This is a genomic window from Subtercola boreus (assembly GCF_003399645.1).
GTDB lineage: Bacteria > Actinomycetota > Actinomycetes > Actinomycetales > Microbacteriaceae > Subtercola > Subtercola boreus_A.
Genome location: NZ_NBXD01000026.1, coordinates 1 through 112,945, shown reverse-complemented (window position 1 = coordinate 112,945; position 112,945 = coordinate 1). Strand labels below are relative to the sequence as shown.

The window sequence follows — 112,945 nt, the reverse complement described above, 5'->3', positions numbered from 1 at the left end:
GAGAGGCTGAAAACACCGGCCTCGCTCAGTTGCTCGATCGTCTCTTGCGGGATTCGGCGTTGCTGCTCGGCAATCGCCTGCTGGTCGCGCAGCCAGGGCTGCAATTCGACGATGCGAGCGACGATCTCTTTTGCCTGCGGTAGGGCGGTGGTGGTGATCATGGCCATTCCTTTCGTGAAACGGGGGTTCCTTCGAAGCCTGCGATGCGCTCTACGGCTGGGTCGTTCCCGTCCCTCCCGCTTGCCGAAGCGTCGGGATGATCGTCGAACCATCCCTCCTTGGGGTACCGGTACATCCACCCGGTTGCGAGGGCGCGCTTGGCTATGAGCCAGACTCCGTCGCGCTGTTCAAACCGGTCGAGGTATCGTGCCCACAGTTTGACGTTCTCATTTGCCCACTGGTGGACCTCGGTACCCTGGTGGTCGGCGTTCAGGTATGTCTCGACGTGAGCGGTGGTGGGCCCGTCGAATTCGACCAGGCTGTTGCCCAGCAGGTGCATTGTGCGAACGAATCGCGGCATCTCTCCCGAGAGGAAGGCGACGAACCCGTCGACGGAGCCGCGGTGCAGGCTTTCGGGGAACTGCACCCACGCATCGGGCCAGAACGCGCTTCGAACCAACTCCATGTCGACCCGGTCGAGGCCGCGGCAGTATCGAAGCAGGACGTCGTGGATTTCGGCGCGTGCGCTCAGTTCTTCCAGCGTCTTCACTTCTGGCCGGCCTTCGGGATGGTGATGCCGGCAAAGCCGAGAACCGAGAGAGCGAAGACTGGAGCCGGACTTTCGGCGGGTTGTGCGGGCGGTTCACCGGGACGGATGAGACGTGCACCTCGTTGTGCCATTGTGTATTCCTTTTCAGAGAGATCGGGAGCGTGAGGCCTAGCGTACGACTGCTGAGCATACTTCTCAACGATTGTTGAGAAGTTTGTTACCTAGACTTGAGATATGTCGATAGACCAGGCTCGTTCTGCCAGAAGTCTCGGTACGGGGCCGCGGCTGGGTTCGCGTGCATCTCGCGAGGCCATCCTGCTCGCGGCTCGTACCCGCTTCGCGAAAGACGGTTTCTCGGGTTCGACGATCAGGGGTATCGCGGGTGACGCAGGGGTCGATGCATCCCTCGTGATGCAGTACTTCGGCTCAAAGAATGAGCTGTTCGCCGCTGTCATAGCGTCGGGCCCGAACACCATGTCTCAGATCGCCGAAGCGTTCGACGGTCCTGAAGACTGTCTGGGGGAGCGGGTCACACGTGCCTTCCTCGAGGTGTGGGACGGGGATCCAGTGGAGTCCGAGCCGTTGCAGGCCCTCCTCCGCGCCGCTATCGGAAGCGAACAGGCGACCACGCAGCTCAAGGAACTCATTCAGGAGCGAGTGCTCGTCGACCTGGGTCCGCGGCTGCAGCACGACGCCGACATGAAAACCCGGATCGAGATCGCATCCTCGATGCTCGTCGGTGTCGTCGTGGGGCGACGGTTGGTCGGCTTGGACGCACTCGTCAGGCAGGATCGGGACTCGCTGGTGGGCTATATCGCCCCCGCAATCCAGGCCATTCTGTCGGCTGAATCATCCGACGTGTCCTCCGTCACGAGTTCAGCGGCGCCCTCAAGATCGACGGCGGCTCACGGGTCAATCCCCGTCATATAGTCCAACAGGGTATCCAGCATGATCGAGGCGTTCTCCGCGTCAGCGCTCCAGTACGTGATCGGGCCGCTGCCGCGCGGGTGGGTGTCATGACGTTCATGGAGGAGGCCAGCCGCCGTCAGGCTCCGCAGGTGGCAGAGCACGCCGTTGCGGGAGAGGCCGAACTCGGCCATCAGGTGGGCGGCGCTCGTCTCTCCTCTGGCCAGAATGAGGCGAAGGATCTCGAGACGCACTGGCTTGATGCCGAGGGCGCGATACGAGAGAGCAACGATCTCGTCGTTGCTCTCTCGCAGGAGCGATTCCACCATGCGGCCTTCCCAAAAGCGGAGACGTCGTCGGGCGTTGTGCTCAGCGCGTCCGCACCGGCAGCTGTAGGTAGGAGGCGTGCTCGCCTCCGCTATGGATGACGTGCTGCCCACTGTTTGCAGGTACGTACTCCTGAATTCCCGGCATCATCGTGCCGAGCAGGTTGCGGGCGCTGATCACGAACCGGAGTTGCTCTCCCGGGTAGAAGACGAGCCCGAGGGGGAGCAGGTCGATCTCGATGTCGACAATCTGGCCCGGTGCGAGCTTCTCGACGACGTCGAACGTGTGCGCCGGAACCTCCTCGGTGCTGAGCGCACTGTCGAGGTTGCGCGCGGAAACCCGCAGCCTCCCATCCGAACCCTTGTATTTCAGGATGGTCGCGCCGTAGTCGGTCAGGTCATGGATGATGGCACTCTGGTTGGGCGTCGTGAATGCTTCGAGCGGGGTACCGTGGGCATCCAGTTTTTGGATGAGCACGAACAGATCCATGTCGTCTGCATCCCTGGCCTCGACGAAGAGGTGAGCCTTGGGATAGCCCACCAGCACGGTTTCCTCATCGAAGCTGGTGAGGAATGAGACAGCATTGGGGTTCGAGGTGGCGGCGTATGCGGTCGGAACGTCGTCGGTGGGCGCGGCCGTGTCCAACGTGCGGGTGCGACCGTTCAGGTAGTACTTCGTCGAGTGCGCCTCAGCGGGAGGGAACTGGTCGGCCGCGATGGCCACGCGGTCGCCGCCTTCCAGATCGAGCAGCGAATAACGCACTCGGGGGGTCTTGTCCCAGTCGTTCTGTTCGTCGTTCAGGTAGCGGTCGAAGAATCGCAGAAGGTCCGCCTGGTTGTCTTCGTCGTAATAGTCGGGCCACTCCTGGCTGTTGTGCACGCGCAGCCACTTCTGTTCTGACGCCATGCGGCGCCAGGCGCGGAAGGTGCCTGCAGTGTGGAGGGTGTTCGAGTAGCTCGCGACGACGTAGGCGGGCACGGTGATGCGTTCGAAGTCGGGGATCTTGTTCGCCCAGAGGTCATTGATGAGTGGGTACTGCTCGACTTCCGCCACGATGTTCTCTCTGCGGTTCCTGCCGAAGAAGCTGCCGTTTTGGAGCTGCTGGCCGAACCCGATGTCGGGCATTCCGCCGCGCATGACGAGGTCGCGGTAAACGTCGCTCACCCCTTCCCACGGATTGATGGCGGCGAGGTGCGGGGGCTGCTCCGCAGCGGTGAACCACTGCGTGGCCGCCAGATAGGAGGTACCGCTCATTCCGATCTTGCCAGTGCACCATTCCTGTTCGGCGAGCCACTCGATGATGTCGTAGGCGTCGCGACCGTCTTGGCGGTCCCAGAGTACGGAGTCGCCGCCGGAGTCGACGACGCCGCGGATGTCTGGGTTGCAGATGGCGTAGCCCTGCTCAACCCAGAAGGCGGGATCTGGTCCTTCGAACTTCTCGAGCCCGGAGACAATTCCGTTCGAGAGCCCGACGAGGCCGAAGACGCCCATCACACTCGGTGACGTGCCCTGGGCTTTTCCGTAGGGGCTGTAGGCGACGATGACGGGCACCTTCTCCGAGCCGACGGGGCGGAAGACGTCGGCGTGGATCGTGACGCCGTCGCGAAGTGTGATCGCGACATCCTTCTCGAAGACGATGTCGACGGGGATCGGCTTGAACGGCGGAGCGACCTGGAAGCCGGCTTCGAGGGTGCGGGTGCCGGGATCGAATGCGGTCAGGATTCCGGTGCGAGGTGCCGGCAGCGGGTTTGACGGCAGGTAGATCTTCTTGTCTTCGCTCATCGTGAGCTCCTTCTTTCTGCTGGCCGGGAGGCGGGCGTGAACCGGTCTAGTGTGGTGATTCCGGCGAACTGGTGCGGCTGCATGCCGGCCAGAAGTCGCCCGTAGTTCTCTGACAGTGCTTCGAGGTTCAGAGCGCCGTGCAGGGTGATGATGCGGGCGTCGCGCCACGACCGCTGAATGGGTTCGAAATCCATGATCGCGGTCGCGCCCGAGTTGCGCTGCAGCAGCTCGATCGCCTCAGCGCACCATCTCGCGGCATACGCGGTCTCGACGAGGATGCGCGCGCTGAAGAGCTGCATGTACTCCGGGTCGGCGGGGGTGCCGGCGGCGGCCAGCTCACCGAGCCGGTCGGTCTCCTCTGCGTTGGCTCTCATCATCAGCGTCGCCGACTGGATCTTGGAGTGCACCTCGGCGAGCATCAGGTGTGTGAGCGGGGCTTCGAGTTGGTTCGTGTAGGTGGTGCCGCGGATGGCACGCCCGCTCGACCGCTCGAGGAAGCGCTCCAACGCGCCCCGAGCGATGCCGATCGACATGCCTGCCATAAGGCTGAATGACCAGCCGAGCGCCGGCACCTTCCAGAGCGAGCCCGACAGTCCACTCTCGATGTCACCGGAGGTGATGCGGCGGAAGTCGACCCCGCGGTAGTCGGGAACGAACAGTTCGTCGCCCTTCACCTTCACCGAGACGCTGCCGGTGCCGCGCATGCCGGCGACGTGCCAGTCGTCAAGGAACACCAGTTCGTCGCGGGGCACCTGGGCCGCGACCATGTAGGTGCCGTCTTCGTCTTCGGCGATACAGCCGAGGTTCGTGAAGGGAGACCAGAGGGACGCGGTGGCGAAGGTCCATGGGCCACCGGAGATGATCCAGCCGCCGCCGACCTTTCGCGCACGGCCCTTCGACGCCGGGAAGTGGCTGGAGCCAGCGACCCGGGGGCCGGCCCACTCCGGGCCGTAGACCTCTTCGAGCACGCGCGGACCCGATCCGGCCGGGATCCAGTCCGTCGAAGCGCCCGCCCAGACGACCCAGCCACACGAGCCGTCCCACTTCGACGCTTCGATGATCACGTCGAGTTGCTGCCGCACGGTGAGCTCGGCGCCGCCGTATTCGGCGGGGCTCGCGATGTCGAAGGCGCCGGTTGCGGCGAGGTCCGCGATGGTCTCGTCGGAGACGCGGGACTCCCGTTCCGCTTCCGGGGCGCGCCCCCGCAGCGTCGGCCCGAGCAGCCGCAGCTTGTCGAGGATGTCGGTGAGGCGCTCGGTCTTGTCCTGGGTGGCGATCATGATCGCTGGTCCTCTCTGGCGGGCACGATGGGAAGTTGGATGAAGCTCAGGTGTTCTGGTCCGGTGTGAACGGTGTTGGTCGCGCCGACGTGGTAGCTCTCGTCGTAGGCGCGCGACGGAATCCCGGCGGGGGAGTAGGGCTGCACGTCGACCTGCAGCCGCGAACCCTTCCTGATCAGCGCACTCGAGGGGTAGAGCCCGATCTCGGCGTAGACGACGTCACCCGGCGTGAGCGGCTGGTGATCGGCCTCGGTGTGCGAGGGTGCGGGCCAGTAGTCGGTCGAGCGTTCGTCGTCGAGCATCCGGTGCGACACCTTCAGCAGACCGTGCCCGACCGGGTGGATGTTCGCCGGGTCGATCGGTGGCACAAGCGACTCGTAGCGGATCTCGTGATCGTTCTCGTCGATGACGCGCAGCGACACGTACACATCGAGGTCGTGGCTGCTGCTCGAGAGCCAGAGCCCGGCCTTCATGTAGCCGGCGAGCAGCATGTCTTCGACCATGGGTTCGCTGATGAAGGAGGCGCCGGTCGACCAGCGGGGGGTGCCGCCGACGTACCCGGTGGGCGCGGGGATCGGATGCCCGCGATCCAGTTCTGCAGAGTACGAGGCCGATGCCTCCTCTGTGGGGGCGGCCGAAGAGAGGGTCACTAGCTGTCGACCGTGGCTGTCGCCACTCCAGTCGGAGGCCGCGGCATCCAGATACCAGCGGGGGTAGGTGGTTCGCGCGATGGGCCACTCGTTCTCTTCGAGCATGAGGTGTGCCCCGTTGCCGGTGCGTACCTGCACCCGCACGGGCGCACCCTCCATGACTCCGTTGTCAGTGCCCTTCAGGAAGTGGTCGAAGAACCGCTCGTGGTCGTCGATCGTCGAATTCTTGTAGCTGTGCGGGAACCAGGCGTCGACGAAGTCGAACCTCTTCTGCTCGACACCCGTCGACCGGATGAAGGTCTCGCTCGAGCCGAGCTGGTGGATGACCACCCCGGTCTGCGGGCCGACGATCCACACCGGGGTGGTGACCTTCGACATGTCGGGCTTCATGAAGACCGATCCGTGTTCGCCGTAGGCCTCGGCGTCGTCGAAGGGGGTGGCGAGCATCTGGTCGAGCCAGTCGGTCTCGGCACGCTCGCCGTGGAAGTTGTGGCCGGCCATGGCGGCCCGCCACCAGGTCCAGAAACCCTCGCCGTAGAGTCCGCCGCCGTAGAGGGCCTCGTTGTAGAGGTCGGAGTCGGTGCCGAGGGCGATCATCGCCTTCAGGTGGGGCGGCTGCAGGCTCGCGACGGTGTGTTGCGTGATCGCGAGGTAGGACATGCCCCATAGCCCCACGTTGCCGTTCGACCATGGCTGGGTGCCGGCCCATTCGATGGCGTCGTAGTAGTCCTCGGCCTGCTGCCGGCTGAAAGGCGCCTGCTGCCCGGGGCTGTTGCCGACGCCGCGGGCATCGACCCGGATGCAGACGTAGCCCTTCGGTACCCAGATCGAGGAGTCGACGCTTTCGTGGTTCTCGTACTGCAGCCCGTCGGGGTTGCCTGTGAAGTACCGGTCTTCGAGTTCCTCCTTGGCTTCGGCCTCCGCGGCGCTGCCGATGGCGCCGTGGTCGAAACCCTTGCCGTAGAAGCCCTGGTTCATGATCACGGGGTGCTGCAGGCCGTCGTCGGGGAGGAAGACATCGGCGCAGACATACGAGCCGTCCCGGGTGGGAATGCGCACATCGGTCAGTTTGAGGATGCCCCGGATGTTGCGGCGGAGCTCGTTGCGGGCGGCCGCACCGTTCCGGAGCTTCCGCGGGGTGTTCGCGGTGAAGACGCCGTCCGCGGCGTTGAGGGTCTCCAGCACCGCCAAGACGGTCGGATCGGTGGCAAAGCTGATCGTCTGGTCGGTGGAGAAGGCGACCATGGCCGCGGTGCCGCCGCCGGAGTGGTTGTCGCCCTCGCGGAGGTCAGCGGCATCCGTCGCCGCCTGGTTGAAGTTCAGCACGGCGGGGCCGATGAGGTCGTGCACTGCGGGCGCGATCCTGGTGCCGTTCTCGTAGTCGCCGTCATCGTCGAGGGTCTGCACGAAGCGCGCGAGGTTCGTGACCATGGGGTCGTGCAGTCGGTCGAGTTTTCCGTCGTTGCGATCGACGAGTTGGGCGAGTGTCACGCGCGGGGAGCCCGGAACCGAGCCGAGCACGATACCGCCGACCGAGAACACCACCGATTCGTGCGGGAGGTAGCAGTACTCGCCGCGCTCGTTCGTCAGCCCGGAGCGGGTCGGGGTGGCGTACTTCAAGCCCGCGATCGGGCCGGCGACGACACCCGTCTGGAGGGTCGTCGAGTGCAGAGTGGAGGTCATCGGTTGTCGCTTTCTTCTGTCTGCCGGGGTACGACGATGTACTTGGCGTGCGGGGATGCCGCCTGGGCGAGCCAGGCGGAGGGCAGTTCCTCGAGGCCGACAGTTCTGACCGTGACGACCAGCTCGCCAGCGCTGACGGCATTCCAGAGCCAGACGAGTGCTGCCGTCTTCTCAGCGAACGGAACATGGAGGCCAGCGAAACCGGAGAACGTGAGCTGTCGACCGCGGAGAAGCCCGGCGGGGATCACCGCGGTCGCGCCGGCGAGATTGCCGACGTTCACGATGCGGGCGTGGGGTGCGGTGACGAGCAGCGCCGCCTCGAGAGGGGCGCCGTAGATGCCGTCGAGAACGACGTCGACGGGGCCTGAGGCAGCGCGGATGCGTTCGGCAAGCGCCTCCGTGCTCTCGTTCTCGTGGAGTTCGACCACGGCGTCGACGCCCAGCTCGAGCAGGCCTGCAAGGGCCTCGCGGTTGCGGGCGACTCCCACGACCCGGCCGGCGCCGAGACGGCGGGCAACCTGAACGGCGAGCTGGCCGACGGCGCCAGTTGCGCCGAGCACGAGCACGGTCTCACCCGCGCGGAGGCCGGCCGAGTCCACGAGTGGCAGGTAGGCGGCGATTCCCGAGTTACCGACCGCTGCTGCGCGTATCGGATCGACGCCGTCAGGAAGGGCGATCAGGTCGGCGTCGCCGACGAGCACGAGCGAGGCGAAGGCGCCGGGCGCCGAGGGAGAGACGTGCAGTTCGGCGTAGACCGTCTGGCCGATCGGATGCACGTCGGACTCGATGACGACGCCGACGCACTCGCTGCCCGGAACGTAGGCGGCTTCGTGCCTGGCGGAGTGGAATTCGCCCGACGCGATGAGCAGGTCGAGTGGGTTCAGCGGTGCCGCCAGCACGGCGAGAAGTGTCTGCCCTGAAGCGCGAGGCGGCAGGTCGATCGACCCGTACCGGGGCTGCGCACCCGGCCCGTCAATGATCGCGGCGAACACTGCAGACACGAGAGCTCCTTCGCTCAATCTTCGCAATGGTTGCGATGGTTTTGATTATGCGCACGGTCTCAGACGGGTGTCAAGCAGTTTAATCATCGAGTGATGATTTAGTTGGATAGCGATCAAAGTACATAATGGTTAGAGTCTTTTAGAACCAAGGCAGAGGACATCCGATGACGAACCCATCCCCGCACGAAGACGGACAGACGATCCAGAAACTCCTGGTGGGCGTGATCGGACTGCTCGACACATTCTCCGCCGAGCAGCGGGCAGCGGCGGTGTCCTCGTTCGACGACCCACAACGCCTGGACTGGGACATCATTCCGAAACCCGACCGCGTCGGCGTCTCATTGCACAATCTCGACCGGCACCAGAAGGTGGTCGTGCTCGACCTCATCCGCCTCGTCGTCTCGCGCGAGGTGTACACGAAGATCCTCGCGATCATGCAGCTCGAACACGTGCTGCGAAAGATCGAGGCAGATTTCCTCGGTGTCGGTGCACCGCTCTGGCGAACCTCCGATTCCTATTTCTTCTCCCTCTTTGGCCGGCCGGGGTTCGAAGACACCTGGTCGCTCCGATTCCTCGGGCACCATGTCTGCCTGAACGTCACCATCGTGAACCAGCGATGGATCTCAGCGACGCCGAGTGCCCTCGGCCAACAACCCGTCGCGGGAGTCGGCGTGCTGAACCCTCTGGCAGACGACGAGGGTCTCGGCTTCGCCCTGCTCGAATCCCTGGATGATGAGCAGCGCCGGCACGCCGTCATCCACGACGTGGCCCCGGCCGACTTCGTCTCCCGCCAGGTTTCCCACATCGGCGCGCTCGAATACCCCGACCACTACGACCTGGGAATGCCGCAGTACCAGATTTCGCTGGAGGATCGGCGCGCGCTGGCTCTCGTTCGCGCAGAACCATCGGGCATCTCCGCCGACAGGCTCGACGACGACCAGCGTGCGCTGCTCGGCCGTCTGATCGACACGTTCCTCGGTCGCCTTCCCGCCATGGCTGCGGATGCCTATCGCACCCGGCTCGACGCTGACGGTGCCGGGGGCATCCACTTCGCCTGGGCGGGCGGACTGGTGCGTGGCACGCCGCACTACTTCCGCGTACAGACCCGCGAACTGCTCATCGAGCTCGTGAATGCGGTCGACGACGGCAACCATATCCACTCGGTGATCCGCGACTTCGAGCACGATTTCGCCGATGACTCGCTGAGGGCACACCAGGCACACCTCGAGGGCCGCGGCTCGCACCTCTCGACCCGCACGACTTCGAGCGAAGGTACAGAGCTCACCGCCGACAACTGGGCCTGGTGACCCAGAAACAAACCAACGGTTGTGACGGTTCTTGCTAGAGTGAGGCCATGAATACGTTCGTGGGCGTCACGCGGGCAAACGTGCTGGCCGGCCGGATCGAGCAGCAGATCCTCGACCGGGAGTTCAAGCCCGGCGAGCTGATCGGCACCATCGACTCCTTGCGCGCCAGGTCGGGCTTCGCCCGGTCAACCGTTGCAGAGGCAATCCGGTTGCTCGCCGACCGCGGGCTCGCCGAGATCCGCCCGGGTCGTGGCGGCGGCCTGTTCGCCACCGCGGCCGGCCCTATGGTCAAGATCCGTCACACGCTCCTGGCGGTGACGGATGCTCCGGCCTCGGTTGCCGAGGCGGTGGCCGTTCGCGAGGCGCTCGAGGTGCTCATCGACACCGACGCCGCAGAGAATCGCACTGCTGCTGACATCTCCGACATGACGAAGCTGCTGGGCAAACTCACCGCGGCGGCCGCCAAGGGCACGACGCCGTTTTTGCTCGCCAACTGGGACTTGCACGAGCGGATCGCCCTGATCTCGCCGAACCAGACGGCCTCGGCCCTTTACCTGTCGATGACCCGGTTCGTTCGGGAGCATGCCGTCGCGGCCACCCACGACGACGCACCCGAGTCGGCGGTCGAGTGGCTGAACGTGCGAGTCGACACCCACACCGAACTCGTCGACGCCATCGTCGCGGGCGATGTGACCCGCACGCGGAGAGCCGTTGCTGCCCACGCCGGGCTGCTCATCACCGAATAGCGGCCGAGATGCCCGCGCGGGCGGCAGCACGGTGTCGCTCGTCGTTTCCGACAATGTGATTCGTGAGCAGGCCGAGCCTCTCGATCTCCACTTCGACGATGTCGCCGGGCTGCAGCAGCCACGGGGGAGTGCGGCTGTAGCCGACACCCGACGGTGTTCCTGTAGCCAGGAGGTCGCCGGGGTTCAGCGTGAAGCTCCTTGAGATGTGTGCGAGTGTGTCGCCGACGCCATAGATCATCTGCGCCGTGTTTCCGTGCTGGGCGACCCGGCCGTTGACCCGGGTCTCCACACGGAGACCGTCGCGCAGATCACCGACCTCCGCAGCCGGCACCATTGGCCCGAGTGGGCCGGAGCGGTCGCCGTTCTTGCCCATGATCCACTGCGACGTCTGCTTCTGCGCCCGCCTCGAGGTGACGTCGTTGAATGTGGAGTAGCCGATGACCGCCGCGAGAGCCTCCTCGGGGGTCGCGTCGACGAGCGTGCGCCCTATCCATGCGACGACTTCACCCTCCCAGTCGAGCCCGTCTTCGCCGGAGGGGACGGGTATCCCACTGCCATCGACAGACAGCGACTGGGGCCAGCGGGCGAACAGCGTCGGCACCTCGGGGAGCGACTCGTTCCTGAACGACCCTTCGTTCACGTGGTCCTGGTAGTTCAGGCCGATGCAGAGAACCCGTGCGTCGCCCACCACGGGGGGAACGAGTTCGATCGAATCGACCGCCAAAACGCCACCCGACGGCCGGTTGGCGAGCTGTGACTCGGGGCGGGCCCAGAATGTGCTGACTTCGGCGTACACGGCGACCTCCGACCCGTCGTCGCTCAGCGCACAGACGAGCACCTCACCGCCTGCGGTCCTCGCGCCGACGAGGCGCATCAGGCCACCGCCCTGATGACGATCATGCTGGCCGGGAGGTGGGTTCGGTTCACGACCGTGCGCATCGTGCCGGGAGTGAAGTGCACGGAGTCGTGCGGGCCGACGGCCTGCTCATCACCGTCGCTCTCCATCACGAGTTCGCCCGAGAGAACGACGTACACCGTCTCGAACTCCTGGGGGGCGAGCTCGGCCTTCCCACCGGGGAGGTAGTGCGAGAGCGCGACGGTGAAGTCCGTCGTGGGGGTGGTCGATCCGCCCTGCAGGCGCACCGGGCCGACGCCCTCGTGACCGACAGGGGCGAACGGTTCGGCATCGGCCAGGCGTGTGACACGCATCGTCATGAGAGTGCTCTTTCTCTTACAGGGAGGAATGTGGTGAGGAGGCTCTGTTGCAGTTCGCGCAGAAGGCGGGCCGGATTGTTACTGGAGTCGGTGCCGAAGACATAGAAGTCGGGCCGCGACAGCACCGCTCCGCATCGGTGCGCGGCGAACCAGGCACGGTACGTTCCGTCGACGTCGCGAACCTGCCCGTTCGCCGCCACCTCAGTGATCGTGCCGCCGATGCTCTCGAACCACCGGGCAAGCTCGCTGGGCACCGTGAGCGGCGCTTCGTCGGCGAGAAGGATGAGCTGCCAGCCGCCACCGCGCAGGTCGTCGAACAGGCCGGTGATGCCATCTTCTTCAATACGGCCCTGCACAGAGAGACGGCCGGCGGCGGTGTCACCCGGCATAGTCAGCGACGGTTCACCGAGTCGCGGATGCGGCGGTTCGACGAAGACGGCGTCAGGGTCGGCCCGTTCCGCCTTCATCGCGGAATCGCGCTCGGCCGCCCGGTCGGGGTCGAGTTCGCAGACCAGCTCGCCGATTGCGACAGCCGCCTCGACGATCTCCCGAACGTGGCTCGAGCGTTCACTGACGTAGGAATCGAGCAGCCCGGTTCCGGCCCGGCCGGCCTCGACGAGGGAGAGCCGCCACGCCAGCGCGCTGGCGTCGCGGAGGCCCGAACAGAGCCCCTGGCCGAGGAAGGGCGGCATGAGATGGGCGGAATCCCCGGCCAGCAGCACGCGCCCCCGCCGCCATTCGTTCGCCCAGCGTCCGCGGAAGGTGTACACCGCATGGCGTTCGAGAGTGGCGTTCTCGGGCGTCACGCCGAATGGGGCCATCAGCAACCACGCGGTCTCGGCGCGCGCGAGATCTTCGACGGACGTCTCCGCCCGTCGCATGAATTCGAAGCGACGCCGTCCGGGGCCGCTGTTCACAGCGGTCGCCGGCTGGGCGGGGTCGCAGTACTGGGTCACGAAGGCAGGCCATTCGCGGTCGTCGAGCGGTTCGTAGTCGACGACCAGCCAGTCGGCCTCGAATCCGGCGTCGACGCTGTCGACACCGACCAGTTCGCGAACGGCACTGTTCGCGCCGTCTGCGCCGATCAGCCAGCGTGCGGTGAGCGTCTGGCGCTCCTGCGGGTCGCCGGTGCGGTGCACGGTCAGGGCGACGTCGTCTTCGTCTTGGGTGATATCGGCCACCGACCAGCCACGGCGAACCTCGACGGTCGGGATGCTCCCTGCCATCGTTTCGAGAACGGCTTCGAGGTCGGGCTGGTAAAAGCCGTTCGTGTTCGCCCAGCCCGACTCGGCGGCCCGGTTCCAGTTGATCGCGCGAAGGAGCTCACCGTCACCGCTTCGGATCTGATACCCGCCGCGTTCACCGTGAGAGGGTTCGAACAGGTCGGCGTGGTCTGCCATGACTCCGGCGGACTGGAGGATGCGCAGAGCCTCGTGGTCGATGGTGCAGGCACGCGGCAACGGATACCGGGCAGGCCACCGTTCGACGACGGTGACCCGCCAGCCGTCTCGGCCGAGCATGATGGCGGTCAGCAGGCCGACCGGCCCTGCTCCGACGACCAGGAAGTCGACCATCCCGTGCTACTTCGTGACCGTGAGCGCGTTCAGAAAGCCGATGTCGCCCGCTTCGGCGAAGGTGTGCAGCACCTTGACGTTCATGTCGGGATTGTGCTCGTTGTGCGGTTCGGGCACCAGTGGGTTGCCGCTCCAGCCCTGCAGGCGGCACACGCGGCGCTTGATGCGCCAACCGGCTTCGGTGCGAACGACCTCGTCGTCGTACCAGCCCGTGCCGGTCCAGGTCGGGCCGCCCTCGGCGTCGTTGCGGACGAGCAGCCAGTTGCCGTAGCTGAAGGCGTGGGCAGTGTCGCCGTCGACCTCGACGAGGTGACCCATCATGGTGTGCTGGTGGCTGTCGAGCCGGTCGTGGAACTCAGCGAACGAAGCCTTGAACACGTCGAGGCCGTTCCAGCCGGCACCGGCGGGGCCGAAGACAGCGACCACATCGTCGGTGAACACACGGTCGAAGAGATCCCACTGGTGGGTGTCGAGAGCGAACGCGTACATGTTCAGGATCTCGATGATCTCGGCTTTGTCTTGTGCGGTCATGAGTGTACCTCGTCTTTGAGAGCGTCGAATGGATGCTGCGTCGGCGGCGTAGAAAGGCCCAAACCGTTCGTAGGTTTGATTGTGGTCGCCGCTCCTCGTGCTGTCAACATCGACGAACTAAAACATAGCAATGGTTGACATGTTTACGCCCGGCTGATTGGATGCACTCGAACGAAAAGAGAAGCCATGTCAACGACGATCGATCAGGCACTGTTCCGCGAGACCCTGGGAAACTATCCGACCGGCGTCGCTGTTGTCACAGCCACGCTCGCGGGCGGGAACCCCGTCGGTATGGTGGTCGGCACGTTCTCCTCTGTCTCGCTCGACCCGCCACTCATCGCCTTCTTCCCGATGAACACGTCGAACAGTTTCGCTGAGTTGCGAACGGCCGACGCGTTCTGCGTCAACGTTCTCGCGTCTGATCAGGAGCCTCTCTGCAGGCAGCTGGCGACCCGCAAAGAGGGCAAGTTCGACGGGGTCTTCTGGCGCCGGGCACCGCTCGGATCGCCCATCCTCGAGGAGGCGGTCTCGTGGATCGAGTGCACGTTCGACGACATCCGCGAAGCCGGCGACCACTTCATCGTGCTCGGCAGGGTGGAACATTTCGCCACCGCGCGACAGGCTCTGCCGCTGCTGTACTTCCAGGGCGGCTATGGCCGATTCTCGCTGGGGTCGTTCGTGGCGGCGCCGAGCCCGGAGCTGATTGAGGCGGCCCAGATCGCCGAGACCGTGCGGGACAAGGTGGAACGTCTCAGCCGCGACAATGGCGTCAACTGCAGCATCGTCGCCCGCATTGGCTGGGATGCCGTGCAGGTACTGGCCGCCAACGACGGCGAACTGGCCGAACCGGCACCGCTCGGTCATCGCCAGCCGCTCATCCCGCCCTTCGGGGCGATCTTTCTCGCCGACTCGCCCGAGCAGGAGGTCGACGTCTGGCTCGGCCGGGCACCGGACCGAAGCGACGAACGACGCGCTGTCAACAGAGCCCTGCTCGGCAAAGTACAGCTGAGTGGATTCTCGATGCTGACGGCCGACCCGGAGGCCGTTCTCCGCCACACCGAGGTGCTGCGGGAGTTCGAGCTCTCCGGCGGGCTTCCCCGCCAGGACCGTGTCGTGCGGCAGTTGACGTCCGACCTCGCCGATGCGTTCGCTCCCGAGCTCGTGCCCGGGGTGCGCTACGACCTTGCATCCATCGTCGTGCGGATTCCCGTCGGCGCCGCGCAGCCGCCGATGGCACTCCGGATGACCGGACTACCCGCCGGGCTCGACGCCGAACAGGTCGAAGCGTTCATCGCAGAGCTGCGAAACGTCGCGTCAGCCGCCGGGGCCGTTGCCGGATCCCGGCGATGACGACCGCTGGCGGGCCACTCACTGGCATACGTGTCCTCGACCTCAGCCGGGCTCTTGCCGGGCCTTACTGCACCGCGCTGCTCGCCGATCTCGGAGCCAGCATCATCAAAGTGGAGAGCCTGAACGGTGGCGACACCTCCCGGCAGTGGCCGCCGTTCGAGAACGACCACAGCCTGTACTTCGATTCCCTGAACCGCAGCAAACGCTCTGTGTGCATCGACTTCTACTCCGCCGAGGGCCGCGACATCCTCGACCGCCTGATCGCGGGTGCTGACGTTCTGGTCGAGAACTTCAAACTCGGCACCCTGGAGAAGCTCGGACTCACTGCCGAGCATTTAAAAGAGCTCAACCCCGAACTCGTCGTCGGATCGGTGACCGGATTCGGCACCGCTGGGCCGCTGAAGAACGATGCCGGTCTCGACCAGGTCATCCAGGGCATGTCCGGCCTGATGTCGGTCACCGGCGAGAAAGACCAGAACTACCGGGTGGGGGTGCCGATCGTCGACATCACCTCCGGAATGGTCTGCGCCCTCGGGATCGTGGCTGCGCTGGTCGGCCGCGGCAGCGGGCATCCTGTCTCGACAGTCAGCACCTCCCTGCTCGAGACCGCGCTCAATCTCTCGGTGTTCCAGGGCCAGCGCGCGTTGAGCCTCGGCATCGCACCCGCGGCTCAGGGCAACAACCATCCGACCATCGCGCCCTACGGAACCTTCCGCACGGCGACCGAACCGCTGAACATCGCGGTCGGCACCCAGAAGCAGTGGCTCGCCTTCTGTGGAATCATCGGCCTGCCGGCAGCGCCAGAGGATGCCCGGTTCGTCACAGGAGCGGATCGATCCGTGCACCGGGACCACCTCATGGCCCTTGTCGAAGGCGCTCTGGCCGGGCGGTCGGCCGATGAGTGGGCCAGGCTGCTCGCCCGCGCCGGTATCCCGTGCGGGCCCCTCTTCGACTACACCCAGGCGTTCGGTTCAGCGCAGGTCGAAGCGCTCGGGCTCGTCGTGCAGACCGAGCGGCGGGACGGCACCGCGCTGCCGCTCGTTCGTGGCCCGTTGAGCTTCGACGGCCAGGCGAGCGGGATCGCCTCCGTGCCTCCGCTGCTCGGAGAACACACGGCCGACGTGCTTGGCGAGTACGGCTACTCTGGCGAGGAGATAGCACGGCTCGCTACCGAAGGCCGTGTGACGATCCACGAAGAGACAACGATCGGAGCGCGATGACCCCGTCGACGAGGGAAGGCCGCATCAGCGTCAGTAGTGAGGGCGGGGTCGCCGCAGTCGTGATCGACGATCCGGCTCACCGCAACGCACTCACCCGCACCATGTGCCTGCAGTTACAGGAGCTGATGCCACAGCTCGATGCAGACCCGTCGGTCTCGGTGGTCACCCTTCGCGGCGCCGGGGAGACGTTCAGCGCCGGCGCGAGCATCCGGGACCTGCCGTCGGTTCTGATGGATGCGCAGGCCGACGGCACGCGTATCGACCAGCTCAGCAGGGCCGACGCAGCTATCGCTGCCGTGGCGAAGCCGACCATTGCGCTCGTCGACGGCGCCTGCATGGGCGGCGGCTGGCAGCTCGCGTCTGCCTGCGACTTCATCATCGCCAGCGAGCGGTCGGTGTTCGCGATCACCCCAGCGAAGCTCGGCGTGATCTATCCGCGGGCCGGGATCGAGCGCCTCGTGCGGCTGATCGGGCCTGCGACGGCGAAGCTCATCCTCTTCGCCGCAGAACCGTTCGGCGCCACCCGCGCCGCCCAGCTCGGGCTCGTGGCCGAAGTGGTCGCCGACAGCGCGTTCGACCAGCGCGTGACGTCGTTGGTCGACGTCATCCAGAGTCGCTCGCAGTTCTCCACTCACACCCTCAAACGGCTGGTCGACGGCGCGGGCGACCGCGGCCCGCACGTCGACCTGGAATGGGATGCCGCGTGGGCAGCCATGGCAGAGGGTCCCGACATGGCGGTGGGAGTGGCCGCCTTCCTGGCGCGGGAGAGCCCACACTTCATGTGGCAGCCGACGGGTCAGGGCGCCGTCAGGATCGTCTGAACGGCGGGCGACACCAGCTTCACGAGAGTGTCGAGGTCTTCGTCGACGACAGGCTTGACCCGCACGATGCGTCGGCCGACGACGACTCCGAGCAGCATTGATGAGACGGTGCTGACGCGGAGCGCCGCGTCCGGGCGGTTCTCGAGACGAGGCACGATCCCCTCGAGAAAACGGGCCTGCAGGAATTCGCGCAACTCGGCTGCGGCCTGCTCGTGGTTCACCGCCGAGCGGAACATCGCCAACAACGGTTCGAACTCGATCGGGTCGCTCTCCCAGAGGGTGAGGTAGGCGCGGGTGACTCGCTCACCGATCGTCTCGGTCGGCCCGTCGAAAGCATCGGAGAGCCTCTGCAGCGCTTCGGGCGGCACAGACATCGCCGCCGCGAACAGGTCGCCTTTCGAGCGGTAGAAGCGCATCACCAGTGCCGAGTCGACCCCGGCATCCGACGCGATGCGCCGGATGGTCGCTGCGGAGTAACCGTCTTCCGCGAATCGCGACCGCGCCGCATCGAGGATCGTCGCCCGGGTGTCGTTCGTACCCGGTCGCCGACCGCGACGAACCGGCGTGACCTGGCTCGCGGCATCCGATGGCATGGGGCAAGACTATCGCGCATGTCGTTGCGTAAAACATTATGACGGTATATACCGTTAAGCACGTTGCGGTCTCGTCTGACGAAGGCTGCAGACGCAAGCGAACCCACAATGGAGAGGGCACCACATGCGTACAGACCATCGAGGCCGATTGAGCCTCCAGCAATTCCTCGACCACGCGCCGCTCAGTCGGCGCCAACGGATCATCTTCTTCCTCACATTTCTCGTGCTGGTCGCCGACGGCATGGATGTCGCGATCGTCGGTCTCGTCTTCCCCCGGTTGATAGCGGAGTGGGGTGTGACGATCGGGCAGGTAACGCTCACCGTGACGGTGGGCATCCTCGCCATGGCTGTCGGAGCGATCGTGTCGGGGCCGATCGCCGACCGATGGGGCCGGAAGCCCGTACTGATCGCCGGATTCCTGATCTTCACCCTCGGCACCGCGGCACTCGGCCTGAGCAGCAGCATCGACGTGTTCATCGTCGTGCGAATCCTCTCGTGCCTCGGGCTCGGCGCCGTCACCCCCGTCGCGATGACGATCGTCGCCGACTGGGCACCCGCTGCCCGGCGTGCCCAGATGGTCGCCCTCACCTTCTCGGGGGTAGCGCTCGGAACCATCGTGGGCGCCTACCTCGCGGCCACGCTCATCCCGTCGTTCGGCTGGCAGACGATGGTCATCGTCGCCGGTCTCCTTCCGGTGCTCGTCGTGCCCTTCTATCTGAGACTTGTAGCCGAACCGCCGGTGACCCTGCTGAAGCGCGGCCGACCCGAGCCAGAGGTTCGCCGCTCACTCGCCGTCGTCGGGGGAGACAGCTCCGATGTGGACCTCAGCCGGGCAGCGGCCGACCCTCGTCTCGAGAAGACGCCCTTCGCCACCGTGCTCTCCCGCACTCTCGTATTGACGACCGGCCTGATCTGGTTGCTCGCCTTCATCACCCAGGGCCTCATCATCGTCGTGCTCCAGTACATGCCCATCCTGCTGCAGCGGCCCCAGCCCGGTGGGCCCGGTCTCGACACCGCCCAGAGCGGGCTCATCATGGCGATGTGGGGGTGGGGGAGCCTCGCGGGTCAGATCAGCGTCTCGTTCGTGCTCAAACGTCTCGACCGGTTCCTGACCGGGGTCATCGCCGCGGTCTGGACGATCGCCGGGCTCGCCGTGGTCGTCACCTGCAACCTCGGTTTCGCCGGCCTGATGGTCGTTCTGCTCGTGACGGCCATCGGCGCAGCGTCCCTTCCGACGATCACCAACGCGATCGGGACGATCGCCTACCCCGACAGGGCTCGTGCGACCGGCGTCGGCGCGTCGAGCTTCATGGGTCGGATCGGATCCGTCGCCAGCGGCCTCGCGGGCGGTCTGCTCATCGCCGCCGGGTTCACCCTGCCGGCCCTGTTCGCGGCGCTGACCGTGCCCGTGCTTGTCGTTGGAGGAGCGTTCATCGGCCTTCGCGCGGAGACCCGCCGCCGCACGCGTGCATCTGCGGCCGCGGCCGAGAGCGTCTCTCCGGTCGTGGCGACGGTTGACGCTCTCCGCCCCGAACGCTTTTCCTAGCGGCTTTCGCGACTGTCTCACAAACCCACGTAGCGCGTTGTCGGGGAGTGGGGGAGCATCGTGTTGGCCGTCGTCGGCGGGCCCTCACCCAAACGGAGTGAGGTTGATGGGACGTCTCATCTTCCCGGTTGCCATCGGGTCCCGTTTACAGCATCGCAGCTGTTTAGTTTCGGCCAATGAGGAGTTCGTAGAGATCTCCTCTGTAGAGCGAAACGGTGTTCTCGACGACAGCTTCGTCGATTGTGCTGCCTTGGCTGATTACTCGGAGGCACGGTGTGGTGAGTGGAATGCGCAACAGCTGAGCGTCTTCGTGGGACGGAAGAACGGCGGACACCCGCGATTCCGCTCGCGAGAGTTCGACGTTGTAGCGGCGGTAGAGCACCTCGTAGAGAGATCCACTGAGATCGTTTCCCAACAGTCCTGGGAATCGTTCCGCTGGCAGCATCGACCGGTCGATGCATAAGGGTGTGTCGTCGCCGAACCGCAGACGGTCGATGGTGATGATCTGAGCTCCCTCATCGAGACCCAGCATTTCGCGTGCCTTGTCGTCGGCTGGTTTGAGCTCCATGGCGAGGACTTGGGCTCGAGCGGTCATGCCCGCCTCGAGCATCGACGAGGTGAAGGACGCAAGTGTCATCTGCTTGGTGACGGTGGGCTGGGCGACGAATGTTCCGCGCCCTCTTATGCCGACGATTCTTTTGCTACTGGAAAGAACGTCCAACGCCCGGCGAACGGTCATGTTGGAAACGCCGTACTGGGCGGCGAGTTGTCGTTCGGTTGGGAGCTGGTCTCCGGGACGCATCGTGGCGATCGACACGGACAGGTCTTTTAGGACGCTTTCGTACTTAACCATCAACTGTGTCCATCTTCCATTCCGCAGCTGTACGAGGCATGCGCGCTGGTGATCGATGCCGCATCTGCATGCTACTCATGCCATTCCGTCACCATGCGGCCGAAGGGAGTAATTGGGTCAAGTCTCTGCAGCACCGCAACGCCGTCCAAGACGGAGCCCTGGGGTTGTACGTGCACGGCGTGCCGGAATCGGACGGCTATTCGCTCGGACAGAAAGGGCTCCAGTAGGTCTTGGGATCTGCCCACCCCGCCAAGGATGGTCCACTGAAACCCGTCGCTCAGGCCGGCGCGTGTCGCTGAGGCCAAGACGACGTTCCCCAAATGGCGGGCCGCCTCGACCCAAATCTGCTGAGCCACGCTGTCGCCGCGACGGGCCGCAAGGGACACCTGTTCCGCGAAGGTGGCGACGGTGGCGACGGGAGACCCTTGGGCCGAGATGAGTCGCGGAAAGTCGTCTGCATTGCCGAAGCGTTCCTCCAGAGCTGCCAAAAGCAGATGGGACCCTCCAGCACGCCCATCATGGGCGCTCAGCGCCGCGATGATACCCGCCCGCCCGATCCACCAACCTGAGCCGTTGTCGCCGATCATCGATCCAGCACCATCGACTCTCGCAGCACCTGTCGGCCCGTAACCGAGGCCGACGGTGCCAGTCCCAGCGGCAACGGCGACACCCTCCGCCCCGGAAAATGCTCCGAGGAGCGCGGGGACAGCGTCGTCGGCGAGGAGCAGGCGCGACATCGTGAGGTGAGGGGCAATTCGGGAAATCAGATCTGATGCTTGCGGAGCTGAGCCGTACAGACCGGTCGCCCCGACTGCAACAACTTCGACCGGGCCGAGTGACTCCGAACGAGCGATCTGCACAATCGTCGACGCGATAAATTCGGCCAGATCCGAGCCGTAAACGAAGCCGGGGTAGGCGCGCTCGAAGCTTGTCTCACTATCAGTTACCCGGGCCCGGGACTGCGTCTGTCCAATGTCCACCGCGATGGTACGCATCTCGCCCCTTTCGTGAAGTCCAGTTCGTTATCTGCTGAATATTGCAGGGTGTCGTCCCTGGTGCTACATTCTACCCAACCCTAGTGAACCAGTAAAACCCTAGGGTTATCTCCTCGCCGGCACCATCCCACCCAAGGAGCACCATGAGCACTACATCGAAACAGGTCGCGCGTCGCATCGTCGCGGGCGTCGGCCTGAGCGCACTAAGCATTTCGCTGGCCGCCTGCAGTTCCACCTCGAACACGTCCTCCGACAGCGGATCGGGCGGCACCGTCCACGTGCTGGCTGAGGACATCTCCTACACCGACAACTGGAAGGCTCTTCTTCCCGAGTTCGAGAAGGAAACCGGAATCACCGTCAAGATCGACACAGTCCCCTACAGCGACCAGGCCTCGAAAGTCCTTCTGAACTTCAGCCAGAAATCCGATGCCTACGACGTCGTCTTCACCGACAACACCTACGGCACCGGCTACTACCAGTCGAAGTACGTCGATGACCTGACGTCGCTTCAGGATAGTGGCAAGGACTTCTCCACCTTCAGCGACTTCTATGCTCCCTACATCTCACCGATGCAGAAAGACGGAGCGACGTTCGGCCTCCCCGTATATGGCGAGAGCACCTGGCTGATGTATCGCAAGGATCTGTTCGAGCAGTACGGAATCGCCGGTCCCCCCACAACCATGGATGAGCTCAAAGCGGATGCCGCGATCATCCAGGAGAAGTCGGGCGGCAGCGTCGCGGGCATCACCCTGCGAGGCGCGGCCGGTATCCAGAGCGTCTACCCCTGGGCCGGTTTCCTCCGCGCATTCGGCGGCAGCTTCTACAACACCGACGGAAAGATCGACGTCAACTCGCCCGAGTCCATCAATGCGGCGAGCTTCTGGTCCGACCTGCTCACGCAGTACGGACCCGCAGGAGTGGGAAACTTCGACTGGGAGCAGAACCGTATCGCGTTTACGCAGGGCAAAGCGGCGATGACCATCGATGCGACAGCCAACGGCCCCTACAATGAGGACACCTCCGCGTCCACCATCGCCGGCAAGGTCGGATACGCCCCCATCCCGTACGCAATCGACAACCCGCCTGCCACCGGCAATACAGACAACTCGCTGAACGTGCACGCGCTTTACCTCAGTTCCTACTCGAAGAACAAGACCGCTGCGTACAAGTTCATGGCGTGGGCCACCAGCCCCGATGTGCAGGCCAAGGCCGTACAGGCAGGAGAAGCGGTGGGCGTCACCGCTAACTCCGTTCTCGACGGCCCCGAGTACGCCCAGAAATACGGCGCCTTTCAAGAGGCCGTTCTCGGGCAGCTGAAAACCGGCAACCCGGACTACCTCCCGGCCGGTCAGGATGCCAACACCATCATCACCGCAGTGGGGCAAGCGCTCTCGCAGACCCTAGCGGGAGAGCAGTCTGCAGACTCGGCGCTCAACCAGGCGCAGAAGTCCCTCGAAGAGCAACTGCCCCAGTAGCACGATTCGAACGGCGGGTCGCTGGTACCGACATCCAGTGCCAGTGCCAGCGACCCGCCGTTCCACCGACTCCGAAGGAGATTCCATGACCGCCACCGCTGTACGCGCCCCCGCGAGACGGGCGGAGAAGCCGAGTTCTTCTCCGCGACGTCGCATCTCGAAACGGAACTTCTTCGCCAGGCTCTCCCTCGCTCTCCCGGCGGCCGTCGTCGTCGTACCCCTCCTCGCGATCATCGTGGTGCAGGGTATCGACCTCGTGACCCACGCCGAGAATCTCACCCGGCCGGGTTCCGCCGACAAGTTCATCGGGTGGGGCAACTTCACCCGCGCCTTCAGCGACCCCGACCTTCTCGGTTCCATCCGGGTCACACTGACCTACGTTGTCGCCGGTGTCGGACTGGAGATGATCATCGGGGTCGGCATCGCACTGTTGCTGAACGGCCGCATACCCGGCAAGGGTGTCATCCGGGCCGTCATCCTGATCCCCATGGTGCTCACCCCCGTCGTCGCGGGCCTCATGTGGCGACTGCTGCTCGACCCGACCTCCGGGTTTGTGAACTACCTACTGGGAGTTGTCGGCCTCGGCAACGACCACGCGTTCCTGTCGGACCCTGCGACAGCACTTCCCGCCATCATCATGGTCGAGATCTGGCAGAACACACCGTTTGTGGTCATCATCGTGCTCGCCGGGCTGGAGTCTCTCGACCCGTCACCGTTCGAAGCTGCCGAACTCGACGGAGCTCGCGGGTTCGGGCTGCTGAAGAACGTCACCCTGCCGATGCTCGGCCCGGTTCTCGCGGTCGTTCTGCTGCTGCGCATCATCGACGCCGTGAAGACGTTCGCTCTGGTGAACACCATGACGCAGGGCGGCCCGGGAACCTCGACCCTCACAATCAGCAACTACGTCTACAGGACCGGATTCCAGACTTTCGACATCGGATACTCGACCACCCTGGGGCTGATCGTCTCGGTGGCGCTCCTGATCCTGATCTTCCCCACAGCCGGTCGCCTCATGGGCCTGCGCATCCGAAGGAGCCGAGGATGAAACGCCGTCCCGCCGCCGTAGCCGTCCGCAGCATTGTTGTCTACATCTTCGTGCTGTGGTGCATCGCTCCGATCATCTGGCTGGTCAGCACCTCGCTGAAAAGCGACGTCGACGCCTTCAGCCCGACTCCCGTCTGGTTCTTCATCCCGCAGTTCGAGAACTACGTGAACGCCTGGGTCGACGGCGGCATGGGACAGTCCATGTTGATAAGCACCGCCGTCGGTTGCGCCTCCGCCATCCTCGGAATCACCGCCGGGCTGCCGCTGGCCTACCTCACCACCCAGATCTGGCCACCGGAGAGCACCGGTTCATCCCGGGCCACGCTGGCGATCCTGCTGCTCACCATCGTTCCACCGGTACTGAGCCTCACGCCGTTCTACCGTGCCCTGTTCGGTGTGGGACTGACAGGTAACGCGTTCGGGCTGACGATCATCCACACCTTCTACGCGATCCTGCTCGCCGTTCTGATCTTCCGGTCATTCCTCGTCAATTTCCCTCGCGAGATACGGGAGGCCGCCCTCATCGACGGTCTCGGAGAATGGCGGGCGTTGCTGTCGACGATTCTCCCCAACGTGTGGGGCGCGATGGCTGCGACGTTCGTCCTTGCGCTCATCCAATCCTGGAACGAGTTCCTCTACGCCCTTGTGCTCACCAATGGTGACAGTCAGACCGTGCCCGTAACGATTGCCGGCTTCCTCAGTTTCTTCGGAACGAACTGGGCGCGCCTCACTGCTGCCGGCGTCATCGGCGCCCTCCCGATCGTCATCTTCGCCATCGTCGTTCGAAAGCACATGGCTCGCGGCCTGTCCTTCGGAGGCGTGAAGTGACCAAGCGAGAACCCACAGACGAAACCAATCGAACAGGAGAACAAGCATGCTGCGTGTAGGAATCATCGGCCTTGGAGCCATCGGCCGCGAACACCTCGAGATCTACCGCCACCTTCACGGCGTCGAGATTACCGCCGTCGCCGACTTCAACCTCTCTCTCGCCGCAGAGCTCGCAACCGGCATCGGATGCGAAGCGTTCGGATCTGCTGAGGCACTCCTCGCCGCAGGTCTCGTAGACGCCGTCAGCCTCTGCACTCCCGACCATCTGCACTACGCCGACGCCGTGGCCGTCATGGATGCCGATGTTCACCTGCTGCTGGAGAAGCCCATCTCGACCGACATCGTCGAAGCCGACGACCTCGTCGCCCGCTCGGAAGCGAGCAACCTCGTCGTGATGCCCGGCCACACGCTCCGCTTCGAAACCCGGTACCTCAAGGCCAAAGCCCTCGTGGAAAGCGGCTCGATCGGGCCCGTCATCCACGGTTACGTTCGACGGAACAACAAGGTCTCCGTCGCCAACCGGGTCAACGGCCGTACCTCTGTCACGTTCTTCCTCGGAATCCACGACATCGATGCCCTCACCTGGATCGCCGGAGAGAAAGTCGTCGCCGTGCAGGCCTTCTCCTCAGGCCAGACGACCGCCGACGGTAAGCAGGCAGCTGCGATCGTTGCGAATCTCCGACTCGCCGGCGGCGGAATCGTCGCTCTCGAGGCCGCGTGGGCGCTCCCCGAGGGGTACCCGACAGACATCGACGCGCGTCTCCGTCTCGTGGGCGAGCGCGGCGAGGTCGTCATCGACGTGCACGATTTCGGCATCTCCACCTTCTCCGAGAAACTCAGCTACCCCGTGCCCGGAGCCCCGATCTACGGCGCTCCGCAAGGCATGTTGTATGAAGAGATCTGGGCTTTCGTCCGCGCCGTGCGAGGTGAGATCGCCGTACCCGTCACCATGCGTGACGCCGCCGACGCTGTGCGCGTGGCTGCAGCGATCGACCGCTCAATCGAATCCGGTGGGACCGAGACCATCACCTACTGACCATCGGGCGGCCCACCATCGTCACCACCACAACTGAAAGGCGTCCCGCGAGCATGATCCACCTCCCCGACTTCGCCCACTCGCTCATCGTCTCCTGCCAGGCCCCGGCCGACAGCCCTCTTCGCGATCCCTCCTTTCTCGCCCGCATGGCACTCGCTGCCGAGCAGGGTGGAGCGCGAGGCATTCGCGCAGACGGCGTCGAAACGGTCTCGCTCATCCGCCAGACCGTGACTCTCCCCATCATCGGGATCCTGAAGACAGTGCAACCTCCCGGGGGCGGTGTCTTCATCACCCCCACCTTCAAGGAGGCTGCCCTCTTGGCAGAAAGTGGTGCGGACATGATTGCGCTCGACGGAACAGCGAGGCCGCGCCCCGACGGGCGAAGTCTCCGCGACCAGATCGCACGGATCCACGACGAACTCGGACTTCCGGTCATGGCGGACACCGACGGTGTGGAGTCCGCCATGTACGCCGAAGACGCGCGGGCCGACGTCATCGGCACCACGCTGGCCGGGTACACGGGAGGTACCGTGCCTGACGAGCCGAGCATCGACCTCGTTCATGCTCTAGCTTCCCGCGTCGACGTTCCCGTCATCGCTGAGGGGCGGATCTGGACACGGGATGACGCGTCTGCGGCGATCCTCGCAGGGGCCTGGGCCGTGGTCGTCGGTACTGCCATCACCAACCCCGTGTATACGGCCGCCCGGTTTGCCCACGCGATAGCAGAGGCCAGCACCCACCAATCACGAAGGAGCAGCCATGGCGGAAGTCGTCGTCGTCTCTGATCAAGAAGCCGCCGGCGACTTGGCAGCCCACATCATCCTCGACACCATCAGACGCAGACCGGAGGCTGTTCTCGGTCTTGCGACCGGGTCGACACCGCTTTCCACCTATCGCCGGCTCGCACAGCAGGTGAAAGAGCGCTCGCTCGACGTGTCGCACGTTCGCGGGTTCGCCCTCGATGAGTACGTCGGACTTCCCCACGACCATCCAGAGTCCTATCGTTCCGTGATCACTCGCGACGTCGTCGTGCCCGTAGGGCTCAATCCCTCGCAGATCCACGTGCCCGACGGCGCGTTGGCTGGTATCGAGCACGCCGGGGCGGACTACGAAGGATCCATCGCCGACGCGGGTGGAATCGACGTGCAGCTCCTCGGTATCGGAACCGACGGGCATATCGGCTTCAACGAACCGGGCTCATCATTCGCCTCCCTCACCCGCGTTAAGACCCTGAGTGAGCAGACACGCAGAGACAACGCCCGCTTCTTCGACGATCAGGACGACGTTCCGATGCACTGCATCACCCAGGGTCTGGCCACCATCCTCCGCGCGGGCCACCTTGTGCTCCTCGCTTTCGGGGAAGGCAAGGCGGAGGCACTGGCCGGCGCGGTCGAAGGGCCGGTGTCCGCCTCGAACCCCGGCTCAGCGATCCAGCTACACCCCCGCGTTACCGTGATTGCGGATGAGGCCGCTGCATCAGCGCTCCGCCACGTCGAGTACTACCGGTACGCGTATGCTCACAAGCCGTCATGGCAGGGCTTTTAGTTAAGGGAAGGCCCTCGGGCGGCCGATACGGGGCGAGATCACCTCAGCGCCAGAGCAGCGCAGCCCCCAGCGCACCGCCGAAATCGCCAAGAGCGGTCTGCCGGAGAACAGGAACGGACACCGAGGTGCAGGTAGCCACGACCTTCTCCACCCCCGACCGGAAGAGGGGAAGGTAGGCGGCAGCGCTCCCTCCCAACACCACGATCATCGGCCTGTGCTGCGTGCAGAGCTCCACGAGGCCTTCGCCGATCCTGGTTCCGTAATCCAGGAAGACCTGCTCGGCGGCCGGGTCGCCTTCACCGGCGGCCTGCGCCAAGGCCTCGAGATCGGCCGAGAAGCCGGCGCCCACGGCGAGGCGTTGCAGAGCCGTGCGGGAGGCGGTCTGCTCGAGGCAGTGCCGGCGGCCGCAGTAGCAGGGCGGGCTTGGTGCGTCGACGGTGAGGTGCCCGGCTTCCGGATGCACGCCATCCGCTCCTCGAAACGGGATGCCATTCCTCATTATCGCGACGCCCACGCCTGTTCCGAGGGTCATCACGAGAACGCCGGTGTCGAGCCGGCCCGCACCCACCGTCACTTCTGCGATCGCCGCCGTGACCGCGTCGTTGTCGATGCGGCACTCGGCTCCCAGGGAAGCACCGAGTCGGTCGACGACGTCCCAGCCCGAGAGGGCTGGGAGCGATTCAGGGTTGTCGATGATGCCGTCTGCCAGGATGGGGCCGCTAGCGCCGATCCCGAGCCTGCGGATCTCGCCCGGAGTGCCGGCGCCGGGCGCGGAGGCGATGGCCGCGCGGATGCTTGAGAGCAGGGTGGGGAGCGCCTCGCTTCGGACCGTGGGCGTCGAGACGATGGTCGACGCCACGATCTGGGTGTCGCGAACGACCACGATCCGGGTCGCGGTTCCACCGATGTCGACGCCCACGGTCATTTCGCTCACAGGGCTGTCGTCACCTTGCTGCCGTAGGCGAAGGCGCCGGGTACCACACCGTTCTCGAGCGCGAGGTCCCTCGCGATGAGCTGGGAGACGACGGCGCCGGTGACGAGTCCTTCAAGCGAGGTGGATGCTGCAGCCTGGATGGTGGTCGTTCCCGCCAGCTCCAGGTCGCCGATGAGAACGACGTGGGCTCCGGTGGCGACGAGGTCGGAGGCGAGCCGGGCGAGGGATCCGTCGTCGGAGGTCGCGTGAGCTCCATACAGGAAGGCGGTGAGGCCGGGTCCGGCCAGCTCGAACGGTCCGTGACGGAACTGCCCGCCGATGTGCCCTTCGATTGCGACTTTGGACGATTCCTTGGTGATCAGACCGGCGAACAGCGCTGTCGCGGCATCCGCCCGCCAGCCGACGGACGCAACCCGAGGTCGTTCCGCAGCCATGGTCCTGGCGGCGACCTCGCGCGTGTCGGTGTTCGACAACAGTGCGGCGACAACGCCGGCGAGATGGTCGGCCTCACGATTGACGGCCGAGACGTCGCGACCGCCGAGCGCGGCTGCGAGCTGGGCATGAACGACGAGAGAGTTGAGGTAGCTCTTCGTGCTCACCGTGGCCTCGGCGCCGGAGCGCAGCGGCAGAAAGAGTTCCGCGGTCTGGGCGAGCGGGCTGCTGCCGTCGGCGGTGATCCCCACGATCATTCGGGGGAGCGCCGGGTAGTTCTCGAGCCGGTCGAGAAGAGCGACGACCTCACCACTGGCACCGGACTGTGAGGTGATGACGAGCAGCGTGTCGGGGGTGAGGAGCCCCGGGGTGTCGAGCACCTGGCCGGTGTCGACCGCCCAGGTGGGCTTGCCGCCGGCGGTGAGTTCCCGCCAGGTGGGGATGCCGACGAAGTGGGAGCTGCCCATGCCGGTGAACACGATGCGGTTGAAAGCGAGGGGGTCGAGCTCAGCGAGCCCGGAAGGGGCCGCGGCCCCGGCCAGTGCGTGGAGGGCGTCGGGCTGGGCCTCGATGTCGACCTCGAAGGGTGTGTTGAGGGTCATGGCGGGTGGTGCCTTTCAGAGCTGGTGCGAGAAGGACGACAGAGCGTCGGCGGGGGTTGTTCCGAGGAGTTGTACGGCGATGTTCGCCCCGATCATCGCCGTGGGGAGGTTGATATTGCCACGGCTGATGGCGGGCATGATCGACGCGTCAGCGACGTACAGCCCGGTAACCCCTCTCACCGCGCCGGTGGAGTCGACCACCGCGGCCGGGTCGGTGTCGGGTCCCATCTTGCAGCTTCCCGCCGGGTGGCAGTAGTTCACGATGTCTTCGAGCGGTGGATGCGCGCGGGGCACGGGTTCGCCGAGCACCGCGGCGAGGGTGGGTTCTGCCGCCATCGTGGTCAGGAGGTCGAGTGCTTCGCTGAGCACCTGGCGGTCGTGGCCGTCGGGGTCTGTTCCGTAGCGGTGATCGATGACAGGGCGGGTGACGTCAAGGTCGCTGCTCAGGGTGACCGTACCCTCGGAGCGGGCGCGCATGGCCCCGCCGTAGAGGGAGATCGGCGGCAGGCCGGGGTGCCCGCTGTTGGAGCCGGCGACCATGAACACGTGGATGTCGTAGGGCCCGTCATCGCAGACGGAGGACTTCTTGCGACCGACGGTCTGCTCATCGGGGAACCAGGGCAGCGTTTCTAGGTCTTCCACGAGCCCGGGACGGCCGGCGAAATCCAGCGCGACGCAGGCGTGATCGAGGAGGTGTTTCCCGACTCCCGGAACGTCGGAGGCGACCTCGATCCCGAGCTCGGCGAGCTTGTCGGCGGGCCCGACCCCTGAGCGGAGAAGGAGGGCAGGCGAGTGGTAGGCGCCGGCGGCGATCACGACACGATTGGCAGCAATGTGATGCGTTTCGCCGTCGGGTGTTCGCACCCACGCTCCGACGGCCATTCCGTCGCGGATGTCGATGCGTTCCGCTGCCGTGTTGCCTGCAATAGTGAGGTTGGGGCGTTCGCGAACGGCGTCGAGGAACGCGAAGGCCGAGTTCCATCTGACGCCGTCGACGATGTTCACGGGCATCGGGCCGATGCCTTCTGCGGCCCCGATGTCGTCGAGGTCGTCTGCGAAGGGCAGGCCGCTCGCCGTTCCGGCACCGACGAACGCGCGTTGCGGTTCGGTGAGTTCGGTCATGGTGTACCGGCGCACCCGAAAACGGTCCCGGGCCCATTCGAGCAGCGGCAGTACCGTATCCGCAGCCCAGCCGGGGTTGCCGCGACGTTCCCAGTCGTCGTAGTCCTCTGCGGCACCGATGGATGCCGTGCACCCGTTGTGCGAGGAGCACCCTCCGAGCACGCGGGCGCGGGGGAGATCCAGCGTAGTGTCGCCAGCCGAGGAGGTGGTGGTGAGGTCGTAATCGTGCGAGAGGGGGATCGCGCGGGCGTCGAGAACGTCAGCCGGCCATCCCTCGTCCGCAGTGGCGCCGTAGTCGGGGCCGGCTTCCAGCAGCAGGATCTGTTCGTCACCGTGTGCGGCGAGCAGGCCGACAAGGGCGGCGCCGCCCGTGCCGCCGCCGATGACGAGGGTGTCCACCCGGTCGGGCAGCGGTGGTGTTGCAAGGGGTTCGGGTGTGGTCATGGGCTTCCCATTCTGTGTGTGCGGTTGGTTCGCGAAGTGGTTGCGCAGTGGATGCCTGCTGTAGTGCAGACGCTGTGTTCGCTGAGTGGCGTGTCAGCTGAAGCACGTGTCAGCTGATGTCCGGCAGTTCCCCGGCATGCTTCATCCACTCTCGCTTGCCCGGCCGGAGGTTCCGGCCGAACAGAATGACCAGGCCGACGAGCACGTAGAGCCCGGCGATGAACGGCGCGAGAAGCACCGGGAACGCTGGCAGCGGCACGATGCTGTTGTAGCCGATGACGATCAGCGCGGTCGTCGAGATGATCGGCGCGATTACGTGTGCCCAGATGCTGAATTCGGCCCTGACCCGGGTGCGGAAGAAGCGGAATGCGGCGATGTTCATCATGATGAAGATGGGTATGTAGATGAACGTGCCTGTCGTTCCGAGCGTGTTGAACAGGTTGTACGGGCCGAGCAGCAGCCCCAGCCCGATACAGACGATGAGCGCCAGAGCGGACTGGGCGAGCACGGCGGCGAGCGGAGTGCGGTGCACGGAGTGCGTCTTAGTGAGGAACGACGGGAGCGCATCCGTGCGGGCGATGCCGTAGAGGGTGCGGGTGGCGCTCGTGGTGCAGGCGATGCAGACGCCGAGCCCCGAGTTGACCAGGGCGATCAGCACGATGATGGATGCCCCGTTCCACAGCCTGTCGGAGAGCACGAACGCTGGAGCTGTCGGCGAGTTCGCGAGGGAGTCGAGATCATCCGTTCCCCACCCGATCTGAAGGCCCCAGGCGGTGACGACGTAGAAGATACCGATCAGCACGAGGGAGCCGATGATGGCCTTCGGGATGATCCGCTTCGGATCCCGTGATTCCTCGCCCACCGCAGCTGCGCTCTCGAACCCGGTGAAGGCGAAGATGGAGAGCACGACTGCGAGAAAGAAACCGCTGGAGTTCGTGATGTTGGCGGGATTGAATCCTGAGACGTTCACGCCGCCGGGGCCGGGGTTGAAGATGCCGGTGAGCGCGAGCCCCAGGCCGACGATCATCTCGAAGCAGGTCATGACGACGAGGAATCGCACAGAGATGGCGATACCTCTATATGCGCAGGCGAAGCAGATGAGCAGGATGATACTCGAGTAGACCCACCACGGAATGCCGATACCGTACTTGGCGCTGAGCTCGTCCTGCAGAACGGCTCCGGTGAACGCGGCGAGGGCGGCAGGTACGACCGAGACCGAGATGCCGTAGAGCCAGCCGGTCATGAACCCCGCCTTGGGTCCGATACCCGCGGAAACGTAGGTGTAGAAGCCGCCGGCGGAGGGAAGGTGGCGGGCCAGTCCGACAAGCGGGGCTGCGAGAGTGAGGCAGATGAGGAACGCCGCGAGGTAGGTCAGCGGCGCAGTCTTGCCCGCCTGGGTCGTGGTGAACGCGATCGTGTAGAAGATCCCTAGCGTCGGCGAGATCTGTGCGATCGCCTGCATCAGCGCCCCGCCCAGGCCGATGGTGCCGGTGCTCAGTGTTGTGCTGAGGGTGTCTGTTGACACGCCAGGCTGCATCTTTTCGGAAGTCATGCGCTTCTCCGGTCGTTGGGGCATCGTTGCCAGTAGAACCAAAATAACACAGCAACAGTGCGAATGAACATATTCATGTTCATTAAAGCCAGAGTAGTGTTCGTATCCGGAGTCGGACTTGTTACGATCGCATTACAGAGTCGTAGGCCGGAGGGGTAAAACCTCGTGCAACAGCGTTAGGCGGCGAGTCGCACGCGTCGTGATGAGGCGGTGAGCGCTTCGATGGACGTCTCGTCGAGGCCGCCGTCGACAACGATCAGGTCGGGAACGTCGATCCCGCAGATCTCCACGAAGCCCACCCGGCCAAACTTGCTCGAGTCAACGCAAGCGATGACTTCCCCGGCGCTGTCGAGCGCCGCCCGTTTGACTCCGGCGTCGTCGGTGTTCCATTCCGTGAATCCCTCGAGTGGCGAGAATGCACTCGCCGTCAGGAGGAACCGGTCGAAATGGTGGCGCTTGAGGTAATCGGTCGTGTCCGGGCCGCTGATACTGAGCTCGCCCGGGCGGGCACGGCCCGGCGGGAGCATCAGCGTCACGCTGGTCGATCGGTTCAACGCCCACGCGACGCGGAGCGACAAGGGGCAGATGGTGACCATCCGGTCGGCGAGGGCCTCCGCGATCTGGATTCCGGTGCTCCCGCCGTCGAGAAGAATTGTTTCGCCGTCTTCGATGGTTCCAGCGACCGCTTCTGCGATGGCGCGTTTCTGCGCCACGTTCGTGTGCTCACGCACGCCGAAGGGCGGTTCGTAGCTGCTCCCTGCCGAGAGCTTGGCCCCGCCGTGGAAGCGCCGGAGAACACCTCTGCCTTCCAGCGTCTCGAGGTCCCGGCGGATCGTCATCTCGGCAACCCCAAGGCTCGCACCAAGCTCGGTGACGCTCGAGGAGCCTAACCGTTGGAGGATCTCCAAAATCGCCTGATGGCGCTCATCCTTCGAAATAGTCACAGACACAGACTAGATTCTTTCAACCTGAGCGCCAGCGCGGAGGGACCCGATCGTTCGGCCAACCCCTTGTTCGCCAAACCTAAATTGTTGGTCTGGAACAGGAAAGTCTGACCGCAACGGCGCCGGCTTTGAAGGTCTCGACTGGTCCATGCTTTAGCTTGACTGAGACATCCAAGGAACCTTTAGCTTTTCGGGACAGCTGTCTACATTGGCGCAGGAGCGCGGGGGTGCCTTGATGTGGGTCCGTCAAGAGCGAGCCGTTGCGGCAGTTCAGTTTCCGAGTTCCGGGAAGATGACGCCCATATATCGCCTGACGAGCAGGTCTGGGTCGTCATCCAGGCCGAGGGTGGCAAGCCGGCCGTTGAGATGCAGAGTGGTCAAGCCGTGCAGTGTCATCCACACAGCTGCTGAGACGACCGCCGTGTCGCCCGCCGGCAGAACACCGTTCTCTTGTGCCGCCTTTGTCGCCTCGACAAGTGGCGCGAAGGTCTTTTCGCCTACCGCCTCCACGTCGAGGGTGCGTGTACCGAACATCATCGTGAAAAGGTCTGGATTGGCAACGGCGAATCGGGTGTAGCGCAATGCCAATTCCATCACTCGAGCCTCTGCCGACACGCTGTCATCCAGGGGTTCGCGGAGAGCATGGGCCAGTTGTGCATAGCCGGAGGCACACACTGTAGATAAAAGTGCCTCCTTGTTCGCGAAATGGCGGTATGCCGCCCCTGCGCTCACGCCGAGCTTGCGTGCGAGCTCGTTAAGGCTGAACCGTTCTTCGCCGCGCTCCCGCACCATGACCACGGCCGCGTCGATGAATGCTTGCCGCAGGTCGCCTGGCTGGTATAGCGCGTAGAGCGGGTCGCTGGGAGGAACTTGCGCTGTCAAAGGCATGGCCTTATGGTAACAACTATCCACTGTGTGAATGGTATTCACACTGCAAACACCATTCAGGAGATTCCATGTCAAACATGCACGCCGTCCAGTTCACCTCTTTCGGTTGCGCCGATGTCCTCACCATCAATCAGGTTCCCGTTCCCGTAGCCGCCCCGGGCGAAGTTCTCGTCAGGGTGCGCGCGGCAGGAATCAATCACCACGACCTGATCAATCGATCGGGCGCGATGAAGTTCATCATGGGTCGAAAGTTTCCATTCGGCACGGGCCTCGAATTTGCCGGCAATGTGGTTGCAGGCGAAGCCTTCGCGGCCGGCCAGATGGTGTGGGGGTCCGTCCCCGCAATGAAACCTCGTGCGACAGGTGCGATGGCCGAGTACGTCGTAGTGCCTGCAGATCGAGTCTCTACCGCTCCCGCCGACTTGAGCGCGATCGAGGCAGCGTCACTGGTCGTATCTACGACAACCGCCTACCGGGGCCTCCATGAGCTTGGTCAGATCGCTTCAGGAGATCGCGTCCTCATCCGTGGCGCAGCTGGCGGGGTGGGTTTGGCGGCCGTGCAGGTCGCTGTCGCAGCTGGGGCGGCCGTTACGGCCCTCTCCAGCGCACGAGACTTCGAGGTGCTCCGCGAGCTCGGCGCGAAAACCACTCTCGACTACCGAGCCACCCGAATCGGGGACCTCGGCTCGTTCGAGCTGATCTTCGACACGGTCGGCACCAGCATGCTCGCCTACCGCCGTCACCTGGCCCGAAACGGCCGGATGGTGACCATTGTCTTCTCTTCGTTCTCCATGCTTCTTTCAATCGGCGTCTCAGCAATCTTCGGCGCCAAAAAAATCCGGGCATTCAGCAGCGACGCCAAAGCCGAACTTCTCGAACATGTTCGCGACCTTGCTGAATCGGGCCACCTTCGCGCCATGATCGCCTCCACCTACCCACTCGCCAGCATCGCGCAGGCGCACCGCGACCAGGAAAAAGGTGGAGTGCTCGGCAAACGCGTCATCACCCTGCCCAGCTAGGCATGTCCGCGCCAACAACGGTCCGGCGTCGAAAGGATTCTGTCGCCAAAACAAGCGACATCTGGCACGTCACGTTCTGCGCGGCTGAAGGCGCCAACCAGCAAACCGCGCTCCGACGGACGGCCCGTCGAGCGTCCACAGCGCATTCGCACTGACTCATAGAGGGAGATCAGACAGGCGTTCAACTGACGACCAGCACCGGAGCAGATATCGGAGTGGGGCGTGCGTTCTCGGTGAACGCACGCCCCAGCATCCGTCGTCCAGGGGAGGCGCGAGCAGCGTCGGCGGCGGCCCGCGGTACTCCCCCCCCGGGAGGTCAGCCGTTCGTCGTATCAGCAGCCTTCGTCGTCGGCGTGATTCCGAGCTGCTTGAGGGCGGCCTGGGCGTATTCCTGCGTGAAGGTGGATGCGTAGCTCACCTTGCTGACGTCAGTGCCGATCGCCGTCTCCATCTGGAAGATCGTCTTCGGGCCGCCGGCGGGCATCAGGCCGTCCGGCAGGAACTGCCCGTAGTCGGCCTGGAGGGCAGCGACGTACTGGTCTTTGCTGATCGAACTGTTCTGCACGAAGTCCTGCGGCAGAGCATCCGCGACGTCCTGCGCGGTGTGGGTGTGAATCCAGTTCATCGTGGCGACAAGAGCCGTGACGACCTTCTGCACCGTGTCCTTGTTCTTGTCGACCCAGTCCGCCTGCGCGAGCAGACCGGCTGCCGGCCAGGCGCCGCCGAGGTTCTGCTGCGCTCCCGAGGTCGTCGCGAGGTCGATCGCGGAGGTAGCAAGGCCCTGGGACTCGAGCGTCGCGACGGTCGGCTGCGTTGTCATGACGCAGTCGGCTTCGCCGCGTTGTACGGCTGCGATTGCCGTGGCGCCGGCGTGCACGGCGACCGTGGTGTAGTCGTTCTTGGTCACTCCGCCCTTCGAGGCGACGAACTGGGACAACTGGTCGGTGCCGGAGCCGAGATCGGTCACTCCGATCTTCTTGCCTTTCAGATCGGCGGGCGTCTTCACGTTGGACGCGGGTGAACACATGAGACGCTCGCCGGGCGCCCCGGAGAGCTGGACGAGGTTGATGACGTTCTTGCCCTTGGTCTGAAAGTCGGCGGCGTGGATGTACCACGCGCCTGAGAAGTTGACCTGGCCGGAGATCATCGCTTCTTCAGCTCCGACGCCGCCGTTCTGCTCTGTCGACAACTGCATGTTCACGCCGTACTTCTTGTAGAAGCCGAGGCTTTCCGCGAGCTGGTAGGGGAGGTAGATCTGTTTGTCGATCCCGCCGACCATCATGGAGACGGTCGGCAGCGCCTGGCCGTCTGCGCCGGTCGCGGCGGGTGTCGATGATCCGCTGCATCCTGCGAGTACCAGCGACAGTGCTGCTACGGCGGAGGCGACGGCGACGATGCTGCGTCTTTTCATGGGTTTTCCTTTCGTGGTGCCGGGCACGGTCGCGCCCGGCGAGTTCTGGTGCGGGGAGTGGTGCAGGATGTCGCGTCAGATCGACTGGGCTTCCGACCGCACGGGCGGGCGCCACTTCAGCACCGACTTCTCCAACAGGGTGATGAGGTATTCCGCGCCGAGGGTGAAGACGGCCATGATGACCATGCAGGCGAACACGGTGTTCGGGTCGAAGCGGCCCTGGGACTGGCTGATGATCAGGCCGATGCCCTTCTGTGCTCCCAGTACCTCGGCGACCAGCGCCCCGATGATCGCGAAACCGAATGCCGTGTGCAGACTCGCGATGATCCAGGTCATCGCCGATGGAATGGTGACGTGGCGGGCCACCTGGAGGGGGGAAGCGCCCAGTACCCGCACGTTCGCGACGAGTCCCTGGTCGACCTCCCGTACGCCCTGGAAAGCGTTGAAGAAGACGGCGAAGAAGACCAGCACGCCGGCCAGCAGGATCTTCGGGAAGATGCCGAGGCCGAACGCCACGATGAAGATCGAGCCGAGAACGATTCGGGGAATCGAATTCGCGATCTTGATGTACGGGCTGAACACGTTGGAGAGGTAACGGTTCGAGCCGAGCAGTATGCCGGCGATCACACCGGCGATGGAACCGAAGAGAAAGCCGAAGAGGGCCTCCTGCACGGTGACCCAGAGCTGGTCCCAGATCGATCCGAATGCGGTGCCCTTCGTGAACAGCGTCACCAAGGAGTCCCAGATCTGGCTCGGTTGGCCATAGAAGAAGGGGTCGATCCATTTCAGCTCGGTGAAGAGCTGCCAGCCGCCGATCACGAAGACGGCGACCGCCGCCCGGCCGACCCAGACCCAGATGATGGAGCGGGTACGCGCCCGGCGGGCCGACGACTGCAGGTCGGAGCCGGAATCTGGCGCAGACGAACCCGTGCGGGTCTTTCCGGCCGAACCGATACCGGCGTGGGGCTGAATGAGGGTGCTCATGCTGCGACTCCTGCGGTGCGTTCGTAAGCGCGGGTGACCTCGTCGCGCAGGGATTCCCAGATCTTGGTCTGCAGTTCGATGAAGCGCTGCTCATGCCGCAGCGTCTGCACGTCACCGCGCGGTCGCGGCAGATCGATGTCGAAGATGTCCTTCACCGTGCCCGGGCCCGACGTCATGATGACCACCCGGTCCGAGAGTGCCACCGCCTCGTCGAGGTCATGGGTGATGAACAGCACCGAGGGTCGGAGCTCCTCCCAGAGGCCCAGCAGCTCGGTCTGCATGATTGCTTTCGTCTGCACGTCGAGCGCGCCGAACGGTTCGTCCATGAGCAGGATCCGCGGGTTGTTGATCAGCGCCGCCGCCATGGCGCAGCGCTTTCGCATACCGCCGGAGAGCTGGTGGGGGTACCGGTCTTCGAACCCGGTGAGACCGACCCGCCTCAGCCAGTCCCGGGCGAGGGTTTCTGCGCGTTTCTTCGGAGTGCCGAGCAGCACGGGCCCGATCATCACGTTTTGCAGAACCGACTTCCACGGGAAGAGCGAATCCGATTGGAACATGTAGCTGACACCGTTCGTGATGCCGTCGACGATGTGACCGCCGACCTGCACGGAACCGCTGCTGGGCTTGTCGAGCCCCGAGACCTGCGCGAGGGTCGTCGACTTTCCACAGCCCGTCGGCCCGACGATGGCGCAGAACTGGCCGGGCTCTACCGTCAGGGACACATCCCGGATCGCCGTGAAGGGCACACCTTTCGGGGTCAGGAACCTCTTCGTCAGGTCCACGATCTCGATGCGCGCTCCCTCGTCGGTAACTCCGGGCGGCACCGGAATGCGCTTGGGGGTGTTGTCACCCATGTCTTCGACCTCTCTGTCGTTGCGCTGCGTCCTTGTCAGTGCGTCATGATCGTGGCAGCAGGCTGACTGGGTTGTCCTGTTTCTGCGCCATGCGCCGGTTCTGCTCGAAAGACAGGAGTTCTGCTCATTCCGCTCACGCGTCCGAGTGCGACAATCAGGTGATGCGAAGACGGATCAGGAAGCTCTCCACCCAGATGTTCATGGCACATCTGGTGATCCTCACTGCCTCGACAGCGATCGGCTTCCTCCTCTTCGCAGTGACGGCGCGTGGCCACCTCGACGAGGAATACCAGGGTCGGGCAGCGGTCATCGCCCAGACGTTCGCCCAGGATGCCGAGGTCCAGTCCTGCCTTGCCGCGCGAAACCCGACGTGCGATGCGCTCGTGCAGCAACGCGCCACCGCGACGGTCGCCCAGACAGGGTCCACCTTCGTCGTCGTGATCGATTCGAACTCGATGCGGGTGTCCCACCCCAACAAGGCGCTGATCGGAAAGCCGGTGTCCGAACCCCTCATCGCGGCAGACGGTCAGGTGCACCTCCGCGTCGACAACGGCGCGACGGGTTCCACGGCCAACGCCATCGTTCCTCTGTATTCGGCAGGGCAGACCTTCATCGGTGAGATCTCGGTCGGTATCAAGGAGGATTCGGTCTCCAGCGCCCTGCTGGCACAACTACCGTCGTACGGAATCTGGTTTGCCGTGATGCTGCTGCTGGGCACGCTGGCATCGTTCGGCCTGTCGGCGCTCCTGAAGAAACGCACGTTCGGATTGGAGCTGGACGAGATCGCCCGGCTTCTCCAAGAACGGGAGGCCACACTGCACGGGATTCGTGAGGGCGTCATCGCCATCGACCCGACCGGGCGTATCAGCGTGACCAACGACGAGGCCCAGCGACTGTTGCAGCTCGCAGACAACGTCGTCGGGCACCGCGTCGAAGACGTTCTGCAACCCGGTGCGGTACGGGATGCCCTCACCGGCACGAGCGTCGTGACCGACCAGATCGTGCTCACCGACAGCTTCTGGCTCGTCGTGAACCGTATGCCGGTGACCCTCTCGGACCGGCCCCATGGCGTGGTGGTGACGATCCAGGACCGTACCGTGGTGCAGGCGCTCAGCCGCGAACTCGACGGAGAACGCAGCCTGACCGAATCGATGCGCGCCCAGCAGCACGAGTTCAGCAACCGTATGCACGGCATTGCGGGCCTGCTGGAGCTCGGCCGTCCTGAGGAGGCACTCGAGTACATCAACGAGATCCGCGGTACGGCCGCCGACCTCGACCAGACCCTCCGCACCCGCATCCGAGCCCCACAGCTCGTCGGCCTGATGCTCGGAAAGTCCGCTGAGGCGAACGAACGTGGCATCCAGTTGACGATCGATCCGGAGACCAGCGTGGGTGCGACTCCGGATCGGGTACAGGCGCTCACCACCATCCTCGGCAACCTGATCGACAACGCTTTCGACGCCGTCGCCGCAACGCCCGCCCCCCGCCGGGTGCAGGTCGGCATCGTCGAGACCGCCGACGAACTGCGGGTCACGGTCAGCGACAACGGGCCCGGCGTGCCGCCAGGTCTGATGCCGCAGGTCTTTCGAGACGGGTTCACGACCAAACGGGGATCCATCGTTCGGCACAGTGGCCTCGGCCTGTCGCTGGTGCAGCGCACCGTCGCCGGGCTCGGTGGCACGATCACGGTCTCGGAAGGGCCGGAGGCACAGTTCGTCATCGTCCTGCCACGATCATCCGCCCCATTCACCCCACAGCCGGTGCCGGCGTGAGCGATGACTCGCTGACGACCCTCGTGGTCGACGACGACTACCGGGTCGCCTCCGTTCACCAGGGTTTCGTCGAGAAGGTGCCGGGATTCGTTGTCGTCGGACAGGCCCACACGGCCACCGCCGCTCTGTCGATGGCACAGGCGCTGCAGCCCGATCTCGTGCTGATGGACATCTACCTGCCCGATGGCCATGGCCTCGACGTCGTACGGGACATGCTCGACAGCTCCCGCCCGCCCGATGTGATCGTCATCTCTGCTGCCACCGATGTCGAGTCGGTGCGCACGGCCATCCAACTCGGGGTCGTGCACTACCTGGTGAAACCGTTCGGATTCGCCGCTCTGGCTGATCGCCTGAGTGCAGTCCGGGCTGCTCGCGCCCAGATCGCCGACTGGCCGCAGGACGCCAGCCAAGAGGAGATCGACCACCTTTTCGGCCTGTTGCGCCCGGCGCCGAATCCCGGCGAGGCGGCCGAGCTCGAGCATCTCGCCCCGACCCTGCAACTCGTCTACAAGTCGATCAGCGCCGGCGCGGGCCTCTCCGCTTCGGACATCGCCGCGCAGGTCGGGATCAGCAGAGCGACCGCCCAGCGCTACCTCACACAGCTCGAGCACGTCGGGGCGGTGAAGCTGGAGCTGCGATACGGCCAGACCGGGCGCCCAGAGCACCGCTACTCGGTCAGGCGCCGCTGAAGATCCCTTCGTTGTCCCTCGTGCAGCTCTCCGCTCAGATGACCGTGGCGCCGCGACCCCGTCAGGATGATCGACGCCTTGGCGCTCCCTGCGCACCGTCTCGATGAGTCTGTCGAGATCGGCGAGAACCGCTTGGCGCGCCGGTGATGACCGCGGCCTTGCCATCGATCTTGCCCGCAGGCTTCGCGCCGTCCGTGCCCGTCGTTGCTCCGTGGCCGATCCGGCTGGCGAGCGCCGTGGCCCTGGCGGCGTCGCGCCCGAGGATCTCGACCGTTTAGCCGTGCGCGGCCGCCCGGGTGCCGAGATTGTGAGTTCGCGGCCCGCGGCGTGGATGCCTCGCTGGAGCGGATCGCCCGTGATGCCGATGTCGCGATCGGCACGCTCTACCGCCACTTCCCGACCCGGGTCGATCTGCTCATGGCCGCTTTCGAGCCGCGCCTCGAGGAGTTCCTCGACGGCGCTGAGGCGGCGCTCGACGCAGGCGACCCGTGGGAGGCGTTCGTCGCGTACCTCGAGAATCTCTTTCGCGTGCAGGCCGGCGATCGCGGATTCAACGACTTCCTCTCACGCCGCTTTCCCGGCAGTGCCGAGACGGAGCGGATTCACGACCGGATGTGTGGGCAGTCGATGAGGTTCTCTTACGAGCCACAAGTGGTACGCCCGGCTCGCGGTGCAGCACCTGGTTCAGGATGCTCTGCAGAAGCTCGACCTGTAATGGCCGCCCGCCGACTACGACGTCGACGCCGAAAAGGCCCGGCTCGCCGCGACCTGACTCGCTCAGCCGAAGGCTTCCACCATCGGCCGGAACTTCATCTTCGTCTCGATGAGCTCGTGCTCGGGGTCCGACTCCGACACGATGCCCGCGCCCGCGTACGCGGTGATCGTGCCGCCCGCGTCGACCTGGGCGCAGCGCAGCGCGACCGCCCATTCGCCGTCGCCGTCGGCACCGACCCACCCCACAGGGCCCGCGTAACGACCACGGTCGAAGGGTTCGAGACGCTCGATGAGCTGCAGGGCATCCTGTGTCGGCGTTCCCGCCACCGCAGCCGTGGGATGAAGCGACGCGATCAGGTCGAGCGAGGTGCTGCCGTCGCTGAGCGCACCCTCGACGTCGCTCGCGAGGTGCCACAGGTTCGGCAGTTTGAGCGTGAACGGAATCTCGCTCGTGGCCAGGGTTCGCGAATGCGGCCCCAGGGCGTTCATCACGCTGGCGACCGCAAAGCGATGCTCGTCGAGATCTTTCGCGCTGGTGGCGAGCGCGACGGCCTGGTCGTGGTCGGCCTCGGCGTCGCGTCCGCGGGAGATCGTGCCGGCCAGAACCCGGGCCGAGACCGTGCCGTGGTCGACGCGCACGAGCGTCTCGGGGCTGGAGCCGATGAGGCCGTCGACCGCGAATGTCCAGCAGTCGGGGTAGCCGAGCGCCAGGTCGAAGATGACCCGGCGGAGGTCGGCGTCGTCGGGCAGGCGACCCACGAGGTCGCGGGCGAGCACCACCTTCTCGAGGTCGCCGTGGTTGATGCGCGAGACGGCCTCCTCGACCGCAGCGCGATACGTGTCGGGTTTGGCCGCACCCGGCAGCAGCGAGATGCGGTATTCGGGCCCGAAACCCGTGGCCGCGGGCGGCACCGGATGATCGGTCTGAACTTCCGCACCCTGCACCGTCACTCGGGTCAGCCAGAAGACCCCGTCACGCTTGCCGATCACGAGCGACGGAACGATGATCACGCTCGACAGGCGGGACTGTGCCGAGAACGCGAACGCGCCGAACGCGATGAGCCCGGTGCCGGGGGAGTTCAGGGGATCGACCACCGTCGCCGCCGCGGCCACCTGTCGCCACGCCTCACACGCGTCGCTGAAGCGGTTCGGGCCGGTGAACTCCAGCCGCAGGGCCTCGCCGATACCCGCCATTCCCTGTCCCTTGCGGATCCAGAGCAATGGGTGTCGTGCGTCGAGGAGCGGGATGAGCATCCGGATGTCGCCGACCGGAGACGTCTCGACGTGCAGTCGCGGGATCACGCGGGGGGAATCGGTCACCCCCTCAGGCTACGCCCGCCCCGGAGGCCCCGCACCGCTACCCCTGTGCGCATCCTGAGCCTTTGCCGAATGCCCGTGCGGGGCACCGTAAACTGGGATCGTGTCCAAGGCCGACCTCAGTAAGCAGCCCGCTCAAGTCTCTGCGATGTTCGACGATGTGTCGACCCACTACGACCGCACGAACAACGTGCTCTCGGTCGGAAACGCACTGCTCTGGCGGGTGGCGACAACGAAAGCGGTCGCGCCGAAACGCGGTGAGCGCATCCTCGACCTCGCTGCCGGTACCGGCACCTCGAGCGCCTCACTCGCCGCGGGCGGAGCGAAAGTCGTCGCCGCCGACTTCTCACCCGGAATGATCGAGGTGGGCAAGAAGCAGCAGGCGGGCAACCCCAACGTCGAGTTCGTCGTCGCCGACGGTATGAACCTCCCGTTCGACGACGCAGAGTTCGACGCCGTCACGATCTCTTTCGGCCTTCGCAACATCGTCGAGCCGCGCACGGCACTCGCCGAGCTCTACCGGGTCACGAAGCCGGGCGGGCGCATCGTCATCTGCGAGTTCAGCACGCCGCCGGTCGGCCTGATCAAGGTCGGGTACGGCGCCTACCTGCAGCGGTTCATGCCCGCGATCGCGAAGGTCGCGAGCTCGAATCCCGACGCCTACACCTACCTCGCCGACTCGATCAAAGACTGGCCCAATCAGAAGACGCTGGCCCTCTGGCTGAGCGAGGCAGGCTTCACGAACGTGGGCTACCGCAACCTCACCTTCGGTATCGTCGCGCTGCATCGGGGAAGCAAACCCCTCGGCGCTGTGGCTTCCGACCCCTCTGTAGGCTTGACCTCGTGAACAAGGCCAACTGGCCCCTGACGACCGCCGGGGCCTCTTCTTCGACCAAGAGCGCCCGCCGCACCCCGTCTTCGTCGTCGCCGTTCACTCTGGCCGAGCGGCTGTTCTCGACGGGTGACGACCGACGGGCCGCCAAGGCGGTCGAAGACGGCATCGTGCTTCTCGAAGAGCGCCTCGTCGCCGAGACCGTCTTCCACGACGGAATGGCCGAGGTCTCGGCGCGCTACCTGCTCGACGCCGGCGGAAAGCGCGTGCGCCCGCTGCTCGCCTTCCTCACCGCCCAGCTCGGCGAGGGCGTGACCGACGATGTCGTGACCGCCGCCACCTCGATCGAACTCATCCATCTCGCCTCGCTCTACCACGACGACGTGATGGACGAAGCGGAGCAGCGCCGTGGCGTTCCCACCGCCCACACGGTGTGGAGCAACTCGATCGCCATCCTCACCGGCGACCTGCTCTTCGCGCGGGCCTCCAAGCTGCTCTCGATTCTCGGGGAACGGGCCATCCGGTTGCAGGCCGACACTTTCGAGCGCCTCTGCCTCGGCCAGTTGCACGAGACGGTCGGTCCGCGAGACACCGAAGACCCGATCGTCCACTACCTGCAGGTGCTCGCCGACAAGACCGGGTCGCTCATTGCCGCCTCGGCACAGCTCGGCATTCTCGTCTCGCGCGCGCCGCACGAGTACGAACAGCCGGTATTCGACTTCGGCGAGAAGATCGGCATCGCGTTCCAACTCGTCGACGACGTGATCGACCTCGCGCCCGCGAGCGATGCGACGGGCAAGACGGCGGGCACCGACATCCGGGCCGGTGTGGTCACTCTGCCGCTGCTGTACCTGCGACGGGATGCCGCGACCGATCCCCGAGCCGCCGACCTGCTGCGCCGGCTCGACCCGGCCACCATCGCGGTGACGCCGGCCGCTGAGGTCGACGCGTTGATCGCCGAGCTCCGGGCGCATCCGGTCACGGCGGAGACGGTCGCCGAGTCGCGCCGCTTCGCTGCCGACGCCGTGGCGGCCCTCGACCCGTTGCCCGAGGGCACGGTCAAGAAGACCCTGGTGCGGTTCGCCGCAACGATGGTGGAACGCTCCAACTGACAGAACGCTCCAACTGACAGAACGCTCCGACTGGCAGACCGCTCCGACTGGCAGACCGCTCCGAATACCGGCTGGCGACGCGCGCTCCGCGCGGTTGAACCCGGCCACAACGTAAGGAAGAACACCCCTCATGACCAAGCTCCGCCTGGCCATCGTCGGCGCAGGGCCGGCCGGAATCTACGCCGCCGACCTGCTCATCAAAGCAGAGCGTGCGTTCGACGTGTCGATCGACCTCTTCGACCACCTTCCGGCGCCCTACGGGCTGGTTCGCTACGGCGTCGCCCCCGATCATCCGCGTATCAAGGGCATCATCGGTGCGCTCCGTGAAGTGCTCGATCGCGGCGACATCCGGTTCTTCGGCAACGTGCGCTACGGAATCGATCTCACCCTCGACGACCTGAAGCAGCACTACAACGCCGTCATCTTCGCGACCGGGGCGATCAAGGATGCCGAGCTCGACATCCCGGGCATCGACCTCGACGGTTCGTACGGCGCGGCGGAGTTCGTGAGCTGGTTCGACGGGCACCCCGATGTTCCCCGCGAGTGGCCGCTCACCGCCCGTGAGGTCGCTGTGCTCGGAAATGGCAATGTCGCACTCGACGTGGCCCGCGTGCTGTCGAAGCACGCGGATGACCTGCTTGTCACCGAGATCCCGGCGAACGTCTACGAGGGGCTGTCCGCGTCGCCGGTGACCGACGTGCACGTCTTCGGCCGTCGCGGCCCCGCACAGGTGAAGTTCACGCCGCTCGAGCTCCGCGAGCTCGGCGAGGTGAACGACGTCGACATCGTGGTCTACGACGAAGACTTCGATCTCGACCCCGCGTCGGAGGCGGCCATCGCCTCGAACAAGCAGGTCATGGTGATCAACCGCGTGATGAACCAGTGGCGCACCCGCCCCGCCGGAACCGCGTCCCGCCGACTGCACCTGCACTTCTACGCGCGCCCGGTCGAGGTGCTCGGTACCGACGGCGTCGTCTCGGGGCTGCGATACGAGCGCACGAGACCGGATGCCGCGGGCGGCGTCGAGGGCACCGGCGAGTTCCGTGAGCTGCCGATCCAGGCGCTGTACCGGGCGGTGGGGTACTTCGGTTCGCCGCTCGACGGCGTGCCCTTCGATTCACTGCACGGCGTCATCCCGAACCGCGAGGGCCAGGTGCTCGACGATGACGGCAACATCCTGCCGGGCGTCTACGCCACGGGGTGGATCAAACGTGGCCCCGTGGGGCTCATCGGCCACACCAAGAGCGACGCGATGGAGACCCTCAGCCACGTCGTGCGCGACCAGGCCAACTGGTGGACGCCGGCCGACCCTGCCGAGTCATCAATCGTGGCGCTGCTGGAGTCGCGCGGCGTGATCTTCACGACGGTCGACGGCTGGCACTACCTCGACCAGTACGAGCTCGGCCTCGGCGCTGCCGCCGGTCGCACCCGCATCAAGGTCGTCGAGCGCGCCGAGATGGTCGCGGTCTCGAACCAGCAGCCCGCCGTCTGACTACTGCGCCGCCGCTCCTCCGGCGCCCCAACCCCAGTCCCGTAGTGAGACAGGTGCGCGCAAACGAGACCGGCGCGCGCGTCTCACTGGGCCGGGAGTGTCTCACTACGGGTACGGCGTGGGCGAAGGCCGCGTCGGTGACCGACCCGTCGAGCTCGATGTCGGGGAGCCGGTCGGACTACTGCTCGCGGAGACCATGGAACGTGGTCGGCTCAGGTCGGGCATGACTTCGTCATTCCGCTCAATTCGTGCGACCGCCAGGGTGCGGCCGGGCGCCCGGCGCCTGGCGTCAGCGGAAGTTGACGAACTGCACCGCGACCTCGAGGTCAGCTCCCTTGAGGAGCGCCATGACGGCCTGCAGATCGTCGCGGCTCTTCGAGGAGACGCGCAGTTCGTCGCCCTGGATCTGGCTCTTGACGGTCTTCGGCATCTCGTCGCGAATCAGTTTCGAGATCTTCTTCGCCGCCTCCTGCTCGATGCCGTTCTTCAGCTCTGCCTCGAGCCGGTACTCCTTGCCGCTGGCGTACGGCTCGCCCGCATCCAGACTCCGCAGGCTGATGCCGCGCTTGATGAGCTTCGCCTCGAACACCTCGAGGATGGCCTTCACCCGCTCTTCGGAGTTGGCCTTCATCAGCACCTTCTCGCCGCTCCAGTCGATCGAGGCGCCGATGTTCTTGAAGTCATAGCGCTGCTCGACCTCCTTCTGCGCCTGGTGCAGGGCGTTGTCGGCCTCCATCTTGTCGACCTTGCTCACGATGTCAAAACTTGAATCAGCCATGCGCCGATTCTACCGCCGCGTCCACGGGCGTCTTCCAAGGGCCCGTGGGTAGGGTCGACGGGTGGCGAAGCGACAGGTGGCGAAAGGGCGGCAGGCAACGGGGCAGGGTACGAAAAGGCGGCCGGCGAAGGGACAGGGTATGAAGCGGCGGCCGGCGAAGGGGCAGGGTACGAAGCGGCGGAGCGTGATTGTCGTTGTCAGCGCCTCGGCCCTGGTGCTCGGCCTGCTCGTGGCGGGGGTGTTCGCGGCCGGTCCGCTGGGCGACGCACTGCGGCAGGCAGTGTCGGGCGGGCCGCAGGCTCCGGATGCCCAGGCCATTGTCGAGCTCCCGTCGCAGTCCAACGCGGTGGCTGCCGTCGCGGGAACACCGGGGCAGCTCGCCGGGCTGGCGGGAAACACGGATGTCGCGTGGGCAACCCGCATGGCGGGGGCGACGAACGTGAGCGTGCGGGCGATCCAGTCGTACGCGGGTGTGGCGTTGGCGAAACAGAGTGAGAACCCGGGCTGCCATCTCGGCTGGAACACGCTTGCCGCGATCGGTTCCGTCGAATCGGGCAACGGAACGCATGGCGGGAGCAGCATCGCCGCCAACGGAGAGGTCAGCCCACCCATCTACGGCGTCGCGCTCGACGGTGTGGGCGTGAACAAGATCCCCGACAGCGACGGCGGAGCGATCGACGGCGACGCCACGATCGACCGGGCCGTCGGGCCGCTGCAGCTCATCCCCGAGGCGTGGCGCAACTGGGGCACCGACGGCAGCGGCGACGGGGTCGCCGATCCGCAGAACTTCGACGACTCGGTTCTCGCCACGGCGAACTACCTCTGTCATGCTGGCACCGACCTCAGCACACTGGCGGGTTGGGAGCGCGCAATCGCGGCCTACAACGACGCGACCCCCTATGCCCTGAAGGTCTCGACGGCCGCCGTCACGTTCGCGGCCACGGCCGCCCGCACCGACACCCCACCGACCCCCTGACACACCGCCCACCGCACCCCACCTACCCCGCCCGCCTGCCAGCGCGGGTGCCTGGGCGCGGCGCGGGGGCGCGGGGGTGCGTGGGTGCGGGGGCGCGGCGGACGGGCGGGCGGCGCGGCGCCGTCAGGCGCGGGGCGGCGCCGTCGAGGTGCGCACCACGAGCTCGACGGGGAGCGGGATGTTCGCCGGCGCGGCCTCGCGGCGGCCGGGGTGCAGCTGGTCCATCAGGATCTCGACGGCGTGCGCACCCTGCCGCTCGGGAAACTGCGCCAGCGTCGTCAACCCGAAGAAGGTGGAGTGCTCGTGCCCGTCGATGCCGATGATCGAGACATCGCCCGGGATGCTCAGCCCGAGGTCGCGGGCCGCCAGGATACTGCCGATCGCCATCTCGTCGGACGCGGCGAACACCGCCGTCGGCCGTGTCTGCGGGTCGGCGAGCAGGCGTGTGGCCGCCTGGTAGCCACCCGTGATCGTGAAGTCGGCCGGCTGGAAGAGCTCCGGTTCCGGTTCGATTCCCGCGAGGCGCAACGCGCGCTCCCACCCCGCGCGGCGGTTCGTCGGCAGGTGGAAGTCGAGCTCGAAGCCCGAGTCGCCCCCGATCATCCCGATGCGCCGGTGACCGAGGCCGAGCAGGTACTCGGTGCCCTGAAGAGCGACGGCCACATCGTCGATGCTGAGCGTCTGCACCCCGGCCAGGGGTCCGCCGATGCCCACGATGGGCTTCTTCAGATCGAGCAGCGACTGCAGCTCGCCCGACGTGAGTTCGATGGTGAGCGCGAGCACAGCATCCACGCGTTTGCGGAGCAGGAAATGCTCGAAGACGCTGCGGCGCTCGGCCGCACCGCCCGTAAGTCCGTAGAGGGTGAGGTCGTAGCCGTTCTTCAACAGGGCGGCCCCAGCCCCCTCGAGAACCGAGGAGTAGAACCAGCGGCTGAGAAAGGGGACGACGACGCCCACGTTCTTGGTGCGCCCGCTGGCCAGGCTCGAGGCGGGCGACGACACGACGTAGCCCAGCGTCGCAGCGGCCTCATGCACGCGCAGGCGGGTTGCGGGTGAGACGTGCCCGTTGCCGCTCAGCGCGCGCGACACCGTGGCGGTGGATACGCCAGCGAGCTCGGCGACAGCATCAATTCCTGGCATAGCGTCCTTGCTGGGCACGCGCTCGGGGATGAGCGCGACTGAATCTCCACCAGAGTTTAGCGATTGAGAACGCATCGAGCTGTTTCCGAAGACCCCGTAGACGATTCGATACGATTTCGGTATCAAAGGCTCCGGATGCCCGACCGCCCGATTTCGCTGCGGCCCCACCTATGAGTATCCTTGTCGAGCGCCTTCGGTTGTGTTGCAGAACGTGGTCGGGTGCGCCCTGGCAAGTTACCCTAGCGGCCAAAGGGATCTGACTGTAAATCAGACGGCTGAGCCTTCGGGGGTTCGAATCCCTCACTTGCCACCGAGAAGAGCCCTGAGATCACTGCGATCTCGGGGCTCTTTCGCTCACCCGACGAGCGAGCCCACCCCGAGCGCATTGTGCGTCGGCGAGGGGGGCATGGTGCTCACCGCTGGCTGCGTCTCAGAAGAACGCCGATGGCGAACAAGACCGTCGTTCCGGCAGCTACCGAGACCAGGAACGTCCGATGGCTTCCAGCCCACGACAGCTCTGGCGGCACGGGCGACCGGTCAGCGAGAAGGGAAGCCGGTGCGGATGCCCGCTCCACCGCGCCGGCCCCCTGGGGACCCGTTCCGCTGATGAGGTCGTCGAACGAGGGCCACGCCGGGTGGTCAGCAGTGCTCATGACGCATCAGCTCGCTTCTTCGATGGTGAATCGGATCAGGAATCGGTGTCCTGTCGTGACGATTTCGAACAATTTGCCCAGCCGTTCGGTCTGAATCGTCTGGGCGGCATACGTTTCGACCGCCACTGTTCCGTCGACCGCCAGGTCGCCCTCGCGAATCAGGCTGAGGGCGCGAGGGAGGATCTCGGATTCCATGGCGCGGAGTGCGTCCTCTGAGCGCGTCACATGCCACGCCCCATCGAGAAACCGGCCGGAGTCCGGGTCGATCCTGTTGACCAGCGGGCTCACATCGGCGGTGGCAGAGATGACGCTGCCCACCCGTGTCCCGTGGAGGCGGGCTTCTTCGACCAGGGTCGTAGCGAGTCTGCGTTCGATCCGCGTGCCACTGGCCTCTGGGAGCGTCCACGAGTCCAGCGTCACGGGTTCGGCGCTCGTCCGAACCCGACGCGTCCCCGGACGTCTGAACAACCGATCTGCTCCCTTGTCGCCTCCGGCAGTCCCCGCCTTCACCAGGGGACAACGCCGTGAGCATCACTACCACTCTCCTCTAAAAGTAGTTCAGTGAACTAGCAAGAGGAATGGCTTGACAAGGCGCCCGGTGGCAGTGTTTGTGGAGGGGCTCCGATCAGTCCGCCGAGGGTCGCCGCCTGGTCTGTTTCGTCTCGGAGCGCTGCCCCTTGGCTCTGAGGCGTCGCAGCTTCGACCCGCGGGTTGCTCTCGTCGGGCGGCGGGGAGCGGCATCCGGAGCCAGGCCACGAGCGATGATCTCGCACAACCGGGCCAGCGCGGTCTCTCGGTTTCGCAACTGCGACCGACGCTCTGAGGCCATCACGGTGATCGAACCGTTCACGAGCTGCCGTTCCAGCCGGGCCAGGAGGATGGTGCGCTGTGTGTCAGACAGGGCCGTCGAGCCGACGACGTTCCAGGTCAGCTCGACCCTGCTATCGGACGTGTTCACATGCTGGCCGCCGGCACCAGACGAGCGCGAGAACCGCCACCCGAGCTCCACCGACGGAATCGTCAGAGCGGGTGACACGATGAGGTCCATGCACCAAGGGTGGCACGCCCCGATCCGGAGCGGTGGCGGAGCCTCGCACCCCGGCCCGCGTGCCGGTCGGGCTCAGGTGAGATCGTCGTCGAAAGAGGGGGACTCCCACTCCATCGTGGGGGTGAACGGCACGGCCTTGGGTGTCCCGAGCAATCCCGCCAGAGCCCACAGTCTGGCGACGAGGGCGGGGTCGTCGATATCGACACCCGCCGCATCGGTGTCGCTCGTGCTGCAGAACAGTTGGCTGGCAGATCCGAGCACGAGGCTCGACGAGGAACGCAATTCGTGTCTCAGGGTCGGAATGGTCACGACGTCTGCCGACGAGGCACGCGCGAGAGCGGCGGCGTACTCGAACACCGCCTCGCAGATGTCATCGCTCACGAGGAGAACGTCATTGACGTAGTGCATTTCTCTCATGCATCAAGGGTGCGCCGTCGGCCGCAGGATTGTCAGCACTTGACGGAGCGATGAGTGATACACCGGGAGCTCGAACTGCCTGCGCCGGCCCCGGTGAGGCGACGCGGCCGGGGGACGAATCAACCGCCGGCCGCGCCGCGGCGGGCACCGATCTGTCTTTTGTTCCTAGCAACCGACAGTGATGTGACCCCACCAGACAGACTCGCGCAACCCGAAGTGCCACGTAGCCGTCTCTACAGTTGTATCAGTCCGAGCGACTGAATCTCGCGTCCATCACGCCGGATGACCGTGATTGGGGCGATATCGGCGCTCAGGGGAAGCGTTTGAGGGTTCGGTTGAAGTACTCGTCGCTGCTGGTCAGCCCCGAGCGGAGGCCCGAGTCTCCCACGTCGAGGGCGATTCCGACCCACCCTGCGAGGCCACCATCATCCGGAGCCCGACCGAGGTAAACCTTGTACATCGCGCTGACACGCTCGCCGATGGTCTCGGGCGCATCCCAGAATCTCGAGATGACCCAGGCCCGACCGTTCTGCTCGATGAGGTTCGACCAGAAGTCGAGGTCTTCCTGCCCGGTGCTCCGGTGCAGCAACCGCTTGTAGAGCGACTGCACGAAACCGGGGTCGGTTCCCGTGTGCGACTGGTAGTACTCGGCCGAGTCGTAGAGCGAGGTCTCGATGTCGTCGGTCGTGATGTAGCCCGCCCGCATGGCTTTGAGCCAGTCCATGCGCCCGCCGTCTTCGGCCGTGCGGCCCAGGATGCTGCGATAGGCCGCATCGATACGGATCAGCCGGTACTCGTCACTGTTCACGAACCCGCCGGTGACGATGCTGCGCGGCGACCCCACCGCCAGCTGGCGCGCCCAGAACACGGTCTCCTCGGCCGAGGGGGTACGCCCGAGGAAGTCGGTGTAGAGACCCTTCACGTAGGCGGAGCTGTCGGCGAGCGAGGGGAGGTTCGGTGGAAGCGGTGAGACGTTCAGCGCGGCGTCGGTGTTTCGAAAGTCGACGTGCTGGTGGTTGCACGAGTCGGAGAACTGGTTGATGTTCGTGAGGCTGAGCCCGGAGCGGCAGTTCGCCTGGCCCGCGTTGGTGCCGCGCGGCACGAAGGTGTCGAGGTAGCGCAACAGGTCGAAGGTCGCGGTGTTAGACCCGTTCAGCCCGTTGCCGCCGACGCTCGTGAAGTCGATCGCCTCGCCCGGGTTGAGGCAGTGCACCGAGTAGGTGGGCGGGCCGCAGTTCAGGCTCGACCCGATGCACGGACGCTGCAGGTCGGAGACGCTCAGCGAGCCGAAGTTCTGCAGCGTCAGCACGAGCACCTGCAGGATGCGGAGGTCGAGCGTGCAGCCGGAGAGCGCCTGGCCCTGGGCGAGAGGGGTGATCTCACGATCGAAGATGAGCGTGGGGTTGGTGCGGAACGTTCCGTCGTCGTGGGCCTCGACGAGGGTCTGGGCGAGCTCGATCGGGTTCGACGACACCGGAGGCCGGGGTGCGTCGGTGCGTGCCGCCCGGGTGCTCGTCGTGGGCGAGAGCGCGCTGGTCGCGACATCCGCGCCGGTTGCCCGCGTGGTCGCGCTCGCCAGGGCGGGCGCTCCCGCGAGCATACCGAGCGTCAGGATGCTCGCCAGCAGCACGGCGATGGCCGTCGTTCCCCCGGCCCAGAAGGGCCGTCTTCCTGCAGTTCTCATGCTCGTCGTGCTTTCGGTCTTCGCCAGCCGGGCCACCCCACCCGAGACAGGATGCGATAGTTTCATAGTCACATGCGCCAAACGGTATGTCTCGTCAGAGCATAGACGTTGGCACGCGAAAGGGGCACAGTGGGACTCATGCGATGGACAGTTCCGGTGGCACTGGTCGGTGTTCTGGTGCTCGGCGGATGCGCGGGTGAACGCGCGACGGCGGGCGCGACGGCGTCTGCGCCCGCCACGCCGTCGGCTTCCGCGTCGGCCACCCCGACGACCGCGGCCGCCACCCCGACCGCTTCAGCTGCCCCCACCGGGTCTCCGCAGCCGACGACCGCCACGGCCCCGGCAATCGCCCCTCCCACGGCGCCGGCGCCGACCAGCTCGCCCGCCGTACCCGCTGTGTCGCCGATCACCAGTATCACCGAGGCCTGTGCAACCTGGCAGACGAGCCTGGGGCAGGACGCCGTGACCTTCCCCAGCACGCAGGCCGATGCCGCACGGCGGGCGGCCTCCGCGGCTGCCGGTGACGGCCAGTGGCAGACGCTCGCCACCGACATGGCCACTCTCGTCTCGATCGGCAGCGAAGGCAGCGCTTCGGCCGTCGCCCAGGGGCAGGAGCTCTTCACCGACCTGAGCACACGCTGCGGCGACATCGGTGTGACGGTCAGTGCCGGCTAGGTCAGTGCCGGCTAGGTCAGTGCCGGTCAGGTCAGGGCCGGTCGGCGACCCGAACCGCGAGCTGCTGGGACTCGCCCGCTCGATCGCGGTCGAGGCCGCCGAGCTCGCCGCGAAGAGACGGGCCGAAGGCGTGACGGTCGCGGCGAGCAAGTCGTCGGCCGAAGACATTGTGACGTTCGCCGACCGGGAGGTCGAGGCGTTCATCCGCAGTTCGCTGCTCGCCGCCCGGCCGAACGACGGTTTTCTGGGCGAGGAGTCGACCGAGAGCGCGTCGGCGGGCACCTCGGGCCTGACCTGGGTCGTCGACCCGATCGACGGAACGGTGAACTATCTCTACGGAATCCCGGCCTACAACGTGAGTATCGCCGTGGTCGAGGGTGAGGCAGACCCGGAGACGTGGCACGCGCTCGCGGGGTGCGTCGTCAACCCGGCGATCGGCGAGGTGTTCACGGCGACGGATGCCCGGGGAGCCTTCCTCGGCGACACGGCGTTGCACGTCAACCCCGCCAGTGACCTCTCGCAGGCGCTGGTCGCCACCGGATTCGCGTACAGCGCCGAGGTGCGGGCGCGGCAGGGGCTCGTGCTGTCGAAGCTCCTGCCGCAGGTGCGCGACATCCGGCGGATCGGCGCGGCGGCGCTCGACCTCTGCTACGTCGCGGCCGGGCGGTACGATGCCTACTTCGAGCGCGGGCTCAAGCCGTGGGACCACGCGGCGGGCGCCCTCATCGCGCGCGAGGCCGGCGCACACGTGGGAGGCTTCGACGGCTCGCCCGTCACCGCCGACTTCGGTCTGGCCGCAGAGCCCGTCCTCGCGGCCCGCCTCGAAGCGATCGTCGCTGATCTCTTCCGCGAAGCGGGCCTCTAGCTCAGATCAGGCGGAGCGCATCCAGACGGTGGTGTCGGGTGCGAGCACGGCCTCGTCGACCGGGTCGCTCGCCAGCAGCAGTTCGCCGAGCTCCTCGAGCGGCAGCTCGACCGGTGTCGTTCCGGTGTTCGCGATCACGGTGACGCCGTTGTTCGTGAACGCCAGCACATCGGTGCCGAACCCGAGGTCGTCGAGCCACTCGACGCTGCCGAAGCCGAAGTCGTTCTCACCGCGCAGGGCGAGCGCCAACTTGTAGAGCTCGAGCGTGGAGCCCGGAACGCCGCTCTGCGAATCGCGGGCGTACTCGTCCCAGCCCTCGGGCTGCGGGAGCCAGGTGGCGTCAGCAGGACCGAAGCCGTAGCTCGGCGCGCCGGCCTCCCACGGGATCGGCACGCGGCAGCCGTCGCGGCCATACCGTTCGCCGTGCGTGCGGAACCAGGTCGGGTCCTGCCGGGCTTCGTCCGGCAGGTCGATGGACTCGGGCAGGCCGAACTCCTCACCCTGGTAGATGTAGGCGCTGCCGGGCAACGCCAGCATGACGGCGGTGGCGGCGCGTGCGCGGCGTACTCCGGCGACGGGATCGGGCCGGTCATCCGTTCGAGGGCCGATACCGTCGCCCTGCAGGTGCCCGGGGCCGAGCGAGAGACGCGTGGCGTGGCGGATCACGTCGTGGTTCGAGAGCACCCAGGTGCTCGGAGCGCCCACGGTGGCGAAGGCGGCGATTGAGGTGTCGATGACGAGTCGCAGCTCTTCGGCCGACCAGTTCGCGGTGAGATAGGTGAAGTTGAAGGCCTGGTGCATCTCGTCGGAGCGCACCCAGCGGGCCAGCTTGTTCAGCGGCTCGACCCAGGCCTCGGCGCAGAGCACGCGGTCGCCCTCGTATTCGTTCAGCACCTCGTTCCAGCCCCGGTAGATCTCGTGCACCGCGTCCTGTGCCCAGTAGGGCGGGGTGGGGATGCTGTCGAGGTCGTCAGGGTCGACCTCGAGCGGGATGGCGCCGCCACCCATGCTGCCGGCCTCGGCGGGGGGCGTGTAGTCGGGAAGGCCGTCTTCTTTGATGAGGCCGTGCGCGACATCCACCCGGAAACCGTCGACGCCGCGGTCGAGCCAGAAGCGCAGGATGTCTTTGAACTGGGCCTTCACCCACTCGTTCTCCCAGTTGAGGTCGGGCTGGGAGATGTCGAAGATGTGCAGGTACCACTGGCCGGGGGTGCCGTCGGCGTTGGTCGTGCGACTCCACATGGGGCCGCCGAAGACGGATTCCCAGTTGTTCGGCGGGAGGTCGCCGTTGGGGCCGAGGCCGTCGCGGAACATGTAGCGCTCGCGCTCCTCGCTGCCCTCGGGGGCGGCGAGGGCGGCCTTGAACCACGCGTGGTCCCAGGAGGTGTGGTTCGGAACGAGGTCGACGATCAGGCGGATGCCGAGGGCGTGCGTCTCAGCGAGCAGGGTGTCGAAGTCGGCAAGGGTGCCGAAACGCGGGTCGACATCGCGGTAGTCGGCGACGTCGTAGCCGGCATCGTGCTGGGGAGAGGTGAAGAACGGGGACAGCCAGATGGCGTCGACGCCGAGCTCCTTCAGGGACGGGAGGCGGCTCGTGATGCCGGCGAGGTCACCGAGGCCGTCGCCATCGGAGTCGGCGAACGATCGCGGGTAGATCTGGTAGATGACGGCGGAACGCCACCATTCCGACCCGGTGGCGACCAGAGTCTCGCGGTCGATGCCGGCGAAGGTCACGGTTTCGGAGGGCTCGCCGATTTCGGGATTCAGCTCGGTTGTCATCCTCAAACCCTAATGGGAGTCGCCGGGTCTTTTTGGAGGGCTGCGTGATGCTATTCTCTTACGGTGCCAAAAGGCCGTCCGCGTGCGGGCGACCGACGTGCGCCCCCTTAGCTCATTGGTAGAGCACTTCCTTGGTAAGGAAGAGGTAGTGGGTCCGATTCCCACAGGGGGCTCCGATTCTGACCGGCCCCGCGTTCAGCGGGTCGGGTGGAGTCCAGGGCGGGGTAGCTCAGTTGGTTAGAGCACACGGCTCATAATCGTGGTGTCGCGGGTTCAATTCCCGCTCCCGCTACGAAGGCCCCGAGATCTCGCCGTCTCGGGGTCTTCTTTCGTCTGGCGGTACGTGCGCTAGCGCACGGGGGCGGTGGGGTCAGTTGCAGAGGGTGTCGATGGCGGCGAAGTCGTCCTGCACGGCCTGGGCGTCGGTGAGGATGGCGCTCGAGTTGCCGGTGGGGTCGGCCTGCAGGGCCTGGATGTCGGCGATCATGGTCTTGAGCGAACCGTTGGCCTTCTCGCCCGCGGCGAGCACGGCGGGGTCGCTGATCTCGGAGAGACCCGTGTCGAAGTCACCGGAGAGCTTCTGCAGCGCGACGACGGCCGCTGCCGGGTCGCTCTGCAGCTCGCTGAAGTTGTCCTGCAGCTCGGATGCCGCGTCGGACACCGCTGCGAGGAGGGTGTCGCACGAGGCGGCCGTCTCGGCGCTGCCCGAGGCATCCGGGGCTGAGGATGCAGAGGGGAACGGCTCGACGGTGCTCTGCGAACCCGAGCCTGATCTTGACCCGAAGTCGGGGCTGTTCACGATCTCCGATGACCGGGTGACCGCGAAGACGATGAGTGCGATGATGCCGATGATTCCGGCGAGGATGCCCAGATAGCCGAGCACGAGCCCGGCGATCGCGAGCCCCCGACCCTTCTCTCCGGTTCGTTTGATCTGGCTGAGGGCGATGTGGCCGGTGATGATGGCCGCCAGGGAGACGACGAAGGCGGTCACCAGTGACACGATGGCCAGCACGTTGTACTTACCGGAGGTGGGTGCGGGCGGTGGGGTGTCGTACGACATGGGACTCCTTGAATCGGGGCTCACCGATAACCTTGCCATGTTCCAGGAAGAGAAGGATCACGACGATGACGCAGAACCTGTTCGATCTGTCTGGCAAGGTGGCCATCGTCACAGGATCGACCCGCGGCCTGGGGTACGCGATCGCCGAAGCGTTCATTGCGCACGGAGCCACGGTGGTCGTCTCGAGCGAGAGTGCCGCCGACACGGCTGAAGCCGCGGCGGTGCTGGGAGCGACGGGAATCGTCTGCGATGTCTCCGACGAAGCGGCGAATACCGCGTTGGTCGCCCAGACGGTGGGACTGCACGGAGGTATCGACATTCTCGTCTGCAATGCCGGCATCCAAGACAGCAGCCCCCAGCATCCGCTCGACATGACGGCCTTCGACCGTGTTCTCGGCGTGAACCTGCGATCGATGGCGCTGTTGACGAAGGCGGCGCTGCCGTACATGTCGGGTCGTGACGGCGCGTCGATCATCCTGATGGCCAGCATCTCCGCGCTACGGGGCAACGCCACCATCGACGCCTATGCGCTGGCCAAAGCCGGCGTCGTGCAACTCGCACGGAATCTCGCTGTGCAGTGGGGCCCGAAGGGCGTGCGCAGCAACGCGATCGCCCCGGGGCTGATCGACACCCAGCTGGCCGATCAGATGAAGGCCGACGCGACTTTCATGACGCGGCGGATGCAGATGACCCTGCTTCGCCGGATGGGCCGGCCGCAGGAGGTGGCGGGCGCCGCCGTGTTCCTCGCCTCGGCCGCCGGGGGATTTGTCAACGGACAGACGTTAGTCGTCGATGGAGGCACCGTCATCACCGACGGAAGCTAGGGATGACCGGCAGTGCCGGGCGCGTGGCGTGCTCATCGCCCCGGCGCCGGCCCGCTGAGCGACGCGTCTGCTCGCGTGGTCAGCGCGGAGCGATGACCCGGCGCGCGGCCTCGACCGCTGCATCCCGCGCGGCCCGGATGACTGCCGCATCGTTCTCGCCCGAATGCCGTGTCGGCGCCTGCGCCCACGACAGTCCGAGGGAGAACAGAAGCTGAATGAGCGTCGGAGCGTCCCAGCAGGGATCGACGAGGCCCAGTTGCTGGGCCTGGCGAAGGGCCGCCAGCTTGGCCTCGGGGCCTGAGACGCCGTCGGGTGGGCGGAACACGAAGCCGTCCAGACGCCCCCAGCTGATCATGCGGTGGTGTGCCGGGGTGCTGAGTGCGTGGTCGAAGACCGCCCCGACGAAGGCCGGAACATCGGCGGGGTCGAGAGTGGCCGCCTCGAAGAACTCCTGCGTGTCGAGGTCGAGCACTGCCTCGAACAGTGCCTGCTTGTCGGCGAAGTAGGCGTAGAGCCGTTCCTTGCTCGCCGAGGCTTCCCGGGCGATGCGGTCGATGCGTGCACCCGCGAGGCCGTAGGCGGCGAACTCTCTGCGGGCGGCGTCTAGCACCCGTGCTCTCACTGCCTCTGCGGTCGATCTCATGATTGGAGTATATCCGAACGAACTGGTTCGTTTGACAAGGTGCCGCACCGAATCTAGACTGGAGTCGATCCTCCCCCCCCCCCCCCTCTTATCTCTCGCGACGCCGCCTGCCACCCAGGCGGCTTTTTTCTTGTCAGGAGTCTCCCGTGCACGAAACGGCCCCAGCGACCGAACGGCTCACGCCCGATCGCGCCACCACCTCCCCGGGAGCGACCGCCCCCGCCGAGCATCCCCGCCGCCGCTGGATCATGCTCGCCGTCGTCGCACTCGCTCAACTCATGGTGGTGCTCGACGGCACCATCGTGAACATCGCGCTGCCGGCGGCGCAGGCCGACCTCGGTATGACCGACAGCGACCGCAGCTGGGTCGTGACCCTCTATGCGCTGGCCTTCGGCTCACTGCTGCTGCTCGGCGGTCGTGTTGCTGACTACTGGGGTCGCAAGCGGTCGTTCATCGTCGGGATGATCGGCTTCGCTCTGGCGTCGGCCCTCGGTGGCTTCGCCGTCTCGGGGGAGATGCTCCTGCTCGCCCGCGGCCTGCAGGGCGTCTTCGCGGCTCTCCTCGCGCCCGCCGCTCTCGCCCTGCTGACGGTCACCTTCCCCTCCGGACCCGACCGCACCCGTGCCTTCGCCGTCTACGGAACGGTCGCCGGCTCCGGTGCCGCGGTGGGGCTGCTGCTCGGCGGGGTGCTGACCGAATACCTCAGCTGGCACTGGTGCCTGCTCGTCAACGTGCCGATCGCCCTGGTCGCGGTGATCGCGGCCGTTCCCCTGGTGAAGGAGAGCCGCGCCGACGGCAACACGAAGTACGACATTCCCGGTGCCGCGCTGATCACCGCCGGGCTCGCCTCCATCGTCTACGGCTTCTCGCGTGCCGAGCTCGGCTGGGGTCGCCTCGACACGATCGGGTTCCTCGTACTCGGGGTCGTGCTGATTGCGGCGTTCGTCTGGTGGGAGGGCAAGTCGAAGAATCCGCTGCTGCCTCTGCGGGTCATCCTGAACCGCGTGCGGGGCGGGGCGTACCTGGTGAGCATGCTCGTCGGTGCTGCGCTGCTCGGCGGTCTGCTCTATCTGACCATCTACTTCCAGCTCGTGCTGGGCATGACGGCCCTGCAGTCGGGTCTCGCCTCGCTGCCGATGGCCGGCTCGATCATCGTCGGGGCGCCCTTCGTGACGAAACTGCTGCCGCGCTTCGGGCCGCGCATCCTGATGACCATCGGCCCGGCCGTCGCTGCCGCGGGGCTGTTCTGGCTCTCGAGCATCACCGAAGAGGGCAACTACGCTCTGCAGGTGCTGCCCGGCCAGATTCTGCTCGGCCTGGGCCTCGCGCTCGTCTTCGTGCCCATGCAGAACGTGGCCCTGTCGGGAACCGAACCCCGGGACGCGGGTGTCGCCGGGGCCGCGCTCACCGCGACTCAGCAGATCGGCGGGTCGATCGGCACCGCCGTCTTCACTGCTTTCTACGCCGCGGTTGTCGCCGCTGCCGTTCCCTCGGCTGCTGCGCCCTTCGCCGGCTTCGTCGACGGCTACTCCACCGTGTTCATGGCGGCGGCAGTCGGTGTGCTGGTCGCGGTTCCGATCAGCTGGTTCATGGTGCGCATTCCGAAGGGCGGCTTCGTGGTGAACCCCGAGGCCGTGCACGCGGGCTGACCCCGCGCTCGGCCCTGCGGCACTCTGCTCGGCGGCCGGTGGCCCGCATCGACCTGTCGGTGCGGGCCACCGCGCCGAATACCGCCTGCCCGTTGTGCTCGTGCATACCCCTGTTCCGTTCGGTCGGGGAGAGGCACAATGACTAAGGCACAGTCGCACCAGGGAGCATGATGACGTCATCGTCGACACAGGCAGGGGAGCCGGATGCCCGGCGGAGCCTCCACGCGGTGTTGAGCGGCGACGACAGTGCCCGGGCCGCTGTGACAGCGGGGTACACCGGGGCGCACGACGTTCTCGACGCGGTGTGGTGGGTCGAGCATCCGCTCTCGGTGTCGCCGACCGGGCGGGCCGACCCGGCCGGTGAGCTCGCAGCCCTGAAGACGGCGGCCTTCTCGCGCAACGGTTCTGCCGCCGACGCGGCAGCACTCGCAGACGCCGAGAGCCGGTTGCACAGCGACGCCGAGGCGCTCGAGCGGGCGATTCAGGATGCCCGGCCGGTGCTCGATGCGGCGAGGGCACGCCTGCAGCGGGTCGACGCCGTCGCGCGCACCGGGCCGGTGGGCGACCCGCGAGCCGGCGCGCTCGCCACTCCCGCCCCCGCCACCCCCGGAGCCGGCGCCGGCCGCCGACCGAACTCCCGCGGCCCCGCCGTGCCCGCCGACCACGCCGCCCCCACCACCCGCGACTCCACCCCCACCACCCCCGACTCCACCCCCGACCGCTCAGCGAACGCGACCGCCCAGGCCTGGCGCCGCAGATCCCAGCTCTGGATGTTCACCTCCCTCGCCGCAGGCCTCCTCCTGCTCGCCGGGGTGGGCCTCGTCGTCGTGCAGCAGCTGAACCCGCAGATCGACCTTCTCCGCGCCGGCTCGGCCACCGGCGCTGACGGTACCGGTGGTGCGGCGAGCCCGACGCCCACATCATCCGACACCGGGTCCGACCCCTCGGGGCTCACCATCTTCGAGAACCCGGAGCTCGCTCCCGCCATCCCGCCGCAGAACATCGATCCCTACTACAAGCCCGAATCGCTGCGCCTGCTCGGCGTCGCCGACTCCGACCTGACCGTCTACGCGGTCGAGAACCGCATCGACCAGCCGTGTCTCCTCGCCGTATACCAAGACGGAACCCAGAGCGCCACCTGCGTCACGAAGCAGGAGTTCGCCTCCATGGGCATCGAGCTGCGCATAACGAGCCTGCGGGTGACGCGGCCCGGCGATCCGGCGCCCTACCGCTCGATCGCGCAGGACGTGGTCTTCTGGAACCCCGACGGCAGCTACGGGGTGAGTTCCAGCCCTTCGACGTCACCCCGGGTTCCGTAGACTGAACCGGTGCCAGTGAACCCAGATCTCCAGGGGCGCGTCTTCGACAAGACGCCCTCCTATCTCGTCGGGCGGGAGAAGATCCGCGAGTTCGCCCGCGCCGTGTTCTCCCAGAACCCGCTGAACTTCGACCTCGAGGCGGCCAGGGCGGCGGGCTACCCCGACCTCGTCGCTCCGCCCACCTTCGGCGTGGTCATCCAGGAGCGCGCCCTCGAGCAGCTCCTCGCCGCACCGGATGCCGGCATCGACTTCTCGCGCGTCGTGCACGGCGACCAGCGGTTCAGCTTCAGCCGCCCCATCGTGGCCGGCGACGAGCTGAGCGCGACCCTGACCGTGGCGAGCGTCAAGCAGCTCGGCGGGCATTCCATGGTCACGAGCGAGTCGGTGATCGTGGATGCGACGGGAGCCCACGTGGTGACCGCCATCTCGACCCTCGTGGTGCGGGGTGACGAATGAGCATCGACTTCGGCACTCTCGCCGTCGGCGACGTCGTCGCCCGGCGCTCCTTCACCCTCAGTCGTGACACGCTCGTGCGCTACGCCGGGGCTTCGGGCGACTTCAATCCCATCCACTACCGCGATGACGTCGCCGTATCGGTCGGGCTCGAGTCGGTGCTGGCGCACGGGATGCTCACCATGGGCTTCGCGGTGCAGCCGGTGTTCGACTGGATCGGCGACCCCGCGCTCGTCGACGACTACCAGGTGCGCTTCACCCGCCCGGTCTTCGTGCACCCGGAGCCCGGAGCAGAGGTCGAGGTGAGCGCGAAGGTCGGCCAGCTCGATGTCGACGCGGGAACAGCCCGCATCGACCTGACCGTGACGGCGGCCGGCCAGACGGTTCTCGGCAAGGCGCAGGTGCGCGTGCGCAGCGCGGCGGCAGCGGCGGCGTGATCGAGCTCCAGAACGCGGTACCACTCGCGCCGCTGACCACGCTGCGGCTCGGCGGGCCCGCGATGCGCTTCGTGACGGTGACGGATGCCCGGCAACTCGCCGAAGCGTGCCTGTCGGTCTGGGCCGACGATGCACCGTGGATGGCGCTCGGCGGCGGTTCGAACGTCGTGGTCTCCGACGACGGGTTCGAGGGAACAGTCATCCACATCGATTCCCGGGGCATCGACCAGCTCGAGCCCGGTCCGGGTGATGCGCCGGGCACGGTTCGGGTGCGCGCTCAGGCCGGGGAACCGTGGGACGCACTCGTCGAGTACGCCGTGGCGAACGGTCTCAGCGGCATCGAGGCCCTGTCGGGCATCCCGGGTTCCTGCGGCGCGTCGCCGGTGCAGAACATCGGGGCCTACGGGCAGGAGATCGCGTCTGTGCTGGTCGGGGTCGAGTTTCTCGACTCCGAGACCGGTGAGCTGCAGTGGTTGACGGCCGCGGAACTCGACTTCGGGTACCGAACCTCCGCGCTCAAGCGGGGACGCGACGGGGTCGTGGTGTCTATCGACCTCCGCCTGGTGCGGGCCGGAACCGACCAGAGGGCCCTCGGGCAGCCGATTGAGTACAGCCAGCTCGCCGACGCTCTCCGTGTGGAGCTCGGAGACCGGGTCGCGCTCGCCGCGGTGCGGGAGGCGGTGCTGCGGGTGCGGGGGTCGAAGGGCATGGTGCTGAATGACGCCGACCCCGACTCGGTCAGCGCCGGGTCGTTCTTCACGAACCCGATCGTGGGGGAATCGTTCGCGCGAACGCTTCCCAGCGATGCCCCGCGCTGGGTGACCGAAGAGCCCGCGACCCCGGATGCTCCCGAAACCTACTCGGTGAAGCTCAGTGCGGCGTGGTTGATCGAGCACGCCGGCCTCGGCCGCGGGTTCTCTCTGCCCGGCTCCCACGCCGCCATCTCGGGCAAGCACACCCTCGCGCTGGTCAACCGCGGGGGAGCGACGGCCTCGCAGGTCGCCGAACTCGCCCGCTTCATCCAGTGGCGGGTGATGTCGGAATTCGGGGTGAACCTCGCCCCAGAACCCGTCTTCGTGGGGTTCGGGTCGGACGAGGACTGAGCGCAGACCGCCTCAGCTGTCTTTGCGGATCCACCGGAACGTCAGCCGGCAGATCACGAGTCCGGCGACCAGCCAGATGAGCAGCGCCACGGCGACCGAGCCGAGGTTCCACACCCCGCCCGGCTCGACCGCAGCGAACGACTCCGGCAGGAAGACCGCGCGCATGCCCTGCCCGATCCACTTGAGCGGAAACAGCCCGGCAACGTTCTGCAGCCAGTCCGGCAGCAGCGAGAACTGCAGGTAGACGCCCGAGATGAACTGCAGGATGAGCACGGGGGGAATGATGACCGCGGTTGCGCTCTTCCCGCTGCGGGGGAGGCGGGAGATCGCGATCCCGAGCACCGCCGAGGTCGCAATGCCCAGCACGTACACCCAGGCGAACGTCATCCAGCTGGCGCCGTCGGCCGGCAGGGTCACGCCGAATGCGAAGCGGGCGACGAGCAGCAGCAGCCCGATCTGCAGCACCGAGGTCACGAAGACCTGCCCCATCTTGCCGAAGAAGTACGACAGCACGGGCAGGGGCGTTCCGCCGAGCCGCTTCAGGGTGCCATCGCTTCGTTCGGTGGCGATGTCGACGCCGAGGTTCTGCACCCCCGAGAGCAGGATGCCCGCGGCGATCATTCCCGGCAGGTAGGCCGCCGCCTGGCTGATGCCCCCGCTGCCGTCGGGGTCGGCCCCCACGTTGCCCATGCCCTGGAAAGCGACGGAGAAGATCGTGAGCATGATGACGGGAAACAGGAAGGTGAAGAACAGCGTGTCGGTCTGGCGGAAGTAGACCCGGGTCTCGTACGCCACCCTGCTCGCCCCGAGGCGCAGGGTGTGCCCGAGGCCGTAGTCCGGCGTCGTGATGCCCGCTTTCGTGGTGCTGAGGCCGGTCATGCGAGCACCTCCTCCTGCTGCTTCTTCTCATAGGCGCCGACCAGGTCGAGGTAGATGTCTTCGAGACTGGGCCGTACGACCTCGAGCCCCGCCGGTTCGCCGAGTCGGTCGAACAGCTCGGCGACCGTCCGCCCGGGGTCGAGCGTGCGCTGCTCGCGCACACTGCCGTTCTCGCTCCACCGCACGATAGGCACCCTCGCCTCGGTCGAACCCAGGGTGCCGACCGGCCCGATGGCGACGAGCTGGCCTCCGGCCACCACCGCCGCCCGGTCGCTCAGCTGCGCGGCTTCGTCGAGATAGTGGGTGGTGAGGAGGATGGTCGTGCCCTCCTTCTTGAGGTCGCGGATCAGCCCCCAGAACTGCCGCCTCGCCTCCGGATCGAACCCGGTGGTGGGTTCGTCGAGGAAGAGCAACTCGGGTCGGCCGATGACGCCCAGCGCGACATCCACTCGCCGGCGCTGGCCGCCCGAGAGATTCTTGATGCGAACATTCGCCTTCTGTTCGAGCCCGACGGCAGTGATGGTCTCGTCGACCGACCGGGGGTTCGGGTACAGCCTGGCGAACTGGGTGAGCTGTTCGCGAACCGTCACGTTGCCGCTCTCGCCCGAGGACTGCAGTACGATGCCGAGCCGCGCCTTCCACGACAGCCCACCGTGCTGCGGATCGACCCCCAGCACCCGCGCCTCGCCGCCGGAGCGGTCGCGGTACCCCTCGAGAATCTCGATCGTCGTGCTCTTGCCGGCGCCGTTCGGACCGAGCAGCGCGAAGGTCTCGCCGTGCTCGATCTCGAACGTGACGCCCTTCAACGCGGTGAACGCGCCGTAGGTCTTCGTGAGATCGGAGACGCTCACGGCGGGTTCGGCTGTCGTCATGTACCCATGGTGGCCCCCGCGGCTAGTGAGGGCAACAGACGTGGCCCTCCGACCGCCTCCCCGTCGGAGGATGGCGGGTGATATTGCGTGAGATTCAGGCGCCACAGCCCTACACTGACCGGAACCATAAGAATCGTCAGTAAATCCATCCGATGGGCAGCGAGGTGAACGGAAATGCTTTCAGTCAGTGTCGAGCAGATCACGTATCGGGTCAACTACGCCAATGCTGCACTCGCACTCGCACACGGTGACCCGGGTGACGATGCCCATCAGGACCTGGTGCAGGCCGTGGCCGCCGAGGAGGTCACCGCCGAGGAGGCCATCGCGCTGACCTGCGAGCGGTCCGGCCTCTCCATCGGCACTGAGGCGGCGCCTCCCATCACCTGCTGGGAGGACTATCTCATTCCCGGTTCGACCGCGCTTCGCAGCAGGCTTGTCGACGACTCTCATCCGTCGGGCATCGAAGACCCGGTCCTGTTCCGGGCTGTCGAGCAGCAGATCTCGCGGTTCCGTCTTGTCGAGCTGGCCGCGCACCCGATCGAGGGGCCCATGGACTATGGCCTCTTCGGGGCGGTGCACCGGCATCTCTTCCAGGACATCTATTGGTGGGCGGGCGAACAACGCGTCGGCCCCGACACCCCGATGGTGCGCTTCGCTCGGGATGCCGTCGACTTCGACCCCGGGGACCCTGCCGCTCCCGCGGTGAAGTACCAGTACTTCGCTGGACCCGACATCTCAGAGGCGGTGTCGGTGCAGTTCGCCTTGCTGCTCGATCTGGCCACACGTACGGATATGCCGCGCGCGGAGATGATCAGCCGGATGGGTGAGCACGGCGGGGAGCTCAACACCATCCATGCCTTCCGTGACGGCCACAGCCGCACTCTCTTCGTCTACGCCATGAAGTTCTTCACGGTCGTCGGCTACCCGACCGATCCGGCGAACTTCCTCAATGGCAACCCGCTGCGCGATCGAATCGTGCACGCCCGGTACCAGAACCAGGCGACGAGCCTGCTCGACGGTTATGAGGGCGCCCTCGACGATGCTCTGAGCGGCGGCGAGCCCGAAGGCGCACGGGTGCGGCGATGATGGATGCGCGGGTGCGGTACTGCATCGACTCCGCCGATGCGGCGATGGCTTTCGTCAATATCGGTTCGGGCGACCGTCGTCATCGCCTTCTGGTCGATCGGGTGGCTGCCGAGGAGCTGCCCGCGGGCCAGGCTGTCGAGCAGACAGCACGGCACTTCGGGCTGACCATTGACAGATCGAACCGCCCGCCGGTGCGGAGCTTCGACGACTATCTCCTGCCGGGCAGCTTCGCACTGCGCAGCAGGCTCGTCGATCCCGCACACCCCGACGGCATCGATGACTCCGGTCTGCTGAACACCGTCGAGCACGAAATCTCCCGGCTGCGGTTGGTGGAACTCGCCCTCCGACCGGTCTCGGGCGACTACGGCTACGAACACGCCCGTGTGATCCACGGCCGTATCTTCGGCGACGTGTGGCACTGGGCGGGCTCAGAGCGGGTCGGGCCCGGCACAGCGATGACTCGCTTCGCCCCCGACACGGTCGGCTTTGCGCCGGGAGATGCGAGCGCCCCGATGATCTCCTACCGGTACTTCGCCGGGCCGGAGATCGCCGAGGCGGCCTCTGTGCAATTCGCCCAGCTGAGCCATCTGTCGACCCGCACCGACCTCGGTCGACGACGGGTGCTCGACCTGATCTCCGAATACGGCGGCGAGCTCAATGCGATCCACCCTTTTCGCGACGGCAACATGCGTACGCTGTGGGCCTACGCGGCCCAACTCGAGGCGCACATGGGCTACCCGATCGACGTCGCGGGCTTCTTGAAGACCACCGCGGCGCATCACCTGGCGATGCACTCGGCTTATCACTTCCAAGCGACCAACGACAATGGCGTGATGTTCCGGCTGATGGACTCAGGCCTGGGCGAATAGCCGCTGCAGGCGTGAGACGCCCTCAGCGAGTGCTTGGTCGCCGAGGGCGTACGACATACGGATGTATCCGCTCGGCCCGAACGCCTCGCCCGGGATGACAGCGACCTCAGCCTGCTCGAGGATGAGGTCGGCCAGCTCGAGCGAGGTGGTCGGCGTCACCCCGCCCCAGGTGCGGTTCAACAGCCCGGTCACGTCGGGGTAGACGTAGAAGGCGCCCTCCGGCGTGGGGGTGTGGAGGCCCGAGATCTCGTTGAGCCCGCTGACGATTGCTTTGCGACGACGGTCGAACGAGTCCCGCATCATCGCCACGGCCTCCTGCGGCCCGGTCAGCGCGGCGATGGCGGCACGCTGCGAGACGTTCGAGACGTTCGAGGAGAGGTGCGACTGCAGGTTCGCGGCGGCCTTGATGGCGTCGGCGGGGCCGACCATCCAGCCGACCCGCCATCCGGTCATCGCATAGGTCTTCGCCACACCGTTCACGAGGATGGTGCGGTCGGCGAGCGCGGGCACGGCCTCGACGATCGACTGCGCCACGACACCGTCGTAGGTGAGGTTCTGGTAGATCTCGTCGCTGATGACCCAGATGCCGTGCTCTTCGGCCCACTCGCCGATCTCGCGGATCTGCTCGGGGGAGTACACCGCTCCCGTGGGGTTCGAGGGGGAGACGAAGAGCAGCACCTTCGTGCGCGGCGTTCGCGCCGCCTCGAGCTGGTCGACGGTCACGAGATAGCCCTGGTCGCTGCCCGCGAAGACCTTGACCGTGACGCCGCCGGCCAGGGCGATCGCCTCGGGGTACGTCGTCCAGTACGGCGTCGGCACGATGACCTCGTCACCCGGGTCGAGCAGGGTGGCGAACGACTGGTAGACCGCCTGCTTGCCGCCGTTGGTCACGATGACCTGGGCCGGCGACACCTCGAGGCCGCTGTCGCGGAGCGTCTTCGCCGCGATGGCCTCTCGCAGGTCGGGCAGCCCGACAGCGGGGGTGTAGCGGTGGTTCTTCGGGTCGCGCGCCGCCTGCACGGCCGCCTCGACGATGTGTTCGGGTGTCGCGAAGTCGGGCTCGCCCGCTGCAAAGCTGATCACCGGCCGCCCGACCGCCTGCAGTGCTTTGGCCTTGGCGTCGACCTTGAGGGTCGCCGACTCTGCGATGGAGGAGATGCGGTGCGAGATGCGGGTGCGTTCGGTCACGGCATCCAGCCTACCGAGCACGGCCCGCGGTCACAGGATGACCGGCTCAGCTCACTGGATCTTCGAACCCTCGTCGAGTCGGTGCCAGGTGCGGTTGTGGTACACCAGCGGATGCGCCTGCGAGGCGTCGGCCTCGGCGGCGCCGGGATCGGGTGCGTGGGTCTGCAGCGCCTGCACGGCGACGACCGTCGAGCCGCCCGCCTCCATTCTGTTCACGATCCGGCCGCGAATCCACGCGTGCGCCGCCGGAAAGTACGGCTCGCCCGTGGGCAGCCTCGCCCAGATGCTGGTGTCGGCGAACCGGTCGATGCCGCTCGTCGCCCCGAGCTTGGCGATGTCGAGCTGGTCGGCACCGAGCAGGTGCACCACCACGGTGTCGGCCCGGCGGATGGTCGGCGAGCTCGACGACAGCTCCGAGATCGAGAACACGAGCAGTGGCGGCGCAACGCTCACCGAGAACACGGAGGTCGCGGTCAGGGCCACCGGGCCGTCGCCTGCGTCGGCAGTGATCACGGCGACCCCGGCGGGGTGGTTGCGGAACGCTGCCTTGAAGTCGTCTGGCGTCACAACGGGCGAACTCGGATGCTGCACCACCGTGTGCTCGTTCACAACGGTGTGTGCTTCGGCGCTCTCGGCGCTGGTGGTTCCCTCTGGGCCTGCCTTTTTCTGCGGATCACTCACGACGACTCCCGGCTCGACTCAATGACGACTGTCGTCTTCCAGCGTACGTCGCAGCTGTTTCGACGGTGTTACCGGCGGTCACAGAACGTCTCGGGTCAGACGACCAGCACGATCTTGCCGATGTGCGTCGAGCCCTCCATGAGGCGATGCGCGTCGGCGGCGCGGGCCAGCGGGAAGCGCTCCGAGACCACCGGTCTGACCGAAGCGTCGGCGACCAGCGGCCACACGTTCTCCCGCACACTGTCGACGATCGCCGCCTTCGCCGCCGCAGACCGGCCCCGAAGGCTCGTCGCGTGGATGGCGCCCCGCTTCATCATCAGCGGCCCGAAGTCGAGCGTGCCCGGCTCCTGGCTCAGGTTGCCGATGTTCACGATGTGCCCATCCGTCGCCAGCGCCTGCACATTGCGTGCCAGGTACGAACCGCCGATCGAGTCGAGGATGACGTGGGCCGCCACTGCCTCATCCTTCAGACGTTCGACGAAATCCTCGGTGCGGTAGTTGATCAGGATGCTCGCCCCGAGCGCCTCGCAGGCCGACAGTTTCTCGGCGGAACCCGCCGTGACGGCCACGCGTGCCCCGCGCGCCCGGGCCAGCTGGATCGCCATGGTGCCGATTCCGCTGGACCCGCCGTGCACGAGGAGTGTCTCGCCCGCCCGCAGGTCGCCGAGCAGGAAGACGTTCGACCACACCGTCGCGGCGACCTCGATGAGGGCGGCACCGTCGATGAGATCGATGTTCGGCGGCAGAACGATGACCTGGCCGGCGGGAACGCTCACGCGCTCGGCGTAGCCGCCGCCCGAGAGGAGCGCGGCGACCCGGTCGCCGACCTTCAGGGTCGTGACACCGTCGCCGACCTGAAGCACGAGGCCCGACACCTCGAGCCCCGGCCAGGCTGGTGCTCCCGGGGGAGGGGGATAGTGGCCTTCGCGCTGGCTGATGTCTGCGCGGTTGACGCCCGCGGCCACCACCCCCACGACCACCTCGCCGGGACCCGCCTGTGGTTCGTCGACCTCGGCGAGCTGCAGAACGTCGGCGTCACCGGGTGTCTGGATGATCACGGCTTTCATGCTGTCCAACCTAGACCCGCTCTTTGCGGTCACTCCTGATCTGACCTACACTGGTCTGTGGTAGTTGAACTCTGCCATCATTTTTCATGCCCATTTCTCCCTTGCCGGTGACCTGCCAGCATGAAAATGTAGGCTGGAGTTCGCTCATAGGGTGGTGGCTCAATTGGTAGAGCAGCGGTCTCCAAAACCGCAGGTTGCAGGTTCGAGTCCTGTCCGCCCTGCAAATCGGAGTGAGCGTCTGCTTGCTTCGATCGCTTGTGAAAGGTACTGACGGTGGCACGAAAGATAGTCGACGAACCGAGTGAGGCTGTCGTCGAGCGCGCCAAGAGCGACAGGGCTGCCAAGCGCAACCCGTTCTCCCGTCTGGTGCTGTTCATCAGGCAGGTCATCGCAGAACTGAAGAAGGTCGTCACCCCGACCCGTAAAGAACTGATCAGCTACACGCTGGTCGTGCTGGTCTTCGTCGTCATCATGATGGCGCTGGTCTCCGGTCTCGACTTCGTGTTCAGCTGGGCGGCCGTCTTCGTGTTCGGCGATCCGGGAACCAGCCCACTCGGCCTGTAACAGCATCGTCCATCGGGGCTGAGCCCCGTTCACCGATTCGCTGAGGCGAATTCCTGCCTTCATCCGAAAAGAAACGGAACGTATTCCAGTGTCACAGTCAAACCGCGACGATCTCGACCTTGGGGCTGCCGAAGAGCAGTCGAGCGAGGTCGAAGAGGCTCAGGAGGGCGACAACATCGAGATCGAGTCGCCCGGCGACCTCGATGCCCTGTTGCGCGCCATCGACGGCGGTACGAACGACGAGCACTTCATCGAAGCCGGGCTTGACGCTGACGGCGGTGACGGCGACGTCGTCGAAGTGAACGACCTCGAGGCCGACGCCGAAGTGAATGAGGCGCTCGCCTCCGACGACGCCGACGACGCCGAGGCCGCCCTCGAGGCGATCGAAGACGAAGAAGAGGTCGACGGGGCCGAGACCGACGCCGAAGACGACGACTTCGTCTCCGACTCCGTGGTCAGCGCCGACAGTGCCGGTGACGTCGAGCTGCAGGAAGAGCTCGATGCTGAGGTCGCACCCGAAGACCCGTACGAGGCCTTTCGCACCGAGCTGCGTTTCATGCCCGGCAAGTGGTACGTCATCCACTCCTACGCCGGTTTCGAGAAGCGTGTGAAGCAGAACATCGAGAGCCGTAAGAGCTCGATGGGCATGGAGGACTACGTCTACCAGGTCGAGGTTCCGATGGAAGACGTCGTCGAGATCAAGAACGGCCAGCGCAAGCTCGTCACCCGTGTGCGTATCCCCGGCTACGTGCTGGTTCGCATGGATCTGAACGAAGACAGCTGGTCTGTCGTGCGGCACACACCCGGTGTCACCGGCTTCGTGGGCAACTCGCACAACCCGACCCCGCTGCGCTTCGAAGAGGCGTTCAACATGCTGAAGAGCCTCGTCGAGATCATCGAAGCGCCGGCTGCGAAGACCGGCGGAGCCAAGGGCGGCAAGGCCGTCTCACGCTCCATCCCGGCCGAGATCGACTTCGAGATCGGTGAGACCATCACGATCAAGGAGGGCTCGTTCGCGGGCCTGCCCGGGTCGATCAGCGAGATCAAGCCCGAGAGCGGCAAGCTCACGGTCCTCGTCTCGCTCTTCGAGCGCGAGACGCCGGTCGAGCTGTCGTTCGATCAGGTCACGAAGCTGTAGCACCCCCCCACAAACCACCGATCCCGGGAGAAGCCCGGCTTCGGGAGCGTCATCCGTTCCGGGATGGCACGAGAGAGAAGAGAAAACATGGCACCGAAGAAGAAGGTCACAGGTCTGATCAAGCTTCAGATCAAGGCCGGCGCCGCCAACCCCGCACCGCCCATCGGGCCGGCGCTGGGTCAGCACGGCGTGAACATCATGGAATTCTGCAAGGCGTACAACGCGGCGACAGAAGACCAGCGCGGCAACGTCATCCCGGTGGAGATCACCGTGTACGAAGATCGTTCGTTCACCTTCATCCTGAAGACCCCGCCCGCAGCAGAGCTCATCAAGAAGGCTGCCGGCGTCGCGAAGGGTTCCGGAACCCCGCACACCGTCAAGGTCGCGAAGCTCACCCGCGAGCAGGTTCGCGAGATCGCCCAGATCAAACTGGCCGACCTCAACGCCAACGATCTCGACGCAGCGTCGTTGATCATCGCAGGAACCGCCCGCTCCATGGGCATCACGGTCGAGGCGTAGGAGGCTCTCATGGCACAGAAATCAAAGGCATACAGGGCAGCCGCGGCGAAGGTCGAAGACGGCAGGTTCTACACGGCGGCTGAGGCTGTCGTTCTCGCGAAGGAGACCGGCTCCGTCAAGTTCGACAGCACGGTCGAGGTCGCCCTCAAGCTCGGCGTCGACCCCCGCAAGGCAGACCAGATGGTGCGCGGCACCGTCATCCTGCCCCACGGCACGGGCAAGACCGCCCGCGTCATCGTGTTCGCAACGGGCCCCGCGGCCGACGCAGCCATCGCTGCCGGCGCCGACGAGGTCGGTGGCGACGAGCTGATCGAGAAGGTGGCCGGCGGCTACACCTCGTTCGACTCCGCCGTCTCGACCCCGGAGCTCATGGGCAAGGTCGGTCGTCTCGGTAAGGTACTCGGCCCGCGCGGCCTCATGCCCAACCCGAAGACGGGCACCGTCACCCCCGACGTGGCGAAGGCTGTCACCGAGATCAAGGGTGGAAAGATCGAGTTCCGCGTCGACAAGCACTCCAACGTGCACTTCGTGGCCGGCAAGGCGAGCTTCTCGCCCGATCAGCTGCGTGAGAACGTCGCTGCAGCGCTCGACGAGATCGTTCGCCAGAAGCCGTCCTCCTCGAAGGGCCGCTACATCACCAAGGGCACCGTTTCGACGACCTTCGGTCCTGGCATCCCGGTCGACGTCAACGCGCTGGCCTAGGCGCTGGGTCCACACGAGAGGGTCCGCTTCGGCGGGCCCTCTCGTCGTTTAAGGTGGGGGGATGCCCGTTTCCTACCGACGCGCCGGTTCTGACGATGCCGCCCGCCTCGCCCTCATCGCCGCCGCCACCTTCGTGCTCGCCTGCCCGCCGCACACCACGGCCGGCGGCATCCAATCGCACCTCGAGAAGACCCTCACCCGCGAGCGCTTCGACGAGTACCTTGCAGACGGCGACAGGATGCTGTTCCTCGCCGAATCGGAGGGCCTCCCGATCGGCTACACCATGGTCATCCTGGGGCCCCCGGCCGACCCCGATGTGCAGGCGGTGCTGTCGATTCATCCGACGGCCGAGCTGAGCAAGTGCTACGTCGTGCCGGGCTTCCACGGGCAGGGCGTTGCGGCGGAGCTCATGCGACTGTCGGTCGAGGCGGCCGGCGAGGGTGGAGCATCCGGAGTCTGGCTCGGGGTGAACAACCTGAACGTTCGCGCCAACCGTTTCTACGAGAAGAGCGGCTTCACGGTCGTCGGTACGAAGACGTTCTACGTCGGAACGGAGCGCGAAGACGACTTCGTGCGGGAGCGCGCGCTCTAGCCCCCCCCCCCCGCACAACACGTGCGGGGTTCAGGGTTGCTCGGAGACCGCGATCACGAGCTTGCCCCGCGTGTGGCCCTCCTCGAGGCGGCGGTGGGCCTCCGCGGCATCCGACAGCTCGAAGACCTCATCGACGTGCACATGCACGTCTCCCGAGTTGATCAGCCGGGTGATTATCGTGAGCGTCGAGGCATCGGGTGACACCGTGTAGGTCGTGGCGCGGAGTCCGAGTGCCTTGGCGTCGGCGACCACGGTCGGCCAGCTTCCGGTCGGAGCGTTGATGAGCAGTCCGCCCGGGCGCAGGGTCTGCAGCGACCGCGTACCGGTGTCGTCGGTCGCGTTGCCGATCAGGTCGATCACCACGTCGACTCTGGAGACCTCGTCTTCGAAACGCTTCGAGGTGTAGTCGATGACCTCGGCGGCGCCGAGCTCGCGCAACCAGCTCGAATTACGACCCGACGACGTCGCGATCACGTGGGCTCCGAAGTACGCAGCGAACTGCACGGCGAAGTGCCCGACCCCGCCGGCGCCGGCGTGGATGAGGATGCGCTGCCCCTCGTGGGCCTTCGCCACATCGACGACCATGCCCCAGGCCGTGAGTGCGGCGACCGGAACGGCGGCGGCTTCGATCATCGACAGCCGGGCCGGCTTCCTGCAGACCTGCATGCTGGGAACCGCTGCGTATTCGGCGTAGGACCCCTGCCCGCGAGGCGCGCTCAGCATGCCGTACACCTCGTCGCCGACCTTCAGGTGGAATGCTTCGTAGGGCGTCTCGACGACGACACCGCTGAAATCCTGGCCCAGGATGTACGGGAACGACTCGATGGCCGCCGACACGCCCCTGCCGCCCCGCGTCTTGGCGTCGAGCGGATTCACTCCGGCACCGGCGATCTGCACGAGCACCTCGGAGTTGATGCGGAGGGGCAGCCGGACATCGGCGAGGTGCAGAACATCCGGGCATCCGGTTTCATCGATCACAGCCGCGCGCATCGTGGTCGGCTGTTCTGCTGAACCCTCGAGCTCAGACCGTGATTTCGACAAGTGGCTCGCTCCGGTCGTTGTCTGCGTCATCGGTAGCTCTCCTTTGATGGTGACGATCGTCGCCGCTGGCGACCGTGAGGTATCGAATGTGCGTCTAGTCCCCGATTGGGGCCCCTGACCCAGTAAAGCCGCAGATTGATACGGAGATGTTACGAGGGTGTCACCTCCTCGCTAACAAACCGGCGACGGCCGATGCCTCCGCGTGCACCAGCGGCGGGAGGTGGGTCGAACCCTGCCGCAGGTGGGAGAGGTGGCGCGCGTGGGCATCCAGTCGTCGGTCTTCGTCGGTGACCGGCTGCCAGGGCGGAACGGCGGTGGTGTGGCCCTCACCGTCGAGCCCGGCCACGATGGTGAGGCAGTGGGTGGTGAGCTGCAACTCGCGTTCCCGAGGGTCGCGCGAGCGCACGTGGGTGCTGATGTGCATCGCGGAGTGCCCCGTGTGCACCAGCCGCGCTTCGACCTCGACGAGGTGCCCGATCGGAATGGGCCGATAGAACCGGATGCCGCCGGAGTACACGGTGATGGCGTCGAGCCCGCTCCACGTCGAGGCGCAGGCCAGTGTGGCCTCGTCGATCCAGCGCATGACCGTGCCGCCGTGGGTCTTGCCGCCCCAGTTCACATCGGTGGGAGCGGCGAAGAACCGAAGGGTGATGCGCTCGGCCGTGCCGTCGTCGGAGTAGATCTGGCCCTTCATCGCCTCGGCGATGGCGGCACGGACATCGATGCGGTGCACGGCGTCGGTGTGGAGAGCGGCATCGCTCTCGCTCTCGGGCGCCCAGGGCGGCACAGGGGTGGGGCGGGCATCCGGCCCCACCGCCACGAAGATGATGACGCAGTCGGTCGACGTGACGTAACGGCCCACCCGCGGATCGGCCGACGACACGTTGACGCGGATGTGCATGCTCGAGGTGCCCGTGTAGACCAGCTTCGCGTGCACCTCCACGAGGTTGCCCGACTCGATCGGTGCGACGAAACTCACACTGCCGACGTAGGCGGTGACGCAGTAGCTCTGGCTCCAGCCGACGGCGCAGGCGTAGCCGGCTTTGTCGATCCATTCGAGCACCTTGCCGGCGTGCACCTTCCCGCCGATGCTGGCGACGTCGGTCGGGGAGGCGAGAAAGCGCAAGGTCACGTCGGATGATGCGGGCATGCGTCCATCATCGTGTGGAGCGGAGAGGGCGGGGAGTGTTCGCCGGTGTGACATCTGCGTTTCTTTGCGGGGGCAAAAGAAGCACCGAATTTATGTGGCACCCGTTCTGGGGTGGGTGACCGGCGTAAGCGAACAGGCCCCGTCGACTCTCTCCTTCTTGAGGGCAGAATGCCCGAAACGAATGAGGAACACTTTGCTTCGACACCGCACCCCCGTGCTTGCAACCGCAGCATGCGCCGCCCTGCTGCTTGCCGCTCCGGTCATCTTCTCGACCTCAGCGGCGCTGGCACTGCCGGGCGACCGTACCTACTACGACGTGCAGGAGTACGCCGGCCCCACCCTCGCGGGCGCGGGAACCTCCGTCTCGATCTCCGGTGACGGCCGGTACACCGTGTTCGACTCGGTGGAGAAGCTCACCTTCGACGCGGTCGGCGACCAGAAGCACGTCTACCGTCGCAGTACCGCCGACGGGTCACTCCAGCTCGTCTCCACCCATTCGAGAACAGATGGTGCAGACGGGGCGTCGTTCGGGGCATCCGTCTCGGCCGACGGCCGGTTCGTCGCCTTCGTGACCACCGACCGCAATGTGCTGCCCGACGACCCGGGCGGGGCCCGCCAGGTCGTGTTGAAGGACCTGGACACCGGCGCTGTCGCCTGGGTCTCCTCGCGCCGCAGTTCGGCTGACGCAGACAGGGAAGCCGTGCGCGACGGCAGCAACTCCTCTGCCGTGGTCTCGGCCGACGGGCAGCACGTCGCGTTCATCTCTTCGGTTCCCGGCGTCAACAACGTCGGCGGCCCGACCACCGGGGTCGGCAACGTGGAGATCTACGACGTCGGTTCAGGAGACACGACCAACGTGACATCCGGAATCACCGACGCGGGTACGCTCGTCGCAGCCCACGGCTCGAGTGCGCAGCCCGCGATGTCGGCAGACGGTCGGTTCGTCGTGTTCACCTCCGACGCCGACAACATCGGAGTGGCGGCGACGACGCCGCCCCCGACCGCGACCCCCGGCGCGCGCCTCAGCCACGTCTATCGACTCGACCGCACGACGGGCACGAAGAAGCTGGTGGATGTCTCGACGGCAGACACCCTGGCCGACCTGACGAAGACCGACAGGAGTTCTTCTCTGCCCACTGTCTCCTCAGACGGAAACGTGGTCGGTTTCATCTCGGATGCCACCAATCTCGTTCCCGACGGCGACATGCCGAAGACGACACATCTCTCGGATGCGTACCTGCGCGACATGTCCACCGGGCAGACGCACCGGGTTTCGCTGATGCTGAATGACATCGCAGCGCCCGATCACGCCGACTCGACGGGAGTGATGCCGTCGACCATGAGAACGCGCTATTGGCGCGAGGCGGTGGGCGGAGCATCCCGTATCGCCGTCTCGGCCGACGGTCAGAGCGCCGTGCTCACCTCGATCAGCCCCCTCGTCTGGATCGACGGCGAATGCCGCAGCTGCCAGAAGTTCACCGACGACAACGACGCCCTCGACGTGTACCGGGTGACGCTCGGTGCCGACGGGCGCCCAGAAGACATGCAGCCGATTTCGGTTCGGCGCAATACCCAGGACTGGACGACAGACGCGAAGGCGATGCCCTTCACCACTCTGTCGAACACCGGGGAAGGCGACTCCATCGCCGACGGAGCGACCCCGGTGACCGCCGACGGTCGCACCGTGGTGTTCGGCTCGCTGGCCGACAACCTGCGCGGGTGGGATGACTACCAGCTCGTCCTGGCCGGCGATATGACCTTCGCGAAGCAGAAGCCCGTCGACATCTTTGGCACTCCCGGAGACCCGCGCGAGGGACTGCTGCTCAATGTGCCACACTACCTCGACGGCGGGTTCCCGGGCAGCACCGAGCCGCGCGTGCGCATGTTCCTGACGAACACCAACGCGTTCGACATCAGGCTGCTCGTTCCGGCGGCGACGACCGAATCGTTGCGGCTCAACCCGGGCGCGCGGTTCGACTACGAGACGCGGCATTCGACGCTCCCGGCCCTCACCGAGCAGCCCGCCGTCGCGACGGCCAGCAGCTTCATCGCGCCCGGTGCCATCCAGCCCGGGGCGACGGGAGTGGTGCACGGGCTCAGCGTCACGGCCAAGACCGCCGGAAGCGCTGTCGTGACCCTCTCCTTCGACCGCTTCGACCTCGAGAGCGAGGCCAGCGTGCCGACCGGCTGGAAGCGCGCGAAAGACGACGTCTTGCACACGCTGACGTACACCAACACCCATTTCTCGGCCGGCGACACCGCGAACTTCTCGCTGCACCTGAAGCAGAACGACGCCGACAGGGCAGCCACGGCCGCCGTGCTGGCCGACGTGAACGGCGCTTCGACAGCGGCGTCGGCCGACGTACGCCCGGCCGCCCCGACCTGCGGTGTGCCGCCCGCCAGGCAGGTTGTCGTCGCGGGGCTTGCGACCGTGGTGCGCAACGCCCAGTGCCTGGCACCGGGCCTGCCCCTCTCCGTCACGGCCGACCACGGAGCCGTCAGCATCAGCCCCGTCGGCGTGACGTCGTACACTCCGGATGCTGCATACCGCGGTGACTCGACCATCACGGTCGTGGCGACCGACGCCGCAGGTCGCCGGAGCCTCCCCACCACCATCGCGGTGACGGTCGGAGCACCGGCGACCTCGGTCGACGACCACTACCGCACGGCGCCGGGCGCGGTACTCACGGTTGATGCCGACCACGGCCTGCTCTCGAACGACGTCTTCCCGACGTTCACCTCCCCGTGGCGCATCAACGAGGGCTACCCGCCGGCGCACGGCACGGTGGTCATCAACGACGACACCGGTGCGTTCACCTTCACCCCCGAGCCCGGCTACACCGGCCCGGCGACCTTCCGCTACCAGACCCAGGCCCGAGACGCGGGAGTCTCGACCACAGGAACGGTGACCATCGATGTCCAGTAGATCCTCCCGCCGCCTCGCGCTGGCCTCCGTCTGCATTCTGGTGGCCCTGGTCGCTTCGCCTGTCGCCGCGCACGCCGGTGGTGTCGCCGAGGGTGACTGCCGCCTCGGCGACACCCAGTTCCTTGAGGGCGAGCCGGGGTCTCCGCAGTCGCAGTCGCAGCTCTGTGGTGGCAACTTCAGGTGGGGCACGGAGGCGAGTTGGTACTGGACCGACGAGAAGCTCGTCATCGTCGAGCCGCGCGCCGGGCAGTTCGACTACTCGGCCTTCAGCGCCCTGAACCCCTTCACCGGCGACGGCTACAGCCTGCGCAAGGCCAACGAGCTCTTCCCCGACACTTCACGGGTGGCCGACGCCGCAGCGAAGCTCCACTACGCCGAGGCTGCCCTCTCGGCGAAAGCGCGCACGCTCGATGCGCGCCGGGGCCTCAAAGCCACCGACGGGTGCAACTTCGTCCCGACCCTCTTCCTCGATTCGGACATCGCCGACATGGATTCGTCTGGGTGGTTGCCGCCACAGCCGCGTCCCGACGCCGAGACGGGAACCTACACGTACACTTTTGCCTCGAACGTCACAGCCGAGCAGAAGTCGGCCGTTCTCGCTGGATTGGTGGCCTTCGCTGCCGCGCGGGAGGGTAGTCGCCAACCGGCACTGGTCGAGTGGAAGAGCGGTGACGCCAAGGCTCCTGTGATCACCTTCCAGAACGTTCCGGGTGGGTTCGAGGAGGGCAACGACAGAACGGCCGAGGCAGAGATCGTCACAGGCGACAAGGGTCGTGCCGGCCTGACTCGGTGGGTGAGTGGCAACCTCAATCTGTCGCCCACGCCCGGATCGCTTTCGGCCTGGACCATCATGCACGAGATCCTGCACGTCTACGGCTTCGATCACACGTCGTTCGATTCCGAGGTCGATTCCGAGGTCATGTCCCCGGCCGGCTCGTGGCCCGTCGAGTTCAACGGGTGGGAGATCGGCAAAGACCCCACCCCCGCAATGCACGGTGGTGCCGACGAATGCACGAAGGAGGGCATCCAGAACGCGGCGCCGCCGAAGTAGGCGTCAGCGGCGCTGCATCAGGTCGAGCAGCTGGTCGGCGAGGTGCACGAGCTGCGCGATCTCGTTGTCGTCGCGGTCGACCCAGCGGCATTCGGGCTCGGCGGCGACGGGAACGAACGACGAGTGCTGCTCCCAGACCACGAGGGTGCGCTCGGCGCCGAGCACGTACTGCTGCCACCACACCTGCCGCAGGTAGTGCCGCGGGATGCTGCGCCAGGCCCTGTTCGTGGTCTTGATCTCGCACAGCTCTGTGTCGCCCGAGACGGTGTTCACGCCGATGCCGTCGGGGGTGGCGAGGTGCAGCGGTCGCCCGTGCGCGTGGAAGAGCGTCGTCGAGGGCTCGATGGCGTGCTCGCGCTTCACCCAGGCCGCGATCGTGGGCTCCCTGATGCGACCGTGGTCGGTGTAGGCGTTGCCCCCGAAGTTGTTGCCGTTCAGCTTGTCGTAAGCCGTGTTCTCCACCGATTTGCGGGTCGTGAGGCGGGCGGCATCCGTCGCCGTCACTCCACGGCTGCGCGCGCGGAACCAGGCCACGCGGTTGGTCGAGTCGGCGACGATGCGCGACAGGTGGGCCGGTGGCCGGGGCGCGGCAGGCTCGTCTTCCTCCCACGGGAAGGTCAGAGTCAAGGCGGTCGTCACCCCCTCATTCTCCCCCCGATTTGCTGCGAGGATGACTTCAACACGAAGGAGCGTCATGCGTATTGCAGTCACCGGAGGGTCGGGAAAACTCGGCCGCACCGTCGTCGAACATCTCGGGGAGGCGGGGCACGAGGTCTTCAACCTCGACGTCGTGGGGTCGCGTGATACGAGCATCCGCGTCGACTTCACCGACTACGGCCAGACCCTCGACGCACTGCTGGGGGTGAACGATCGGCACGAGGGGGTGGATGCCCTGGTGCATCTCGCTGCAATCCCTGCCCCGGGCATCCTGAGCGATGTCGCGACCTTCGACAACAACATGCTCTCGACGTTCCATGTGCTGCACGCGGCGAAGCGCGCCGGCATCACCAATATCGTCGCGGCGTAGAGTGAGACCGTGCTGGGTCTGCCGTTCGACGCGCCGCCGCCGTACATCCCGGTCGACGAGGAGTATCCCGCCCGCCCCGAGAGCGTCTACTCGCTGACGAAGCACCTCGAGGAACAGCTCGCCATTCAGCTCACCCGGTGGAACGAGGAGCTGAAGATCGTCTCACTGCGCTTCTCGAACTTGATGTACCCGAGCGACTACGCCGAGTTCCCGGGCTTCGATCAGGATGCTCGCCTGCGCAAATGGAACCTGTGGGGGTACATCGACTCCCGTGACGGCGCCCAGGCCGTGCTGAAGGCTCTCGAATGGGAGGGCAAGGGCTATGAGCGCTTCATCATTGCCGCCGCAGACACCGTGATGACCCGCAGCAACGCCGAACTCGTGGCCGAGGTGTTTCCCGAGACGCCCATCCGCGGCGAGCTGGGGGAGAACACCACCCTGCTCTCGATCGACAAGGCCCGGCGTGTTCTCGGTTACGACCCCCAGCACAGCTGGCGCGACGAGCAGTAGACCGCGCGCGCCAACTCACAGGATGAGCGTAGGGCGCTCATAGCTTCGTCATAGGTAGCTGGTGATACTTGAGGGTGTGACCATAGACAGCTCAAGGCTTCCATCCAGCACCTCGGCTCCTCGCCCGCGACTGTCGCGCGCCGACGGCTCCCCGGTGCGCGCTCTCGTCGTCGATGACGAGCCGACCCTCACCGACCTGCTGTCGATGGCCCTGCGCTACGAGGGGTGGGATGTGAAGACGGCGAGCGAGGGCCGCACCGCCGTCACGATGGCGCGGGAGTTCAAGCCCGACGTGATCGTGCTCGATGTGATGCTCCCCGACATCGACGGGCTCGCGGTGCTCAATCGGGTGCGGGCCGACGGTGCGGAGGTGCCGGTGCTCTTCCTCACGGCGAAGGATTCGCTCGACGACCGCATCGCGGGCCTGACCGCGGGAGGCGACGACTACGTCACGAAGCCGTTCAGCCTCGAGGAGCTCGTCGCCCGCCTCCGCGGCCTGTTGCGCCGCTCGACCGTGCTGGTGACGGATGCCGTCGACCCCGAGGTCGTCGTCGGCGACCTGGTGCTGAACGAAGACAGCCACGAGGTTCACCGCGGCGACGAGTCCATCGAGCTGACCGCCACCGAGTTCGAGCTGTTGCGCTTCCTGATGCGCAACCCGCGCCGCGTGCTCAGCAAGGCCCAGATCCTCGACCGGGTGTGGAGTTACGACTTCGGCGGCCGCTCGAGCGTCGTCGAGATCTACATCTCCTACCTGCGCAAGAAGATCGATGCCGGCCGCTCGCCGATGATCCACACCGTACGCGGCGCCGGGTACATGCTGAAGACCGCTCCGTGACCCTCAGCCGTCGCCTCATCCTGAGCGTCGCCGCGCTCATCGCCGTGCTCGGTCTCGCCATCGGGTTGGTGAGCACACTGACGCTCAGCGGTGTTCTCACGAGCCGACTGGATGACCAGCTGCCCGGTGGCGGAGGCGGCCCCGGTTCGGCATCGTCACCCACGGGGTACACGTTGCAACTGCGCAACAACGACCCCTCCACCTTCCTCGAACGCCAGCCCGTGGGCACTGTCGGGCTCATCAGTTCGGCGGGAGTCGTTCTGACATCGGGAGCGGTGGTCTCCTCCGGCTCGTCGACCGCGGGCGACTTCGGCAACACCTCGGTCATCGCCCTGACCGCCCCGCAGGTCGCCCAGCTTCAGGCGCTTCCCGCCTCGACGGCGCCCGTCACGGTCGACCTCGGCGGGAGCCTCGGCCAGTACCGGGTCGTCTCGCTCATCACGACGAACGGCGCGACCGTCGCCCTCGGCGTCTCCCTCGCCTCCGTGCAGGCCACCGTCACCCAGCAGGCGCTCACCACCGTGATCATCACCGTGGTCGGGCTGCTGCTCGCCGTCGCGGTCGCGTGGCTGATCATCCGGTTCGCCCTGCGGCCCCTGCAGCGGGTCGCCGACACGGCTGCGCACGTCGCCGAACTTCCGCTCGACCGCGGTGAGGTGGCGCTCGCCGTGCGGGTGCCCGAGCGTGACACGAACCCGAAGACCGAGGTGGGGCGGGTCGGCTCCGCTCTGAACCGCATGCTCGAACATGTCTCGTCGGCGCTCACCTCGCGTCAGAAGAGCGAAGACAAAGTGCGCCAGTTCGTGGCGGATGCCAGCCACGAGCTGAGAACGCCTCTCGCTTCCATCCGCGGCTACGCCGAGCTCACGCGGCGCGGGCAGCACGAGCTGCCCGACGACGTGACCCATTCGCTCGGGCGCATCGAGTCGGAGGCGAAACGCATGACGAGCCTCGTCGAAGACCTGCTGCTGCTTGCGCGCCTGGATTCCCGCCCCGACATCGCGCGTGAGACCGTCGACCTCACGCTGACCCTGGTCGACGCGGTGAGCGACGCGCACGCTGCGGGCCGCGACCACGACTGGATTCTCGACCTGCCTGAGGAGCCCGTCGAGATCACCGGAGACGGCCCCCGGTTGTACCAGATCACCGCCAACCTGCTGGCGAATGCCCGGGTGCACACCCCTCCGGGCACCCACGTGACAGCCGGACTGAGCACACTCACGCGTGACGGGGTCGACTACGCCGTGATCAGCGTCGCCGACGACGGCCCCGGCATCGACCCGGCACTCGTGCCGACCCTCTTCGAACGTTTCGTCCGCGGCGACGTGTCGCGTTCCCGCCACGCGGGCAGCACAGGCCTCGGTCTCGCGATCGTCTACGCGGTCGCCGAGGCGCACGGCGGCTCGGTTACGGTCGAGAGCGCGCCCGGCCGAACGGTCTTCCGCATCGAGCTGCCCGTGGCCGGCGCACCCGCTCCCGCACCCGCCCCCCACCAGCCCGCCCTCGCGGCAGGGTCCTGACCGCCCGCCCTCGCGGCAGGGCCCTGACCGTCCCGCTTTGCGCAAAAGCACCCATATCGGGTGGGTTAGGTGCTTTTGCGCACAACCGACCGAATAAATCGGGCGCCCCGAGGGTTGGGAGAGCTATGACCGATGTGATTCAGGATGCCGCCCAGCTCGACGCGTACGAGGCCTACCGCGAGGCTCGGCGCCGTTTCGTGACCGGTGCCCAGGGCAACCTCGCCCTCGTGAACACCGAGTGGATCACGGGCGACCCGTCGGTCGGCCAGAGCGCGTTCGGCGTGCCGGGGCTGTGGTTCGCGCTGCCCGAGGGTGAGTCCGGATTGCGCCTGGAGGCCAGCGCGGCCGAGGGCATCAGCGTCGACGGAGAACTGGTCGACGGAAGTGTTCGCGTCTACGGGCAGGACTCGGAACGAGCATCCGGTGTTCGTTTCAGCACCACCGTCACAGGCTTCGTGATCGCGAGCGAGGAGGGTACGTACGCCCTTCGCGTGTGGGACGCGAAGTCGGAGAGCAACCGCGATTTCGGCAGCATCGACGCGTTCGACTTCGACCCCGCCTGGGTGGTCACCGCCGCCTTCACGCCGATCGAGGGCGGCCGGGCCATCGGTGTCGAGCACCTCAAAGACAACGGCGTTCCTCGCGAACGCGTTGTTCCCGCCGAGATCACCTTCGAGAAGGACGGCGTCGCGCACGCGCTCACCGCGTTCGAAGACAACGGCAACCTGCTGCTCGTGTTCAGCGACGCGACCAGCGGAGACACGACGTACGGTGTCGGGCGCTTCATGAAGCTGGTTCCGGATGCCCGCCAGAACGACACCGGCCCGGGAACGGTGACGCTCGACTTCAACCGTGCCTACCTGCCGCCGTGCGCGTTCTCGTACCACTTCAACTGCCCCATGCCGCCCCGGGAGAACCGCCTCACGATCGCGATCGAGGCGGGCGAGAAGAACGTGCTGAACGCCGAAGGCACCCTGCTGCACTGAACGCGCTGTGCGCAAAAGCACCCAACCCGGAGGGTTTGGGTGCTTTTGCGCAAAATGGGACGAGGTTCGTGGAGTGCCGTCAGAGGTGCGACGATTGCGGTGTGAGTTTTTCTCCGCACGAGATTCCGAACCCGATCCTCCGCCAGCAGTGGCGGAACGTCACCTTTCTGCACTGGCGCATTCCGACGGCCGATGCTGCGTCGCTGATGCCGCCGGGTGTCACGCCCGACGAATTCGACGGCAGCTCGTGGGTCGGGCTCGTGCCCTTCACGCTGCGCAACACGCAGTTCGGGCCGACGCCGGCCCTGCCGTTCTTCGGCACCTTTCACGAGACCAACGTGCGCCTGTACGCGAAAGATGCCGAGGGTCGGCCGGGTGTGGTGTTCCTGTCGCTGGAGTGCGAACGTCTGGCGGCGGTGATCGGTGCGCGCGTGGCGTTTGCTATTCCCTATATCTGGTCGCACATGCGTGTGCGTAAGACGGCCGGCACGCTGGTCTACACCTCACGCAGGCACACCACACCACGGGGTGAGGTCGATTCGGCGGTGTCGGTGCGCCCGGGTGCGAAGATCGAGCATCCGGATGCCCTCGCCGACTTTCTGACGGCCAGGTGGGCCCTCTTCTCCGAGCACCTCGGCCACACTCTCTACATGCCCAACCGGCACCAGCCCTGGGCGCTGCAGGAGGCGGAGCTGCTCGACTTCAGCGACACGCTGCTCACCCGCGCCGGCCTGCCCGGCGTCGCAAACCGGCGGCCCGACTCGGTGCTCTTCTCGCCCGGTGTCGACTCCGCGTTCGGCAGACCCTCCCGCCTGTGATACCTTTAGAGCAGCCAAAGACCGCTGGTCATCGTCGCGCTTCGATTCGTTGAAGTGAGATGGTCGAAGTTTCGCTTAAGCGAAAGCCCGCGCAGGTGTTCGAAGTACGAATCGGCTGCTCAGCAGTCCTCGAAGCTCCGCACTCCTGTGTGGAGCTTTTTTTCTTGCGTTCCGGGGGCTGCCAGCACAGTTTTCTAGCAAAACTATTTATCCAAGGAGCGCCATGGCGAACAAAGAAGCCACGGTATCCGAACTCTCCGACCTGTTCGAGAGCTCGACTGCCGTTCTGCTTACTGAGTACCGCGGTCTCACTGTTGCGCAGCTGACAAGCCTGCGCCGTTCCATCAGTGAGCACGCCACCTACGCCGTGGTAAAGAACACGCTGACCAAGATTGCGGCCAACAAGGCCGGTATCAGCTCGTTTGACGACGAGCTGGTTGGTCCTTCCGCAATCGCCTTCGTTCACGGTGACCCCGTGAACGTGGCAAAGGCTCTGCGCGACTTTGCCAAGGCAAACCCTCTTCTCACGGTGAAGGGTGGTTACTTCGACGGTAACCCGCTCACCGCTGAAGAGGTCAACAAGCTCGCCGACCTAGAAAGCCGGGAGGTGCTGCTGGCGAAGTTCGCCGGTGCCGCCAAGGCCTCGCTGTTCGGTGCCGCCTATCTGTTCACCGCGCCGATGTCGAAGGCCGTTCGCACGGTCGAGGCACTGCGCGAAAAAGTATCTACACAAGGAGAGTAAACAATGGCAAAGCTGTCAAACGACGAGCTCATCGACGCCTTCAAGGAGCTCACGCTCATTGAGCTCAGCGAGTTCGTGAAGAAGTTCGAAGAGGTCTTCGAGGTCACCGCCGCGGCCCCCGTCGCCGCTGCCGGTGCCGCTGGCCCCGCCGCCCCCGCCGAAGAGGTCGAAGAGAAGACGTCGTTCGACGTCATCCTCGAGGCCGCTGGTGAGAAGAAGATCCAGGTCATCAAGGAAGTGCGTTCGATCACCAGCCTCGGCCTCGGTGAGGCGAAGGCACTCGTCGACGGTGCACCGAAGCCTGTTCTCGAAGGCGTCAACAAGGAAGCTGCCGACAAGGCAGTCGCTCAGCTGCAGGCAGCCGGCGCGACCGTCACGCTCAAGTAGTCTTCCCAGCATTCCCACAAAGGGCATCCCGGCTTCGGTCGGGGTGCCCTTTGTTCATGCGGATGGTCGCGCTCTCATTTGTGTGCGATCATTCAGGTAACGATTGTGCATCTGAGCTCGGGAATCGCCGCCCTTGGCTTGCCCCGGAGCATTTCGCGCCCTAGTGTTTGTCACTGGAAGCGCTTGCTACTTCTTCGAAAGAAGAGCCAGTGCACTCACAGCACTCAAAGAGGAGAAAAAATGAGGCTTGCCCTGCAACGCCGGGTCACCATCCCACTCGCCCTGTTGGCCGTCACCGGCCTGGCGCTCACCGGATGCTCGAGCAGTGACCCCAACGACCCGAACGCCAGCGGCGGGTCACAGGCCGCGACGGTCGGCACCGCCGACGGCGTGGTGAACATCACCGGCACCATCGTCGGCGACGAAGCCACGAAGCTCCAGGGGTCCTGGGCCGACTGGGAGAAGGCCAACAACATCACCATCAACTACACCGGTGACAAAGACTTCGAGAAGAACATCGGCATCAAGGTGCAGGGCAACGACCTGCCCGACCTCGCCATCTTCCCGCAGCCGGGCCTGCTCGACGACACCATCAAGTCGGGCAAGGTGCAGAAGGCCACCGATTCGCTCACCGCGATCATCAAGAAGAACTGGTCCGAAGACTGGGCGAACTACGGCGCTGTCGACGGCACGCAGTACGCTGCCCCGCTGATGGCCAGCGTCAAGGGCTACATCTGGTACTCGCCCGCCAAGTTCAAGGAGTGGGGTGTTGAGGTTCCCAAGACCTACGACGACCTCGTCGCCCTGGCGAAGACCATTCAGCAGAAGACGGGTACACCCTCCTTCTGCGCCGGTTTCAACTCCGGTGACGCCTCGGGCTGGCCGGGAACGGACTGGATCGAAGACCTCGTTCTTCGCCAGTCGGGCACCGACACCTACGACAGCTGGGTGAAGGGTGACACCAAGTTCACCGACCCGAAGATCAAGAGCGCGTTCGACGAGGTCGGCAAGATCCTCCTCGACCCGACCCTGGTCAACGCCGGCTACGGCGACGTGAAGTCGATCAACTCCACCGCCTTCGGTGACGTTGCGACCCCCGTTGCCAACGGCACCTGCCCGATGACGCACCAGGCGTCGTTCTTCGACGGCTTCGTCACCGGCGTGAAGAACGCCTCCGGCGCAGCGGCGACGGTCGCGCCCGACGGTGACGTCTGGGCCTTCCTCACCCCGCCGATCGATGCCTCCAAGGGCGAAGCGGTCACCGGTGGTGGCGAGTTCGTCGGCGCGTTCTCGAACGATGCAGACACCCAGAAGGTGCAGGAATACCTGGCATCGAGCGACTGGGCGAACAGCCGGGTCAAGCTCGGTGGTGTGATCAGCGCCAACAAGGGTCTCGACCCGGCCAACGCATCGAGCGAGATCCTCAAGACCTCGATCGAGATCCTCCAGGACCCGAAGTCGACCTTCCGGTTCGATGCCTCCGACCTCATGCCCAAGGCCGTCGGTTCCGACAGCTTCTGGAAGGGCATGGTCGACTGGATCGACGGGAAGAGCACCGACGACGTGCTCACCGAGATCCAGGCCGGGTACACCTCCTAACCGAAACCGGTTCGCACGAAGGTCACGCTGACATCGCGGTCAGCGTGACCTTCGTGCACCACACCACCACTATCCGTTTGTAGTTGTGAAAGGCTTCGTATGTCCGGTTTCTTCCGGTGGCTGGCAGGGTTGCCGCCGCTCGCCCAGATCCCCATCATCATTCTTGCTTTCCTCGCGGTCATCGCGATCGTTCTGTTCCTGGTCGAGATAGCGCCGCGACGTGGCGTTCGCTACACGATCATCCGTCTCGCCGTCTGCGTGCTCGTGCCCTTCGGCGCCCTCATCTTCTTCGGCCTCTACAACTCGGCCATCTGGATAGCCGCGGTCGCGGCTGTACTCGGCGGAATCTTCTTCCTGGTCGACTACCGGTCCCGCCAGGGCGCCGGATATCTGTTCCAGCTCATCGCGTTCATGGCCCCGGCCTTCATCCTGCTGATCATCGGTCTGGTCTACCCCACCATCAAGACGGCGGGCGCCGCGTTCATGAGCAACGATGGCAGCACCTTCGTCGGCCTGAACAACTTCTTCTGGCTCTTCTCCAGTTCCGACGGTCTGACGGCATTCCTCAACACGATCGTCTGGGTGTTGATCGCACCCATCGCCTCGACCGTGTTCGGTCTCGCCTACGCGTACTTCATCGACAAGAGCCGGGGCGAGAAGTTCTTCAAGGTGCTGGTCTTCATGCCGATGGCGATCTCGTTCGTCGGCGCATCGATCATCTTCCGGTTCTTCTACGACGTGCGCCAGGGCGACTCGCAGATCGGGCTGCTCAACCAGATCGTCATCTGGTTCGGTGGACAGCCGGTCGACTGGCTCGGGGCGCAGCCGTGGAACACGCTGTTCCTGGTGGTCGTGCTCATCTGGACCCAGACCGGTTTCGCCATGGTCGTGCTCTCGGCCGCCATCAAGGGCGTGCCGCAGGAGCAGAACGAGGCGGCGTCGATCGACGGAACCAATGCCTGGCAGGCCTTCATCAATGTGACTGTGCCGGGCATTCGCTCGTCGCTGATCGTCGTGCTGACCACCATCTCGATCGCCTCGCTGAAGGTGTACGACATCGTCAGCGCCATGACCGGCGGTCGCAACGACACGACCGTGCTCGGTTTCGAGATGGTCAGGCAGTTCCAGCTCGGCAGCCGTGACGGGTACAGCTCGGCTCTCGCCGTGGTGCTGTTCCTGCTCGTGCTGCCGATCATCGTCTTCAACGCACGGCAGATCAAGAACCAGAGGGAGATCCGATGAGCGCCGTAGCTCCGATCGACATTCCGTTCGACAAGTCGACCAGCCGCCAGCTCGCTCGCGGTGAGGCGGTCGTCGAGACGGCCAGCCGCAAGGCCAAGAAGCGGATGACCAGCAGGGGTGCGACGGCGGCCGCCCTCATCATCGCCATCATCTGGACGATCCCGACCCTCGGCCTGCTGATCTCGTCGTTCCGCCCCGGTGCCGACATCAAAACGTCGGGCTGGTGGACCATCTTCACCAATCCGGCGTTCACGCTCGACAATTACGTGACGGCGATCGGTGCCGGTAACGCGCTCACGCTCGGCCAGGCTTTCCTGAACTCGCTGGTGATCACGCTGCCGGCCACGGTCATCCCGATCATCGTCGCCAGTCTCGCGGCGTACGCGTTCGCGTGGATCGACTTCAAGTTCAAGAACGCCATCTTCATCGGCGTCTTCGCACTGCAGATCGTTCCCATCCAGATGGCGCTCGTGCCACTTTTGACGCTGTTCTCCGACGGAATCAAGATCGGCGGCTACTACATCCTGCCCGGCCTGAACCTGAACGGGGTGCCGGACAGCTTCGCGAAGGTGTGGATCGCCCACGCGATCTTCGCGCTGCCGCTGGCGATCTTCCTGCTGCACAACTTCATCTCGGAGATTCCGGGCGAGGTCATCGAGGCGGCGCGCGTCGACGGAGCCGGTCACGGCCAGGTGTTCTTCCGCATCATCGTGCCGCTCGCCATGCCGGCGATCGCCTCGTTCGCGATCTTCCAGTTCCTCTGGGTGTGGAACGACCTTCTCGTGGCGACGATCTTCACCTCCGGCGGCAACCTGCCGATCACCAAGGCCCTGCAAGACCTCTCGGGGTCGTTCGGCCAGTCGTGGGAGCTGCTCACCGCGGGGGCGTTCATCTCCATCCTGGTTCCGCTCATCGTGTTCTTCGCGCTGCAGCGCTTCTTCGTGCGCGGTCTGCTGGCCGGCGCGACCAAGGGTTAGACGAGCCACTCCTCTCCTTCACAACACCTCCCGGGCCCCCTGTCTGCACAACTGTGCCGGCGGGGGGCCCGGGTGTTTTCGGCCGACGTACAGTTGGAGCATGAGTGCAGTCGGAGGACACGGGGGTCGCCCCATGATGGGCGGTGGTGACGCGCGTGCGCAGAAGGCCCGCAATGCCGATGCTCCGCGGGTCGAGAACCTGCTCGGTCGAATCACGGGGCTGTTCGTGCCCTACCGGCCCCAGATCATCCTGACCATCGTGCTTGTGCTGATCTCTGCCGCGGTCTCGGTCATTCCGCCGCTGCTGACGCAGCAGGCGTTCGACCGCGGGCTCTTCCCGGCCGCCGGCGGGCCGAACGTTCCCGTGCTGGCCGAGATCGTCGGTGCGATGATCGTGCTCTACGTCGCCTCGAGCCTCATCGGTGTGTGGCAGGCCTACCTCACGGCGACCGTCGGCAACAAAGTGATGGGCGCGATGCGGGTGCGCCTGTTCACGCACCTGCAGTCGATGGAGCTGAACTTCTTCACCAAGACGAAGACGGGGGTCATCCAGTCGCGCCTTCAGAACGACGTCGGTGGGGTGGCGGCGGTGCTCACCAACACGATCTCGAGCGTGCTGGGCAACACCGTCACCGTCATCGCCGCCCTCGTGGCGCTGATCCTGCTGAACTGGCAGCTCACCATCATCGCGGTCATCCTGATGCCCATCCTGGTCGTCGCCCAGCGCCGGGTGGGGCAGGTGCGTGCGCGCATCGCCACGAAGACGCAGGAGTCGCTGAGCGACATGACCGCCATCACCCAGGAGACGCTGAGCGTCTCGGGAATCCTGCTGGCGAAGAGCTTCAACCAGCAGCAGACCGAGATCGGGCGCTACTCCGCCGAGAACGACAACCAGGTCGATCTGCAGGTGCGCCAGCAGATGAGCGGGCAGTGGTTCTTCGCCATGGTCAGCATCTTCCTGTCGAGCATTCCGGCCATCGTCTATCTCGTGGCCGGCTTTCTGCTCGGCAACGGGGCGAGCGGCATCACCGCGGGAACGATCGTCGCCTTCACCACCGTGCAGGCGCGGTTGCTCTTCCCCCTGCTGGGCCTGTTGCGTGTGGCGCTCGACCTGCAGACGTCGGGTGCCCTGTTCGCGCGTATCTTCGAGTACCTCGACCTGAAGCCGGCCATCGCCGACCGCCCGGGGTCGACCGATCTGCCCGAGGGGCGGGTCGCCGGCCGGGTCGGGTTCGAGAACGTGGTCTTCCGGTACGCCGATGCGTCACCCGACTCCCGTCCGACGCTCGGTGGGGTGTCGTTCGACATCGCACCCGGGCAGTTCGCTGCCTTCGTCGGTCCGTCGGGTGCGGGCAAGACCACCGTCTCGTACCTCATTCCGCGCTTCTACGAGGCGACGGCCGGCCGGGTACTCTTCGACGGCATCGACGTTCGCGACCTGAGCCAGGAGTCGCTGGTGGCGCACCTCGGAATCGTGAGCCAGGAGACGTACCTCTTTCACGCCACCATTGCCGAGAACCTGCGATATGCCAAGCCCACCGCCACGCAGGCCGAGCTCGAGGCGGCGGCGACCCTCGCGAACATCCACGACCGCATCATGAGCTTCGACGACGGCTACGAGACGATGGTGGGGGAGCGGGGTTACCGCCTGTCGGGCGGCGAGAAGCAGCGCATCGCCATCGCACGGGTGCTGCTCAAGAACCCTGCAGTGCTCATCCTCGACGAGGCGACCAGCGCGCTCGACTCGATCTCCGAGCGTGTCGTACAGGGCGCCCTCGATACGGCCTCGCGTGGCCGCACCACCATCGCTATCGCGCACCGGCTCTCGACAGTCGTGAACGCCGACGTCATCTTCGTCGTCGACGACGGCCTGATCGTCGAACACGGTACGCACGCCGACCTCCTCTCGCGGGGAGGGGCGTACTTCAACCTCTACAGCGAGCAGGTGGCGGCCACCTCGTTCTGAACGGGCGGCGTGGGCCGAGCAGGCGGCCGGGTGGCGCGTGCGCTGCCCGGTAACACGACGGATGCCGCTGGTAAGTTGGTTCGAGTGAAGTACGCAGAGACAGTCCTGGGCCTTGTCGGCAACACCCCGCTCGTTCGCCTGAACACCGTGACCGAGGGCATCCGGGCCACCGTGCTGGCCAAGGTCGAATACCTGAACCCGGGCGGCTCGTCGAAGGACCGCATCGCGACCCGCATCATCGATGCGGCCGAGCGGGAGGGTCTGTTGAAGCCGGGCGGCACCATCGTCGAACCCACCTCGGGCAACACCGGCATCGGGCTCGCCTTGGTCGCCCAGCAGCGCGGCTACCGGTGCGTCTTCGTGCTGCCCGACAAGGTGGGTGAAGACAAGCGCAACGTGCTCACCGCCTACGGCGCAGAGATCGTGGTCACCCCCACTGCTGTCGCCCCTGAAGACCCCGAGTCGTACTACTCCGTCTCCGACCGTCTGGCACGCGAGATCCCCGGCGCGTTCAAGCCCAACCAGTACTCCAACCCCAACGGACCCCTCAGCCACTATGAGACCACGGGCCCCGAGATCTGGCGCGACACCGACGGCAGGGTCACGCACTTCGTCGCCGGTGTCGGCACCGGCGGCACCATCAGCGGTGTCGGCAAATACCTCAAGGAGGTGTCGGAGGGCCGCGTTCAGATCATCGGCGCCGACCCCGAGGGTTCTGTCTACTCCGGCGGCACGGGCCGGCCGTACCTCACCGAGGGCGTCGGCGAAGACTTCTGGCCGAGCGCCTACGACCCCAGTGTGGTCGACCAGATCATCGCCTCGAGCGACGCCGAATCGTTCCACCTCACCCGTCGTCTGGCCCGGGAGGAGGGCCTGCTCGTGGGTGGCTCGAGCGGCCTCGCCGTGTCGGTCGCGCTCAAGGCCGCGCGCGAGCTTCCGGCCGATGCGGTCGTGGTCGTGCTGCTGCCCGACGGCGGCCGCGGTTACCTGGGCAAGATCTTCAACGACAGGTGGATGCGCTCCTACGGATTCACGAGCGAGTCGACCGAGAGCACAGTTCGCGATCTCATCGGCGCGAAAGACGGCTCACTGCCTGCTCTCGTACACGCGCATCCCGCTGACACCGTGCACGACGCCATCGAGATCATGAAGACCTACGGCGTCTCCCAGATGCCCGTGCTGAGCGCCGAGCCGCCCGTCGTCATGGGCGAGGTGGTGGGTTCCCTGAACGAGGAGGCCCTGCTCGAGCACCTCTTCAGCGGAGCGGCATCGATGGCCGACAAGGTCGGCACTTTCCAGGGCCCGTCGTTCCCCCTGATCGGTATCAATGAATCGGTTGCCTCCGCGCGTCAGTTCCTCGGTTCGGCCTCGGCCCTGATGGTGACGGATGAGGGCAAGCCGGTCGCCGTCATCACCCGCCAAGACCTGCTCAGCTTCCTGAGCGCCTGACATCCGCCAGCCTGAGTAGCCCCTCCCAACCCACGATCCTCCCGAATATTCGCGTTCCCCGGAGCGTTAGGAACACCATGCCACGCAAACAGCAGTTCGAGACCACCGCCATCCACGCCGGGCAGGAGTTCGATCCGAGCACCGGCGCGATCATCCCGCCCATCTACCAGACCTCCACGTTCGTGCAGGACGGTATCGGCGGCTTCCGGGGCGGCTACGAATACGCCCGCGGTGGCAACCCCACAAGATCCTCACTGGAGACGCTCCTGGCGGCACTGGAGGGCGGCACGCACGCCTTCTCGTTCTCCTCCGGGCTGGCCGCCGAAGACGCGCTGCTGCGCTCGGCCCTCGAATCCGGCGATCACATCGTTCTGGGCAACGATGTCTACGGCGGCACCCACCGACTGATCAACAAGATCCACAGCAGGTCGGGCATCCTGAACGACACTGTCGAGATGATGGATCTGCACGCGGTACAGAAGGCCGTGGTGCCCGGCAAGACGAAGATCCTCTGGCTCGAGACGCCGAGCAACCCGCTCATGAAGATCAGCGACATCGGGGAGCTCGCCGAGATCGGCCACACTGCCGGTGCGATCGTCGTGGTCGACAACACCTTCGCCTCCCCCTACCTGCAGCGCCCGCTCTCGCTCGGGGCCGATGTCGTGGTGCACTCGACGACCAAGTACCTCGGCGGCCACTCCGACGTGCTCGGCGGGGCCGTTGTACTGAACGACGACGAACTCTCCTCGAAGGTGCAGTTCCAGCAGTTCGCTGCGGGTGCTGTCTCCGGACCGATGGATGCCTGGCTCACCGTTCGGGGCATCAAGACACTCGCCGTGCGCATGGACAGGCACAGCGCGAACGCCCAGGCCATCGCCGAACACCTGGTCGGGCATCCCGCTCTCGACCGCATCTACTACCCGGGACTCGAGAGCCACCCGGGCCACGAACTGGCGAAGAGCCAGATGTCGGGTTTCGGCGGCATGATCTCGCTGGGGCTCAAGGGCGGCCCCAAGGCCGCGCGCCGGTTCGCCGAATCGACCAAGGTGTTCCAGCTCGCTGAATCGCTCGGCGGCGTCGAGTCGCTCATCGGCTACCCGAGCGAGATGACCCATGCTTCGGTCAAGGGCACGGCACTCGAAGTACCCGACAATGTGATCAGGCTCTCTGTTGGAATCGAGAACGTCGACGACCTGATCGACGACCTCGACCGGGCCCTGCCGAAGCGGGCGCTGCCGAAGCGTTAGACGGCGTCGTCTTCGGTGACGGTCTCGTCGTCGGAGTCGGCGGTCGGAGCCGCCTCGGCGTGCTGCTTGTAGAAGATCTGCGTCTCGTCGATGTTCTCGGCTGGGGCGGCTTCTTCGTCGGCCGCCTTCCGGGCCGCGAACGCCTCCTGGCCGGGAACGTCTCGCGCGTCTTCGGGGAACTCGCTCGCGAGGAATCCGGGGATGTCGCCCATGGTGGTGTTCTCCTTTGTTGCCGGATCTCCCACGCTAGGGTGGTGGCCGGTCGGTGGCAAGCCCCCTCCCGCCCGAGCCGCGCCGGCAGACAGGCGAAGGGCCCCCGGCAGATGCCGAGGGCCCTTCGTGTTCGTGCAGCGAGACTAGTTTGCGGCGCTGGTGTTGACGGCGCCGTTGACGCCGGCCGGGAAGAACCCGCCCTTGGTGACGGCCTTGTTGTTCAGGTAGACGACGTTCAGCACCTGGCCGGGGGTACGGCTGAAGGCGATGGCGTTCGCGTCGGTCGGAACGAGGTTCAGCGCGCCACCGGCGGCCTTGTCGGTGATTCCCTGGTCGTCGTCGGTGGGTCCGTCGAGGCTGTCGCGTGCGTCGGAGATGGCGTTCGCGGCGTCGGCGAGTCCCTTGGCGTAGAGGCTCGTGCGGATGATGCCCGCGTGGTACGCCTCGACGGCGAGGATGCCGGCGGCGGCCTCCAGGTACGTCTTGTTCGTGATGAGCGGCGATGCACCCTTGTAGGCCGTGACTCCGACGTCTTCGAAGATGAAGGAGGCAAGCAGGAAGTTCTCATCGCTCGCGAACGCGTCGAACTTCTGGCCGGGCTTGATCAGGCCGGCAGCGAGAGCTGCAGACGTGAACGCCTGGTCGAGGTTGATCGCGGGACGGGCGACGGCCGAGTTGCCCAGCGCCGAGCGGAGGAACCGCACGTGGAGCTTCTCGTCCTGCGAGATCTCGCGCGCGTAGGCGCGCACGTTCGCATCTTTGAACTGAACCTGGCGACCACCGGTGACGGCGCCCATGGTGCCGGTTCCGGTGGTGTCGTTCGGTACGAGGCCGGTGCCGGTCGAGGCACGCAGGTAGAACTCGGCCTCGAGGTACTCGAGGTTCAGCGCGAAGTTCAGCACAGCAGCATCCGTCGCCGCAGCGTTGGGATCTTCGGCAGCCTGGGCGCCCACGGTCGGGATCAGCACTGATGCACCGACGCCGAGGCCTGCGAGCCCGAAGCCCTTCAGAAGCAGTCGACGGTCGAGCTCGCTCTGCGAGCTGCGATCAATCGCATTCGCAATAAATTTCTTTTCAAACAATGGAATAGTCCTTCAATTCGGCATTGCTAATGTGGCCAATCGGCCGTTACGTACTGTCATTCGAAAGAACGCTGGGTTCGGATTGGATTATTGCCCAGAATGTTCCCTCAATCGCAAACATCTTCTGGGTATACCGCCGGGCACGGATTGTGGCTAAGGTTCTCTCGCGATCACCTGGCTGTCGCCGCTCGCGAAGCGCACGACGAGGCTCTGCTTTCCGTTCGAGTCGGTGACCACTCCGAAGTTCGCGATGTCGGCGGAGGGCGCGGCCGGCAGCTCTCCCGAGACCGCCTCCAGGGCCACGTAGCCGTTGGGGTCGACCCGGAACCGGCTGGGATCGGTGACCGAGAGCAGCGCTGAGGCGTCGTCGATGAGTTCGTTCACCCGGGACCCGCCCGCCCACTGCTGCGGATCGATGCCGAGGTTGTCGAAGAGGGTGTTCATCGCGCTGTCGCCGAGCTTGGCGAGCCGTTGCTGCCGGGTAGAGCCGTCGCCGCCGAAGTACCCCCCGGTCACGATGAGGTTGCGAACCTTCTTCGAGTCGTCGACGGGACGCAGACCGATGCCGAGGGGCGTCGCGCCCGTGGTCGCGAAGAACTGTGGCGCGGTGATGACGTGCCCGTAACCCGACTCGATCTCGATCTCGTACCCGCCGTCGGTGGAGTTGCCCTCGAACCGGCAGCCGACGAGGGTGAGCCCGTTGTTCGTCGAGAGGTTGTTCGTGTTGGTCACCGACCAGAGGCCGCGGCCGTCGGCCGACTGCACACCGTTGCCCACCGCGAGGCAATGCACCAGGATCATGCCGGACGGCGCGAGCTTGTAGCCGCCGGAGGCGTTACCGGTCGCCTCGCAGTCGTAGAACGACGCGGCGATCGCATTGGTACCGGAGCATTCGATACCCCAGGCGCGGTTGGTGAGCAGCTTGAGGTGGGTGAAGCGGTTGTTGTACGAATACTCGTCGTAGACGCCGGAGAGAAAGGCTTCGCGGGCGAGGTAGACGCCCGAGAGGGCGCCTGTGACGGTGAGCTCGTCGAAGGTCGAATCGACGACCGAGCGGATGTAGATGCCGTGCCCGCCGGATGCCGCGCCCTGGATCTGCAGGTTCGACAGCGACAGCCCGGAGATCTTGTTGTTGTTCGCCGGCCCGGCCGACGCACCGATCTTGCCCTGGATCGTCAGAACGTCACCGGTCGTGCCGTCGATCTGCTTGATGATGGTGCCGCGCTTGGAGCTGCCCTCGATGTGCGGGCCCGCGTAGCCGAAGGGGGCGCCCGACGACGGCTGGGCGGCGATCTCGGCATAGTCGATGCGCAGGTTGGTCACGTTGATGGTTCCGCCGGGCAGGATCGACCGGGCTCCCGGGTTGACCATCATCGCGGTGAGCAGGGCCTGCATCGGCCCGGTCGCATCCGCCGCGCCATCGACGAACCCGAAGTCGTAGGGCGAGAGGGCGATCACCTCTGCGCTGGTGCTCGGCGCCAGGGTGGTGGGCTGTGCGAGAGGGTCGGATGCCGCGGCGGTCACGGTTACGGCGGGAACCGGTGCCACCGGAGCGGCGGCCGCATCCCGGTCGGTCAGCAGGGAGAGCCGGGCGCCCGCGATCGACGCGACGACGGTACCGGCGATGATCAGCCGTCTGTCGTACTGGGCCGGCTGGTCTGGTTCGGCGGAGCCGTCACCGGCCGTGCCGTGACCGTTGCTGCCGGGAGTCTCGCCTCCGCGATGTCGTGCCATGAGAGTCCTCTTCCCGAGAGATCCTATGACGACGGTGTCGGCGTGCGGCCGGAGATCCTCCGGCCGATGGCGATGAAGGGGAGTTCGACAGTGCGATGCAGCACCCACGCGACGACCAGACTCAGTACGACGCTCCCCGCTATGCAGAGTACGGGGTTCAGGCCGGTGAGGGCAACCGCGCGATAGACGAGGGGGTGCACGAGGTAGACCGCGTAGCTCACCGCTCCGAGCCAGACGAGGAACGGATGCGCCTGCCTCTTCGCGAACAGATAGAACCCGGCGAACAGCGCCAGGCCGATCAGATACGAGACGGCGTAGGTGAACTCGGGCCACGCGGGATCGTGCATCCCGCCGACGTAAGTGAAGACCGGCACGATCACCAGCCCGCTGATGACGAGCCCCCGCCAGACGGTACTGCCGTGGTGGTCGCGCAGATACAGAGCCTGGCCGATCGCTGCCGTGTACAGGAGAAGGGGAAGGGTCGTCGGCAGGTCGACCCGCAGCATCCTGCACGCCAGCTCGGCCAACGCGAAGATCGCGAGCCAGGCGTACCCGGCGTAGACGGCGGCCGCCAGGCGCTTCACCAGGGAGGCGAACAGCTCCTGCACGTAGAACAGCAGCTCGATTCCGAGAGTCCACGCGGTGGGGATGATCGTCAGCACAGGCGTGAGGCCCTGCAGCATCAGCACGTTGGTGATGAGAACGACGGGCATCGCATTCTGCGTGCTGAACGTGCCCGTGGCGAGGGCGAAGACGATGTACAGCACCAGCGTCAACCAATAGAGCGGGAACAGTCGGAACAGCCGCCGCACCACGAACACCTTCGCCGACTGGTGCTCGAGGCTCAGGGGGATGACGTAGCCGCTCACCACGAAGAACGCGACAACCCCCACTCTGCCGAAGTCGACGTAGTCGCGGCTCCACTCGGCGAACAGAGGAATCTGCGCCGCGAAGATGTGCTGGAGCACCACCACCAGCGCCGCCACGCCGCGCACAGCCTCGAGAAAGGCGATCTTCGGACGGCTGCTCTGGAGGGTGCCGGCTGTCGCTGTCGTCGAGGCCACGGGTTCTCCTTTCTCGGCGAACAGATACCCCTGTCTGACGCCGGAAATTCACACCCAGTATGCCACCCGCTGCCCGGAGGACGCCCTGCGGGGCACTCTTTCTGTCACGAAGCGGTCATGCTGCTCGCCTAGGATGGCCTTTCAGTCGCGCCCGGTCGCGGCGCAGAACCTCTCGTGAGACCCCGCCTCGAAACCCTCCTTATGAAAGGTCGACATGCTGGAACGACGACGCCTTCTTGCTGTGTCTGCGACGCTCGCTGCAGCGCTCTCGCTGGCCGTGCTGTCGGGATGCACGTCTACACCTCCCTCGAGCACGCCGGGCCCCATCGGCGCCGGTACCTCTGCAGCAACCGCTGTTCCGGTCGAGCCTCCGGTTCGCGTCGCCGTCGTCGGGGACTCCAACTCGACAGGCCACCAGGGTGACATCGACACGGGCATCGCGAATGGCAACGCCTGGATCGCGCAGGTCGGCACGGCCGACATCGACTACGTCGGCGGCTGGGCGCGCGACGGTGCGACGAGCACGCTCATGGCCGAGCAGGTGCAGCCGGTCGACGATGCCGATGTCGTGGTGATCATGGCGGGTACGAACGACCTGGCAGTCGGCATCTCGCTCGACCAGCTCAACGACGACATCGTCTCGATCGTCGGCACTGTGGGGGCGAAGAATGTGGTCATCGCGGCCATCCCGCCCATCACGGCACGTCCCGCCTACGCTCCCGAGGCCAACGCCAGCCTCGCGGCGCTCGCGGCCGACAAAGGCTGGTTCTTCCACGACGGATGGACGAACCTGCGAACGGCCGACGGTGTGTGGTCGGCCCAGTACAAGCTCGACGGAATCCACACCACCAAGGCGGGATACGGCGTCTTCGGGCGGGACATCGGCGAGTACGTCCTCGCCACGTTCGTCACGAAGTAGCGCCGCCGCGGGGCTGCAGCCCGGCGGCGCGCGGACGACTACTGCGCGGTCTGCGCGGTCTGCACCGCGACGGCGACCAGCGGTGCGAGCGCGATCGACGCCGAGTTGGTGAGGTGTACCCCGTCGGCGAGCACCGGTGCGTTGCCGATGAACGACGGGCACTGGTTCGCGTTGCAGTACCAGGTCGTCGTGTCGACGAAGTGCGCGTTGCCGGCCGCCGCTTCGAACGTGCTCTTCAGCAGGGCATCCCGGTTCTGGTAGCCCTCCACAACGCTCGAGACACAGTCCGACGGCTTGCTCTGCGGGGTCTGGCAGGTGTAGAGCGTCGTACCCGCAGGCGGGCGGTTCAGCATGATGACCTTGCCCTGCACCGGCGCGAGCGCGGTCAGCGTCGAGGTCACAGCGGTCTTCCACTCCGTGTCGGCCGCCGAGCCGGTGGCCTTGCTGGCGAGGCGGTTGTCGTCTTCGGCCTCGGAGAGGAAGGTCAGTGCCGGGTTGGTCGACGTGATCTGGCCAATGGCCCAGGTGCGGAAGTCGCCGCACTCGGGGAACGCGGAACCGTTCGGCTTCGTGATCGTGGCGTTCGAGGCGGGGCACGCCGCAAGAGTCAGAATGCGCACCTTCCAGTCGCTTCCGAGGGCCTCGCGGATGGCCGGGGCGTAGCTGATGGCGAGCGAGTCGCCGAAGACCACGGCGGTGTGTGCCGCGTCGGCGTTGGCGTTGCCGTAGGAGCAGTGGTCGGTGTTGGCGATGTTGTCGGACTGATCGGCACCGTCTTCCCCGAGACATCCGTCGGTCAGCCACTCTGTGGAGATCACCGAACGGCCGTTCGGGCCGAAGTCGTTCACCGAGGGGGAGAGCTCGGGCCAGGCGTCGGCGCGGAGCGCCTCCTGGATAGCTGTCTTGCGGGTGTCGAGCGCTGTGACGTCTGCGGCCACACCCGTCGAGGCGATGGACTGGGGGGGAACGAGTGGCTTCGCGGTCTCGATCGGCGAGACACGGCCGAAGGCGAAGACGATGATCGCGAGGGACGCGGCGCCGGCGAAGATGAGCGCACCGACGCTGATCTTGGTCGCTGCCGGAATGACGCGCTCCCGGTGGCCGCGCTTGGGCTTCGTGCGCCTGAGGAACGATGACCGGCGGATCGGGTCTTCGACGAAATGGAACGACAGCACCGACAGCACCAGCATGATCACGAGCGCCAGCACGACGTAGAGCACATCGAGCGACGGGATCAGAATGGCCAGGAAGATGATGACCGGGAAGTGCCACAGGTAGAGGGAGTACGAGATGCGGCCGAGGTAGCGCATGACGGGATTGTCGAGGGGTACCAGAAAGCGCCTCGGCCCGGAGATGCCGGCCGCGACGATGAGGCAGGTCGAGAGCACAGGGAGCGCGGCGCCCGGTGCGGGGAAGAGCTGCTGGGGCGTGATGATGAACGCCGAGACGATGATGCCCACGATGCCGACCCAGGCGAGAACCGGTCGCACGGCGGCCGGGATGCGACCCAGCTGGGTCGCGAAGGCCGCGATCGCCGCCCCTGCCGCCAGTTCCCACGTGCGGCTGAAGGTGTCGAAGTAGGCGACGGCCGGGTTGGTGATCGAGGAGTAGATCGCCCAGGCGAACGACAGCACGACGACAGCGATGAAGACGGCTCCGACCTTCTGGTCGGTTGTGCTCTTATGCTCCACCGCGTTCGCTGTCGACAGCTTGATGCGCTTGCGTGAGCGGAAGGCCACCAGGAGCGCGAGGCTGAGCCACGGCCAGACCAGATAGAACTGCTCCTCCACCGAGAGCGACCAGTAGTGCTGCAGCGGCGAGATCGCGCCGGTCGCCTGGAAGTAATCGGTACCCACGGCCGCGAAGTGCCAGTTGGCCGAGAAGAACACGGCCCAGAGGCCATCGGCGAGGATCTCCTGCGCACGCGGCAGACTGAGCAGGAAGAACCCGACCACGACGGTGACCAGAATGACGAGAACCGCCGCCGGGGCGATGCGTCGCAGCCGCCGGCCGTAGAAGTCGAGGAACGAGATGGTCTTCGTCTTCTGGTACTCGCGCAGCAGCAGACCGGTGATCAGAAAGCCACTGAGCACGAAGAAGACGTCGACGCCGATGAACCCGCCGAGCGGCCAACCGATGAGGTGGTCGAGAACAACGAGGGTCACCGCGATGGCGCGGAGACCCTCGATGTCACCGCGAAAATACTTTCTGGGTACCCCGGGAACCGGTTCGGCTCGAGACGGAGTGGTTGACGTTGTGCTCATGTGCGTGCTCCCCGAACGGCACAACAACGCGCCTGTTTCGAACAGATCCTACGCGACGCTCCCAAATGCGGCGAATATTGCAGCTCCCGATGGATGGCGTTAGAGTGATCGCTTGCATCATGCGTGACCTTCTGTGTGTAAAACTTGTATCGCCCAGAGGCTATCGTCGGCCGGTCCGGGTCCGGCGGCTGATGATTGAGGGAACTACTACGTGCATATTCGCAATTACCTGAGGGTCCTACAGCGGAGCTGGATCCTGATCGCGGGAATTGTCCTCGTGTCGGTGGCTGCCTCGGCGACCTACGCCATCCTGCAGACGCCGCTCTACCAGGCTTCCACAAAGGTCTACGTCTCGACCTCCTCCTCGGCCACGACCGCCGAGCTGCAGCAGGGCAACACCTTCACGCAGCAGGCGGTGAAGACCTACGCCGACCTCGTGTCGACGCCGATCGTGCTCGATCCCGTCATCTCCCAGGTCGGCCTGTCGGAGACGTCTGACGACCTGGCCAAGACGGTGACCGCCACAGCGCCGCTCGACACGACGATCATCGAGATCACGGTGACGAGCAACTCCGCAGCGGATGCCGCGACCATCGCCAATGCGGTCGCCAAGAGTTTCTCCACCAACGTGCCGGCCCTCGTGCCGGAAGCGGCCGACGGCACCCCGCAGGTCAAGATCTCCACGGTCAAGACCGCGACACCGCCGCTTCGGCCGACGTCGCCGAACGTGCCGCTCAACGTGGCCCTCGGCCTCATCGTGGGTCTGCTCGTGGGGCTCGCCCTGGCGTTCCTGCGCGAGGCACTCGACAACCGCATCCGCAGCCAGCGCGACACCGAGGCGATCACCACCGCCCCCGTGCTCGGCGCCATCTTCTTCGACCCGCGCGCCTCCGAGCGACCACTCGTCGTTCACGCAGAGCCCAAGAGTCCGCAGGCCGAGTCGTACCGTTCGCTCCGCACGAACCTGCAGTTCCTAGAGTTCGGCGACCTGCCGCACACCTTCGTCATCACGTCGTCGGTCGCTTCCGAGGGCAAGTCGAGCGTGAGCTCGAACCTCGCGATCGCCCTCGCCGACGCGAACTCGAGCGTCATCGTGATCGATGCCGACCTCCGCCGCCCCCGCCTCGCCTCCTACCTCGGCCTCGAGGGTGCCGTCGGTCTCACCGACGTGCTGATCGGCCGGGTCGAGCTGGGTGACGCCATCCAGCAGTGGGGCGAGCGCGAGATGTACGTTCTGCCGGCGGGATCGATTCCGCCCAACCCGAGCGAACTGCTCGGCGGGCCGGCGATGAAGAAACTGTTGGAGACGCTCGAGACGGAATTCGACACCGTCATCATCGATGCTCCTCCCCTCCTTCCTGTCACCGACGCTGCGATCCTGGCGAAAGCCACCCGTGGTGCGATCGTCGTGGCATCCGCAGGGAAGGTCCACAAGGCCCAGCTCAGAAGTGCGATCGACATTCTCGACAATGTCGGAGCGACTGTTCTCGGCCTGATTCTGACCATGCTTCCGACGCGTGGGGCTGACGCGTACGGTTATGGTCACTACAGCTATGCCTACGCTGAAGACGAGAAACCGTCGTCGTCCAGCGCAGAGCCTATTCTTCCGGTGACTGATACGCCGGTGGCCAAAAGCTAGTTCTCGTGGCTGAACTCAGTTTGCGCGACAGGGCGAAGGCCAAGACAAGGAAACCCTCGTCTGAGCCGTTCATCATCCTGTTCGTCTGCACCGGCAACGTCTGCCGGTCGCCGTTGGCCGAACAGCTGTTCGCCGCGAAGATTGCCGAGGTGGGGCTGGGGGAGCTGATCATCGTGCACAGTGCAGGTACCGCCGCGTTGGTGGGGCAGGGGATGCCCGCCCAGGCCGCAGCGCTCTCTGAGGGTCTGGGCGGGCATCCTGAGCCCCACCGTGCCCGGTTGCTCACCGCCGAGATGGTGATGGATGCCGACATCGTGCTGGCGCTTGCGCGCGAGCACCGCGGCTCCGTCGCCCAGTTGGTGCCGAAAGCCCAGGCGCGCACGTTCACCCTCATCGAATTCGCCCGGCTGCTGCACGCTGCCTCGCAGGAGCACCGGATCGCCTCGGAACCGGCGCTTCCCGAGGTACCCGACTTTCTGCGTGACCTCGTCGAGCGCGCCGCGCTGTTCCGGGGCGTCGTGGGCGGCCCCGGCGAGCCCGAGCTCGACGACGTTCTCGATCCGTACCGCAGGTCTCAGCAGAGCTACGACCTGTCGACCCAACAGATCACGCAGGCCGCGAAGGTCATCGTGGCCGCCCTCGAGCAGATCGTGGGGCCCCGCCGGTGAGCATGACGAGGGGTATGGGGGGCCCCCGGGCGCGCTGGCAGCGCACCTACGCCACCCGGCTGCGTGTGACAGACACGATCCTCGTCATTCTCGTCGTCGTGGCGGCGCAGCTCATCCAGTTCGGCTGGGCCGCGCCCTCGGTGGCGCCGATCGGGTTCTACGAAGGCCCCGATCTCTCCTACCCGATCCTCTCGGTGCTCATCGTCATCGCGTGGCTCGTGTTGCTCGTGCTCTACGGAACGCGCGAGACCCGGCTGATCGGCTCGGGTGCGCCCGAGTACAAGGCCGTGTTCAATGCCGGCATCGCCCTCTTCGGGGTCGTCGCCGTTCTCGCCGTGTTCTTCAAGGCCGACCTCGGGCGTGGCTACCTGCTCCTCACCGTGCCGGTCGGAACCGCCATTCTCGTGCTGGCGCGGTGGCTGCACCGGGAGTGGCTGCAGTCCCAGCGCAAGAAGGGCCTGATGTCGTCGGGTGTCATCCTGGTCGGGTCCGATGAGACGGCGAGCCATGTCGCGCTGCAGCTGCTGCGCGCGCCGTCGGCCGGGTACCGAATTGTGGGAGCCTGCCTCGTCGAGAGCACGACCAGCACGCACGTGTCGGGTACAGACATCCCCGTGCTCGGCGGCATCGAATCGGCGCTGGTCTCGCTCGAGACGACGGAGGCCGACACCCTCGTCGTCACCGACAGCACTGTTCTCTCGCCCGAGGGGATGCGCGAGCTGGGCTGGAGCCTCGAGCCCGGCCGCCACCACCTGGTGATGGCGCCGAGCCTCACGGGGGTCAGCGGCCCGCGCATCCACACCCGGCCCGTCGCGGGTCTGCCGCTCATCCACGTGGAGATCCCCCGCTTCGACGGTGGCAAGTGGATCGTGAAGAGACTGTTCGACATCGTGGTGTCGAGCCTGCTGCTGATCGTGCTGCTGCCGGCCTTCGTGGTGGTGGGGCTGCTCGTGAAGCTCACCAGCCGCGGCCCGGTCTTCTACGGCCAGGAGCGTATCGGTCTGAACGGCGAACCGTTCGCGATGATCAAGTTCCGCTCGATGAGTGACGGGGCGGATGCTCAGCTGCAGCAATTGCTGCAGGAGCAGGGCACCAGCGATGTGCCGCTGTTCAAGGTGAAGGACGACCCGCGCGTCACCCGGGTCGGCCGCGTGCTGCGGAAGTATTCGATCGACGAGTTTCCGCAGCTCATCAACGTCTTCCTCGGCGAGATGAGCCTGGTCGGGCCGAGGCCCCAGCGCGAGGGTGAGGTGGCTCTGTACGACTCCGTCGCGCGTCGGCGGCTGTTGCTGAAGCCCGGTATGAGCGGCCTGTGGCAGGTCAGCGGTCGCTCGAACCTCTCGTGGGAGGACGCCATCCGGCTCGACCTGTACTACGTCGAGAACTGGTCGATCTTCGGCGACCTCTCGATCCTGCTTCGAACCGTTCGACAGGTCGTCATGCCGGAGGGGGCGCACTGATGCGGGATCTCATCGTTCATGAGTGGATAGAGAAGTCGGGAGGCTCGGAGGTGGTTCTCGACGCGATCGTCGACGCGCTGCCGGGCGCCGACATCCTGAGCCTCTGGAAAGACGACGAGGAACGCTACGCCGGCCGCAACCTCCGGGAGAGCTGGATCGCACGCACCCCGCTTCGTCGCTCGAAGATCCTCGCGCTGCCCGTGATGCCGACGACCTGGGCCCGCACAGACACCTCCGGCTACGACCGGGCCCTGGTGAGCTCTCACCTGTTCGCTCACCAGGTCGGCGGGTCGTCGCCCCAGCGCCGCGCCGACAGAACGTATGTCTACGTGCACACCCCGGCCCGTTATGTCTGGACCCCGGAGCTCGACAAGCGCGGGTCGAACCCGCTCGTTCGCGCTGCGGCCGCCGTGCTGAAGCCCTACGACCGGCGGGCCGCCCGGCATGCCACCGCGCTCGCCGCCAACAGTGAGTTCGTGCGCACCCGCATCGCCAACACGTGGGACAGGGACTCGATCGTGATCTATCCGCCGGTGAACGTGGCGCGCATCGCCGCGCACTCGGACTGGCGGTCCCAACTGGGCGGTGAAGACCTGCGTGTGTTCGAGAGCCTGCCCGCCGACTTCGTCTTCGGTGCCTCCCGTTTCGTGCCGTACAAAGAGCTCGATGTGGTGATCGCGACGGGTGAGGCGGCCGGGCTGCCCGTGGTGCTCGCCGGTGACGGGCCCGAGCGCCAGAACCTCGAGGCACTCGCTGCCACCGCCACGGTTCCGGTGATCTTCGTCGGCCGGCCCTCCGACGCGTTGCTCTATGCGCTCTACCAGGCGGCGACGGTCTACGTCTTTCCGGCCGTCGAAGACTTCGGCATCATGCCGGTCGAGGCGATGGCGGCCGGCGCCCGGGTGCTCGTCGGATCGACGGGTGGGGCGACGGAGTCGGTCATCGACGGCCTGACCGGGATGCACGTGGAGAGCTGGTCGGGTGCGGCGCTCGGCGAAGCGGTCTCGCGCGCGTCTCTGCTCGACGCCGGAGATGCGGTGAAGCGCGCCTGGGACTTCGACGCGAGCCACTTCCGCGAGAACTACCTCTCCTGGATCGACCAGCCCTGATGGCCGGGTCACGGCGCATCACGGTCAACGGCTCGTTCCGGCCGCAGCCGATCAGCGGGCAGCAGCGCTATGCGCGGGAGATCGCCGACCGCGTCGCGGACTCTGCCTCGGCCACCGAGGTCGAACCCGGCCCCTGGTTCGCCGCGCGGGGACTGCGCACGTGGGCGTGGGTCATGGGCATCCTGCCGTTCTCGACGGCTCGGAACGTGCTGCTGACCCTGACGAGTCGCGGGCCCCTCGTGCATCCGCGGCACGTGGTGGTGGTGCACGACATCTTCGTGCTGACCAACCCGGAGTGGTATTCGAAGGCCTACGTTCTCTCGCACGCGCCGCTGTTGCGCGCACAACTGCGCACGGCGAAGGCCGTGGTGGCGGTCAGCGAGCCGGTCGCCAGGCAGGTCGCGGCCGCCGCACTGACGAAGGCCCCGATCGTGGTGGCGCCGAACGCCCCCAGCACGCTGTTCCTCGATGCGGCGGAGAAGAACGCCGCAGACGTGCCACCGGTGCTCGAGCGCCTCGGCGTACAGGGCGACTCGTACCTGCTCGTCGTCGGCAACCTCGACCCCCGCAAGAACCTCGAGCGGCTTTCGCGGGCCTACTCGGCGATCGACCCGCACCTCCGCGCCCGTTTTCCGCTGGTCGTGGTGGGCGGGGTGAACGCCACGGTGTTCGCCTCGGTCGGTATCAGCTGGCCCGCCGAGGTCGTGCTCGCCGGCTACGTCGACGACGCCGAGCTCGCGGTGCTGTACCGCTCGGCTCGCGGGGTCGTCTTTCCCAGCCTCGCCGAGGGGTTCGGGCTGCCGATGGTGGAGGCGGCAGTGTCGGGCGCGCGCCTGGCGGTCTCCGACATCGAGATCTTCCACTGGATCGCGGGCGAGAACGTCGCCTACTTCGATCCGACCTCCGAACCCGCGATCACCCGGGCCCTGACAGAGCTGGTGACCACCGACGCGTCGGACGGCCGGGCCTTCGCGGCAGACATCCGCGCCCGTTTCGACTGGAACACCAGCGCCAGAACCATCGCCCAGGCCTGCCGCCGGGTTGCCGAACGGTGAACCTCGGTCGCCTGAAGCTGCTCCTCCCCGTCGGAGCGGCGGGACTCACACGGGTCGTCCAGCTCGTCGTGCTGGTGGTGCTGCTCGCCCTCAGCGCGGGGTCTGAGCAGAGCACCCTCGTCGCCGGGTTCGCGCTGCTCAGTTCGTTCGCCATCTTCACCGACTCCGGCGCATCCAGTTACCTGCTTTCGGTGCCCCGCCACCAGCTCGGCCGCGTGGTGCATTCGCAGGCGACGGGAGTGCACGTGGTGCTCTCGACGCTCGGAGCGCTCGCAGCGGTCGCGATCACGCTCCTCTCCTCCGGGTCGGCCACCACCACCGCCGTAGTGCTGGTGCTCGCCGGTCTCGGGGTGAGCCAGATCTGCGACAGTGTCACCCGTACGACGCGGGCGCCCCAGCTCGTCTACCGTCGGGATGCGAGCTACGCCATCCCAGACCTCGCCCTGGTGCTCGCCAAGACGCCGGTGCTGGTGCTTGCCGTGGTGTTCCACCGGGTGGAGCTGCTGGCGCTGATGGCCGTTCCCTCGCTCATCGTGGTGCTCGCGACGTATGTGGCGAATCGACGGGCCATCGTTCCGGTCGACGTGGAGCCGGAACGGGTGTTCCGCTCCATCGCGGAGTTCGGGCTCTCCGGGTCGCTCAGCGCGCTCTACTCGCAGGCACCGCTCGTGATCGGCACCGCGCTGCTGGGCGTGGACGCGATCGCGCCGCTCGCCGTGGCGTATCGCGTCGCACAGCCGCTGGAGGTCATCCCCGCCACCATCTCGCAGCAGCTCATTCCGCGCATCCGCACCCTCAGCCATTCGTTCGTGCGGTACTGGCTCATCTTCGTGGGGCTCGGGCTGGCCTGCGCCCTGGTGCTCATCGTCAGTCAGAACCTCGTCAGGGCCGTTCTCGGCAGCGAGTCGTTCGACAGCGTCATCTTCGTGCTCATCGTGCTGTCGATGGGGCCGAAGTTCGGCAACTACGCCCTCGTTGCCTACTCGATGGGCAAGGGTTACATCCGCCAGCGGTTGATCGCGACCATCACGGTGGGCATCATCGCCGTGACGCTCACGGTGCTGGCGTGCATCCTGTTCGGTGACACCGCCCTTGCCGGGGTCACGCTGCTCAGCGAGCTCACCCTCGCCCTCACCCTTTCGCTGCTCATCCGGGCCCGGTCCAGAAAAGACGTCAACCGTTGAGAATCCTCATCATCTCTGCAGACCGCACGACTGTGTCGGGTCACCCGCAGAACATCGGCGACGCCTTTCTCACGGATGCCCTGTCTCGAGCCCTTCGCCACGCCGACAACGACGTGGTCATCGCCGACTTCGGGTCGGCCGTTCGGGTCGGCTCCGAGGAGACGCGCATGCGGGTCTCGGGTGTGAAGGGTCTCGCCAGCCTCATCCGCGGCGTCGATGCGGTAGTACTCGGCGGCGGCACGCTGCTGCAGGACGACCAGCCGACGCGCCCGTTCGCCGGGCTCCCGCGGCTCTGTCTCTCGGCCGGCCTGATCGCGCGCGCGTCGGGCAAGAGGTTCGTCATCTTCGGCGTCGGGGTCGACCCGGTGCGCCGGCGACGGATGCGCTTGGCCATCGGTGCAACCCTCCGCCTCGCGCGGGTCTGGGTTCGCGACTCCGCCTCTCAGGCGCGCGCCGCCGCGCTCATGCCGGGCACGCCCGGGCTTTCGGGCGACGTGAGCCTGTTCGACTACAGCCCCCGGGGGGCGGATGATCGAGCATCCGTCGTTCGAACCGGAGTGCTGCTCGCGCTGAACCGCCGCGAAGCCGGGGCGCTGACGCTCGGGCAGGTCGAGGCGCTCAGGCAGCAGTGGGGCGCCGTGCACTTCGTCTCGATGGACCAGGGCGATGATTCCGACGGCGGCAGCCTCGCTCCCGAGGTCGCCACAGCCCTCGGATACGCCGGGCGCAGCCAGTCGTGGCGCACTGTCTCCCAGACCATCGCCTCAGCCGACGTCGTCATCGCCTCCCGGATGCACGCCATGTACATGGGCGTTCTCACCGGGGTGCCCGTGGTGGCCATCGCCGGGTTCGCGAAAGTCGATGCCTTCGCAGCCGACTTCCATGTCGAAACGGCGGCTACGATCGAGGAAGCGACCGCGAAGCGGGGGCGCGTCGACGGGGCCGCCGTAGAAGCTGCGGTCAGAGACCTGACGGCGGCCGAGACGCGAATGCTGGCATTCCTGGGAGGTTCACGATGAGATCGCTTCTGATCTTCGCTGCTGGCTCCGTCGCGGCCATCCTCGTCTCGCTCGGGGTGGTCTCGCTGTTCAACCAGACGGTGTCGTATCCGACCATGATCGCGCTGCTGGCCATCGTGCTGCTCGGTGCCCTGGTGCGCGAACTGGTCGTGTTCCGCGACCCCCTGACCCCGGGCGCCGTCGTCGCCATCACCGGGCTGCTGCTCTTCGTGCTGCGGCCGCTGACGATCATGTGGAACCGGGTCACGAGCCCCGGCGCCATCGCCGACTCGCGCGACTTCACGCCGACGCTGATCCTCGCCGGCAGCGCGGCGCTGGTCGAGTGCCTGATCTTCTTCTGCGCCTTCTTTCTCGTGTACTACATCATCACGATGGCCCGGGATCGCACGACGTTCCCCGACTTCGTGCAGGAGAAGCGGCGTCGCGTCGTGAACTCCACCGGGCTCCAGGCAGTGGTGATCGTCGCCTCCGCCATCGCGGTCGGAGCGCTGGGGTACCTCGTCGTCAGCTCCGGCGGGCCGTCCGCCTATTTCAATGGCCTCGCGAACAGGAGCGACTTCCTCTCGGGCAAATCGTTCCTGGTACTGGGCTACGTGCCGGTGCAGGTCGCCCTGGTGGCGAACGTGGTTCACCGCAGGCTCGCAAAGCTGCCCGTCTGGAACAACTGGGTGAACATCGTGGGGCTCGGCAGTCTCGTTCTCTGCGGTTTCGCGGCAGGTGGGCGTGGCCCGCTCGTCGTCGGCGTCGTGCTGCCGCTGGTGCTGCTGAAGCAGCTCGGCCCGAAGCCCTTCAAGCTGCGCACGATCGCCGCGCTGGGGCTCGCCCTCGTGATCGTCGCGATCTCGTACAGCATCGTCGTGCGCAACGCGAACTTCGACCAGGGTCGTTCTCTCAACCAGCTGGCCAGCGACCCGGTGGGTGTTCTGCTCGACCAGCTCACCAGCGGTGCAGAGACCAGGCCCTTCGACAGCCTCATCCGGCTGAACGAAGTCGTGGCGCAGGACGGCGACTTCGAGTTCCAGCGCGGTGCCACCTACGCGGCGGTGCCCGCCTGGTTCGTGCCGCGCGCATTCTGGGAGAACAAGCCCAGCGGCGGCGGCAATACCTGGTTCACCAGCAACTACGTCCCCCGGTTCTACGGCACGACCAAAGTCGAGACGAGTCTCTCGGCCGTCGGTGAGGCGTATGGCAACTTCGGTCACCTCGGTGTGGGCATCGCCGGCGCCCTGATGGCGGTACTCGCCTCCGCGCTGTCGCGGGGCCGCCTGCGCGAGCGGGGAGTGCTGGGCCTGACCATCTCGATCTGCCTGACCCCGATCCTGTTCTCGCTCATTAGGGGCGATGCCTACCAGGGCGGATCGCTCACGATCGCGACGACGCTCCTCGCGACCGGGATCTACCTGGCGATGACGAAGGCGTGGGTGCCGGAACGGGCGCCACTGGCGGCCGGGAAGCGTGCCCCGGCGCTCATTCGGGCCTAGCGGCCGGCTCTGCTGATTCCGCCACGGGCGACTTCGTCGACGCCGTCTTGATCGCCTCGGGAGTGCTGTCTTCAAGAAGGGCATCGCGGATGATGCGGCGGGGGTCGTACTGGCGGGGGTCGAGCTTCTTCCACTCGACGTCGTCGAACTCGGGTCCCATCTCCTGCTTGACGCGGTCTTTGGCCGTCTGGGTGTAGCCGCGAAGCTGCTGCACGAACTGGCCGAGTTTGGTGGCGTAGAGCGGGAGTTTCGTCGGCCCGATGATGAACGCCGCGATGACGGCGATGAGGATGAGCTTTTCGAACGTCAGACCGAACATGGTTTCACAGTGTTTCTCGTGTCGGGCGAAGGGGTTGTACGGGGGTGGAGAGCAGAATGGCGGGCTGGTTCGACCACTGCGAATCGAACCGGCCCGCCAGGCTGGGTGGAGCTAGTTTGCGGCGCTGGTGTTGACGGCGCCGTTGACGCCGGCCGGGAAGAACCCGCCCTTGGTGACGGCCTTGTTGTTCAGGTAGACGACGTTCAGCACCTGGCCGGGGGTACGGCTGAAGGCGATGGCGTTCGCGTCGGTCGGAACGAGGTTCAGCGCGCCACCGGCGGCCTTGTCGGTGATTCCCTGGTCGTCGTCGGTGGGTCCGTCGAGGCTGTCGCGTGCGTCGGAGATGGCGTTCGCGGCGTCGGCGAGTCCCTTGGCGTAGAGGCTCGTGCGGATGATGCCCGCGTGGTACGCCTCGACGGCGAGGATGCCGGCGGCGGCCTCCAGGTACGTCTTGTTCGTGATGAGCGG

108 protein-coding genes, 4 tRNA genes and 2 pseudogenes (1 of these 114 cut by a window edge) are annotated in these 112,945 nt (G+C 66.2%); 64 read left to right on the top strand and 50 right to left on the bottom strand.

From position 1 onward, the window contains the following. The 3 genes in view from B7R24_RS14015 to B7R24_RS18320 are tightly spaced (each overlapping or abutting the next) and all read right to left on the bottom strand, a layout consistent with a single transcriptional unit that may run on beyond the window. Window positions 1–161, bottom strand: partial view of an acyl-CoA dehydrogenase family protein gene (locus B7R24_RS14015; RefSeq protein WP_172582835.1) — the beginning only. 1,057 nt of this gene lie to the left of the window's left edge; 161 of the gene's 1,218 nt are visible here — the first part of the coding sequence; its start codon is at window positions 159–161; its stop codon lies beyond the left edge, outside the window. Further along, window positions 158–709 (bottom strand): nuclear transport factor 2 family protein, encoded by a 552-nt coding sequence (locus tag B7R24_RS14010; RefSeq protein WP_116419587.1) that lies wholly within the window; start codon window positions 707–709, stop codon window positions 158–160. Before B7R24_RS14010 ends, B7R24_RS14015 begins: the two co-directional genes overlap by 4 nt. After that, entirely contained in the window at window positions 706–840 is a 135-nt protein-coding gene (locus B7R24_RS18320; protein WP_301182490.1) for a hypothetical protein, read from the bottom strand. Before B7R24_RS18320 ends, B7R24_RS14010 begins: the two co-directional genes overlap by 4 nt. Window positions 841–943: 103 nt before the next feature. Here B7R24_RS18320 and B7R24_RS14005 point away from each other — a divergent pair, with 103 nt between their 5' ends. Further along, the gene (locus B7R24_RS14005) at window positions 944–1,639 is read left to right on the top strand and encodes a TetR/AcrR family transcriptional regulator (protein ID WP_116419586.1); all 696 of its coding nucleotides are present in this window, start codon (window positions 944–946) and stop codon (window positions 1,637–1,639) included. Here the strand turns inward: B7R24_RS14005 and B7R24_RS14000 are convergent. The 5 genes from B7R24_RS14000 to B7R24_RS13980 are packed head-to-tail and all read right to left on the bottom strand — an operon-like array spanning window position 1,615 to window position 8,338. Next, window positions 1,615–1,944, bottom strand: coding sequence for an ArsR/SmtB family transcription factor (locus tag B7R24_RS14000; protein ID WP_116419585.1), 330 nt, complete (start codon window positions 1,942–1,944; stop codon window positions 1,615–1,617). The two genes, B7R24_RS14005 and B7R24_RS14000, sit on opposite strands and share 25 nt — an antisense overlap. A 40-nt stretch (window positions 1,945–1,984) precedes the next feature. Then, a complete protein-coding gene (locus tag B7R24_RS13995; protein ID WP_116419584.1) occupies window positions 1,985–3,724 on the bottom strand; it encodes a CocE/NonD family hydrolase in 1,740 nt (579 codons plus the stop codon). Beyond that, window positions 3,721–5,004 carry an acyl-CoA dehydrogenase family protein gene (locus tag B7R24_RS13990; RefSeq protein ID WP_116419583.1) on the bottom strand — a complete coding sequence of 428 codons (1,284 nt, stop codon included), beginning with the start codon at window positions 5,002–5,004 and terminating at the stop codon, window positions 3,721–3,723. Before B7R24_RS13990 ends, B7R24_RS13995 begins: the two co-directional genes overlap by 4 nt. Beyond that, a complete protein-coding gene (locus B7R24_RS13985; protein ID WP_116419582.1) occupies window positions 5,001–7,337 on the bottom strand; it encodes a CocE/NonD family hydrolase in 2,337 nt (778 codons plus the stop codon). Before B7R24_RS13985 ends, B7R24_RS13990 begins: the two co-directional genes overlap by 4 nt. Beyond that, window positions 7,334–8,338, bottom strand: coding sequence for a quinone oxidoreductase family protein (locus B7R24_RS13980; protein ID WP_172582834.1), 1,005 nt, complete (start codon window positions 8,336–8,338; stop codon window positions 7,334–7,336). Before B7R24_RS13980 ends, B7R24_RS13985 begins: the two co-directional genes overlap by 4 nt. Before the next feature lie 164 nt (window positions 8,339–8,502). Here B7R24_RS13980 and B7R24_RS13975 point away from each other — a divergent pair, with 164 nt between their 5' ends. Continuing rightward, complete coding sequence (locus tag B7R24_RS13975; protein WP_116419580.1) at window positions 8,503–9,645, top strand: DUF3500 domain-containing protein; 1,143 nt, start codon at window positions 8,503–8,505, stop codon at window positions 9,643–9,645. 47 nt (window positions 9,646–9,692) lie between these two features. Continuing rightward, entirely contained in the window at window positions 9,693–10,391 is a 699-nt protein-coding gene (locus tag B7R24_RS13970; protein ID WP_116419579.1) for a FadR/GntR family transcriptional regulator, read from the top strand. Here the strand turns inward: B7R24_RS13970 and B7R24_RS13965 are convergent. From B7R24_RS13965 to B7R24_RS13950, 4 genes are read right to left on the bottom strand one after another with little or no spacing between them, the layout of a single operon-like run. Then, window positions 10,381–11,265 (bottom strand): fumarylacetoacetate hydrolase family protein, encoded by an 885-nt coding sequence (locus B7R24_RS13965; RefSeq protein WP_116419578.1) that lies wholly within the window; start codon window positions 11,263–11,265, stop codon window positions 10,381–10,383. The two genes, B7R24_RS13970 and B7R24_RS13965, sit on opposite strands and share 11 nt — an antisense overlap. Next, window positions 11,265–11,606: a cupin domain-containing protein gene (locus B7R24_RS13960; RefSeq protein WP_216363704.1), complete on the bottom strand. Its 342-nt coding sequence runs from the start codon at window positions 11,604–11,606 to the stop codon at window positions 11,265–11,267. Before B7R24_RS13960 ends, B7R24_RS13965 begins: the two co-directional genes overlap by 1 nt. After that, the gene (locus B7R24_RS13955) at window positions 11,603–13,180 is read right to left on the bottom strand and encodes a bifunctional 3-(3-hydroxy-phenyl)propionate/3-hydroxycinnamic acid hydroxylase MhpA (protein WP_116419577.1); all 1,578 of its coding nucleotides are present in this window, start codon (window positions 13,178–13,180) and stop codon (window positions 11,603–11,605) included. The genes B7R24_RS13960 and B7R24_RS13955 overlap by 4 nt, the downstream gene beginning before the upstream one ends. Before the next feature lie 6 nt (window positions 13,181–13,186). Further along, window positions 13,187–13,711: a nuclear transport factor 2 family protein gene (locus B7R24_RS13950; RefSeq protein ID WP_116419576.1), complete on the bottom strand. Its 525-nt coding sequence runs from the start codon at window positions 13,709–13,711 to the stop codon at window positions 13,187–13,189. Between the two features lie 186 nt (window positions 13,712–13,897). Between B7R24_RS13950 and B7R24_RS13945 the strand changes: the two genes are divergently transcribed. Genes B7R24_RS13945 through B7R24_RS13935 form a run of 3 tightly spaced genes read left to right on the top strand, consistent with a single transcriptional unit; the run spans window position 13,898 to window position 17,102 of the window. Further along, a complete protein-coding gene (locus B7R24_RS13945; protein ID WP_116419575.1) occupies window positions 13,898–15,061 on the top strand; it encodes a flavin reductase family protein in 1,164 nt (387 codons plus the stop codon). Then, the gene (locus B7R24_RS13940; protein ID WP_116419574.1) at window positions 15,058–16,281 is read left to right on the top strand and encodes a CaiB/BaiF CoA transferase family protein; all 1,224 of its coding nucleotides are present in this window, start codon (window positions 15,058–15,060) and stop codon (window positions 16,279–16,281) included. The genes B7R24_RS13945 and B7R24_RS13940 overlap by 4 nt, the downstream gene beginning before the upstream one ends. After that, window positions 16,278–17,102: an enoyl-CoA hydratase/isomerase family protein gene (locus tag B7R24_RS13935; RefSeq protein WP_116419573.1), complete on the top strand. Its 825-nt coding sequence runs from the start codon at window positions 16,278–16,280 to the stop codon at window positions 17,100–17,102. The genes B7R24_RS13940 and B7R24_RS13935 overlap by 4 nt, the downstream gene beginning before the upstream one ends. On the opposite strand, the gene B7R24_RS13930 is transcribed toward B7R24_RS13935, so the two are convergent. Beyond that, entirely contained in the window at window positions 17,078–17,695 is a 618-nt protein-coding gene (locus tag B7R24_RS13930; RefSeq protein WP_116419572.1) for a TetR family transcriptional regulator, read from the bottom strand. The genes B7R24_RS13935 and B7R24_RS13930 overlap by 25 nt on opposite strands. Window positions 17,696–17,843: 148 nt before the next feature. Between B7R24_RS13930 and B7R24_RS13925 the strand changes: the two genes are divergently transcribed. Beyond that, window positions 17,844–19,241: an MFS transporter gene (locus tag B7R24_RS13925; protein ID WP_172582833.1), complete on the top strand. Its 1,398-nt coding sequence runs from the start codon at window positions 17,844–17,846 to the stop codon at window positions 19,239–19,241. A 163-nt stretch (window positions 19,242–19,404) separates the two neighbouring features. Here B7R24_RS13925 and B7R24_RS13920 read toward each other — a convergent pair whose 3' ends face one another. Both B7R24_RS13920 and B7R24_RS13915 read right to left on the bottom strand, forming a co-directional pair. Further along, window positions 19,405–20,094 carry a GntR family transcriptional regulator gene (locus B7R24_RS13920; protein ID WP_116419570.1) on the bottom strand — a complete coding sequence of 230 codons (690 nt, stop codon included), beginning with the start codon at window positions 20,092–20,094 and terminating at the stop codon, window positions 19,405–19,407. 71 nt (window positions 20,095–20,165) lie between these two features. Continuing rightward, entirely contained in the window at window positions 20,166–21,089 is a 924-nt protein-coding gene (locus B7R24_RS13915) for an N-acetylglucosamine kinase (protein ID WP_116419569.1), read from the bottom strand. Between the two features lie 143 nt (window positions 21,090–21,232). On the opposite strand from B7R24_RS13915, the gene B7R24_RS13910 reads away from it, so the two are divergent. The 6 genes from B7R24_RS13910 to nagB all read left to right on the top strand — a co-directional run bounded on the left by B7R24_RS13910 (window position 21,233) and on the right by nagB (window position 27,017). Beyond that, window positions 21,233–22,564 (top strand): ABC transporter substrate-binding protein, encoded by a 1,332-nt coding sequence (locus B7R24_RS13910; protein ID WP_116419568.1) that lies wholly within the window; start codon window positions 21,233–21,235, stop codon window positions 22,562–22,564. A gap of 85 nt (window positions 22,565–22,649) precedes the next feature. Further along, on the top strand, window positions 22,650–23,609 hold the full coding sequence (locus B7R24_RS13905; protein WP_116419567.1) for a carbohydrate ABC transporter permease: 960 nt from the start codon (window positions 22,650–22,652) through the stop codon (window positions 23,607–23,609). Then, window positions 23,606–24,436 (top strand): carbohydrate ABC transporter permease, encoded by an 831-nt coding sequence (locus B7R24_RS13900; protein WP_116419566.1) that lies wholly within the window; start codon window positions 23,606–23,608, stop codon window positions 24,434–24,436. Before B7R24_RS13905 ends, B7R24_RS13900 begins: the two co-directional genes overlap by 4 nt. A 46-nt stretch (window positions 24,437–24,482) precedes the next feature. After that, window positions 24,483–25,472, top strand: a complete 990-nt coding sequence (locus B7R24_RS13895; RefSeq protein ID WP_116419565.1) for a Gfo/Idh/MocA family protein — start codon at window positions 24,483–24,485, stop codon at window positions 25,470–25,472. A gap of 53 nt (window positions 25,473–25,525) precedes the next feature. After that, a complete protein-coding gene (locus B7R24_RS13890; RefSeq protein ID WP_116419564.1) occupies window positions 25,526–26,257 on the top strand; it encodes an N-acetylmannosamine-6-phosphate 2-epimerase in 732 nt (243 codons plus the stop codon). Continuing rightward, window positions 26,232–27,017, top strand: a complete 786-nt coding sequence (gene nagB / locus B7R24_RS13885; protein ID WP_116419563.1) for a glucosamine-6-phosphate deaminase — start codon at window positions 26,232–26,234, stop codon at window positions 27,015–27,017. Before B7R24_RS13890 ends, nagB begins: the two co-directional genes overlap by 26 nt. A 43-nt stretch (window positions 27,018–27,060) precedes the next feature. Here nagB and B7R24_RS13880 read toward each other — a convergent pair whose 3' ends face one another. The 6 genes from B7R24_RS13880 to B7R24_RS13855 all read right to left on the bottom strand — a co-directional run bounded on the left by B7R24_RS13880 (window position 27,061) and on the right by B7R24_RS13855 (window position 33,977). Then, a complete protein-coding gene (locus tag B7R24_RS13880; RefSeq protein WP_116419562.1) occupies window positions 27,061–27,942 on the bottom strand; it encodes an ROK family protein in 882 nt (293 codons plus the stop codon). A 5-nt stretch (window positions 27,943–27,947) separates the two neighbouring features. After that, on the bottom strand, window positions 27,948–28,985 hold the full coding sequence (locus tag B7R24_RS13875; RefSeq protein WP_116419561.1) for an SIS domain-containing protein: 1,038 nt from the start codon (window positions 28,983–28,985) through the stop codon (window positions 27,948–27,950). A 15-nt stretch (window positions 28,986–29,000) separates the two neighbouring features. Continuing rightward, on the bottom strand, window positions 29,001–30,551 hold the full coding sequence (locus tag B7R24_RS13870; RefSeq protein WP_116419560.1) for a GMC family oxidoreductase: 1,551 nt from the start codon (window positions 30,549–30,551) through the stop codon (window positions 29,001–29,003). A 109-nt stretch (window positions 30,552–30,660) separates the two neighbouring features. After that, window positions 30,661–32,076 carry an APC family permease gene (locus B7R24_RS13865; protein WP_172582832.1) on the bottom strand — a complete coding sequence of 472 codons (1,416 nt, stop codon included), beginning with the start codon at window positions 32,074–32,076 and terminating at the stop codon, window positions 30,661–30,663. Between the two features lie 203 nt (window positions 32,077–32,279). Then, window positions 32,280–33,047 carry a DeoR/GlpR family DNA-binding transcription regulator gene (locus B7R24_RS13860; protein ID WP_172582831.1) on the bottom strand — a complete coding sequence of 256 codons (768 nt, stop codon included), beginning with the start codon at window positions 33,045–33,047 and terminating at the stop codon, window positions 32,280–32,282. A gap of 270 nt (window positions 33,048–33,317) precedes the next feature. Next, a complete protein-coding gene (locus B7R24_RS13855) occupies window positions 33,318–33,977 on the bottom strand; it encodes a TetR/AcrR family transcriptional regulator (RefSeq protein ID WP_172582983.1) in 660 nt (219 codons plus the stop codon). Window positions 33,978–34,003: 26 nt separating this feature from the next. Between B7R24_RS13855 and B7R24_RS13850 the strand changes: the two genes are divergently transcribed. Continuing rightward, on the top strand, window positions 34,004–34,954 hold the full coding sequence (locus B7R24_RS13850; RefSeq protein ID WP_216363702.1) for an NAD(P)-dependent alcohol dehydrogenase: 951 nt from the start codon (window positions 34,004–34,006) through the stop codon (window positions 34,952–34,954). Window positions 34,955–35,270: 316 nt separating this feature from the next. Here the strand turns inward: B7R24_RS13850 and B7R24_RS13845 are convergent, their stop codons facing one another. From B7R24_RS13845 to B7R24_RS17640, 3 genes are all read right to left on the bottom strand, one after another. Beyond that, the gene (locus tag B7R24_RS13845) at window positions 35,271–36,365 is read right to left on the bottom strand and encodes an ABC transporter substrate-binding protein (protein ID WP_116419556.1); all 1,095 of its coding nucleotides are present in this window, start codon (window positions 36,363–36,365) and stop codon (window positions 35,271–35,273) included. Window positions 36,366–36,440: 75 nt separating this feature from the next. After that, a complete protein-coding gene (locus B7R24_RS17645; protein WP_172582830.1) occupies window positions 36,441–37,349 on the bottom strand; it encodes an ABC transporter permease in 909 nt (302 codons plus the stop codon). Further along, window positions 37,346–38,203, bottom strand: a complete 858-nt coding sequence (locus tag B7R24_RS17640; RefSeq protein WP_172582829.1) for an ABC transporter ATP-binding protein — start codon at window positions 38,201–38,203, stop codon at window positions 37,346–37,348. Before B7R24_RS17640 ends, B7R24_RS17645 begins: the two co-directional genes overlap by 4 nt. Before the next feature lie 161 nt (window positions 38,204–38,364). Here B7R24_RS17640 and B7R24_RS13835 point away from each other — a divergent pair, with 161 nt between their 5' ends. From B7R24_RS13835 to B7R24_RS18315, 3 genes and pseudogenes are all read left to right on the top strand, one after another. After that, entirely contained in the window at window positions 38,365–39,975 is a 1,611-nt protein-coding gene (locus B7R24_RS13835; RefSeq protein ID WP_172582828.1) for a sensor histidine kinase, read from the top strand. Next, complete coding sequence (locus tag B7R24_RS13830) at window positions 39,972–40,664, top strand: response regulator (RefSeq protein ID WP_116419554.1); 693 nt, start codon at window positions 39,972–39,974, stop codon at window positions 40,662–40,664. The genes B7R24_RS13835 and B7R24_RS13830 overlap by 4 nt, the downstream gene beginning before the upstream one ends. Window positions 40,665–40,868: 204 nt before the next feature. Next, a pseudogene (locus tag B7R24_RS18315) lies at window positions 40,869–41,075 on the top strand (helix-turn-helix domain-containing protein); the annotation flags it as partial. Between the two features lie 366 nt (window positions 41,076–41,441). On the opposite strand, the gene B7R24_RS13820 reads toward B7R24_RS18315, so the two are convergent. Continuing rightward, window positions 41,442–42,632 carry an isochorismate synthase gene (locus B7R24_RS13820; protein ID WP_116419604.1) on the bottom strand — a complete coding sequence of 397 codons (1,191 nt, stop codon included), beginning with the start codon at window positions 42,630–42,632 and terminating at the stop codon, window positions 41,442–41,444. A gap of 166 nt (window positions 42,633–42,798) precedes the next feature. Between B7R24_RS13820 and B7R24_RS13815 the strand changes: the two genes are divergently transcribed. The 3 genes from B7R24_RS13815 to B7R24_RS13805 all read left to right on the top strand — a co-directional run bounded on the left by B7R24_RS13815 (window position 42,799) and on the right by B7R24_RS13805 (window position 46,131). Continuing rightward, window positions 42,799–43,542 (top strand): class I SAM-dependent methyltransferase, encoded by a 744-nt coding sequence (locus B7R24_RS13815; protein WP_116419553.1) that lies wholly within the window; start codon window positions 42,799–42,801, stop codon window positions 43,540–43,542. Continuing rightward, a complete protein-coding gene (locus B7R24_RS13810; RefSeq protein ID WP_437123533.1) occupies window positions 43,539–44,639 on the top strand; it encodes a polyprenyl synthetase family protein in 1,101 nt (366 codons plus the stop codon). Before B7R24_RS13815 ends, B7R24_RS13810 begins: the two co-directional genes overlap by 4 nt. A 130-nt stretch (window positions 44,640–44,769) precedes the next feature. Beyond that, window positions 44,770–46,131, top strand: a complete 1,362-nt coding sequence (locus B7R24_RS13805) for an FAD-dependent oxidoreductase (protein ID WP_116419552.1) — start codon at window positions 44,770–44,772, stop codon at window positions 46,129–46,131. A gap of 289 nt (window positions 46,132–46,420) precedes the next feature. On the opposite strand, the gene B7R24_RS13800 is transcribed toward B7R24_RS13805, so the two are convergent. Next, window positions 46,421–46,909, bottom strand: coding sequence for a YajQ family cyclic di-GMP-binding protein (locus B7R24_RS13800; RefSeq protein ID WP_116419551.1), 489 nt, complete (start codon window positions 46,907–46,909; stop codon window positions 46,421–46,423). 139 nt (window positions 46,910–47,048) lie between these two features. Here B7R24_RS13800 and B7R24_RS13795 point away from each other — a divergent pair, with 139 nt between their 5' ends. After that, on the top strand, window positions 47,049–47,885 hold the full coding sequence (locus B7R24_RS13795) for a lytic transglycosylase domain-containing protein (RefSeq protein WP_116419550.1): 837 nt from the start codon (window positions 47,049–47,051) through the stop codon (window positions 47,883–47,885). A gap of 123 nt (window positions 47,886–48,008) precedes the next feature. On the opposite strand, the gene B7R24_RS13790 is transcribed toward B7R24_RS13795, so the two are convergent. Then, the gene (locus B7R24_RS13790) at window positions 48,009–49,025 is read right to left on the bottom strand and encodes a LacI family DNA-binding transcriptional regulator (RefSeq protein ID WP_116419549.1); all 1,017 of its coding nucleotides are present in this window, start codon (window positions 49,023–49,025) and stop codon (window positions 48,009–48,011) included. A gap of 228 nt (window positions 49,026–49,253) precedes the next feature. On the opposite strand from B7R24_RS13790, the gene B7R24_RS13785 reads away from it, so the two are divergent. Next, a tRNA-Tyr gene (locus B7R24_RS13785) sits at window positions 49,254–49,335 on the top strand. Window positions 49,336–49,438: 103 nt separating this feature from the next. Here the strand turns inward: B7R24_RS13785 and B7R24_RS13780 are convergent. The 5 genes from B7R24_RS13780 to B7R24_RS13760 all read right to left on the bottom strand — a co-directional run bounded on the left by B7R24_RS13780 (window position 49,439) and on the right by B7R24_RS13760 (window position 52,827). Continuing rightward, window positions 49,439–49,678 carry a hypothetical protein gene (locus B7R24_RS13780; protein ID WP_116419548.1) on the bottom strand — a complete coding sequence of 80 codons (240 nt, stop codon included), beginning with the start codon at window positions 49,676–49,678 and terminating at the stop codon, window positions 49,439–49,441. Between the two features lie 6 nt (window positions 49,679–49,684). After that, on the bottom strand, window positions 49,685–49,996 hold the full coding sequence (locus tag B7R24_RS13775; protein ID WP_116419547.1) for a hypothetical protein: 312 nt from the start codon (window positions 49,994–49,996) through the stop codon (window positions 49,685–49,687). Window positions 49,997–50,303: 307 nt separating this feature from the next. Then, complete coding sequence (gene arfB, locus B7R24_RS13770; RefSeq protein ID WP_116419546.1) at window positions 50,304–50,726, bottom strand: alternative ribosome rescue aminoacyl-tRNA hydrolase ArfB; 423 nt, start codon at window positions 50,724–50,726, stop codon at window positions 50,304–50,306. Window positions 50,727–50,798: 72 nt separating this feature from the next. Then, window positions 50,799–51,143: a hypothetical protein gene (locus tag B7R24_RS13765; RefSeq protein WP_147304049.1), complete on the bottom strand. Its 345-nt coding sequence runs from the start codon at window positions 51,141–51,143 to the stop codon at window positions 50,799–50,801. A gap of 310 nt (window positions 51,144–51,453) precedes the next feature. Continuing rightward, entirely contained in the window at window positions 51,454–52,827 is a 1,374-nt protein-coding gene (locus B7R24_RS13760; protein WP_172582827.1) for a DUF4214 domain-containing protein, read from the bottom strand. A gap of 138 nt (window positions 52,828–52,965) precedes the next feature. On the opposite strand from B7R24_RS13760, the gene B7R24_RS13755 reads away from it, so the two are divergent. Together B7R24_RS13755 and B7R24_RS13750 are read left to right on the top strand one after the other, a co-directional pair. Beyond that, window positions 52,966–53,502, top strand: a complete 537-nt coding sequence (locus tag B7R24_RS13755; protein ID WP_147304048.1) for a hypothetical protein — start codon at window positions 52,966–52,968, stop codon at window positions 53,500–53,502. Window positions 53,503–53,521: 19 nt separating this feature from the next. After that, window positions 53,522–54,367, top strand: coding sequence for an inositol monophosphatase family protein (locus B7R24_RS13750; RefSeq protein ID WP_116419542.1), 846 nt, complete (start codon window positions 53,522–53,524; stop codon window positions 54,365–54,367). Window positions 54,368–54,373: 6 nt separating this feature from the next. Here B7R24_RS13750 and B7R24_RS13745 read toward each other — a convergent pair whose 3' ends face one another. Further along, complete coding sequence (locus tag B7R24_RS13745) at window positions 54,374–56,146, bottom strand: glycoside hydrolase family 13 protein (RefSeq protein ID WP_116419541.1); 1,773 nt, start codon at window positions 56,144–56,146, stop codon at window positions 54,374–54,376. Window positions 56,147–56,247: 101 nt separating this feature from the next. Here B7R24_RS13745 and B7R24_RS13740 point away from each other — a divergent pair. Further along, window positions 56,248–56,319, top strand: a tRNA-Thr gene (locus B7R24_RS13740). Window positions 56,320–56,364: 45 nt separating this feature from the next. Beyond that, window positions 56,365–56,438: transfer RNA gene (locus B7R24_RS13735), tRNA-Met, on the top strand. A 78-nt stretch (window positions 56,439–56,516) separates the two neighbouring features. On the opposite strand, the gene B7R24_RS18310 is transcribed toward B7R24_RS13735, so the two are convergent. Further along, the gene (locus B7R24_RS18310; protein WP_172582826.1) at window positions 56,517–57,206 is read right to left on the bottom strand and encodes a DUF4190 domain-containing protein; all 690 of its coding nucleotides are present in this window, start codon (window positions 57,204–57,206) and stop codon (window positions 56,517–56,519) included. Between the two features lie 65 nt (window positions 57,207–57,271). Between B7R24_RS18310 and B7R24_RS13725 the strand changes: the two genes are divergently transcribed. Continuing rightward, on the top strand, window positions 57,272–58,030 hold the full coding sequence (locus tag B7R24_RS13725; RefSeq protein ID WP_116419539.1) for an SDR family NAD(P)-dependent oxidoreductase: 759 nt from the start codon (window positions 57,272–57,274) through the stop codon (window positions 58,028–58,030). Between the two features lie 79 nt (window positions 58,031–58,109). Here the strand turns inward: B7R24_RS13725 and B7R24_RS13720 are convergent, their stop codons facing one another. Next, a complete protein-coding gene (locus B7R24_RS13720; RefSeq protein ID WP_116419538.1) occupies window positions 58,110–58,673 on the bottom strand; it encodes a TetR family transcriptional regulator in 564 nt (187 codons plus the stop codon). Window positions 58,674–58,819: 146 nt separating this feature from the next. Between B7R24_RS13720 and B7R24_RS13715 the strand changes: the two genes are divergently transcribed. The 5 genes from B7R24_RS13715 to B7R24_RS13695 all read left to right on the top strand — a co-directional run bounded on the left by B7R24_RS13715 (window position 58,820) and on the right by B7R24_RS13695 (window position 63,634). After that, window positions 58,820–60,322, top strand: a complete 1,503-nt coding sequence (locus B7R24_RS13715; protein WP_253259467.1) for an MFS transporter — start codon at window positions 58,820–58,822, stop codon at window positions 60,320–60,322. Between the two features lie 170 nt (window positions 60,323–60,492). Continuing rightward, entirely contained in the window at window positions 60,493–61,641 is a 1,149-nt protein-coding gene (locus B7R24_RS13710) for a hypothetical protein (protein ID WP_147304967.1), read from the top strand. A 9-nt stretch (window positions 61,642–61,650) separates the two neighbouring features. Then, window positions 61,651–62,097 (top strand): MaoC family dehydratase N-terminal domain-containing protein, encoded by a 447-nt coding sequence (locus B7R24_RS13705; RefSeq protein WP_116419536.1) that lies wholly within the window; start codon window positions 61,651–61,653, stop codon window positions 62,095–62,097. Continuing rightward, entirely contained in the window at window positions 62,094–62,531 is a 438-nt protein-coding gene (locus B7R24_RS13700; RefSeq protein WP_116419535.1) for a MaoC family dehydratase, read from the top strand. The genes B7R24_RS13705 and B7R24_RS13700 overlap by 4 nt, the downstream gene beginning before the upstream one ends. Next, entirely contained in the window at window positions 62,528–63,634 is a 1,107-nt protein-coding gene (locus B7R24_RS13695; RefSeq protein ID WP_253259466.1) for a UDP-N-acetylmuramate dehydrogenase, read from the top strand. Before B7R24_RS13700 ends, B7R24_RS13695 begins: the two co-directional genes overlap by 4 nt. 12 nt (window positions 63,635–63,646) lie before the next feature. On the opposite strand, the gene B7R24_RS13690 is transcribed toward B7R24_RS13695, so the two are convergent. After that, on the bottom strand, window positions 63,647–64,513 hold the full coding sequence (locus B7R24_RS13690; protein ID WP_116419534.1) for an ABC transporter permease: 867 nt from the start codon (window positions 64,511–64,513) through the stop codon (window positions 63,647–63,649). Further along, on the bottom strand, window positions 64,510–65,385 hold the full coding sequence (locus B7R24_RS13685) for an ABC transporter ATP-binding protein (protein ID WP_116419533.1): 876 nt from the start codon (window positions 65,383–65,385) through the stop codon (window positions 64,510–64,512). Before B7R24_RS13685 ends, B7R24_RS13690 begins: the two co-directional genes overlap by 4 nt. Before the next feature lie 174 nt (window positions 65,386–65,559). Between B7R24_RS13685 and B7R24_RS13680 the strand changes: the two genes are divergently transcribed. Together B7R24_RS13680 and B7R24_RS13675 are read left to right on the top strand one after the other, a co-directional pair. Further along, entirely contained in the window at window positions 65,560–66,471 is a 912-nt protein-coding gene (locus B7R24_RS13680) for a Fic family protein (RefSeq protein ID WP_116419532.1), read from the top strand. Continuing rightward, window positions 66,468–67,340, top strand: a complete 873-nt coding sequence (locus B7R24_RS13675) for a Fic/DOC family protein (protein ID WP_116419531.1) — start codon at window positions 66,468–66,470, stop codon at window positions 67,338–67,340. The genes B7R24_RS13680 and B7R24_RS13675 overlap by 4 nt, the downstream gene beginning before the upstream one ends. Here B7R24_RS13675 and B7R24_RS13670 read toward each other — a convergent pair. The 3 genes from B7R24_RS13670 to B7R24_RS13660 all read right to left on the bottom strand — a co-directional run bounded on the left by B7R24_RS13670 (window position 67,323) and on the right by B7R24_RS13660 (window position 70,276). Then, complete coding sequence (locus B7R24_RS13670) at window positions 67,323–68,528, bottom strand: pyridoxal phosphate-dependent aminotransferase (protein ID WP_116419530.1); 1,206 nt, start codon at window positions 68,526–68,528, stop codon at window positions 67,323–67,325. The two genes, B7R24_RS13675 and B7R24_RS13670, sit on opposite strands and share 18 nt — an antisense overlap. Window positions 68,529–68,579: 51 nt before the next feature. Then, window positions 68,580–69,137, bottom strand: a complete 558-nt coding sequence (locus B7R24_RS13665; RefSeq protein ID WP_216363705.1) for a flavin reductase family protein — start codon at window positions 69,135–69,137, stop codon at window positions 68,580–68,582. A gap of 167 nt (window positions 69,138–69,304) precedes the next feature. Further along, entirely contained in the window at window positions 69,305–70,276 is a 972-nt protein-coding gene (locus B7R24_RS13660) for an NAD(P)H-quinone oxidoreductase (protein WP_116419529.1), read from the bottom strand. A gap of 148 nt (window positions 70,277–70,424) precedes the next feature. On the opposite strand from B7R24_RS13660, the gene B7R24_RS13655 reads away from it, so the two are divergent. The 6 genes from B7R24_RS13655 (at window position 70,425) to B7R24_RS13630 (ending at window position 73,791) form a co-directional block, all read left to right on the top strand. After that, window positions 70,425–70,497 (top strand) — tRNA-Trp (locus B7R24_RS13655). A gap of 52 nt (window positions 70,498–70,549) precedes the next feature. Then, window positions 70,550–70,840: a preprotein translocase subunit SecE gene (secE, locus tag B7R24_RS13650; protein WP_116419528.1), complete on the top strand. Its 291-nt coding sequence runs from the start codon at window positions 70,550–70,552 to the stop codon at window positions 70,838–70,840. A gap of 88 nt (window positions 70,841–70,928) precedes the next feature. After that, a complete protein-coding gene (nusG, locus tag B7R24_RS13645; RefSeq protein ID WP_116419527.1) occupies window positions 70,929–71,978 on the top strand; it encodes a transcription termination/antitermination protein NusG in 1,050 nt (349 codons plus the stop codon). Window positions 71,979–72,065: 87 nt separating this feature from the next. Then, a complete protein-coding gene (gene rplK, locus B7R24_RS13640) occupies window positions 72,066–72,497 on the top strand; it encodes a 50S ribosomal protein L11 (RefSeq protein ID WP_116419526.1) in 432 nt (143 codons plus the stop codon). A gap of 9 nt (window positions 72,498–72,506) precedes the next feature. Beyond that, on the top strand, window positions 72,507–73,199 hold the full coding sequence (gene rplA / locus B7R24_RS13635) for a 50S ribosomal protein L1 (RefSeq protein WP_116419525.1): 693 nt from the start codon (window positions 72,507–72,509) through the stop codon (window positions 73,197–73,199). Window positions 73,200–73,260: 61 nt separating this feature from the next. Further along, complete coding sequence (locus tag B7R24_RS13630) at window positions 73,261–73,791, top strand: GNAT family N-acetyltransferase (protein ID WP_116419524.1); 531 nt, start codon at window positions 73,261–73,263, stop codon at window positions 73,789–73,791. Between the two features lie 30 nt (window positions 73,792–73,821). Here B7R24_RS13630 and B7R24_RS13625 read toward each other — a convergent pair whose 3' ends face one another. After that, window positions 73,822–74,781 carry an NADP-dependent oxidoreductase gene (locus tag B7R24_RS13625; protein WP_116419599.1) on the bottom strand — a complete coding sequence of 320 codons (960 nt, stop codon included), beginning with the start codon at window positions 74,779–74,781 and terminating at the stop codon, window positions 73,822–73,824. A gap of 211 nt (window positions 74,782–74,992) precedes the next feature. After that, on the bottom strand, window positions 74,993–75,982 hold the full coding sequence (locus tag B7R24_RS13620; protein WP_116419523.1) for an acyl-CoA thioesterase: 990 nt from the start codon (window positions 75,980–75,982) through the stop codon (window positions 74,993–74,995). A 193-nt stretch (window positions 75,983–76,175) separates the two neighbouring features. On the opposite strand from B7R24_RS13620, the gene B7R24_RS13615 reads away from it, so the two are divergent. Then, entirely contained in the window at window positions 76,176–78,908 is a 2,733-nt protein-coding gene (locus B7R24_RS13615) for an Ig-like domain-containing protein (RefSeq protein ID WP_147304046.1), read from the top strand. Beyond that, window positions 78,898–79,959: a hypothetical protein gene (locus B7R24_RS13610; protein WP_116419521.1), complete on the top strand. Its 1,062-nt coding sequence runs from the start codon at window positions 78,898–78,900 to the stop codon at window positions 79,957–79,959. Before B7R24_RS13615 ends, B7R24_RS13610 begins: the two co-directional genes overlap by 11 nt. Window positions 79,960–79,962: 3 nt before the next feature. Here the strand turns inward: B7R24_RS13610 and B7R24_RS13605 are convergent, their stop codons facing one another. Next, on the bottom strand, window positions 79,963–80,598 hold the full coding sequence (locus B7R24_RS13605; RefSeq protein WP_437123532.1) for a YqaJ viral recombinase family protein: 636 nt from the start codon (window positions 80,596–80,598) through the stop codon (window positions 79,963–79,965). Between the two features lie 55 nt (window positions 80,599–80,653). Here B7R24_RS13605 and B7R24_RS13600 point away from each other — a divergent pair. The 13 genes and pseudogenes from B7R24_RS13600 (at window position 80,654) to B7R24_RS13540 (ending at window position 95,267) form a co-directional block, all read left to right on the top strand. Beyond that, window positions 80,654–81,496: pseudogene (locus B7R24_RS13600) on the top strand (NAD-dependent epimerase/dehydratase family protein). A gap of 76 nt (window positions 81,497–81,572) precedes the next feature. Further along, the gene (locus B7R24_RS13595; RefSeq protein WP_116419519.1) at window positions 81,573–82,334 is read left to right on the top strand and encodes a response regulator transcription factor; all 762 of its coding nucleotides are present in this window, start codon (window positions 81,573–81,575) and stop codon (window positions 82,332–82,334) included. Continuing rightward, a complete protein-coding gene (locus tag B7R24_RS13590) occupies window positions 82,331–83,854 on the top strand; it encodes a sensor histidine kinase (protein WP_116419518.1) in 1,524 nt (507 codons plus the stop codon). Before B7R24_RS13595 ends, B7R24_RS13590 begins: the two co-directional genes overlap by 4 nt. A gap of 125 nt (window positions 83,855–83,979) precedes the next feature. Continuing rightward, a complete protein-coding gene (locus B7R24_RS13585; RefSeq protein WP_116419517.1) occupies window positions 83,980–84,840 on the top strand; it encodes a DUF1684 domain-containing protein in 861 nt (286 codons plus the stop codon). Window positions 84,841–84,941: 101 nt separating this feature from the next. After that, entirely contained in the window at window positions 84,942–85,658 is a 717-nt protein-coding gene (locus B7R24_RS13580; protein WP_116419516.1) for a YqjF family protein, read from the top strand. Between the two features lie 223 nt (window positions 85,659–85,881). Further along, on the top strand, window positions 85,882–86,400 hold the full coding sequence (gene rplJ / locus B7R24_RS13575; protein ID WP_116419515.1) for a 50S ribosomal protein L10: 519 nt from the start codon (window positions 85,882–85,884) through the stop codon (window positions 86,398–86,400). A gap of 3 nt (window positions 86,401–86,403) precedes the next feature. Then, the gene (gene rplL, locus B7R24_RS13570) at window positions 86,404–86,787 is read left to right on the top strand and encodes a 50S ribosomal protein L7/L12 (RefSeq protein ID WP_116419514.1); all 384 of its coding nucleotides are present in this window, start codon (window positions 86,404–86,406) and stop codon (window positions 86,785–86,787) included. Between the two features lie 240 nt (window positions 86,788–87,027). After that, window positions 87,028–88,386, top strand: coding sequence for an ABC transporter substrate-binding protein (locus B7R24_RS13565; RefSeq protein ID WP_116419513.1), 1,359 nt, complete (start codon window positions 87,028–87,030; stop codon window positions 88,384–88,386). Window positions 88,387–88,485: 99 nt separating this feature from the next. Beyond that, on the top strand, window positions 88,486–89,628 hold the full coding sequence (locus tag B7R24_RS13560) for a carbohydrate ABC transporter permease (protein WP_116419512.1): 1,143 nt from the start codon (window positions 88,486–88,488) through the stop codon (window positions 89,626–89,628). Continuing rightward, window positions 89,625–90,605: a carbohydrate ABC transporter permease gene (locus B7R24_RS13555; RefSeq protein ID WP_116419511.1), complete on the top strand. Its 981-nt coding sequence runs from the start codon at window positions 89,625–89,627 to the stop codon at window positions 90,603–90,605. Before B7R24_RS13560 ends, B7R24_RS13555 begins: the two co-directional genes overlap by 4 nt. Before the next feature lie 100 nt (window positions 90,606–90,705). Next, window positions 90,706–92,571 carry an ABC transporter ATP-binding protein gene (locus B7R24_RS13550; RefSeq protein WP_116419510.1) on the top strand — a complete coding sequence of 622 codons (1,866 nt, stop codon included), beginning with the start codon at window positions 90,706–90,708 and terminating at the stop codon, window positions 92,569–92,571. Between the two features lie 84 nt (window positions 92,572–92,655). Next, window positions 92,656–94,020 (top strand): cystathionine beta-synthase, encoded by a 1,365-nt coding sequence (locus B7R24_RS13545; RefSeq protein WP_116419509.1) that lies wholly within the window; start codon window positions 92,656–92,658, stop codon window positions 94,018–94,020. Window positions 94,021–94,097: 77 nt separating this feature from the next. Further along, window positions 94,098–95,267, top strand: coding sequence for a cystathionine gamma-synthase (locus B7R24_RS13540; protein WP_116419508.1), 1,170 nt, complete (start codon window positions 94,098–94,100; stop codon window positions 95,265–95,267). On the opposite strand, the gene B7R24_RS13535 is transcribed toward B7R24_RS13540, so the two are convergent. From B7R24_RS13535 to B7R24_RS13520, 4 genes are all read right to left on the bottom strand, one after another. After that, window positions 95,264–95,479 (bottom strand): hypothetical protein, encoded by a 216-nt coding sequence (locus B7R24_RS13535; RefSeq protein WP_116419507.1) that lies wholly within the window; start codon window positions 95,477–95,479, stop codon window positions 95,264–95,266. The two genes, B7R24_RS13540 and B7R24_RS13535, sit on opposite strands and share 4 nt — an antisense overlap. Before the next feature lie 144 nt (window positions 95,480–95,623). Then, window positions 95,624–96,562, bottom strand: coding sequence for a ferritin-like domain-containing protein (locus tag B7R24_RS13530; RefSeq protein ID WP_116419506.1), 939 nt, complete (start codon window positions 96,560–96,562; stop codon window positions 95,624–95,626). A gap of 153 nt (window positions 96,563–96,715) precedes the next feature. Further along, the gene (locus tag B7R24_RS13525; RefSeq protein WP_116419505.1) at window positions 96,716–98,296 is read right to left on the bottom strand and encodes a right-handed parallel beta-helix repeat-containing protein; all 1,581 of its coding nucleotides are present in this window, start codon (window positions 98,294–98,296) and stop codon (window positions 96,716–96,718) included. Between the two features lie 23 nt (window positions 98,297–98,319). After that, window positions 98,320–99,360: an acyltransferase family protein gene (locus B7R24_RS13520; RefSeq protein WP_116419504.1), complete on the bottom strand. Its 1,041-nt coding sequence runs from the start codon at window positions 99,358–99,360 to the stop codon at window positions 98,320–98,322. Between the two features lie 214 nt (window positions 99,361–99,574). Between B7R24_RS13520 and B7R24_RS13515 the strand changes: the two genes are divergently transcribed. Then, window positions 99,575–100,279: an SGNH/GDSL hydrolase family protein gene (locus B7R24_RS13515; RefSeq protein ID WP_116419503.1), complete on the top strand. Its 705-nt coding sequence runs from the start codon at window positions 99,575–99,577 to the stop codon at window positions 100,277–100,279. 38 nt (window positions 100,280–100,317) lie between these two features. Here B7R24_RS13515 and B7R24_RS13510 read toward each other — a convergent pair whose 3' ends face one another. Next, on the bottom strand, window positions 100,318–102,543 hold the full coding sequence (locus B7R24_RS13510; RefSeq protein ID WP_116419502.1) for an acyltransferase family protein: 2,226 nt from the start codon (window positions 102,541–102,543) through the stop codon (window positions 100,318–100,320). Window positions 102,544–102,754: 211 nt separating this feature from the next. Here B7R24_RS13510 and B7R24_RS13505 point away from each other — a divergent pair, with 211 nt between their 5' ends. The 8 genes from B7R24_RS13505 to wzy are packed head-to-tail and all read left to right on the top strand — an operon-like array spanning window position 102,755 to window position 112,158. Beyond that, window positions 102,755–104,182 (top strand): polysaccharide biosynthesis tyrosine autokinase, encoded by a 1,428-nt coding sequence (locus tag B7R24_RS13505; RefSeq protein ID WP_116419501.1) that lies wholly within the window; start codon window positions 102,755–102,757, stop codon window positions 104,180–104,182. 5 nt (window positions 104,183–104,187) lie between these two features. Continuing rightward, window positions 104,188–104,850 carry a low molecular weight phosphatase family protein gene (locus tag B7R24_RS13500; protein ID WP_116419500.1) on the top strand — a complete coding sequence of 221 codons (663 nt, stop codon included), beginning with the start codon at window positions 104,188–104,190 and terminating at the stop codon, window positions 104,848–104,850. 14 nt (window positions 104,851–104,864) lie between these two features. Continuing rightward, the gene (locus B7R24_RS13495) at window positions 104,865–106,310 is read left to right on the top strand and encodes a sugar transferase (RefSeq protein ID WP_253259935.1); all 1,446 of its coding nucleotides are present in this window, start codon (window positions 104,865–104,867) and stop codon (window positions 106,308–106,310) included. Continuing rightward, the gene (locus B7R24_RS13490; protein WP_116419498.1) at window positions 106,310–107,419 is read left to right on the top strand and encodes a glycosyltransferase; all 1,110 of its coding nucleotides are present in this window, start codon (window positions 106,310–106,312) and stop codon (window positions 107,417–107,419) included. The genes B7R24_RS13495 and B7R24_RS13490 overlap by 1 nt, the downstream gene beginning before the upstream one ends. Beyond that, the gene (locus B7R24_RS13485) at window positions 107,419–108,474 is read left to right on the top strand and encodes a glycosyltransferase family 4 protein (RefSeq protein WP_116419497.1); all 1,056 of its coding nucleotides are present in this window, start codon (window positions 107,419–107,421) and stop codon (window positions 108,472–108,474) included. The genes B7R24_RS13490 and B7R24_RS13485 overlap by 1 nt, the downstream gene beginning before the upstream one ends. Continuing rightward, entirely contained in the window at window positions 108,471–109,658 is a 1,188-nt protein-coding gene (locus tag B7R24_RS13480) for a polysaccharide transporter (RefSeq protein WP_116419496.1), read from the top strand. The genes B7R24_RS13485 and B7R24_RS13480 overlap by 4 nt, the downstream gene beginning before the upstream one ends. After that, window positions 109,655–110,677, top strand: coding sequence for a polysaccharide pyruvyl transferase family protein (locus tag B7R24_RS13475; RefSeq protein WP_116419495.1), 1,023 nt, complete (start codon window positions 109,655–109,657; stop codon window positions 110,675–110,677). The genes B7R24_RS13480 and B7R24_RS13475 overlap by 4 nt, the downstream gene beginning before the upstream one ends. Then, a complete protein-coding gene (wzy, locus tag B7R24_RS13470) occupies window positions 110,674–112,158 on the top strand; it encodes an O-antigen polysaccharide polymerase Wzy (protein WP_116419494.1) in 1,485 nt (494 codons plus the stop codon). Before B7R24_RS13475 ends, wzy begins: the two co-directional genes overlap by 4 nt. On the opposite strand, the gene B7R24_RS13465 is transcribed toward wzy, so the two are convergent. Further along, entirely contained in the window at window positions 112,145–112,477 is a 333-nt protein-coding gene (locus tag B7R24_RS13465) for a Sec-independent protein translocase TatB (protein WP_253259464.1), read from the bottom strand. The two genes, wzy and B7R24_RS13465, sit on opposite strands and share 14 nt — an antisense overlap. A gap of 111 nt (window positions 112,478–112,588) precedes the next feature. Further along, window positions 112,589–112,945: ferritin-like domain-containing protein (locus tag B7R24_RS13460; RefSeq protein ID WP_147304045.1), on the bottom strand; the 357-nt coding region annotated here is incomplete at its 5' end.

Bases quoted from the DNA above. Each gene is read 5' to 3' on its own strand.
- B7R24_RS13920 (WP_116419570.1), bottom strand. From the start codon at position 20,094: ATGGTTAAGTACGAAAGCGTCCTAAAAGACCTGTCCGTGTCGATCGCC.
- B7R24_RS13630 (WP_116419524.1), top strand. From the start codon at position 73,261: ATGCCCGTTTCCTACCGACGCGCCGGTTCTGACGATGCCGCCCGCCTC.
- B7R24_RS13975 (WP_116419580.1), top strand. From the start codon at position 8,503: ATGACGAACCCATCCCCGCACGAAGACGGACAGACGATCCAGAAACTC.
- rplJ (WP_116419515.1), top strand. From the start codon at position 85,882: ATGGCGAACAAAGAAGCCACGGTATCCGAACTCTCCGACCTGTTCGAG.
- B7R24_RS18310 (WP_172582826.1), bottom strand. From the start codon at position 57,206: ATGTCGTACGACACCCCACCGCCCGCACCCACCTCCGGTAAGTACAAC.
- B7R24_RS18320 (WP_301182490.1), bottom strand. From the start codon at position 840: ATGGCACAACGAGGTGCACGTCTCATCCGTCCCGGTGAACCGCCCGCA.
- B7R24_RS13540 (WP_116419508.1), top strand. From the start codon at position 94,098: ATGCCACGCAAACAGCAGTTCGAGACCACCGCCATCCACGCCGGGCAG.
- B7R24_RS13720 (WP_116419538.1), bottom strand. From the start codon at position 58,673: ATGAGATCGACCGCAGAGGCAGTGAGAGCACGGGTGCTAGACGCCGCC.
- B7R24_RS13555 (WP_116419511.1), top strand. From the start codon at position 89,625: ATGAGCGCCGTAGCTCCGATCGACATTCCGTTCGACAAGTCGACCAGC.
- B7R24_RS13565 (WP_116419513.1), top strand. From the start codon at position 87,028: ATGAGGCTTGCCCTGCAACGCCGGGTCACCATCCCACTCGCCCTGTTG.
- B7R24_RS13870 (WP_116419560.1), bottom strand. From the start codon at position 30,551: ATGACCACACCCGAACCCCTTGCAACACCACCGCTGCCCGACCGGGTG.
- B7R24_RS13620 (WP_116419523.1), bottom strand. From the start codon at position 75,982: ATGCCCGCATCATCCGACGTGACCTTGCGCTTTCTCGCCTCCCCGACC.
- B7R24_RS13930 (WP_116419572.1), bottom strand. From the start codon at position 17,695: ATGCCATCGGATGCCGCGAGCCAGGTCACGCCGGTTCGTCGCGGTCGG.
- B7R24_RS13940 (WP_116419574.1), top strand. From the start codon at position 15,058: ATGACGACCGCTGGCGGGCCACTCACTGGCATACGTGTCCTCGACCTC.
- B7R24_RS13465 (WP_253259464.1), bottom strand. From the start codon at position 112,477: ATGTTCGGTCTGACGTTCGAAAAGCTCATCCTCATCGCCGTCATCGCG.
- B7R24_RS13550 (WP_116419510.1), top strand. From the start codon at position 90,706: ATGAGTGCAGTCGGAGGACACGGGGGTCGCCCCATGATGGGCGGTGGT.
- B7R24_RS13805 (WP_116419552.1), top strand. From the start codon at position 44,770: ATGACCAAGCTCCGCCTGGCCATCGTCGGCGCAGGGCCGGCCGGAATC.
- B7R24_RS13800 (WP_116419551.1), bottom strand. From the start codon at position 46,909: ATGGCTGATTCAAGTTTTGACATCGTGAGCAAGGTCGACAAGATGGAG.
- B7R24_RS13525 (WP_116419505.1), bottom strand. From the start codon at position 98,296: ATGGCACGACATCGCGGAGGCGAGACTCCCGGCAGCAACGGTCACGGC.
- B7R24_RS13795 (WP_116419550.1), top strand. From the start codon at position 47,049: ATGAAGCGGCGGCCGGCGAAGGGGCAGGGTACGAAGCGGCGGAGCGTG.
- B7R24_RS13685 (WP_116419533.1), bottom strand. From the start codon at position 65,385: ATGACGACAGCCGAACCCGCCGTGAGCGTCTCCGATCTCACGAAGACC.
- B7R24_RS13950 (WP_116419576.1), bottom strand. From the start codon at position 13,711: ATGACCGCACAAGACAAAGCCGAGATCATCGAGATCCTGAACATGTAC.
- B7R24_RS13935 (WP_116419573.1), top strand. From the start codon at position 16,278: ATGACCCCGTCGACGAGGGAAGGCCGCATCAGCGTCAGTAGTGAGGGC.
- B7R24_RS13820 (WP_116419604.1), bottom strand. From the start codon at position 42,632: ATGCTCATCCCGCTCCTCGACGCACGACACCCATTGCTCTGGATCCGC.
- B7R24_RS13835 (WP_172582828.1), top strand. From the start codon at position 38,365: ATGCGAAGACGGATCAGGAAGCTCTCCACCCAGATGTTCATGGCACAT.
- B7R24_RS13680 (WP_116419532.1), top strand. From the start codon at position 65,560: ATGCTTTCAGTCAGTGTCGAGCAGATCACGTATCGGGTCAACTACGCC.
- B7R24_RS13915 (WP_116419569.1), bottom strand. From the start codon at position 21,089: ATGCGTACCATCGCGGTGGACATTGGACAGACGCAGTCCCGGGCCCGG.
- B7R24_RS14005 (WP_116419586.1), top strand. From the start codon at position 944: ATGTCGATAGACCAGGCTCGTTCTGCCAGAAGTCTCGGTACGGGGCCG.
- B7R24_RS13745 (WP_116419541.1), bottom strand. From the start codon at position 56,146: ATGACAACCGAGCTGAATCCCGAAATCGGCGAGCCCTCCGAAACCGTG.
- B7R24_RS13510 (WP_116419502.1), bottom strand. From the start codon at position 102,543: ATGAGCACAACGTCAACCACTCCGTCTCGAGCCGAACCGGTTCCCGGG.
- B7R24_RS13965 (WP_116419578.1), bottom strand. From the start codon at position 11,265: ATGCGCCTCGTCGGCGCGAGGACCGCAGGCGGTGAGGTGCTCGTCTGT.
- B7R24_RS13790 (WP_116419549.1), bottom strand. From the start codon at position 49,025: ATGCCAGGAATTGATGCTGTCGCCGAGCTCGCTGGCGTATCCACCGCC.
- rplA (WP_116419525.1), top strand. From the start codon at position 72,507: ATGGCACAGAAATCAAAGGCATACAGGGCAGCCGCGGCGAAGGTCGAA.
- B7R24_RS13760 (WP_172582827.1), bottom strand. From the start codon at position 52,827: ATGAGAACTGCAGGAAGACGGCCCTTCTGGGCCGGGGGAACGACGGCC.
- B7R24_RS13490 (WP_116419498.1), top strand. From the start codon at position 106,310: ATGCGGGATCTCATCGTTCATGAGTGGATAGAGAAGTCGGGAGGCTCG.
- B7R24_RS13995 (WP_116419584.1), bottom strand. From the start codon at position 3,724: ATGAGCGAAGACAAGAAGATCTACCTGCCGTCAAACCCGCTGCCGGCA.
- B7R24_RS13970 (WP_116419579.1), top strand. From the start codon at position 9,693: ATGAATACGTTCGTGGGCGTCACGCGGGCAAACGTGCTGGCCGGCCGG.
- B7R24_RS13895 (WP_116419565.1), top strand. From the start codon at position 24,483: ATGCTGCGTGTAGGAATCATCGGCCTTGGAGCCATCGGCCGCGAACAC.
- B7R24_RS13725 (WP_116419539.1), top strand. From the start codon at position 57,272: ATGACGCAGAACCTGTTCGATCTGTCTGGCAAGGTGGCCATCGTCACA.
- B7R24_RS13515 (WP_116419503.1), top strand. From the start codon at position 99,575: ATGCTGGAACGACGACGCCTTCTTGCTGTGTCTGCGACGCTCGCTGCA.
- rplL (WP_116419514.1), top strand. From the start codon at position 86,404: ATGGCAAAGCTGTCAAACGACGAGCTCATCGACGCCTTCAAGGAGCTC.
- B7R24_RS13710 (WP_147304967.1), top strand. From the start codon at position 60,493: ATGACGTCATCGTCGACACAGGCAGGGGAGCCGGATGCCCGGCGGAGC.
- B7R24_RS13905 (WP_116419567.1), top strand. From the start codon at position 22,650: ATGACCGCCACCGCTGTACGCGCCCCCGCGAGACGGGCGGAGAAGCCG.
- B7R24_RS14000 (WP_116419585.1), bottom strand. From the start codon at position 1,944: ATGGTGGAATCGCTCCTGCGAGAGAGCAACGACGAGATCGTTGCTCTC.
- B7R24_RS13610 (WP_116419521.1), top strand. From the start codon at position 78,898: ATGTCCAGTAGATCCTCCCGCCGCCTCGCGCTGGCCTCCGTCTGCATT.
- nagB (WP_116419563.1), top strand. From the start codon at position 26,232: ATGGCGGAAGTCGTCGTCGTCTCTGATCAAGAAGCCGCCGGCGACTTG.
- B7R24_RS13955 (WP_116419577.1), bottom strand. From the start codon at position 13,180: ATGGTCGACTTCCTGGTCGTCGGAGCAGGGCCGGTCGGCCTGCTGACC.
- B7R24_RS13765 (WP_147304049.1), bottom strand. From the start codon at position 51,143: ATGAGAGAAATGCACTACGTCAATGACGTTCTCCTCGTGAGCGATGAC.
- B7R24_RS17640 (WP_172582829.1), bottom strand. From the start codon at position 38,203: ATGGGTGACAACACCCCCAAGCGCATTCCGGTGCCGCCCGGAGTTACC.
- B7R24_RS17645 (WP_172582830.1), bottom strand. From the start codon at position 37,349: ATGAGCACCCTCATTCAGCCCCACGCCGGTATCGGTTCGGCCGGAAAG.
- B7R24_RS13990 (WP_116419583.1), bottom strand. From the start codon at position 5,004: ATGATCGCCACCCAGGACAAGACCGAGCGCCTCACCGACATCCTCGAC.
- B7R24_RS13910 (WP_116419568.1), top strand. From the start codon at position 21,233: ATGAGCACTACATCGAAACAGGTCGCGCGTCGCATCGTCGCGGGCGTC.
- B7R24_RS13985 (WP_116419582.1), bottom strand. From the start codon at position 7,337: ATGACCTCCACTCTGCACTCGACGACCCTCCAGACGGGTGTCGTCGCC.
- rplK (WP_116419526.1), top strand. From the start codon at position 72,066: ATGGCACCGAAGAAGAAGGTCACAGGTCTGATCAAGCTTCAGATCAAG.
- B7R24_RS13675 (WP_116419531.1), top strand. From the start codon at position 66,468: ATGATGGATGCGCGGGTGCGGTACTGCATCGACTCCGCCGATGCGGCG.
- B7R24_RS13960 (WP_216363704.1), bottom strand. From the start codon at position 11,606: ATGACGATGCGTGTCACACGCCTGGCCGATGCCGAACCGTTCGCCCCT.
- B7R24_RS13780 (WP_116419548.1), bottom strand. From the start codon at position 49,678: ATGAGCACTGCTGACCACCCGGCGTGGCCCTCGTTCGACGACCTCATC.
- arfB (WP_116419546.1), bottom strand. From the start codon at position 50,726: ATGGACCTCATCGTGTCACCCGCTCTGACGATTCCGTCGGTGGAGCTC.
- B7R24_RS13625 (WP_116419599.1), bottom strand. From the start codon at position 74,781: ATGCGCGCGGCTGTGATCGATGAAACCGGATGCCCGGATGTTCTGCAC.
- B7R24_RS13485 (WP_116419497.1), top strand. From the start codon at position 107,419: ATGGCCGGGTCACGGCGCATCACGGTCAACGGCTCGTTCCGGCCGCAG.
- B7R24_RS13890 (WP_116419564.1), top strand. From the start codon at position 25,526: ATGATCCACCTCCCCGACTTCGCCCACTCGCTCATCGTCTCCTGCCAG.
- B7R24_RS13875 (WP_116419561.1), bottom strand. From the start codon at position 28,985: ATGACCCTCAACACACCCTTCGAGGTCGACATCGAGGCCCAGCCCGAC.
- B7R24_RS13560 (WP_116419512.1), top strand. From the start codon at position 88,486: ATGTCCGGTTTCTTCCGGTGGCTGGCAGGGTTGCCGCCGCTCGCCCAG.
- B7R24_RS13660 (WP_116419529.1), bottom strand. From the start codon at position 70,276: ATGAAAGCCGTGATCATCCAGACACCCGGTGACGCCGACGTTCTGCAG.
- wzy (WP_116419494.1), top strand. From the start codon at position 110,674: ATGAGATCGCTTCTGATCTTCGCTGCTGGCTCCGTCGCGGCCATCCTC.
- B7R24_RS13945 (WP_116419575.1), top strand. From the start codon at position 13,898: ATGTCAACGACGATCGATCAGGCACTGTTCCGCGAGACCCTGGGAAAC.
- B7R24_RS13900 (WP_116419566.1), top strand. From the start codon at position 23,606: ATGAAACGCCGTCCCGCCGCCGTAGCCGTCCGCAGCATTGTTGTCTAC.
- B7R24_RS13690 (WP_116419534.1), bottom strand. From the start codon at position 64,513: ATGACCGGCCTCAGCACCACGAAAGCGGGCATCACGACGCCGGACTAC.
- B7R24_RS13495 (WP_253259935.1), top strand. From the start codon at position 104,865: ATGGGGGGCCCCCGGGCGCGCTGGCAGCGCACCTACGCCACCCGGCTG.
- B7R24_RS13845 (WP_116419556.1), bottom strand. From the start codon at position 36,365: ATGAAAAGACGCAGCATCGTCGCCGTCGCCTCCGCCGTAGCAGCACTG.
- B7R24_RS13755 (WP_147304048.1), top strand. From the start codon at position 52,966: ATGCGATGGACAGTTCCGGTGGCACTGGTCGGTGTTCTGGTGCTCGGC.
- B7R24_RS13700 (WP_116419535.1), top strand. From the start codon at position 62,094: ATGAGCATCGACTTCGGCACTCTCGCCGTCGGCGACGTCGTCGCCCGG.
- B7R24_RS13585 (WP_116419517.1), top strand. From the start codon at position 83,980: ATGACCGATGTGATTCAGGATGCCGCCCAGCTCGACGCGTACGAGGCC.
- B7R24_RS13880 (WP_116419562.1), bottom strand. From the start codon at position 27,942: ATGACCGTGGGCGTCGACATCGGTGGAACCGCGACCCGGATCGTGGTC.
- B7R24_RS13535 (WP_116419507.1), bottom strand. From the start codon at position 95,479: ATGGGCGACATCCCCGGATTCCTCGCGAGCGAGTTCCCCGAAGACGCG.
- B7R24_RS13850 (WP_216363702.1), top strand. From the start codon at position 34,004: ATGTCAAACATGCACGCCGTCCAGTTCACCTCTTTCGGTTGCGCCGAT.